The 111,633-nt window shown below is 67.2% G+C and carries 113 protein-coding genes (2 of these 113 running past the window's edge); 45 read left to right on the top strand and 68 right to left on the bottom strand.

What is annotated here, in order from left to right; translation table 11 throughout:
• Both IFE19_RS07470 and IFE19_RS17595 read right to left on the bottom strand, forming a co-directional pair.
• Positions 1-1,164, bottom strand: partial view of an ABC-F family ATP-binding cassette domain-containing protein gene (locus IFE19_RS07470; protein WP_225910448.1) — the 5' portion only. It extends 420 nt beyond the left edge of the window; the window shows 1,164 of its 1,584 coding nt (coding positions 1-1,164); its start codon is at positions 1,162-1,164; its stop codon lies beyond the left edge, outside the window.
• Positions 1,130-1,267: a hypothetical protein gene (locus tag IFE19_RS17595; protein WP_225910447.1), complete on the bottom strand. Its 138-nt coding sequence runs from the start codon at positions 1,265-1,267 to the stop codon at positions 1,130-1,132. The genes IFE19_RS07470 and IFE19_RS17595 overlap by 35 nt, the downstream gene beginning before the upstream one ends.
• A 47-nt stretch (positions 1,268-1,314) precedes the next feature.
• On the opposite strand from IFE19_RS17595, the gene IFE19_RS07465 reads away from it, so the two are divergent.
• Positions 1,315-1,917 carry a group III truncated hemoglobin gene (locus IFE19_RS07465; RefSeq protein ID WP_225910446.1) on the top strand — a complete coding sequence of 201 codons (603 nt, stop codon included), beginning with the start codon at positions 1,315-1,317 and terminating at the stop codon, positions 1,915-1,917.
• Positions 1,918-2,017: 100 nt separating this feature from the next.
• Positions 2,018-4,957 carry an excinuclease ABC subunit UvrA gene (gene uvrA, locus IFE19_RS07460; RefSeq protein ID WP_207826893.1) on the top strand — a complete coding sequence of 980 codons (2,940 nt, stop codon included), beginning with the start codon at positions 2,018-2,020 and terminating at the stop codon, positions 4,955-4,957.
• 27 nt (positions 4,958-4,984) lie between these two features.
• Here uvrA and IFE19_RS07455 read toward each other — a convergent pair whose 3' ends face one another.
• Both IFE19_RS07455 and IFE19_RS07450 read right to left on the bottom strand, forming a co-directional pair.
• Positions 4,985-5,872, bottom strand: a complete 888-nt coding sequence (locus IFE19_RS07455; protein ID WP_207826891.1) for a hypothetical protein — start codon at positions 5,870-5,872, stop codon at positions 4,985-4,987.
• 21 nt (positions 5,873-5,893) lie between these two features.
• Positions 5,894-6,820, bottom strand: coding sequence for a hypothetical protein (locus tag IFE19_RS07450; RefSeq protein ID WP_207826890.1), 927 nt, complete (start codon positions 6,818-6,820; stop codon positions 5,894-5,896).
• Positions 6,821-6,924: 104 nt separating this feature from the next.
• Between IFE19_RS07450 and trmFO the strand changes: the two genes are divergently transcribed.
• Entirely contained in the window at positions 6,925-8,331 is a 1,407-nt protein-coding gene (trmFO, locus tag IFE19_RS07445; RefSeq protein ID WP_207826888.1) for a methylenetetrahydrofolate--tRNA-(uracil(54)-C(5))-methyltransferase (FADH(2)-oxidizing) TrmFO, read from the top strand.
• A 19-nt stretch (positions 8,332-8,350) separates the two neighbouring features.
• Here trmFO and IFE19_RS07440 read toward each other — a convergent pair whose 3' ends face one another.
• Positions 8,351-9,556, bottom strand: coding sequence for an MFS transporter (locus IFE19_RS07440; RefSeq protein ID WP_207826886.1), 1,206 nt, complete (start codon positions 9,554-9,556; stop codon positions 8,351-8,353).
• Between the two features lie 68 nt (positions 9,557-9,624).
• Between IFE19_RS07440 and IFE19_RS07435 the strand changes: the two genes are divergently transcribed.
• Complete coding sequence (locus tag IFE19_RS07435) at positions 9,625-10,116, top strand: MarR family winged helix-turn-helix transcriptional regulator (RefSeq protein WP_207826884.1); 492 nt, start codon at positions 9,625-9,627, stop codon at positions 10,114-10,116.
• Positions 10,117-10,118: 2 nt separating this feature from the next.
• On the opposite strand, the gene IFE19_RS07430 is transcribed toward IFE19_RS07435, so the two are convergent.
• Genes IFE19_RS07430 through IFE19_RS07420 form a run of 3 tightly spaced genes read right to left on the bottom strand, consistent with a single transcriptional unit; the run spans position 10,119 to position 11,785 of the window.
• Complete coding sequence (locus IFE19_RS07430; RefSeq protein WP_207826882.1) at positions 10,119-10,895, bottom strand: sulfite exporter TauE/SafE family protein; 777 nt, start codon at positions 10,893-10,895, stop codon at positions 10,119-10,121.
• 4 nt (positions 10,896-10,899) lie between these two features.
• Entirely contained in the window at positions 10,900-11,433 is a 534-nt protein-coding gene (locus tag IFE19_RS07425; protein WP_207826880.1) for a rhodanese family protein, read from the bottom strand.
• A gap of 28 nt (positions 11,434-11,461) precedes the next feature.
• Positions 11,462-11,785 (bottom strand): ArsR/SmtB family transcription factor, encoded by a 324-nt coding sequence (locus tag IFE19_RS07420; protein WP_207826878.1) that lies wholly within the window; start codon positions 11,783-11,785, stop codon positions 11,462-11,464.
• 77 nt (positions 11,786-11,862) lie between these two features.
• Between IFE19_RS07420 and IFE19_RS07415 the strand changes: the two genes are divergently transcribed.
• Complete coding sequence (locus IFE19_RS07415; protein ID WP_207826876.1) at positions 11,863-12,741, top strand: MBL fold metallo-hydrolase; 879 nt, start codon at positions 11,863-11,865, stop codon at positions 12,739-12,741.
• Here IFE19_RS07415 and IFE19_RS07410 read toward each other — a convergent pair.
• The 11 genes from IFE19_RS07410 to IFE19_RS07360 all read right to left on the bottom strand — a co-directional run bounded on the left by IFE19_RS07410 (position 12,738) and on the right by IFE19_RS07360 (position 23,457).
• Positions 12,738-13,370: a squalene/phytoene synthase family protein gene (locus tag IFE19_RS07410; protein WP_207826875.1), complete on the bottom strand. Its 633-nt coding sequence runs from the start codon at positions 13,368-13,370 to the stop codon at positions 12,738-12,740. The two genes, IFE19_RS07415 and IFE19_RS07410, sit on opposite strands and share 4 nt — an antisense overlap.
• Before the next feature lie 54 nt (positions 13,371-13,424).
• The gene (locus IFE19_RS07405; RefSeq protein WP_207826873.1) at positions 13,425-14,045 is read right to left on the bottom strand and encodes a hypothetical protein; all 621 of its coding nucleotides are present in this window, start codon (positions 14,043-14,045) and stop codon (positions 13,425-13,427) included.
• 92 nt (positions 14,046-14,137) lie between these two features.
• Complete coding sequence (gene secF / locus IFE19_RS07400) at positions 14,138-15,109, bottom strand: protein translocase subunit SecF (protein ID WP_207826872.1); 972 nt, start codon at positions 15,107-15,109, stop codon at positions 14,138-14,140.
• Positions 15,109-16,707, bottom strand: a complete 1,599-nt coding sequence (secD, locus tag IFE19_RS07395; RefSeq protein WP_207826871.1) for a protein translocase subunit SecD — start codon at positions 16,705-16,707, stop codon at positions 15,109-15,111. The genes secF and secD overlap by 1 nt, the downstream gene beginning before the upstream one ends.
• Positions 16,708-16,750: 43 nt before the next feature.
• Positions 16,751-17,065: a preprotein translocase subunit YajC gene (gene yajC, locus IFE19_RS07390; RefSeq protein ID WP_105562350.1), complete on the bottom strand. Its 315-nt coding sequence runs from the start codon at positions 17,063-17,065 to the stop codon at positions 16,751-16,753.
• Positions 17,066-17,212: 147 nt separating this feature from the next.
• Complete coding sequence (locus tag IFE19_RS07385) at positions 17,213-18,301, bottom strand: peptidoglycan DD-metalloendopeptidase family protein (RefSeq protein ID WP_207826870.1); 1,089 nt, start codon at positions 18,299-18,301, stop codon at positions 17,213-17,215.
• Positions 18,302-18,427: 126 nt separating this feature from the next.
• Positions 18,428-19,072: a protein-L-isoaspartate(D-aspartate) O-methyltransferase gene (locus tag IFE19_RS07380; protein ID WP_207826869.1), complete on the bottom strand. Its 645-nt coding sequence runs from the start codon at positions 19,070-19,072 to the stop codon at positions 18,428-18,430.
• Positions 19,069-19,857 carry a 5'/3'-nucleotidase SurE gene (gene surE, locus IFE19_RS07375; RefSeq protein WP_207826868.1) on the bottom strand — a complete coding sequence of 263 codons (789 nt, stop codon included), beginning with the start codon at positions 19,855-19,857 and terminating at the stop codon, positions 19,069-19,071. Before surE ends, IFE19_RS07380 begins: the two co-directional genes overlap by 4 nt.
• Positions 19,857-21,152: a serine--tRNA ligase gene (serS, locus tag IFE19_RS07370; RefSeq protein WP_207826866.1), complete on the bottom strand. Its 1,296-nt coding sequence runs from the start codon at positions 21,150-21,152 to the stop codon at positions 19,857-19,859. Before serS ends, surE begins: the two co-directional genes overlap by 1 nt.
• A gap of 228 nt (positions 21,153-21,380) precedes the next feature.
• Entirely contained in the window at positions 21,381-22,676 is a 1,296-nt protein-coding gene (locus IFE19_RS07365) for a cytochrome b/b6 domain-containing protein (protein ID WP_207826864.1), read from the bottom strand.
• 70 nt (positions 22,677-22,746) lie between these two features.
• The gene (locus tag IFE19_RS07360; RefSeq protein ID WP_207826862.1) at positions 22,747-23,457 is read right to left on the bottom strand and encodes a YceI family protein; all 711 of its coding nucleotides are present in this window, start codon (positions 23,455-23,457) and stop codon (positions 22,747-22,749) included.
• Positions 23,458-23,638: 181 nt separating this feature from the next.
• Between IFE19_RS07360 and mutL the strand changes: the two genes are divergently transcribed.
• The 3 genes from mutL (at position 23,639) to IFE19_RS07345 (ending at position 26,475) form a co-directional block, all read left to right on the top strand.
• Entirely contained in the window at positions 23,639-25,552 is a 1,914-nt protein-coding gene (gene mutL, locus IFE19_RS07355) for a DNA mismatch repair endonuclease MutL (protein ID WP_207826860.1), read from the top strand.
• Positions 25,553-25,556: 4 nt separating this feature from the next.
• Entirely contained in the window at positions 25,557-26,024 is a 468-nt protein-coding gene (locus IFE19_RS07350) for a low molecular weight protein-tyrosine-phosphatase (RefSeq protein WP_207826858.1), read from the top strand.
• 175 nt (positions 26,025-26,199) lie between these two features.
• Positions 26,200-26,475 carry a YjhX family toxin gene (locus IFE19_RS07345; RefSeq protein WP_207826856.1) on the top strand — a complete coding sequence of 92 codons (276 nt, stop codon included), beginning with the start codon at positions 26,200-26,202 and terminating at the stop codon, positions 26,473-26,475.
• Between the two features lie 39 nt (positions 26,476-26,514).
• Here the strand turns inward: IFE19_RS07345 and IFE19_RS07340 are convergent, their stop codons facing one another.
• The 4 genes from IFE19_RS07340 to IFE19_RS07325 are packed head-to-tail and all read right to left on the bottom strand — an operon-like array spanning position 26,515 to position 30,207.
• Positions 26,515-27,519: an acyl-CoA thioester hydrolase/BAAT C-terminal domain-containing protein gene (locus IFE19_RS07340; protein WP_207826855.1), complete on the bottom strand. Its 1,005-nt coding sequence runs from the start codon at positions 27,517-27,519 to the stop codon at positions 26,515-26,517.
• Positions 27,520-27,559: 40 nt separating this feature from the next.
• Positions 27,560-28,126 carry a 16S rRNA (guanine(966)-N(2))-methyltransferase RsmD gene (gene rsmD / locus IFE19_RS07335; protein ID WP_207826853.1) on the bottom strand — a complete coding sequence of 189 codons (567 nt, stop codon included), beginning with the start codon at positions 28,124-28,126 and terminating at the stop codon, positions 27,560-27,562.
• 2 nt (positions 28,127-28,128) lie between these two features.
• Positions 28,129-28,557, bottom strand: coding sequence for a GFA family protein (locus IFE19_RS07330; protein ID WP_225910445.1), 429 nt, complete (start codon positions 28,555-28,557; stop codon positions 28,129-28,131).
• A 21-nt stretch (positions 28,558-28,578) separates the two neighbouring features.
• Positions 28,579-30,207: a pseudouridine synthase gene (locus IFE19_RS07325; RefSeq protein WP_207826852.1), complete on the bottom strand. Its 1,629-nt coding sequence runs from the start codon at positions 30,205-30,207 to the stop codon at positions 28,579-28,581.
• Between IFE19_RS07325 and tadA the strand changes: the two genes are divergently transcribed.
• The gene (gene tadA, locus IFE19_RS07320; RefSeq protein ID WP_207826851.1) at positions 30,196-30,678 is read left to right on the top strand and encodes a tRNA adenosine(34) deaminase TadA; all 483 of its coding nucleotides are present in this window, start codon (positions 30,196-30,198) and stop codon (positions 30,676-30,678) included. The genes IFE19_RS07325 and tadA overlap by 12 nt on opposite strands.
• A gap of 31 nt (positions 30,679-30,709) precedes the next feature.
• A complete protein-coding gene (locus tag IFE19_RS07315) occupies positions 30,710-31,126 on the top strand; it encodes an MliC family protein (RefSeq protein ID WP_225910444.1) in 417 nt (138 codons plus the stop codon).
• Here IFE19_RS07315 and IFE19_RS07310 read toward each other — a convergent pair.
• From IFE19_RS07310 to IFE19_RS07300, 3 genes are read right to left on the bottom strand one after another with little or no spacing between them, the layout of a single operon-like run.
• Complete coding sequence (locus IFE19_RS07310) at positions 31,123-31,710, bottom strand: GNAT family N-acetyltransferase (RefSeq protein ID WP_207826850.1); 588 nt, start codon at positions 31,708-31,710, stop codon at positions 31,123-31,125. The two genes, IFE19_RS07315 and IFE19_RS07310, sit on opposite strands and share 4 nt — an antisense overlap.
• Positions 31,707-32,816 carry a 3-dehydroquinate synthase gene (aroB, locus tag IFE19_RS07305; protein ID WP_207826849.1) on the bottom strand — a complete coding sequence of 370 codons (1,110 nt, stop codon included), beginning with the start codon at positions 32,814-32,816 and terminating at the stop codon, positions 31,707-31,709. Before aroB ends, IFE19_RS07310 begins: the two co-directional genes overlap by 4 nt.
• Entirely contained in the window at positions 32,813-33,394 is a 582-nt protein-coding gene (locus IFE19_RS07300; protein ID WP_207826848.1) for a shikimate kinase, read from the bottom strand. The genes aroB and IFE19_RS07300 overlap by 4 nt, the downstream gene beginning before the upstream one ends.
• 60 nt (positions 33,395-33,454) lie before the next feature.
• On the opposite strand from IFE19_RS07300, the gene IFE19_RS07295 reads away from it, so the two are divergent.
• The 4 genes from IFE19_RS07295 to IFE19_RS07280 all read left to right on the top strand — a co-directional run bounded on the left by IFE19_RS07295 (position 33,455) and on the right by IFE19_RS07280 (position 36,532).
• A complete protein-coding gene (locus IFE19_RS07295) occupies positions 33,455-34,357 on the top strand; it encodes a tyrosine recombinase (RefSeq protein WP_207826847.1) in 903 nt (300 codons plus the stop codon).
• Between the two features lie 83 nt (positions 34,358-34,440).
• The gene (locus tag IFE19_RS07290; RefSeq protein WP_207826845.1) at positions 34,441-35,391 is read left to right on the top strand and encodes an acetyl-CoA carboxylase carboxyltransferase subunit alpha; all 951 of its coding nucleotides are present in this window, start codon (positions 34,441-34,443) and stop codon (positions 35,389-35,391) included.
• A gap of 86 nt (positions 35,392-35,477) precedes the next feature.
• Positions 35,478-36,053, top strand: coding sequence for a response regulator (locus tag IFE19_RS07285; protein WP_207826844.1), 576 nt, complete (start codon positions 35,478-35,480; stop codon positions 36,051-36,053).
• On the top strand, positions 36,050-36,532 hold the full coding sequence (locus IFE19_RS07280) for a cytochrome P450 family protein (protein ID WP_207826842.1): 483 nt from the start codon (positions 36,050-36,052) through the stop codon (positions 36,530-36,532). Before IFE19_RS07285 ends, IFE19_RS07280 begins: the two co-directional genes overlap by 4 nt.
• Here the strand turns inward: IFE19_RS07280 and IFE19_RS07275 are convergent.
• The 5 genes from IFE19_RS07275 to IFE19_RS07255 form a co-directional block, all read right to left on the bottom strand.
• A complete protein-coding gene (locus IFE19_RS07275; protein ID WP_207826840.1) occupies positions 36,520-38,406 on the bottom strand; it encodes an ABCB family ABC transporter ATP-binding protein/permease in 1,887 nt (628 codons plus the stop codon). The two genes, IFE19_RS07280 and IFE19_RS07275, sit on opposite strands and share 13 nt — an antisense overlap.
• 49 nt (positions 38,407-38,455) lie before the next feature.
• Complete coding sequence (locus tag IFE19_RS07270; protein WP_207826838.1) at positions 38,456-39,472, bottom strand: threonine aldolase family protein; 1,017 nt, start codon at positions 39,470-39,472, stop codon at positions 38,456-38,458.
• 3 nt (positions 39,473-39,475) lie between these two features.
• Entirely contained in the window at positions 39,476-40,402 is a 927-nt protein-coding gene (locus IFE19_RS07265) for a mechanosensitive ion channel family protein (protein ID WP_207826836.1), read from the bottom strand.
• 80 nt (positions 40,403-40,482) lie between these two features.
• A complete protein-coding gene (locus tag IFE19_RS07260) occupies positions 40,483-42,294 on the bottom strand; it encodes an ATP-binding protein (RefSeq protein ID WP_207827457.1) in 1,812 nt (603 codons plus the stop codon).
• A 96-nt stretch (positions 42,295-42,390) separates the two neighbouring features.
• Positions 42,391-42,699, bottom strand: a complete 309-nt coding sequence (locus IFE19_RS07255; RefSeq protein ID WP_207826834.1) for a BolA family protein — start codon at positions 42,697-42,699, stop codon at positions 42,391-42,393.
• 45 nt (positions 42,700-42,744) lie between these two features.
• Here IFE19_RS07255 and IFE19_RS07250 point away from each other — a divergent pair, with 45 nt between their 5' ends.
• Positions 42,745-43,413: a J domain-containing protein gene (locus IFE19_RS07250; protein ID WP_207826832.1), complete on the top strand. Its 669-nt coding sequence runs from the start codon at positions 42,745-42,747 to the stop codon at positions 43,411-43,413.
• On the opposite strand, the gene IFE19_RS07245 is transcribed toward IFE19_RS07250, so the two are convergent.
• Entirely contained in the window at positions 43,373-43,756 is a 384-nt protein-coding gene (locus IFE19_RS07245; RefSeq protein ID WP_207826831.1) for a hypothetical protein, read from the bottom strand. The two genes, IFE19_RS07250 and IFE19_RS07245, sit on opposite strands and share 41 nt — an antisense overlap.
• Before the next feature lie 12 nt (positions 43,757-43,768).
• Between IFE19_RS07245 and IFE19_RS07240 the strand changes: the two genes are divergently transcribed.
• The 4 genes from IFE19_RS07240 to IFE19_RS07225 are packed head-to-tail and all read left to right on the top strand — an operon-like array spanning position 43,769 to position 46,867.
• Complete coding sequence (locus tag IFE19_RS07240) at positions 43,769-44,197, top strand: organic hydroperoxide resistance protein (RefSeq protein ID WP_207826829.1); 429 nt, start codon at positions 43,769-43,771, stop codon at positions 44,195-44,197.
• A gap of 10 nt (positions 44,198-44,207) precedes the next feature.
• Entirely contained in the window at positions 44,208-45,317 is a 1,110-nt protein-coding gene (locus IFE19_RS07235; protein WP_207826827.1) for an FAD-dependent oxidoreductase, read from the top strand.
• A 10-nt stretch (positions 45,318-45,327) separates the two neighbouring features.
• A complete protein-coding gene (gene cobS, locus IFE19_RS07230; RefSeq protein ID WP_105562378.1) occupies positions 45,328-46,332 on the top strand; it encodes a cobaltochelatase subunit CobS in 1,005 nt (334 codons plus the stop codon).
• A 1-nt stretch (position 46,333) separates the two neighbouring features.
• The gene (locus IFE19_RS07225; RefSeq protein WP_207826825.1) at positions 46,334-46,867 is read left to right on the top strand and encodes a hypothetical protein; all 534 of its coding nucleotides are present in this window, start codon (positions 46,334-46,336) and stop codon (positions 46,865-46,867) included.
• 4 nt (positions 46,868-46,871) lie between these two features.
• Here the strand turns inward: IFE19_RS07225 and IFE19_RS07220 are convergent, their stop codons facing one another.
• From IFE19_RS07220 to IFE19_RS07185, 8 genes are all read right to left on the bottom strand, one after another.
• Positions 46,872-47,300, bottom strand: a complete 429-nt coding sequence (locus tag IFE19_RS07220; RefSeq protein WP_207826824.1) for a DnaJ domain-containing protein — start codon at positions 47,298-47,300, stop codon at positions 46,872-46,874.
• A gap of 7 nt (positions 47,301-47,307) precedes the next feature.
• Complete coding sequence (locus IFE19_RS07215; RefSeq protein WP_207826822.1) at positions 47,308-48,156, bottom strand: division plane positioning ATPase MipZ; 849 nt, start codon at positions 48,154-48,156, stop codon at positions 47,308-47,310.
• Positions 48,157-48,252: 96 nt separating this feature from the next.
• Positions 48,253-48,894 (bottom strand): SPOR domain-containing protein, encoded by a 642-nt coding sequence (locus IFE19_RS07210; protein WP_207826820.1) that lies wholly within the window; start codon positions 48,892-48,894, stop codon positions 48,253-48,255.
• Between the two features lie 69 nt (positions 48,895-48,963).
• Positions 48,964-49,725, bottom strand: coding sequence for a chorismate mutase (locus IFE19_RS07205; protein WP_207826818.1), 762 nt, complete (start codon positions 49,723-49,725; stop codon positions 48,964-48,966).
• 305 nt (positions 49,726-50,030) lie between these two features.
• Positions 50,031-50,603 (bottom strand): prephenate dehydratase domain-containing protein, encoded by a 573-nt coding sequence (locus IFE19_RS07200; protein WP_207826816.1) that lies wholly within the window; start codon positions 50,601-50,603, stop codon positions 50,031-50,033.
• A complete protein-coding gene (locus IFE19_RS07195) occupies positions 50,600-51,970 on the bottom strand; it encodes a class II 3-deoxy-7-phosphoheptulonate synthase (protein ID WP_207826814.1) in 1,371 nt (456 codons plus the stop codon). The genes IFE19_RS07200 and IFE19_RS07195 overlap by 4 nt, the downstream gene beginning before the upstream one ends.
• A 60-nt stretch (positions 51,971-52,030) precedes the next feature.
• A complete protein-coding gene (locus IFE19_RS07190) occupies positions 52,031-53,077 on the bottom strand; it encodes an enoyl-CoA hydratase/isomerase family protein (RefSeq protein WP_207826812.1) in 1,047 nt (348 codons plus the stop codon).
• Positions 53,074-54,210: an isobutyryl-CoA dehydrogenase gene (locus tag IFE19_RS07185; protein ID WP_207826810.1), complete on the bottom strand. Its 1,137-nt coding sequence runs from the start codon at positions 54,208-54,210 to the stop codon at positions 53,074-53,076. Before IFE19_RS07185 ends, IFE19_RS07190 begins: the two co-directional genes overlap by 4 nt.
• Positions 54,211-54,467: 257 nt before the next feature.
• On the opposite strand from IFE19_RS07185, the gene hemB reads away from it, so the two are divergent.
• Positions 54,468-55,472: a porphobilinogen synthase gene (gene hemB, locus IFE19_RS07180; protein ID WP_207826808.1), complete on the top strand. Its 1,005-nt coding sequence runs from the start codon at positions 54,468-54,470 to the stop codon at positions 55,470-55,472.
• 6 nt (positions 55,473-55,478) lie between these two features.
• Here hemB and IFE19_RS07175 read toward each other — a convergent pair whose 3' ends face one another.
• Positions 55,479-55,973, bottom strand: coding sequence for a flavin reductase family protein (locus IFE19_RS07175; protein WP_225910443.1), 495 nt, complete (start codon positions 55,971-55,973; stop codon positions 55,479-55,481).
• A 130-nt stretch (positions 55,974-56,103) separates the two neighbouring features.
• Here IFE19_RS07175 and IFE19_RS07170 point away from each other — a divergent pair, with 130 nt between their 5' ends.
• Complete coding sequence (locus IFE19_RS07170; RefSeq protein WP_207826804.1) at positions 56,104-57,006, top strand: flagellar motor protein MotB; 903 nt, start codon at positions 56,104-56,106, stop codon at positions 57,004-57,006.
• 112 nt (positions 57,007-57,118) lie between these two features.
• On the top strand, positions 57,119-57,850 hold the full coding sequence (locus IFE19_RS07165) for an arginyltransferase (protein WP_207826803.1): 732 nt from the start codon (positions 57,119-57,121) through the stop codon (positions 57,848-57,850).
• A 173-nt stretch (positions 57,851-58,023) separates the two neighbouring features.
• Here IFE19_RS07165 and IFE19_RS07160 read toward each other — a convergent pair whose 3' ends face one another.
• From IFE19_RS07160 to parC, 3 genes are all read right to left on the bottom strand, one after another.
• Positions 58,024-59,046, bottom strand: coding sequence for a M48 family metallopeptidase (locus IFE19_RS07160; protein ID WP_207826802.1), 1,023 nt, complete (start codon positions 59,044-59,046; stop codon positions 58,024-58,026).
• Between the two features lie 6 nt (positions 59,047-59,052).
• Complete coding sequence (locus IFE19_RS07155) at positions 59,053-59,622, bottom strand: LemA family protein (RefSeq protein WP_207826801.1); 570 nt, start codon at positions 59,620-59,622, stop codon at positions 59,053-59,055.
• Between the two features lie 90 nt (positions 59,623-59,712).
• Positions 59,713-61,926: a DNA topoisomerase IV subunit A gene (gene parC, locus IFE19_RS07150; protein ID WP_207826800.1), complete on the bottom strand. Its 2,214-nt coding sequence runs from the start codon at positions 61,924-61,926 to the stop codon at positions 59,713-59,715.
• A 112-nt stretch (positions 61,927-62,038) separates the two neighbouring features.
• Between parC and IFE19_RS07145 the strand changes: the two genes are divergently transcribed.
• Positions 62,039-63,106 (top strand): NAD(P)H-dependent flavin oxidoreductase, encoded by a 1,068-nt coding sequence (locus IFE19_RS07145; protein WP_207826799.1) that lies wholly within the window; start codon positions 62,039-62,041, stop codon positions 63,104-63,106.
• A gap of 31 nt (positions 63,107-63,137) precedes the next feature.
• Here the strand turns inward: IFE19_RS07145 and recO are convergent, their stop codons facing one another.
• Together recO and IFE19_RS07135 are read right to left on the bottom strand one after the other, a co-directional pair.
• Positions 63,138-63,869 carry a DNA repair protein RecO gene (recO, locus tag IFE19_RS07140; protein WP_207826798.1) on the bottom strand — a complete coding sequence of 244 codons (732 nt, stop codon included), beginning with the start codon at positions 63,867-63,869 and terminating at the stop codon, positions 63,138-63,140.
• Positions 63,869-64,348 carry a nuclear transport factor 2 family protein gene (locus IFE19_RS07135; RefSeq protein WP_207826797.1) on the bottom strand — a complete coding sequence of 160 codons (480 nt, stop codon included), beginning with the start codon at positions 64,346-64,348 and terminating at the stop codon, positions 63,869-63,871. The genes recO and IFE19_RS07135 overlap by 1 nt, the downstream gene beginning before the upstream one ends.
• Before the next feature lie 107 nt (positions 64,349-64,455).
• Here IFE19_RS07135 and IFE19_RS07130 point away from each other — a divergent pair, with 107 nt between their 5' ends.
• Positions 64,456-64,896, top strand: a complete 441-nt coding sequence (locus tag IFE19_RS07130; protein ID WP_207826795.1) for a VOC family protein — start codon at positions 64,456-64,458, stop codon at positions 64,894-64,896.
• A gap of 114 nt (positions 64,897-65,010) precedes the next feature.
• Positions 65,011-66,519 carry an acetyl-CoA hydrolase/transferase family protein gene (locus IFE19_RS07125; RefSeq protein WP_207826793.1) on the top strand — a complete coding sequence of 503 codons (1,509 nt, stop codon included), beginning with the start codon at positions 65,011-65,013 and terminating at the stop codon, positions 66,517-66,519.
• A gap of 47 nt (positions 66,520-66,566) precedes the next feature.
• Here IFE19_RS07125 and IFE19_RS07120 read toward each other — a convergent pair whose 3' ends face one another.
• The 12 genes from IFE19_RS07120 to folK form a co-directional block, all read right to left on the bottom strand.
• The gene (locus tag IFE19_RS07120) at positions 66,567-67,805 is read right to left on the bottom strand and encodes a serine hydrolase domain-containing protein (RefSeq protein WP_207826791.1); all 1,239 of its coding nucleotides are present in this window, start codon (positions 67,803-67,805) and stop codon (positions 66,567-66,569) included.
• A 17-nt stretch (positions 67,806-67,822) separates the two neighbouring features.
• Positions 67,823-68,776, bottom strand: a complete 954-nt coding sequence (gene era / locus IFE19_RS07115) for a GTPase Era (RefSeq protein ID WP_207826790.1) — start codon at positions 68,774-68,776, stop codon at positions 67,823-67,825.
• Positions 68,773-69,486 carry a ribonuclease III gene (rnc, locus tag IFE19_RS07110; RefSeq protein ID WP_207826788.1) on the bottom strand — a complete coding sequence of 238 codons (714 nt, stop codon included), beginning with the start codon at positions 69,484-69,486 and terminating at the stop codon, positions 68,773-68,775. Before rnc ends, era begins: the two co-directional genes overlap by 4 nt.
• The gene (gene lepB, locus IFE19_RS07105) at positions 69,486-70,412 is read right to left on the bottom strand and encodes a signal peptidase I (protein WP_207826787.1); all 927 of its coding nucleotides are present in this window, start codon (positions 70,410-70,412) and stop codon (positions 69,486-69,488) included. Before lepB ends, rnc begins: the two co-directional genes overlap by 1 nt.
• 57 nt (positions 70,413-70,469) lie before the next feature.
• A complete protein-coding gene (gene acpS, locus IFE19_RS07100) occupies positions 70,470-70,871 on the bottom strand; it encodes a holo-ACP synthase (RefSeq protein WP_207826786.1) in 402 nt (133 codons plus the stop codon).
• On the bottom strand, positions 70,868-71,626 hold the full coding sequence (locus tag IFE19_RS07095) for a pyridoxine 5'-phosphate synthase (protein WP_207826785.1): 759 nt from the start codon (positions 71,624-71,626) through the stop codon (positions 70,868-70,870). The genes acpS and IFE19_RS07095 overlap by 4 nt, the downstream gene beginning before the upstream one ends.
• A gap of 15 nt (positions 71,627-71,641) precedes the next feature.
• A complete protein-coding gene (pyrE, locus tag IFE19_RS07090; protein WP_207826784.1) occupies positions 71,642-72,226 on the bottom strand; it encodes an orotate phosphoribosyltransferase in 585 nt (194 codons plus the stop codon).
• Positions 72,227-72,273: 47 nt separating this feature from the next.
• Positions 72,274-73,053: an LOG family protein gene (locus IFE19_RS07085; protein ID WP_207826783.1), complete on the bottom strand. Its 780-nt coding sequence runs from the start codon at positions 73,051-73,053 to the stop codon at positions 72,274-72,276.
• A gap of 30 nt (positions 73,054-73,083) precedes the next feature.
• Positions 73,084-75,237, bottom strand: a complete 2,154-nt coding sequence (locus tag IFE19_RS07080; RefSeq protein ID WP_207826782.1) for a RelA/SpoT family protein — start codon at positions 75,235-75,237, stop codon at positions 73,084-73,086.
• 188 nt (positions 75,238-75,425) lie between these two features.
• Positions 75,426-75,785, bottom strand: a complete 360-nt coding sequence (gene rpoZ / locus IFE19_RS07075) for a DNA-directed RNA polymerase subunit omega (protein ID WP_207826781.1) — start codon at positions 75,783-75,785, stop codon at positions 75,426-75,428.
• Positions 75,786-75,878: 93 nt separating this feature from the next.
• A complete protein-coding gene (locus IFE19_RS07070; protein ID WP_225910442.1) occupies positions 75,879-76,298 on the bottom strand; it encodes a cupin domain-containing protein in 420 nt (139 codons plus the stop codon).
• A 53-nt stretch (positions 76,299-76,351) separates the two neighbouring features.
• Positions 76,352-76,891 carry a 2-amino-4-hydroxy-6-hydroxymethyldihydropteridine diphosphokinase gene (folK, locus tag IFE19_RS07065; RefSeq protein ID WP_225910441.1) on the bottom strand — a complete coding sequence of 180 codons (540 nt, stop codon included), beginning with the start codon at positions 76,889-76,891 and terminating at the stop codon, positions 76,352-76,354.
• A 30-nt stretch (positions 76,892-76,921) separates the two neighbouring features.
• On the opposite strand from folK, the gene IFE19_RS07060 reads away from it, so the two are divergent.
• Together IFE19_RS07060 and IFE19_RS07055 are read left to right on the top strand one after the other, a co-directional pair.
• Positions 76,922-77,503, top strand: coding sequence for a LabA-like NYN domain-containing protein (locus tag IFE19_RS07060; protein WP_207826779.1), 582 nt, complete (start codon positions 76,922-76,924; stop codon positions 77,501-77,503).
• Positions 77,500-78,144 (top strand): uracil-DNA glycosylase, encoded by a 645-nt coding sequence (locus IFE19_RS07055; RefSeq protein WP_207826777.1) that lies wholly within the window; start codon positions 77,500-77,502, stop codon positions 78,142-78,144. Before IFE19_RS07060 ends, IFE19_RS07055 begins: the two co-directional genes overlap by 4 nt.
• A gap of 1 nt (position 78,145) precedes the next feature.
• Here IFE19_RS07055 and IFE19_RS07050 read toward each other — a convergent pair whose 3' ends face one another.
• Positions 78,146-79,363 (bottom strand): N-acetylmuramoyl-L-alanine amidase, encoded by a 1,218-nt coding sequence (locus tag IFE19_RS07050; protein ID WP_225910440.1) that lies wholly within the window; start codon positions 79,361-79,363, stop codon positions 78,146-78,148.
• Positions 79,364-79,817: 454 nt separating this feature from the next.
• On the opposite strand from IFE19_RS07050, the gene IFE19_RS07045 reads away from it, so the two are divergent.
• From IFE19_RS07045 to IFE19_RS07035, 3 genes are read left to right on the top strand one after another with little or no spacing between them, the layout of a single operon-like run.
• The gene (locus IFE19_RS07045; RefSeq protein WP_207826775.1) at positions 79,818-82,499 is read left to right on the top strand and encodes an Rne/Rng family ribonuclease; all 2,682 of its coding nucleotides are present in this window, start codon (positions 79,818-79,820) and stop codon (positions 82,497-82,499) included.
• A 54-nt stretch (positions 82,500-82,553) separates the two neighbouring features.
• Positions 82,554-83,978 carry a M48 family metalloprotease gene (locus IFE19_RS07040; RefSeq protein ID WP_207826774.1) on the top strand — a complete coding sequence of 475 codons (1,425 nt, stop codon included), beginning with the start codon at positions 82,554-82,556 and terminating at the stop codon, positions 83,976-83,978.
• Positions 83,979-84,009: 31 nt separating this feature from the next.
• The gene (locus IFE19_RS07035) at positions 84,010-84,813 is read left to right on the top strand and encodes a DsbA family protein (RefSeq protein ID WP_207826772.1); all 804 of its coding nucleotides are present in this window, start codon (positions 84,010-84,012) and stop codon (positions 84,811-84,813) included.
• Here IFE19_RS07035 and IFE19_RS07030 read toward each other — a convergent pair.
• The 3 genes from IFE19_RS07030 to thiS form a co-directional block, all read right to left on the bottom strand.
• Complete coding sequence (locus IFE19_RS07030) at positions 84,810-86,504, bottom strand: tetratricopeptide repeat protein (RefSeq protein WP_207826770.1); 1,695 nt, start codon at positions 86,502-86,504, stop codon at positions 84,810-84,812. The two genes, IFE19_RS07035 and IFE19_RS07030, sit on opposite strands and share 4 nt — an antisense overlap.
• A 76-nt stretch (positions 86,505-86,580) precedes the next feature.
• Positions 86,581-87,369: a thiazole synthase gene (locus tag IFE19_RS07025; RefSeq protein ID WP_207826768.1), complete on the bottom strand. Its 789-nt coding sequence runs from the start codon at positions 87,367-87,369 to the stop codon at positions 86,581-86,583.
• Between the two features lie 195 nt (positions 87,370-87,564).
• Complete coding sequence (gene thiS, locus IFE19_RS07020) at positions 87,565-87,762, bottom strand: sulfur carrier protein ThiS (RefSeq protein WP_207826766.1); 198 nt, start codon at positions 87,760-87,762, stop codon at positions 87,565-87,567.
• 567 nt (positions 87,763-88,329) lie between these two features.
• On the opposite strand from thiS, the gene aroQ reads away from it, so the two are divergent.
• From aroQ to aat, 4 genes are all read left to right on the top strand, one after another.
• A complete protein-coding gene (aroQ, locus tag IFE19_RS07015; RefSeq protein WP_207826763.1) occupies positions 88,330-88,803 on the top strand; it encodes a type II 3-dehydroquinate dehydratase in 474 nt (157 codons plus the stop codon).
• A gap of 13 nt (positions 88,804-88,816) precedes the next feature.
• On the top strand, positions 88,817-89,311 hold the full coding sequence (gene accB / locus IFE19_RS07010; RefSeq protein ID WP_207826762.1) for an acetyl-CoA carboxylase biotin carboxyl carrier protein: 495 nt from the start codon (positions 88,817-88,819) through the stop codon (positions 89,309-89,311).
• A gap of 8 nt (positions 89,312-89,319) precedes the next feature.
• Entirely contained in the window at positions 89,320-90,672 is a 1,353-nt protein-coding gene (gene accC / locus IFE19_RS07005; RefSeq protein WP_207826761.1) for an acetyl-CoA carboxylase biotin carboxylase subunit, read from the top strand.
• Between the two features lie 96 nt (positions 90,673-90,768).
• Complete coding sequence (gene aat, locus IFE19_RS07000) at positions 90,769-91,374, top strand: leucyl/phenylalanyl-tRNA--protein transferase (RefSeq protein ID WP_263972832.1); 606 nt, start codon at positions 90,769-90,771, stop codon at positions 91,372-91,374.
• On the opposite strand, the gene IFE19_RS06995 is transcribed toward aat, so the two are convergent.
• Both IFE19_RS06995 and IFE19_RS06990 read right to left on the bottom strand, forming a co-directional pair.
• Positions 91,341-92,021, bottom strand: a complete 681-nt coding sequence (locus IFE19_RS06995) for a DUF2155 domain-containing protein (protein ID WP_207826759.1) — start codon at positions 92,019-92,021, stop codon at positions 91,341-91,343. The genes aat and IFE19_RS06995 overlap by 34 nt on opposite strands.
• On the bottom strand, positions 92,018-92,410 hold the full coding sequence (locus tag IFE19_RS06990; protein WP_207826758.1) for an NADH:ubiquinone oxidoreductase subunit NDUFA12: 393 nt from the start codon (positions 92,408-92,410) through the stop codon (positions 92,018-92,020). Before IFE19_RS06990 ends, IFE19_RS06995 begins: the two co-directional genes overlap by 4 nt.
• Positions 92,411-92,628: 218 nt before the next feature.
• On the opposite strand from IFE19_RS06990, the gene IFE19_RS06985 reads away from it, so the two are divergent.
• The 3 genes from IFE19_RS06985 (at position 92,629) to IFE19_RS06975 (ending at position 96,787) form a co-directional block, all read left to right on the top strand.
• Entirely contained in the window at positions 92,629-95,268 is a 2,640-nt protein-coding gene (locus tag IFE19_RS06985; RefSeq protein WP_207826757.1) for a TSCPD domain-containing protein, read from the top strand.
• Between the two features lie 59 nt (positions 95,269-95,327).
• Entirely contained in the window at positions 95,328-95,819 is a 492-nt protein-coding gene (locus IFE19_RS06980) for a pentapeptide repeat-containing protein (protein WP_207826756.1), read from the top strand.
• Positions 95,820-95,884: 65 nt separating this feature from the next.
• Positions 95,885-96,787, top strand: a complete 903-nt coding sequence (locus IFE19_RS06975; protein WP_207826754.1) for a pentapeptide repeat-containing protein — start codon at positions 95,885-95,887, stop codon at positions 96,785-96,787.
• 71 nt (positions 96,788-96,858) lie between these two features.
• Here the strand turns inward: IFE19_RS06975 and aspS are convergent, their stop codons facing one another.
• Positions 96,859-98,688 carry an aspartate--tRNA ligase gene (aspS, locus tag IFE19_RS06970; protein WP_207826752.1) on the bottom strand — a complete coding sequence of 610 codons (1,830 nt, stop codon included), beginning with the start codon at positions 98,686-98,688 and terminating at the stop codon, positions 96,859-96,861.
• A gap of 174 nt (positions 98,689-98,862) precedes the next feature.
• Here aspS and IFE19_RS06965 point away from each other — a divergent pair, with 174 nt between their 5' ends.
• From IFE19_RS06965 to IFE19_RS06950, 4 genes are read left to right on the top strand one after another with little or no spacing between them, the layout of a single operon-like run.
• The gene (locus IFE19_RS06965; RefSeq protein WP_207826750.1) at positions 98,863-99,540 is read left to right on the top strand and encodes a P-loop NTPase family protein; all 678 of its coding nucleotides are present in this window, start codon (positions 98,863-98,865) and stop codon (positions 99,538-99,540) included.
• A 48-nt stretch (positions 99,541-99,588) separates the two neighbouring features.
• Entirely contained in the window at positions 99,589-101,820 is a 2,232-nt protein-coding gene (locus tag IFE19_RS06960) for an RNA degradosome polyphosphate kinase (protein WP_207826748.1), read from the top strand.
• Positions 101,820-103,322, top strand: a complete 1,503-nt coding sequence (locus IFE19_RS06955) for a Ppx/GppA phosphatase family protein (RefSeq protein ID WP_207826746.1) — start codon at positions 101,820-101,822, stop codon at positions 103,320-103,322. The genes IFE19_RS06960 and IFE19_RS06955 overlap by 1 nt, the downstream gene beginning before the upstream one ends.
• Positions 103,323-103,333: 11 nt before the next feature.
• A complete protein-coding gene (locus IFE19_RS06950) occupies positions 103,334-103,702 on the top strand; it encodes a VOC family protein (protein WP_207826744.1) in 369 nt (122 codons plus the stop codon).
• Between the two features lie 6 nt (positions 103,703-103,708).
• On the opposite strand, the gene rnd is transcribed toward IFE19_RS06950, so the two are convergent.
• Complete coding sequence (rnd, locus tag IFE19_RS06945) at positions 103,709-104,860, bottom strand: ribonuclease D (RefSeq protein ID WP_207826742.1); 1,152 nt, start codon at positions 104,858-104,860, stop codon at positions 103,709-103,711.
• An 81-nt stretch (positions 104,861-104,941) separates the two neighbouring features.
• On the opposite strand from rnd, the gene purM reads away from it, so the two are divergent.
• Positions 104,942-105,979, top strand: coding sequence for a phosphoribosylformylglycinamidine cyclo-ligase (gene purM, locus IFE19_RS06940; RefSeq protein WP_207826740.1), 1,038 nt, complete (start codon positions 104,942-104,944; stop codon positions 105,977-105,979).
• A 69-nt stretch (positions 105,980-106,048) separates the two neighbouring features.
• On the opposite strand, the gene IFE19_RS06935 is transcribed toward purM, so the two are convergent.
• The gene (locus IFE19_RS06935; protein ID WP_207826738.1) at positions 106,049-107,641 is read right to left on the bottom strand and encodes a S10 family peptidase; all 1,593 of its coding nucleotides are present in this window, start codon (positions 107,639-107,641) and stop codon (positions 106,049-106,051) included.
• A gap of 168 nt (positions 107,642-107,809) precedes the next feature.
• Between IFE19_RS06935 and purN the strand changes: the two genes are divergently transcribed.
• A complete protein-coding gene (purN, locus tag IFE19_RS06930; protein ID WP_207826736.1) occupies positions 107,810-108,400 on the top strand; it encodes a phosphoribosylglycinamide formyltransferase in 591 nt (196 codons plus the stop codon).
• A 121-nt stretch (positions 108,401-108,521) separates the two neighbouring features.
• On the top strand, positions 108,522-110,588 hold the full coding sequence (locus tag IFE19_RS06925; RefSeq protein ID WP_207826734.1) for a M13 family metallopeptidase: 2,067 nt from the start codon (positions 108,522-108,524) through the stop codon (positions 110,586-110,588).
• 214 nt (positions 110,589-110,802) lie between these two features.
• On the opposite strand, the gene ndk is transcribed toward IFE19_RS06925, so the two are convergent.
• Complete coding sequence (gene ndk / locus IFE19_RS06920) at positions 110,803-111,222, bottom strand: nucleoside-diphosphate kinase (RefSeq protein ID WP_207826732.1); 420 nt, start codon at positions 111,220-111,222, stop codon at positions 110,803-110,805.
• A 105-nt stretch (positions 111,223-111,327) separates the two neighbouring features.
• Between ndk and IFE19_RS06915 the strand changes: the two genes are divergently transcribed.
• Positions 111,328-111,633, top strand: partial view of an ABC-F family ATP-binding cassette domain-containing protein gene (locus IFE19_RS06915; RefSeq protein ID WP_207826730.1) — the 5' end (the start) only. The gene runs 1,575 nt beyond the window's last position; only the first 306 of its 1,881 coding nucleotides appear in the window; the start codon lies at positions 111,328-111,330; its stop codon lies beyond the right edge, outside the window.

The raw sequence follows: 111,633 nt of genomic DNA, 5'->3' as shown, positions 1-111,633 counted from the left end.
GGCCGTCGGCTGCAACTGGCCCGAGATCAGCTTCAGCAAGGTCGTCTTGCCCGCCCCGTTCGGCCCCGTGATCGCAACCCGCTCCGGCCCCGTCAGCCGCAGCGACACGGGCCCCACGATCCGCTCGCCCTCAGGCGTCGCCCATTTAACTCCGTCCAGCGCCAGCACGACCTTGCCCTGCGCCAGCCTCGTCGAGGGCATGGGCACGGACAGCAGCCGCGCCCGCTCGACCCGCTCGCGCGCCCCGACCAGTTGCGCCTCGACCTCGGCCCGGCGCCGCTCCGCCAGACGCCCCTCACGCGCTCCGGATTCCTCAGCCCGCTGCGCCCGGGCGTCGAGCAGGATCTTCGGATCGGACGTCCCCGCCCGATGCGCCCGCCCCGCCCTGTCGCGTTTCGCCTTCTTTTCCAGCGCCGTCTGCGCCTCGCGCGCCGCGCGGCCGACCTCCCGCTCGGCGCTCTCCAGATCACGCTCCGCCGCCGCCCGCTCCGCCTCGCGCCGCTCGACATAGAGATCCCAGCCGCCGCCATAGGTCCGCGCGCCCAGGCTCGACAGTTCCACGATCCGGTCCATCCGCCGCAGCAGGCCCCGATCGTGGCTGACCGTCAGCACCCCGCCCGGCCAGCGCTCGACAACCTCGGCCACCAAGGCCCGCGCCTCGGCGTCCAGATGGTTGGTCGGTTCGTCCAGCACGATCAGATCGGGCGCCGCCAGCATCAGTCCCGCCAGCCGCAGCCGCGTCTGCTCGCCGCCGCTCAGACTGCTCGTGGGCCGATCCAATGCCAGCCCGACCAGCCCGACCTGCGCCAAGGCCTCGTCCAGCCGCGTCTCCAGCGTCCAGTCGGCCTCAGCCATGTCCTCGACCGAGCCGTCGCCCGCCAGCACCCGCGCCAACAGAGTCAGAGGCCCCGCCGCGCCCAGGGTCTCGGCCACGGTCTCGCCGGACGCCGGCTCATAGGATTGCGCCAGCCAGCCGACCGTCCCGGCGCGCGCGACCGCGCCCTCGGCAGGCTCGGCCAGACCGGCGACAAGCCGCAGCAGCGTGGTCTTGCCCACGCCGTTGCGGCCCACGACGGCCGTGCGCTCGCGCCCGAAGGCGAGGCTCAGATTATCGAATAGGGCTTGACCGTCAGGCGTGCGGGCCGCGACGCTGCTGAGCGTCACGAATGCGGATGCGGACGGGCTTGGGCTTGGGTTGAGCGAGGACATAGGCGAGCACGAAGAGCGGAGCGGAAAGGGCGAAACCGATTTCCAGAGCGCTGATCATGATCGTCGTGCCTCCTCGTCAAATACGTTGGCTGAATGGAAGGATGGGTGCTGATCTTTCGCAGCGCAACCCCAATTCTCCTGCTGCGCTTTTGCGATGCGGCGCCGAGCCCCTATCTTCAGGCCATGACCGCGCCTGACCGAACCGTCGCCTTCCGCATCGACAAGCCCGCCCCCGACCGCGCCGAGGCGGCCACCCGCCGGGCCGAAGCCGTCCAAAAAATCCGGGACGAGACCGGCATTGATGAGGCTCTGATCGACACCCTGGTCGAGGGCTTCTACGCCCGCGTCCGCGACGACGATTTCATCGGCCCGATCTTCGCCGAGCGGATCGAGGATTGGGGGCCGCACCTCGAACAGATGAAGCTCTTCTGGTCCTCGGTCGCCCTGTCCACCGGCGTCTATCAGGGCCGCCCCATGCCCAAACACCTGCCCCTGCCCATCGACGCCCGCCATTTCGACCGCTGGCTTCAGATCTTCGAGGCGACCGCGCGCGACCTCTGCCCGCCCGTCGCCGCCGACCACTTCATCGTCCGCGCCCGCCGCATAGCCGAAAGCCTGGAACTCGGCGTCGCCAACGCCAACGGCGTCCTGGTCGGCCCCGGCGAACGCTACCGCCGGCCCGAACCCGCCTGGACGCCCGAGGGCTGAGCGCAAGTTCTCATATTGTTCTTGCTGTTTCGGGCGAATTGATCCCCATATAGCGTCGTCGCCCCGGACCGTTCCGGGGTCTTCCGCGTTCCCGGATTCCATGACCGAAAAGCACAACTTCATCCGCGTTCGCGGCGCCCGCGAGCACAATCTCAAGGGCGTGGACGTCGATATCCCGCGCGAGAAGCTGGTCGTGATGACCGGGCTGTCGGGGTCGGGCAAGTCCTCGCTGGCGTTCGACACCATCTACGCCGAGGGCCAGCGTCGCTACGTCGAATCGCTGAGCGCCTATGCGCGTCAGTTCCTGGAGCTGATGGGCAAGCCCGACGTGGACCTGATCGAGGGCCTGTCGCCGGCCATCTCCATCGAACAGAAGACGACGTCGAAGAACCCGCGCTCGACCGTCGGCACGGTCACGGAAATCCACGACTACATGCGCCTGCTGTGGGCGCGCGTCGGCGTGCCCTATTCGCCCGCCACCGGCCTGCCGATCGAGAGCCAGACCGTCAGCCAGATGGTCGACAAGCTGACCGCCCTGCCCGACGGCGAGCGCATCCTGCTGCTGGCCCCCGTCGTTCGCGGTCGCAAGGGCGAGTACAAGAAGGAGATGGCCGAGTGGCAGCGTAACGGCTTCCAGCGGCTGAAGATCGACGGCGAATTCTACGCCATCGAGGACGCCCCGGCGCTCGACAAAAAGTTCAAGCACGACATCGATATCGTCGTCGATCGCATTGTAACCAAAGAAGGTCTTGAGCCGCGCTACGCTGACAGCATTCAGACGGCGCTGAACCTGGCCGACGGCATCGCCACCGCCGAATGGGCCAATGCAGCGGAAGGCGAAGAGCCCCGCCGCATCGTCTTTTCCGAGAAGTTCGCCTGCCCGGTCTCCGGCTTCACCATCAGCGAGATCGAGCCGCGGCTGTTCTCGTTCAACAATCCCTTCGGCGCCTGTCCGACCTGCGACGGCCTGGGGGTCAAGCTGGCCTTCGACGCCGATCTGGTCATCCCCGACCGCGACAAGACCCTGCACAAGGGTGCGGTGGCGCCGTGGGCGCGCGGCCCCTCGCCGCTCTACACCCAGACCCTGCAGTCCCTGGCCCAGCACTACGGCTTCTCGATGGACAAGGCCTGGCGCGACCTGCCGGAACAGGCCCAGAAGGTCATCCTGCACGGCTCGGGCGGCGAGAAGATCAAGTTCGTCTACGACGACAACGCCCGCAAATACGAGGTCGCCAAGGCCTTCGAGGGCGTCCTGCCCAATCTGGAACGCCGCTGGCGCGAGACCGACAGCGCCTGGGTCCGCGAGGAACTGGGCCGCTATCAGTCCGAGACGCCCTGCGAGGTCTGCGGCGGCAAGCGGCTGAAGCCCGAGGCCCTGGCGGTCAAGGTCGGCGGCGCCGACATCGCCGAGATCAGCTGGCTGTCGATCTCCAAGGCCTATCTGTGGTTCACCACCCTGGATGACCACCTGACGGACAAGCAACGCGAGATCGGCCGCCGCATCCTCAAGGAGATCACCGACCGGCTGCGCTTCCTGAACAACGTCGGTCTGGACTACCTCAGCCTGTCGCGCAGTTCCGGCACCCTGTCGGGCGGCGAGAGCCAGCGCATCCGTCTGGCCTCGCAGATCGGCTCGGGCCTGACGGGCGTCCTCTATGTGCTGGACGAACCCTCCATCGGCCTGCACCAGCGCGACAACACCCGTCTGCTGGAAAGCCTGATGGGCCTGCGCGACCTCGGCAACTCGGTTCTGGTGGTCGAGCATGACGAGGAGGCCATCCTGACCGCCGACTACGTCATCGACATGGGCCCGGCCGCCGGCGTCCACGGCGGCGAGATCTGCGCCCAGGGCACGCCCGCCGAGGTCATGGCCAACCCGAAATCCCTGACCGGCCAGTACCTGACCGGCGCGCGCGAGATCGAACTGCCGCCCGAAGGCCGTCGTCCGGTCGACCGCAAGCGGATGCTGAAGATCAGCGGCGCCACTGGCAACAACCTGAAGAACGTCACTGGCGAAATCCCCGTCGGCCTGTTCACCTGCGTCACCGGCGTGTCCGGCGGCGGCAAGTCGACCTTCACCATCGAGACGCTCTACAAGGCCGCCGCGCGTCGCCTGCACAACGCCTCGGACGCCCCGGCCAACTTCGACCGGATCGAGGGGTTGGAGCAGTTCGACAAGGTCATCGACATCGACCAGTCCCCCATCGGCCGCACCCCGCGCTCGAACCCGGCCACCTATACCGGCGCCTTCAACCCGATCCGCGACTGGTACGCGGGCCTGCCCGAGTCCAAGGCGCGCGGCTACGGCCCCGGCCGCTTCAGCTTCAACGTCAAGGGCGGCCGCTGTGAGGCCTGTCAGGGCGACGGCGTCATCAAGATCGAGATGCACTTCCTGCCGGACGTCTACGTCACCTGCGACGTCTGCAAGGGCAAGCGCTACAACCGCGAAACTCTGGAAATTGTCTTCAAGGGCAAGAGCATATCCGACGTTCTGGATATGACGGTTGAAGAGGCCGCGCGCTTCTTCAACGCCGTGCCGTCCATCCGCGACAAGATGCTGACGCTGGAGCGCGTGGGCCTTGGCTACGTCAAGGTCGGCCAGCCCGCCACCACCCTGTCGGGCGGCGAGGCGCAGCGGGTCAAGCTGTCCAAGGAACTGGCGCGGCGCGCAACCGGTAAGACCCTCTACATCCTCGACGAGCCGACGACCGGACTGCACTTCGAGGACACGCGCAAGCTGCTGGAGGTGCTTCAGGAGTTGGTCGACAACGGCAACACCATCGTCGTCATCGAGCACAACCTGGATGTCATCAAGGTCGCCGACTACCTGCTCGACTTCGGTCCAGAAGGCGGCGACGGCGGCGGCGAGATCGTGGCCTTCGGCACGCCGGAACAGGTCGCGGAAAACCCCGCCAGCTGGACCGGCAAATACCTCAAGGAGGTGCTGGACCGCCACGAGGAGCGCCGCAAGGCTCGCGTGGCCGCCCTGCCTGAGGTGCAGAAGGCCGAAAAGAAGACCCGCACCCGCAAGAGCGCCTGACCGGGTCGGTCAGGCGTCCTCGCCTCCTCAGGCGCGCGGTGCGCCCTTGAGCTGCAGATAGGCGGCCGAGAACGGCGCGTACATGATGACGACCTGGGCCGCCGTCATGACGGCGTTGACGAGCAGCGACACCACCAGCATCGGCCCCAGGGCGCTGAGCAGGCTGGGGACGCTCGCCCCTTCCATGCCGACCAGGCGCTCGGCTCCGCCGACCATCAGGCTGAGCGGCGCGGCCACGGCCGAGCCGAGCAGGCCGACCAGCATGGCCATGACCCAGGCGATGATCGCCATGCCCATCAGGGGCCAGAAAACCTCCTTGCCCGTCATGGCGAAGGCCGGCTTCACCGCGATCCGCCCCTCGGCGAAGGTCGCCGGCACGACCAGGCTGAGCCGCACCGACAGCCAGATCACGACCGCCAGCACCGCCAGAGACAGCAGGACCACGGCCAGCCACAACGCCGGTGCGGCTACGGCCAGGGCGGCGACCAGGCTGACAAGCATGAAGCCGACGAAGCTGACGGCGAACATAATCAAGGCGACGATCAGGCTGGCGCCCAGCACCCGCAGCTCGTCCTTGCCCAGACGCATGTAGCCGAACTTGCGATCCTCGGGCCGGATGACCGACCGGGCGATGGCGGCGCTGATCACGGCGCTGAACAGCAGGCCCAAAGGCGCGGCCCAGGCGACAATGACGCCATAGGCCTGCATCAACGGCTGCATGTCCTCGATCGACGGCTCGGTCTGCCCCTCCAGTTGGGAAATCAAGGACATGATGGTGGCGAAATGCGACCCCACCAGCAGGAAGAGCAGGCCGAAGAAGGCGGCGTAGGCCACGGCCCACAGCAGGACAGCGACGGGCGCGCGCCGCGTCAGTCGAAAGCCCTCAAAGGCGCAGTCAGTGGCGGAAAAGGTCATGCGATCGTCCTTGATTCCCGCTCAGCCTAGCGCAACCGGGCGTGCTTCGTCCTGCGGCGCTTGCGCCAGCAGCGACCGGCAGGCCTCGGCGTAGGGGGCCATCGTCACCGTGCTCAGAAAACCCTGCAGCCATGACAGGGGTACGAATGCCGCCAGCGCCCAGGGGATCAGCACGTTCCAGTTCACGGTCGGCGGCGCGCCCTGGTCGAGCATCGCGGCCAGGCTGAAGACATTGACCCCGGCCAGCAGGAACAGGACCACGGCGACAATCGCCAGCAGCGCCAGTTCGATCGCCAGCACGACCGCGACAATTGCAAGACTCAGCCCCAGCAGTCGCAGCACCTGCCCCTTCGACAGCCTCCAGCCCTGAACGAAGGCGAAGTCGCCCAGGGCCACGCTGGCGGGCATGATCAGACAGGCCCGCAGGATGACGCCCCAGGCAGCCAACCCCGCCGCCAGAGCCACCAGCAGCCCCACAACGACCGCCGCCGTTTCCGACACGAACCAGAGCCCGGCCCCGACGGCGAAGGCGATCAGGGCGATCACAATGGCGGCGGCGTAGAAACCGACGATCATGGCCAGGCCGACGACGGCGATCCGCACCTCGTCCATGCCGATCTTCAACCCCGCGAACGGCGTGTGGCGCTCAGTGAACAGCACCGCCCGGAAAATTGCAGCCGTCACCACGACCCAGATCAGCATCTGCAGGATATTGGCCAGCCCCGACATGGCCTGAAACTGCACCATCTGTCCGACAAAGGCGGCCGAGGGCTCCTCCGACGCCGTGTCCGTCAAGGCCATGGCCCCGAACAGGCGCAGCATCAGCGCACCCATCAGCAGCGACGGCGCCACGGACACCACGCCCCAGGCCCAGACCTGCAGCGGCCTGCGCTTCGTCAACTTGAAGCCAGAGGCCAGGGCCTCGCTGATAGAAAACGCCGTGGTCATGATGGGCTCCTCTCAAGCTTGGTCATACGCCAGACACAGAGTGCTTCGCCACCCCGCCGCAATGACAGGCTGACGGAAGGCTCGCATCCCGCTAGAAGGCCGCCATGTCGAACGCAGCCTCCTCTCCCCAGCCCATCCCCGCCCCTGTGCACGTCATCGGCGGCGGCCTCGCCGGTTCCGAAGCCGCCTGGCAGATCGCCCAGGCCGGCGTGCCCGTCATCCTGCATGAAATGCGCGGCGTGCCGGGCATCAAGACCGACGCGCACCAGACGGACGGCCTGGCCGAGCTGGTCTGCTCCAACTCCTTCCGCTCGGACGACTGGGAATACAACGCCGTCGGCCTGCTGCACGCCGAAATGCGGGCCCTGGGCTCGATCATCATGGAATGCGGCGACGCCCATCAGGTCCCGGCGGGCGGCGCCCTGGCCGTCGACCGCGACGGCTTCTCCCAAGCCGTGACGGCCAAGCTGGAAGCCCACCCCCTCGTGACCATCGTGCGCGAGGAAATCGCCGGCCTGCCGCCCGAGGACTGGGACAACGTCATCGTCGCCACCGGCCCGCTGACCTCGCCCGCCCTGGCCGACGCCATCCTGAAGATGACCGGCGAGGAAAGCCTCAGCTTCTTCGACGCCATCGCACCCATCATCCACGCCGACAGCATCGACTTCGACATCGCCTGGCGTCAGTCGCGCTATGACAAGGAAGGCCCCGGCGGCGACGCCGCCGCCTACGTCAACTGCCCGATGGACAAGGAACAATACGACGCCTTCATCGACGCCCTGCTGGGCGGCCCCAAGGCCGAGTTCAAGGACTGGGAGAACGTCCCCTATTTCGACGGCTGCCTGCCGATCGAGGTCATGGCCGAGCGCGGCCGCGAGACCCTGCGTCACGGCCCGATGAAGCCGGTCGGCCTGACCAATCCGCGCAACCCGACGGTCAAGGCCCACGCCATCGTCCAGCTGCGTCAGGACAACGCCCTGGGCACCCTGTTCAACATGGTCGGCTTCCAGACCAAGCTGAAGCACGGCGCCCAGGCCGAGACCTTCCGCATGATCCCCGGCCTGCAGAACGCCCAGTTCGCGCGCCTGGGCGGCCTGCACCGCAACACCTACCTGAACAGCCCGCAACTGCTGGACAAACAGTTGCGCATGAAATCCATGCCGCGCCTGCGCTTCGCCGGTCAGGTGACGGGCGTCGAGGGCTATGTCGAAAGCGCCGCCATGGGCCTGCTGACCGGCCGCCTGGCTGCAGCCCAAGCCCTCGGCCGCGACCTGTCTGCGCCGCCGCCGGAGACCGCCATGGGCGCCCTGGTCGAACACATCACCGGCGGCCACCTGGCGGGCTCCAAGTTCCAGCCGATGAACATCAACTACGGCCTGCTGCCGCCGCTGGAAGCGCCCAAGGTCGACGAGGACGGCAAGCGCATCCATCCCAAGGAACGCGGCCGCGCCAAGAAGCGCCTGCAATCCATCCGCGCCATGGAAGCCCTCAAGGCCTGGCGGGACGCTTAAACAGGAAGGCCGGGTCGGCTCAGCGCAGTCTGGGCAGGCCCGGCCGGAACTGCAGCGTCATCACGCCCAGACCCACGACGCCGACGCCCATCAGGACCCAGGCCCCCGTCAGGTCGGCCATGTGGTCGCGCAACAGGCCCGCAGCCAGCGGCGACAGGCTGGCGATGATGTAGCCTCCGCCCTGGACGAAGGCGAGCAGGTCGCCTGATCGGGCCGGATCATCGATCTGGTCCATGGCCAGGATCAGGGTCAGCGGGAAGATCGCCCCGATCCCCAGCCCCATGACTACCACGACCGGGACCGCCAGCGACACCGGCGCGACCACCAGACCCGCCAGTCCGATCAGGGCCAGCACCAGCGCCGTCAGGATCGGCACGCGCCGGTCAGGGAAGCCCGCGATGACCATCGACACGATGACCCCCGCCGCCACCTCGGCCCCGGTCATGCCGCTGAGCAGATAGCCCGCCGTCGCCCTCGCCTGCCCCAGATCGACGTAGAAGGGCGGAAGCCAGGCCAGGACCAGGGTATAGGCCGAGGTGCCCAGCCCCATGATCAGGACCAGACTCCACGCCCGACCTTGCTTCCAGAAGGGGACTTCCGGGTGCGTCGTTTCGGCCACGGCCACCCGGTCGGGCTCCTCCGCCGCCGGATCACGCGCGGCGATCAGCCAGACGACCGCCGCGACGAAGGCAGGCAGGCCCCACAGGGCCAGGGTCCAGGCCCAACCCACCGCCTCGGCCAGCCCCGCCGCTGTCGCCGCCGCGACCGCCGCCCCGCCCATGATGCCGGTCGTGTAGACGGCCATCACCGTGCCGAACCGCGTCGGGAATGCCCGCTTGATGACGACCGGCGCCAGGGCCTGAATCAGAGCCACGCCGACGCCGACGACCGCCGCACTGGCGATCAGACCCGCCGCGTCCTGCAACACGGCCCTTGCCAGACAGGCCCCGCCGATCAGCAGCGCCCCCAGCAGGATACCGCGCCGCTCGCCCAGACGCCGCCGCAGGGGCCGGATCGACAGGGCGCCGAGGCCGATCATGGCCACCGGCAGGGTGGTCAGCAGGCTGGCGGCGGTGGAATCCATCCCCGTCGCGCCCTCGATCAGATCCAGCAGCGGCCCGACCACCGCCATCGCCGGACGCAGGTTCAACGCCAGAGCGAAAATGGCCGCCAGCAGCAACAGGGACGCGCCGCGCGCCGCTTTGGCATCGGACCGTGCGGTCATGACAGGGGACTCCACTGAGAATTGGCGCTAGTATCTCGACCTCAAGTATCTCGATGTCAAGATAACTCATGCCCGACAGAGCCTCCCGCGCCGCCGCCCAATGGGCCGTCCAACGCCCCGACATGGATATGCTGCCGATGGAGGCGCTGGGCCGCCTGCACGAGGCCTCCATCCTGGTCGCGCGTGAGCGTCAGGCGCCCCTTTACGCCCGCTACGGACTGCAACAGGGCGAGTTCGACGCCCTGGCGACCCTGCGCCGCTCGGGCGCGCCCGAGGGCCTGACGCCGACCGCCCTGTTCGAGGCGGCCATGATGTCGTCCGGCGGCATGACGGCCCGCATCGACCGGCTGGAAAAGGCGGGTCTGGTCGCGCGCGGCCCCCACCCGACCGATCGCCGCGCCACCCTGGTCCGTCTGACCGACAAGGGCTTCGACCTGATCGAAACCATTATGCCCGAACATGAAGAAGCGGCGCGGGACATCCTCGCGCCGCTATCGCTCGATGAGCAGAAGACCCTGAACGCATTGCTGGCCCGCCTGATCGGCGGCCTCTGCGACTGAGGTCAGCCGCCGGTGGTCGCCTTGAAGGCCACATAGACGGCGACGATCAGGATCAGTCCCGCGAACAAATGACGCCCCAGGGCCGCGTTCGCGCCCAGCCGCTTCGACAGCGGCAGGCCCGCCAATGTGCCGGCCGCGCCGCCGACCGCCATGGCCGCGACCACGCCCCAGTCGACCAGACCGGACAGGCTGTAGTTCACCGCCGTGCTGGCCCCGAAGGCCGCGACGCTGAGCAGGGACGTCGCCTGCGCCGCCGCCAGGGTCATGCCGGTCGCCCACATCAAGCCCGGCACGATCAGGAAGCCGCCGCCGATGCCGAAGAAGCCGGCTGCGACGCCAACGCCCGCCCCCGACACCGCCACGCGCGGGGCTATGCCCCGGTTCAGCCGGACGCCAGGGTCCCCCTCGCTCTTCTTGGGCAGCATCATGGCCAGACCAACCCCCGCCATGGCCACGGCGAAGGCCAACAGCAGGTGATGGCCGTCAATGGCCTTGGCTGCCGATGAGCCGAACCAGGCGGCCGTGGCGCCGACCACGGCGAACATCACCGCGCAGGGCCAGCGCACCCGGCCCGCCCTGGCTTGGCCGGCCAGAGCCGTCAGGGCGTTCAGCGACACCCCGGCCGCCGAGGCGCCGATGGCCACGTGCGGATCGCGCACGCCGACGACATAGAGCAGCAGCGGCACGGCCAGAACCGACCCGCCACCGCCGAACACCGTCAGCAGCAAGGCCACCACGCCACCGCTCAGGCCCGCCAGAAGCAGCTGGATCGGCTCCATGACCTCAGGCCCGCTTCATGTTCCGGTTCCAGGGCATGACCGCCAGTAGCCGCGCCATGCCGCAGAAGCCCGTCGCCCCGGCCACGAACAGCCCCGCGCCGACAAAGGCGGAAAGGCCCCAGAAGGCGGGATGCACGGCCACACCCAGCGCGCCGCCCAGCAAGATCAGACCGCCCGCCGCCATCTGCACCTGACGCATCAGCTCCAGCGGCTGCTTCGTGTCCGTACTCACCGGCAGCCCGGCCTTCTTCCAGGCGTCCAGACCGCCCGCCAGCACATGGGCCGGGCCGTCGACGCGCGCGGCCAGCCGATCGCAGTGCGCGCCGGTCCGGTTGCCGCTGCGGCACATGAAGATGACGTCCTTGCCCGGCGTCAGGTCGAGGTTTGCGGCCTCAAAGGTCGACAGCGGGGCCGCAACGGCCCCCGCGATATGTTCGCGCGCGTGTTCGTCGGGTTCGCGCACATCCACCAGCACGGCGGTCCGCGCCTTCAGGCGAGCAGCGACCTCGGCGGGCGCCAGGGAGACAAGCGGATTCATGGTCATGGTCCTTCGAATTGGGGAGGCCTCAGGCCGAAGCGGGAGGACAGAAGATCTCGGCCAGAACGCCGATCACCTGTAGGGCGGCGGGATCAGCGATGCGATAGAAGACGGCGGTGCCGCTCTTTCGCGCGCTGACCAGTCCGTCTTCACGCAGGCGCGCCAGATGCTGGGACAGGGCCGATTGCGACAGGCCGACCAGCGGCAGCAGGTCCGCGACCTGCCGCTCGCCGTCGCCGATCTGGCAAAGGATCATCAGCCGGTTTTCGTTGGACAGCGATTTCAGCAACCGGGCGGCGTTGCCAGCATTGGCTTGAAAGCGTTCCAGTCCGATGGCGTTCAGGTCGATCATGCACGTCAATATATATAAGCACTTGTTAAATTAGCAATGACTAATATATCTAGCCGCGACCCAAGGAGGCTGACGCCATGACCCTTTCCGCCGCTGCACACCGTCCTGACGTCGCAGGCTTCTTCGACCCCGCGACCCACACCGTGACCTATCTGGTGTCAGACCCCGTCACCGGCGTCGCCGCCATCATCGACCCGGTGCTGGACTATGATCCGGCGGCGGCGCGCACCTCGACCGGCTCCATCGACCGTGTGATGGACGCCGTCCGCGACCGGGGCCTGACGCTGGAACGGGTGCTGGAGACCCATGCCCACGCCGACCACCTGACCGGCGCCGACGTCATCCGCACGCGCACCGGCGCCGCCATCGGCATCGGCGAGAAGATCACCCGCGTGCAGAAGACCTTTGGCGATCTGTTCGAGGCGGGCGACGTGACCCCCGACGCCGTGGTCTTCGACGAGACCTATGCCGACGGCGCCCGCTTCAAGCTGGGCGAGCTGGCGGTCGAGGTCATGCACACGCCGGGGCATACACCCGCCTGCATCGCCTATCGTATCGGTGACGCGGTCTTCGTCGGCGATACCCTGTTCATGCCCGACTACGGCACGGCGCGTTGCGACTTCCCCGGCGGCGACGCCCGGACCCTGTATCGCTCGATCCAGAAGATCCTCGCCCTGCCCGACGCCACGCGGATCTTCGTCGGCCACGACTACCTGCCAAAGGACGGCCGCACCGATTTCCGCTGGGAAACCAGCGTGGGCGAGGAGAAGGCCAACGTCCACCTGGCCGGGCGCAGCGAGGACGACTACGTCGCCATGCGCGAGGCGCGCGACGCCACCCTGCCGCCGCCGCAACTGATCCTGCCGGCGCTGCAAGTCAACATCCGGGCCGGCGCCCTGCCCCCGGCCGAGGCGTCAGGAAAGCGCTTCCTGAAACTGCCGCTGAACGCGATCTAGACCCGACCGCGCAGCACGCTCCAGAACAACCGCAGCCGCTTCAACGGCTCGGGCTCATCGGTTCGGGTCAGCGTCGCATGGGCGACAGCGGGAAAAGCGGCAGTCGGCAAGGCTGTCAATGCGGCGTTGGCGGCGGCGGCCTGAGCCTTCGCTTCTTCGCCCCGCCCGGTCTGCGACAGAGCCCACAGACGCCCGGCCTCTGCGACCGCCGCATCATGCCCCTCGCCCACCAGCATTCGCACGGCGACCTGCATGGGACCGACATAGAAGGCGTCCAGGTCGTGCGGCTCGCCATGGACCCGACCGATGTGGGCCTCGATCAGGGCGTCAAAGGGCGCGCGGTCCAGCCCGTGACGAGTGACGGCGGCGGTCAGGGCCTCCAGCACCGGATGGCCGACGCGCGGGGTGTTGGCGAAGACACCGTCCAGTTGCTCGGCCCACCACATATAGCGCATCTCCGCCAGCATGGGCTGGGTGACGCGGGTGGGAATGGCCAGAAGCTCCGCCTCAAGGGCGTAGAGGGCGATCAGGTCCGCGCGCGCCTGAACATCGGCCACGAACCGGCTGGACAGCCAGCGGTCGGGGTCGGCGACGCGGACCTGGGCATCAAGATCAACAGAAGCAGTCATCCCGCAAGGCCATCGGCCATTGCGGGATGACGTTCAAGCCTCGGAGCGTCCGGATCAGCCGAACAGGGTCTGGTACATGGCCATCGACGTCAGCATCGGCAGCGACAGCAGCAGGTTGGTGCGGCTGCCCAGCATGGCGATACGGGCCGCCCTGGCCTTCTTGTCATCATCCACGGCGATGATGCCCAGGGCGCGCTTCTGGTTCGGCCAGATCACGCCCCAGACGTTCAGGAACATGATGATGGCCAGCCAGACGCCGATCCCCATCAGGGTGAACTGCTGGTCGCCCGCGTTCAGACCGCCGGCCAGGCCGAAGGTCAGGACTTCATGGGCATAGACATGACCGCGCGTGAACAGGACCGCGATCCCGGCCAGCACCGTCACCAGCGCCGACCAGCGGAACCAGAACAAGGCCTCGGGCGCGATATGCTTGCTGACGGCGGGCTTCAGCTCGGCCGGGATCGCGGGCATGACCCGGATCTGCACGAAGTTGAAGTAGTAGAGCAGGCCGATCCACAGGATGCCGGCGACGACGTGAACCCAGCGGAAGGCCGCCTGGGCGAAGCCGAGGTCGAAACCGCCCGGCGCGATGCGGCCGAAGGCGAAGATCATGACGCCCGCCAGCAGGATGCTGAGCAGGAAAGTCGTTCTGAAGTTGGAAAGCAGTTTGGCCATGCGCCCCTCCCCGGGTCGGAATCAGGAAGCGTGACCTTACTCCTCCCTCCCCGCCCGGGGGAAGGAGGAGCCTTTTCAGGTAGAGCCTGCCTCTAGGGCCGGCTGGCCATGCCGAGCTTGATCGGCTTGGCGTCCTCGTCGATGGAGCCGCCGCGCTTGACGCCCCACAGAAGGATGATCGGCGCGCCGACATAGATCGACGAATAGGTGCCGATCACGATGCCGATCATCAGCACGATGGAGAAACCGAACAGGGCCTCGCCGCCGTACAGAGCCAGGACCGCAAGAACGCCCACGGCGGTGACGCCGGTGATGATGGTCCGAGACAAGGTTTCGTTCAGCGACAGGTCGATCACCTCACGCAGAGGCATGGTCTTGTACTTCCGCAGGTTCTCGCGAAGGCGGTCGAAGACCACGACGGTGTCGTTCATCGAGTAACCGATGACGGTCAGGATGGCCGCCACGGTGTTCAGGCTGAACTCAAAGCGGAACAGGGCGATCAGACCGAAGGTCAGCACCATGTCGTGCACCAGACCCGCCACGGCGCCGAAGCCGAACTGCGGCTCGAACCGGAACCAGATGTAGATGAACATCAGCACGATGGCCGCGCCCAGGGCCAGCAGACCGCTGGTGAACAGCTCACCCGAGACCTTGGAGCCCACGACGCTGACGCCCGAGTATTTCACCTCGCCTACCGCCTCGTCGATCGCCTTCTCGACACGGGCGACGACGGCGCTCTGGCCTTCATCCTCAGGAATCTGGAAGCGGACGATGGCGCTGGCCGCGCTGTCGATGCCCTGGACCTGGACGTCTCCCAGACCCAGTTCACTGACGGCGCTGCGCACCTGATCCAGCTCCAGCACCTGCCCGGCGGGCTTGGACACTTCCATCGAGGCGCCGCCCCGGAAGTCGATGCCCATGTTCAGGCCGGGATAGAAGCAGCCGACGATCGAGGCCACGCACAGGATGATCGAGATCACGCCGGCGGCGGGCGCATACTTGACGAAGTGGAAGTTCGTCTTCTGCGGAAGCAGTTTGATGAGGGGCCATCCACGCATCGCCATCACTCCGCGATCGGCAGTTTTTTGGGCTTGGCGACTTTGAGCCAATACCCAAGCAGGACCTGGGCGACCATCACCGAGGAGAACATGGAGGTGAAAACGCCGATGGTCAGCGTCCAAGCGAAGCCGCGCACGGGGCCCGCGCCGAACATGAACATGATCAGCGCCGCCACCAGGGTGGTCAGGTTGGCGTCGACGATCGTGCCCATGGCCTTGTTGAAGCCGGCGTCCATCGAGGCGATGACCGAACGGCCGGCCCGCGCTTCGTCGCGCATCCGCTCAAAGATCAGCACGTTGGCGTCCACGGCCACGGCGAAGGTCAGCACCAGACCCGCGATGCCGGGCAGAGTCAGCGTCGCGCCGAACAGCGACATGGCGGCGATGATCAGGATGCCGTTCAGCATCAGACCCAGAACCGACACGCCGCCAAACAGGAAGCCGTAGGCCCCGATCATGAAGACGCAGATCAGGATGAAGCCGATGATGGTCGAAACCATGCCGGCCTGCACCGCGTCGGCGCCCAGTTCGGCGGTGACGACGCGGCGTTCCTCGACCTTCAGCGGCGCTGGCAGAGCGCCCCCGTTCAACAGGTTCACCAGTTCCGAAGCGGACTGGATCGAGAAGTTGCCGGTGATCTGACCCGTGCCGCCGGTGATGGCGCCCTGAATCGTCGGGGCCGAAATCACCTTGCCGTCCAGGATGATGGCGAAGGGCTTGCCGATGTTCTGGGCCGTAGCCTCGCCAAAGCGACGCGCGCCCTGGCCGTCGAAGCGGAAGTCGATGGCCGGGCGGCCGTTCTGATCCGAGCCGACGCCGGCGCGGGTCAGGTTCTCGCCCGAGACCAGGATACGCTTCTTGACCAGATAGGGCTGCCCCTGATCGTCGGTCAGCAGTTCAGCGTCAGGCGGCACGCGGCCGGCCATGGCGTCCTGCAATCCGGTGCTGGTCGTATCGACCATCTGGAAAGTCAGTTGGGCGGTACGGCCGACCAGACGCTCCAGCTCGGCCGGATCGCTCTGCCCGGGGGCCTGAACGACGATACGTTCCGCGCCCTGGCGGGTAATGGAGATTTCCTTGGTGCCCGAGCTGTCCAGACGGCGGCGCACGACCTCGATGGACTGATCCACCGCCGTGGCGCCCATGCCGCTGATCGCTGCGTCGGTATAGGCGAAGCGAATACGGTTGCCGCTCAAACGGGTCGCGGTCCGGTCCGGCTGGCCGTTGGCGGCGACGCCGGTCTGCGCCAGGGTGCGCAGTTCCGTCAGCGCCACGTCGAACTGACCGGGGTCGGCGATGGTCACGACCACGCCGCCCGCCTCGCGCTGCATGGCGCCGATGTTGACCTTCTGCTCGCGCAGGGCGACGCGAACGTCTTCCATCAGGTTGGTGACGCGCTTGTTGCGCATCTCCGGCACATCGACCTCCAGCAGGAGGTAGGAGCCTCCCTGCAGGTCGAGGCCCAGGTTCAGGCCGTTCTTGGGCAGCCAGCCGGGCAACGCATCGCGCTGCGCCTGACTGAGCACGCTCGGGAAGGCCAGCAGCAGCCCGACAACGAGCGACAGCACGACCAGGGTGACTTTCCAGCGCGCTAGCTGAATCATGTCAGGGCTCTATCTCGGACGGGCGTCAGCGGCGAAAGGCCGCTCAGCCCTTGTCGTTGGCGGCGATGGCGGTGCGGTTGCGCACTTCGGCGATCATCGACTTGACCACGCGGACGTTCACGCCCTGCGAGATCTCGACCATGGCCTCGGCGTCTTCAACGCGGGTCACCTTGCCGACCATGCCGTTGGACAGGACGACTTCGTCGCCACGCTTGACGCCGGCGATCAGGGCCTGATGAGCCTTCATCCGCTTCTGCTGCGGGCGGATCATCAGGAAGTAGAACAGGATGAAGATCGCGACGATCGGTGCGATCTGCACCACGATGGCCATCAGGCCGCCTTCGGAACCAGTAGGCATGGAAACTCCCCGAACCGGGCCAACCTCGAAACGGGGGCCCCATTAAAATGAGGCGCGGAACCTAGGGCGCGCCGTGCCGATTTGCAACGCGGCCTGACGTCTCTTGATCACAGGCGATGCCGCCCGGACACGCCGGGCGGTCGGATATCAACGAGGCAGGACGCTGATCGGATCAACCGCGACCGGATCATCGCCGCGCATCTGGCGCGTCTCGAAGTGAATCGAGGGGCGACCGTCGCCCGCCGTCAGCCCCACCGTCCCTATGGCCTGGCCGGCCCGAACCTCGGCGCCGTCACGGACGGTGGCCGAGCCCAGGTGGCCGTAAACCGTGCGCCAGCCGTCCCTGTGAACGATCAGCACGGTCAGCCCCTGCCCCACCAAATCGTCGCCGACATAGGCCACCCGGCCCGCGGCGGCGGCTTTGACCTCGGTCCCCGCCGAGGCGCCGATGTTGATTCCATTGTTGCGCTCGCCCATGCCCACCGGGCCGAAGCGCCGCAGGATGTCGCCGCGCACCGGCCACTGCATGGCCAGAGCCTGACCGACGGCCGCGCCTTGCACTGGCGAAGCGGGGCTTGCGGACGTCGCAGCCGGCGCGCGCGGCGGCGGCAGGGCGGCGTTGCCGCTGGGCGGCGGAGGCGGCGGGGGCGCCACGCCGTTGTTGGGCGTCCGCACGCCCACCGGCGACGCGCCGGTCGCATAGGGGTCTGAGCCGGTGTCCACGGCGCTGTCCGGCAGGACGATGCGCTGTCCGGTGCTGATCGCGCCGCGCGGCCCCAGACCATTCAGGTCGATCAGAATCTGCACCGGCGTCTGGAAGCGACGACCGACCCCCGAAATGGTGTCGCCCTGCTGGATCACATAGGTCGCGCCCGGCATGCTGGTCGAGCCTGCGGGCGGCGTCGGCGTCACCGTGACCGGCGCCCCGGTCGAGGGGTAGGTCGGACCGCCGGCGGGCGGCAGGCCGCCGCCTTCGATACTGCCCGCCGGAGCGCGCGGCCCCTGCTCCTCATAGGGGCGTGCGGGCGGCGGCGTCTGCGGCTGTGGCGGCTGCGCGTAATAGGGGTTGTTGTTCGGATAGGCGCCCGGCTGCGGCTGCGCCGGATAGGCGCCCTGCCCCGTTGGCATGGGACGCGTCGAATAGCGCGGCTCGCTCGGATAGGTCGAACACGCCGTAACCGTCAGCGCCCCGCCGACGACGACCGCCGCCCTGATCCAGCCCGTGAAGCCGCCCATGCGCCCCTCCTTGTTAACCTTGAATCGCCTCTGCCCCCGGTGTGCCCCGGAAGCGTCGCCAAGCCAACCCGCCAAAGGGCGCCAAAGTGGGGCGGAAAGGTTAACCGCGCGCCGAAACGCGCGCCCCTACCCCTCCTTGGCCGTCCCTTCGACCAGGGGCACGAACCGCACTTCGCACAGGCTTTCGCGGCGGAAACTGCCGTCTTCCTGGCCGGTATAGCGGTTCAGCATCTGCACCGAACTGCGTCCCACCGGCGCCACCAGAACCCCGCCCGGCTTCAACTGCTTCAGCAGCTCGGTCGGTTCATGCGGCGAGGCCGCCGTCACCATGATCCGGTCGAACGGCGCCTGTTCCAGCCAGCCCTGCCCACCGTCGCCGTGGCGGGTGAAGACGTTGTCGACGCCCAGCAGTTTCAGCTTGGCCTCGGCCTCGGTCAGCAGGCTCTTGTAGCGCTCCACCGAATAGATGAACCGCGCCAGTCGGCTCAGCACCGCGCACTGATAGCCGCTGCCGGTGCCGATCTCGAGTACGCGGTGGCGCGGCTGGACGTCCAGCGCCTGGGTCATCAGGCCGACGATATAGGGCTGGCTGATCGTCTGGGCGCAGTCGATCGGCAGGGCCTGGTCCTCCCAGGCCTGATCCAGGAATTTCTCGTGGACGAACAGCGAGCGGTCGATGGATTCCATCGCCTTCAGCACCCGCGCGTCGGTCACCCCCTGCCGCCGCAGCGACAGGATCAACCGGCCCGCGCGGTCGTCCGACAGGCTCATCCGGCCGGTCCCTTGGGAGGCGCGCCGCCCAGCACCTTCTTCAAGTCGTTGACGCTGCGCATGTGCGTCAGGTCGATGTGCAGCGGCGTGACCGAAATCCGGCCCTCGTCCATGGCCCGCAGATCGGTGCCCTCGGCATGTTCCTGCGGCGCGCCGCGGAAGGCCATCCAGTAGTAGTCGCGACCGCGCAGATCAGTGCGCCGCACCGCATGCATCTCGCCGATGTCGCGGAAACCCTGCTTGGTCACCTCGACCGCCTTGACCAGTTCCGGCGGCAGTTTGGGGAAGTTGACGTTCATGACCACGCCGTCCTCCCACTTCTGCTCCAGCAGCCTGGCGATGATGCCGGGGGCGAAGGCCTCGGCCGTCTCCCAGTGCGCCACCACGTCGTCGTGGAAACGTTCCAGCGACTGCGACAGGGCGATGGAGCGGATGCCGAAGGCCATGCCCTGCAGCGCGCCCGCGACTGTGCCGGAATAGCTGACGTCCTCGCCGACGTTGTGGCCGCGATTGACGCCCGACAGCACCAGATCGGGCTTCTCGGGCATCAGGTCGTTGACGGCCAGGATGACGCAGTCGGTCGGCGTCCCCGTCACCGCGAAGCGCTTGTCGCCCAGCTGGTTGACCCGCAAAGGCTCGGTCAGGGTGATCCCCCGCCCCTTGGCCGACTGCTCGGTTTGGGGCGCGACGACCCAGACGTCGTCCGACAGGGCGCGGGCGATCTTCTCAAGACATTCAAGGCCTTCCGCCTCGATGCCGTCGTCATTGGTGAGGAGGATACGCATTACTTGGAAACCGAACCCACCGTGGCCAGGCCGCCCATGTAGGGCAGCAGCGCAGCCGGCACGGCGATCGAGCCGTCCTCCTGCTGATAGTTCTCCATCACCGCCACCAGGGTGCGGCCGACCGCCAGGCCCGAGCCGTTCAGGGTGTGCAGGAACTCGGTCTTCTTCTCGCCCGCGCGCTTGAACCGGGCGTCCATGCGCCGGGCCTGGAAGTCGCCGCAGTTCGAGCAGGAGCTGATCTCGCGATAGGTGTTCTGGCTGGGCAGCCAGACCTCGAGGTCATAGGTCTTCTGCGCCGAGAAGCCCATGTCGCCCTTGCACAGCAGCACCTTGCGATAGGGCAGCTCCAGCGCCTGCAGCACCGCCTCGGCGCAGCCGGTCATGCGCTCGTGCTCGGCTTCGGAGTCCTCAGGACGACAGATGGAGACCATCTCGACCTTGGAAAACTGGTGCTGGCGGATCAGGCCGCGCGTATCGCGCCCCGCCGACCCCGCCTCGGCCCGGAAGCAAGGCGTCAGCGCCGTCAGACGCATGGGCTCCGCCACCTCGTCCTCGGAGAGGATCTGCTCCCGCACCAGGTTGGTCAGGGAGACTTCGGCGGTGGGGATGAGCAGGTGCTCGCCCGCGCGGAATAGGTCTTCCTCAAACTTCGGCAACTGGCCCGTGCCGAACATGGCGTCGTCCTTGACCATGTAGGGCGGCGCGACTTCGATATAGCCGTGCGTGCCGGTCTGCAGGTCCAGCATGAACTGGCCGATGGCGCGTTCCAGCCGGGCCAGCTGGCCCTTCAGCACGGCGAAGCGCGAACCGGACATCTTGGCGGCGGCTTCGAAGTCCAGCAGGCCCAGGGCCTCGCCCAGGTCGGCGTGATCCTTGGCCGGGCCGGTCGTGCGCGGCTCGCCCCACTTCAGGACCTCGACATTGTCGTTCTCGTCTTCGCCGTCCGGCACATCGGCGGCGGCCAGGTTCTTCAGCCCGGCCAGCAGGTCGCGCAGCTCGACGCCTTTGGCCGTTTCGGCCTCGCCCGCCTCGGCGATGTCGGTTTTCAGGGTCTCGACCTCGGCCTTCAGCCGGTCGGCCTCGACCATGTCCTTCCTGCCCATGGCGGCGCCGATGGCCTTGGAGGCGGCGTTGCGCTTGGCCAGGGCTTCCTGACCCGTCGTCTGGGCGGCGCGCAGATCGACGTCCAGCGCCAGGATGCGGGCCACCACGTCAGCGGCGTCCTCCACCCCGCGCGACGACCAGCCGGCGACGTAGGCTTCGGGATTGTCGCGGATGGCTCGGATATCGTGCATGGCGTCGCTCTTCGGGCGCTCGTTAAGGGAAGCCGAAGGCTGTAACGCCCCGAGCGGAGTCGGGCAAACCCCTAAGCGCCTTCTCGCCCCCCTCACACCGTCATCCCGGACGCCTCGCAGAGGCGATCCGGGACCCAGACGGTGGATCTCAGACATAGCCAGCCCTGCTTGTATTCAACGCCTGGGTCCCGGATAGCGGCTGCGCCGCTTCCGGGATGACGGCAGGACTTAGCGCCTCGCCTTCACCGTAATCTCCACGCCAATCGCCTTGGACACCCAGTCGCCGCCCGCGTCGGACATCATGCCGAGGTCCAGCGCCGTGCGATCCAGCTCCAGTTTGCCGGCCACGGTCGCCACGCCGTCCGCTTCGTCAAAGGTGAAGGGCAGGACCACCGGAAGCGTCGTCGTCTTGATCCGCAGCGTTCCCGTCGCCTCATAGCGGTTCCCGCCCAGGGCCTTAAACGCCGACGCCTCGAACCGCGCCGTCGGATAGGCGCTCGGGTTGAACCACTCGGCGCCCGTCAGGCTGCCTTCCTGCGTCGCGTCGTCGGTCCTGGCCGTCCCGGTCCTGACCAGAACCACCGCCTTGGAGCCCATCAGATCGGCCGGATCGAACCAGACCTGGCCCTCCCACTGCTCGAACCGCCCCTTGAAGGCCTTGCCGGCGTGGGTTCCGCTAAACGCAATGCTGGAAGCCGCCTTGTCGATGGTCCAGGCCGTCGCCGTGCCAGGCGTGACCGCCGCCTCGGCTTGAGCGGGCGCCGCCGCGGCGTGGGCCTCGTTCCCCGCCCCGTCAGTCAAAGGTGCAGGCTTGGCCGCGATGCCGCCCGCCACGGCCAGCGCGGCGATGAAGCCCAACCCCGCCAGACGTTCGGTCCGACGCAGCAGCGGCTTCGGTTCCGGCGCGGTACGCCCCTCGCCGTGCTTCAGCACCGGGATCATGTGGGCCAGAACGCCGTCGCGATTGATGAACTGGTGCTTCAGCGCCGCCCCGACGTGCAGGGCGATCAGCACCACCGCGCCCCAGGCCATCAGACTGTGCGCCCCCATGGCCTGATAGGCCACGGCCCGGCGCAGACCCGCCGCCGCTTCGCCGATGAAGGGCAGGTGCGGCACGGTGAACAGGCCGAACCAGCTGGTGGCCACGGCCAGCGGCGTATCCGTCGCCACGGCCCAGCCGCTTGAGACATAAAGCCACCCCGTCAGCGGCAGGGCCAGCATCAGCCCATAGAAGGCCGCATGGGTCGCCCGCGCCGCAAACGTCTCCCAAGTCTTCATCTCCGCCGGCATCCCCGGCGTCCGGTGCGTCAGCCGCCAGACCAGCCGCAGCGCCGTCAGCGCCAGAATCAGGAAACCGACCGACTTGTGGATCTGGAACACACGATAGGCCAGCGCCTGACTGCCCGGCTCATTGATCGCATCGCTCATCCACCAGCCCATAGGGATCATGGCGATGATGGCGACCGCGATGGCCCAGTGCAGGGCGATGGCGACGGGGGTGTAGCGGCTGGCGGACGCGGTCATGGCGAAACTCGCTAAAACTCAAAAGAAAACGGGCGGGACCGTCCGGCCCCGCCCGCTCATTCACGCTGCCTTAGGCGGCCGGGGCGGCGGCGGCCGGAGCCACCTGCTGCAGGAACTCGCCGTCGAAGCGGATGGTGGTCTCGTCGCCCACCGGACCGACCGGCATACCGAAGTCCGAGCGCTTGAACTTGCCTTCAGCCGCGAAGCCGAGGGTCGGGACCTGCATGAAGGGGTGCTTCTCGATCTCGCCGCCGAAGGTCGCGTCCAGAGTCACCGGCTTGGTCACGCCCAGGAAGGTCAGGTCGCCCGTCACCTTGGCCGTGCGCGGGCCGGTCAGTTCGACCTTGGTCGACTTGAAGGTGATCTGCGGGAAGGCGCCGGCGTTCAGGAAGTTCTTGTTCTTCGCGATGTCCTCGCTCCAGCTCTTGAAGCCCGAGCCCGCGTGGGTGCCGGTGTAGTCGCCCGGATAATTGGCGTCGACCGAGGCCGGGTCGATGCTGACCTCGACCGCGCTGTTGGCCAGGTTGGCCGGGTCCAGCGTGATCTTGGCGTCGAACTTGTTGAAGCGGGCCGTGTAGTTGGAAATCGTGTTGTGACCGATCGACCACTGCAGCGAGGCGTGGGTCGGGTCCATGACATAGACGCCGGCCGGAGCCTTCAGCTCGACCGGGGCGGTCGAGACGGCGTCGGCAGCCGGGGCGGCGGACTTATCGGCGGCGGGGCTGCAGGCGGCCAGCAGAGCGGCGGCCGAAACGGCCAGAATGGCGGCTTTGATCTTCATGGAAGGGACCTCGTTGAATGTTCAGGACTGGACACGAGGCCCAGAAACGGTTGCTTTGTCCGTCGGCGCGCCGCTCGGACTGCAACAGTATAAGTTGCGATTGCAGCCCTTCAAGCCCCGTTCGTGCAAAAATGCGGATTGAGGTGCGCCCTGCGCGCCGCCCGCCTATCTTGCGACTCACATGCCCATTCGTCGCCTCCCCCCCGAAACCGTCAACCGCATCGCCGCCGGCGAGGTGGTCGAACGCCCCGCCAGCGCCATCAAGGAACTGGTCGAGAACGCGCTGGACGCCGGGGCCTCGCGCGTCGAGATCCAGGCGGACGGCGGCGGTCTGACCCGCATCCTGATCGCCGACGACGGCAAGGGCATTCCAAAAGACGAACTGCCGCTGGCGGTCGAGCGCCACGCTACATCGAAGCTTGAGCCTGACGACGCAGGCGACGTGGACCTGCTGCGCATCCACACCCTCGGCTTCCGCGGCGAGGCCCTGCCCTCCATCGGGTCAGTCGCCCGCCTGACCATCACCACCCGCGCCAAGGAAGAAGCCGACGCCTGGTCCGTCACCGTGGACGGCGGCGATCAGCGCCCGACAGCCCCCGCAGGCTTCCCCGGCCCGCACGGGGCCCGGGTCGAGGTCCGCGATCTCTTCTACGCCACCCCCGCCCGCCTCAAGTTCATGAAGTCCGAGCGCTCCGAGGCCATGGCCATCTCGGAAGAGATCAAGCGTCAGGCCATGGCCCACGAAGCCGTCGCCTTCACCCTGTCGCTGGACGGCAAGGTGACGCTGCGCCTGCCGGCCGAGCATCCGGGCTTCGAGGGCCGCCTGAAACGTCTCGGCGCCCTGCTGGGCCGCGACTTCGAGGCAAACGCCTTGCTGATCGATCAGGAACGCGACGGCGTGCGCCTGTCCGGCTACGCGGGCCTGCCCACCTATTCGCGCGGCAATGCGGCGCATCAGTTCCTGTTCGTCAACGGCCGCCCGGTGCGCGATCGCCTGCTGCAGGGCGCCCTGCGCGGCGCCTACGCCGACTTCCTAGCCCGCGATCGGCACCCGGCGGCGGCCCTCTTCCTCGACATCGACCCGCTCTACGTCGATGTGAACGTCCACCCCGCGAAAGCCGAGGTCCGCTTCCGTGATCCGGCCCTGGTGCGCGGCCTGATCGTCGGCGCCCTGCGCCACGCCCTGCACGCGGCGGGCCATCGCGCCTCGACCACGGTCGCCGCCGACGCCCTGTCCGGCTTCCGCGCCCACACCGGCGAGGCGCTCCACACCCCCTCCTCGCCCACGGCCCAGTCGTTCGGAAACGCCGCGCCCGGCTGGAGCGGCTGGCAGGGTTGGTCGCAACCGGCCGCCGCCGCCCAGAACCTGCCGGGCCTCAACGAGCGCTCCGCCCGCATCGAGCATACCTGGAGCGGCGAAGCCGCCGCCCCCAGCTTCCGCACCCTCGGTGAAATCCAGGCCGAACACGCCGGTCAGATCGCGCCGAGCGCCCAGACCCCGCCCGACCTGATCGACTACCCGCTCGGCGCCGCCCGCGCCCAGCTGCACGGCACCTATATCGTCGCCCAGACGCGCGACGGTCTGATCGTGGTCGATCAGCACGCCGCCCATGAACGCCTCGTCTATGAGCGGATGAAGACCCAGATGGCCCACGGCGCCGTCACCCGTCAGGCCCTGCTGACGCCTGAAGTGGTCGAACTGGACCCCGCCGAGGCCGATCGCGTCGCCGCCAAGGCCGAGGAACTGGCCGACATGGGCCTGATCATCGAAGCCTTCGGCGTCGGCGCGGTGCTGGTCCGCGAAACCCCTGCGCTTCTGGGCGACACCGATGTTCAGGGCCTGATCCGCGACATCGCCGACGACCTGTCCGAACACGGCGCCGCCCTGTCGCTAAAGGAGCGCATGGCCGAGGTCTGCGGCACCATGGCCTGTCACGGCAGCGTCCGCGCCGGCCGCGTCCTCAGCGCCCCCGAAATGAACGCCCTGCTGCGCCAGATGGAGGCCACGCCCCACTCCGGCCAATGCAACCACGGTCGCCCCACCTATGTGGAGCTGAAGCTCAACGATCTCGAGAAGCTGTTCGGACGCCGGTAATTCAATGCCCTACAGCGTCCTCTTCGTCTGCCTTGGAAACATCTGTCGCTCACCCCTGGCCGAGGCCGCCTTCCGCGAAGAAACGCGCCGCCTGAAGCTGGACGTCATCGTGGATTCCGCCGGCACAGGCTCCTGGCACGTCGGCTCTCCGCCCGATCCGCGCGCCCAGGCCGTCGCCCGCAAGAACGGCGTCGACATCTCAAGCCTGCGCGGGCGTCAGGTGAAACCCATCGACTTCCGTCGCTTCACCCACGTGGTGGCGCTGGACGAGGACAACCTCGCCAACCTGCGCCGCCTCGCCCCGCCCGACGCCACGGCCGAACTCAGCCTGCTGCTGGATCATGTCGAGGGCCGCGAGGGTCAGCTGGTCGCCGATCCCTATTTCGGCGACGAGGACGGCTTCGACCTCACCTGGGCCGATGTGACCGCCGGTGCGCGTGGGTTGGCCCAAAAGCTGCGCCGGGGCGATTGAAACCGTCGCTGGCCCTCGCTATCTGAGCCCCTCACCTGTTGGGACTGTTTATGTCTGAGAATGTGTTCACGGCCTGAGGCCCGGACGCTGAAACCCGTCCGAGGCCGCTCGTAACGCCCCGCGTCTGAATGATCGACGCCGGGCGCACGCTGACGCCTGTCCCGGACAATCCGAAATGAACATCTCCCGTGCGGAACAACGCACGCTCCACGCCCTGGCCCAGGGCGGTCGCATCCTGCTGGAACGCGACGAACAGGGCCGCATCATCGCCGCCCGCTGCTTCACCCGCGAAGGCTGGGTGCTGGACGGCTGCAATCTCGAGCAATGGCGCAGCCTGAAGCGCAAGGGCGTCATCAGGTCGCGAAACGGCGGCCCCTATGTCGTCAATCGCGACGGACTGAGCCGCCTGCGCAGCCAGTTGGACAATCGCGTCTCAGGACGCGGCGTCTGACATCAAGGACGCGCGTGACACAGCCGTCGCGCGCGTCCGTCAGGGCTTCAGCGCCGCCGCCATGAAGGCCGTCACCTTGGGCCAGGCGTCCTGGCGCGCCGCCGCATCCGCCTCGGGCGAGCCGCCGCTGCGCGGGCTTTCGCGCGGCCCGCCGTCGCCGACCAGATCATGGCCCGCCTCGGAATAGATCAGGGCCGTCGTCTCGCGCCCCGCCGCCTCTCGTGACGCCACAATGGCGCGCGTCGCCGCCGCCGCATCCCACTGGGTGTCCCGCCCGCCCGCGATCAGGATCAACGACCCGGCATAGGCCTCGACCGGAATGCGCGCCTCGGCCTCCTTCTCCGGGTGGTCCGCTCGTCCGTTCGCGTGGATGGCGCGCAGATCCGCCTTGCCCGGCCCGGCCAGCAGCCCCTCGACAAAACCGCGATAGGGCATGAAGGGCAGCGGTTGGCCCGCAAACGAGAAGGACGATCGCGTGCCCTCGGCCTCAACCGTCTCCAGGCCCCAACCCTCCCAGACGACATCCGTGGGAGCATAGGCGACAACCGCGTCGATCCAGTCGTAACGACTGGCCGCGATCAGGGCGAACTCCGCCCCCTTGGAGGCCCCGAACAGGCCGAACCGTTCGACATCGACGCCCGGCATCCCGCGCAGCGCGTCGCGCAGCTCCGCCAGCTGATCCACTCGAATATCGACAAAGCTGCCCGCGATCTCGGGCAGAGCCTTGGGCGGAGCGTATTGGCCCCAGTCCGGTGAGTAATAGGGCAACCCCACCGCCGCATAACCCATGCCAGCCAAGATCGGACCGAACCGGTCGCCCGCTTCGGTCCCGCCGTCGGCGCCATGCAGTATGACCACCACGGGCCGAGGCCCCTGCCCCTCTGCGACATAGACCTTGGCGTGGGGGAAGCCCGCTACGGGCGACGAGGTCACGCGGTCCTGGGCCCACGCCAATCCCGGGGCCAATCCCGGAACCAGTCCCAACGCCAACCCTGTGGCCAGCGCCGCCCCGATCAGGATGCGCCGCGCAACGGCTCCAAGCATGACACTCTCCGCGCCCGTCCCAAGACTGACGCCAACGGTATCAGTGTTCTTTTCTCAGGAACAGGACACGCGCTGCGCCATAGTCGCGCGCGTCCAGGCGCTCATAGCCTGGGGTGTCGATGTCGGGTTCGTCCGAGCCACGCTCGAACACCACGATGGCGCCCGGCTTCAGCCATTGACCTTCACGCAGCCGCTGCAGCGTCTGTTCGCCCAGTCCCTTGCCGTAGGGCGGATCAAGGAAGGCCAGGTCAAAGGCCTCGCCTACCGAGCCCGGACGTTCGCCCAGATCGATCGCGCTGCGGCGATGCACCCGCGCTCGGCCGAACAGGCCATAGGCGTCCATGTTCTCGCGGATCACGCCGCGCGCGCCGTCATCGATTTCGACGAACAGGGCGAAGGCCGCCCCGCGCGAGATCGCCTCGAACCCCAGGGCGCCTGACCCGGCGTAGATGTCCATGACCCGCGCCTCCTGCAGGCCTTCGGCCCAGGCGGCGTGTTCCAGCACGTTGAAGATGGCCTGACGCGCCCGATCCGAGGTCGGGCGCGTGTTCTGTCCCTCAGGCGCCAGGATGGCGCGCCCCTTCAGGCTGCCTGCAACGATCCGCATGGTCAGCCCTCGTTCGGCGCGTACATGGCCTCGACCTCGGCGCCGGTCAGGCGCGGGCGGTCGCCGGCGAAATCATAGTTGGCGGGCTTGGCGTCGATATAGATCTCGTCCTCGAAGGCGAAGGCCGAGGGGTCTTCAAAGGCCTGGATCGACACCATGGTCATGCCGCCCGCCTTCAACCGCCAGAACAGGCCGGAGCCGCAGGTGGGGCAGAACTGACGCTCCGCCCACGCCGAGGACGCGTAGGTCGCGACCGGTCCAACAACCTCGACGCTGTCGCCACAGTCGACGCTCAGCGAGACCCCGCCCGAAACCCGGCGACAGCTCTCGCAATGACAGGCGTGCATCCCGCCCTGCGGCGCGGCGGTGAACCTCACCGCGCCGCACAGGCAACGGCCCGCCCGTCGCGCGCCGTCCTTGACCTCGACCATCGTCAGCTCCCCATCCGGCCCTTAGCCGCGGTCGCGCGGACCGCCGCGACCGCCCGAAGGCTTGCCGCCGAAGGGTTTGCCGCCGCCGGGACGCGAGCCGCCGCCCGGCTTGCCGCCCGAGCGCGGAGCGCCGTCGCGCGGTTTGAAGTCACGTTGCGGACGATCGCTCGAACCGCCCTCGCGGGGTTTGAAGTCCCGCTTGGGTCGATCGCTGAACCCGCCCTCGCGCGGCTTGAAATCGCGTTGCGGACGATCACCGTCCGAGCGCGGCGCGCCGTCACGGGGCTTGAAGTCCCGCTTGGGGCGGTCGCTGAAGCCGCCCTTGGCGCCGTCGCGCGGCGCGCGGCGGTCATCGATGAACTGCGGCTCAGACCGATTGAAAGGCTTGCGCGGACGATCCGACCACTCGCCGCCTTCAGAGGCTTGCGGGCGAGCGCGCGGTTTGAAGGTCTTGGTGTGCTCGAACTTGGGCGTGGCCTTGGCCCAGCCCTCCTTCTTGGCCGGGCGTTCGCGGCGGTCGACCGCGTCGGCCTGGGCCTCCGTGGCGGCGCGGACGCGGCTGGGCTTGCGTGAGGGGTCCGACATGGCCGAACCCGACTTGCCCGTCACGATCGGCGACGAGGTGCGGCGGCCCGGGATCGGCGCGGGCGTCGAGACCGAGTTGCCGGTCGGCAGGTTCTCGGGCCGGATGTGGTCAGCCAGCATCTCGCGGATCACGCGCGGGCCGACTTCCTCGACCGCCCCGACCGGCAAAGTGCCGAGCTGGAACGGGCCATAGGCCAGACGGATCAGGCGGTTCACCGTCAGACCGACCGACTCCAGGACCTTGCGGACCTCGCGGTTCTTGCCTTCGGTGATCGAGACGCTGATCCACAGATTGGCCGAGCTGCGCTCGCCGTCCTCTTTTTCCTTGGCCTTGTCGATGGTCGCTTCCATCGGGCCGTAGTGGACGCCCTCGATGGTGCAGCCGGTCTTCAGCTTGTCCAGCTCGGCCTGGGTGATGCGACCGCGGGCGCGGGCGCGATAGTGACGCACCAGGGCCGTGTCCGGCATTTCCAGCGCCCGGCTCAGCTCGCCGTCGTTGGTCAGCAGCAACAGGCCCTCGGTGTTCAGGTCGAGGCGTCCGACCGAGATCACGCGCGGCAGGCCGCTGGGCAGGGCGTCGAACACGGTCGGGCGTCCCGCCGGATCGTTGTGGCTGGTGATCAGGCCGGCCGGCTTGTGATAGCGCCAGACGCGCGTGGCCTGGGCTGCGCCCATCGGCTTGCCGTTGACGGTGATCACGTCGTCGCGCGTCACCAGGGTCGCTGGCGTATCCAGTATGCGGCCGTTGACCGCCACCTTGCCCAGACCGATCAGACGCTCGACTTCGCGACGCGAGGCGATGCCGGCGCGCGCCATGGCCTTGGCGATTCGCTCGCTGCGCAGCGGTGCGGCCGGTTCCTTGGCGCCTTTTGGGCCGCCCTTGCCGGCGCCCTTCGCAAAAGGCTTGTCGCCGCGATCGTCCTTGCGGTCGCCGCGCGATGGGCCTTTGCGGTCTCCGAAGCCGCCCTTGTCCGGACGCGCGTCGGCGAATTTACGGGGACCGCGCGGACCGTCATCTTGACGGAAGCGGGGGTTCTTGTCGTTGTCTTTGGGATGGCGATCCATGATGAGCGGTTCATGAGCATGGCGCTCGACTTGGCGCAAGCGGCGGCGCAAGCGGGCGAAGTGCCCGTGGGCGCGATAATTGTCGACGAAACGACCGGCGAAGTGCTTGGTCGCGGGCAAAATGGCCCCATAACCGCCCATGATCCGACAGCTCATGCCGAAATCGTCGCCCTGCGAGATGCGGCGGCGAAGTTGCAGAATTATCGCCTTACTGACCTGACACTTTATGTAACCCTGGAACCCTGCGCCATGTGCGCGGGCGCCATCAGCCACGCCCGCATCGGTCGCGTCGTCTGGGGCGCGGACGATCCCAAGGGCGGCGCGGTGATCCACGGCGGGCGTTTCTTCGATCAACCGACATGCCACTGGCGCCCTGCCGTCGAGGGCGGCGTCATGGCTGAGCCCGCCGCCAACGCCCTGCGATCCTTCTTCCGGGCGCGTCGCGGAACGCGCGCGGCCACGGTGCGTTGACGGTTTAAGCTTGACCTTGGAGGCGCTCCGCTTGCCCCACCCGATCCTTCGCGCCGCCCCCTTTGTCACCCTGACCGTCCTGCTCGCCGCCTGCGGCCAGGAACCGCGCAAGGCCCCGACCGACGGCGACGAAGTCCGCGAGCGCGCCATTGAGGCCCAGACCGCCCGCCGCCGCACCGGCGCCGAGGTTCAGGACCGCGCCCTGAACCGCGTCATCCGCACCGTCTATCTGTGCAACAACAGCGAACGCCTGTCGGTGGACTTCGACAATCCGCGTCAGATGGCGACCGTGCGCAACTCGTCAGGCGAGGCCGTTGATCTGTTCCAGGAGCGCGCCGCCAGCGGCATCTGGTATCGCGCCAGCGGCTATGAACTGCGCGGCAAGGGCGTTCAGGCCACCTGGACCGCCGATGGGCGCGAACCGACCGAATGCCGGGCCGTGGACTAGGCGAACTTCGCCAGCCGCTCATCCAGCCGGGCCCGCACCTCGGGCCAGTCCTCATCCAGCACTGCGAACTGCGCCGTATCGCGTACCCGCCCGGTCCAGGTGATCTTGTGCTTCCTCAGCACGCCCTCGTCGCGCGCGCCCAGCTTGTGAATGGCGGCGGCGCTGGCGGCGTTCTGGGCGTCGGTGATGATCTCGACCCGCACCGCGCCGTTGGAAAAGGTATAGTCCAGCAACAGACGCTTGCACGCCGGATTGACCGGCCCGCCCCGCGCATCGGGCCGATAAAAGGTCGAGCCGACCTCGCAGCGACGATGCTCCAGCTTGATCTCATAAAGGCTGGTCGTGCCGACCACCGCCCCGTCGCTCAGCCGCCGTACGGCGAAGGCGATGTGTGAACCGCCGACCATCGCCTTCAGCGCCGCCGCCCACCAGCCGTCGAAATGTTCGCCGAACGCGGCGCTGACCATGCCGTTCCAGGCCTCGGGATCGCAGTCCAACGCCGCCCTCACCTCGCCCTCCAGCCCCGCCGTGAACGGCTCCAGCCGGACAAAGCGATCCTCAAGAACGACGGGGCTCAACTTCACGCGGCCGCGCCTTCCTCGATCAGGAAGGCGCGCACCACTTCGGCGTCCACGTCCTTGTCGGTGAAGACGTCGCCGATGGCCCGCGCCAGGATCAGCGTCAGCCGCCCGCCCTCGGCCTTCTTGTCCCCGGCCATCCGCCCGATCAGGGCTTCGGCGCTGAAGATCTGATCCACATCGGCCAAGCGCGTCGGCAGACCCGCCGCCTTGATCCCCGCCTCGGATTTTTCAGCGTCGGCGGCAGAACACAGCCCCTGACGGGCCGAGAACCGGAAGGCCATGGCGCAGCCCAGGGCCACCGCCTCACCGTGGGTCAGGGCGTCGCCAAAGCCCAGCTCGGCCTCCAGCGCGTGTCCGAAGGTGTGTCCCAAATTCAGCAGGGCGCGCCGCCCCGCCTCCTTCTCGTCCTCGCCGACGATCTGCGCCTTGATCTCGACCGAGCGGATCACCGCCCGTTCCAGCGCATCGGGGTCGCCTTCAGCGCCCGCAGCCCCCTCTCCGCCCAGCCAGTCGAAGAAGGCAGCGTCGCAGATCAGCCCATGCTTCAGCACCTCGGCCCAGCCCGAGCGCACCTGCCGGATCGGCAGGGTGGCCAGGGCCTCGATGTCGGCCAGCACCAGTCGTGGCTGATGGAAGGCGCCGATCAGGTTCTTGCCGCGCGGCGTGTCGATGGCCGTCTTGCCCCCGACCGAAGAATCCACCTGGGCCAGCAAGGTCGTCGGGATCTGCACGAAGTCGACGCCGCGCATGAACAGGGCCGCCGTCAGCCCGGCCAGATCGCCCACGACCCCGCCGCCCAGGGCCACGACCAGACTCTTGCGGTCCAGCCCCTCGGCCAGCAGCCGGTCCAGCACCGCCTCCAACTGCTCGAACGACTTGGACGCCTCGCCTGCCGGAACCGTCACGATCCCCGTCGCCAGCCCCGCGGATGCCAGCGATCCGCGTACCGTCTCGCCGTGGATGGCGGCCACCGTCTCGTCGCTCACGATATAGGCCCGCGTCGGCTTCAAGGCCGCGACGCGCGCGCCTGCCTTCTTCAGCAGGCCGCGTCCAACCACGACCTCATAGGCGGCGAATCCCTCGCCTCCGACCGGGATCGTCGTCGTCATTTCAACCTCTCCTCACGGACGTGACGCCGCAACTCTCGATAAATCGCCTCGACCGCCTGGCCATGCGAACCGCCGCCGACATCCACCGTCAGATCAGCCTCGGCGTAGACGGGATAGCGGGCCTCGGCCAACTGGCTCAGGGTCTCCAGCGGATCGCGCCCGCGCAACAGGGGCCGGGTGTCGCGTCGCTGCACCCGCTCAGCGATCACCTTCAGGTCGGCCCGCATCCAGACGCTGACGGAGTGCTGCTTCATCAGGGCGCGCGTTTCAGGGTTCATCATGGCCCCGCCTCCCGTCGCCAGCACAATGGGCGGGCCTTCCAGCAGGCGGCGCATGACCCGCGCTTCGCCCGCCCGGAACTCTGCCTCGCCGCGACTGGCGAAAATTTCACTGACGCTCATGCCGGCCGCCGCCTCGATCTCGTGATCACCGTCGTGAAACGGCAGAGCCAGCCTTTGCGCCAGCCTGCGCCCCACCGTCGATTTGCCCACGCCCATCAGCCCCACCAGGGTTATGGTGCGGTCGAGCGCCAGAGAAGGCGACAGAGGCGAGGAATCGGGCGAGGCGTCGGAAGGCATGGTTCCACTATCCTCTACACGACCCCGCCGTTCGCTCCACACTCGTGTTGAGCGCAACGCATGACGCCGCAGGTCGAGGCGTTTCTGGAGATGATGGCGGTCGAACGCGACGCCTCGCCTCACACCCTGTCCGCCTATGGCCGCGATCTGGCCGACGCTGAAGTCTGGCTGGACGATGCGGGCGGCCTGATGGGCGCGTCTCAGGAAGCGGTCGAAGCTTGGTTCGCCGACCTGTCCCGGCGCGGCCTGTCGGCGGCCACGGCGGCGCGCAGGCGATCCTCCGTGCGGCAGTTCTACCGCTTCGCCCTGGGCGAAGGCTGGCGGACCGACGACCCGTCCCGCCGCATCGACGCCCCGAAGCAGGGCCGCAGCCTGCCCAGGACCCTCAGCCGCGACGAAATCGAGGCCCTGCTGGCCGCCGCCGGCGCCGCCGACAGCGCGGCGGGCCTGCGTCTCGTGGCCCTGGTCGAGATGGCCTACGCCTCGGGCCTGCGCGTATCGGAACTGCTGGGGCTCAAGGTCGAGGCCGTGCGTCGCGACCCCGCCTACCTGATCGTGCGCGGCAAGGGCGGCAAGGAACGGCTGGCCCCGCTCAACGCCGCCGCCCGCGCCGCGATCAAGGCCTGGCTCGACGCCCGCGACGCCGCGCGCAAGCCGAACACGCCCGACAGCGCCTGGCTCTTCCCCTCGCATGGCAAGACCGGCTGCCTGACGCCCCGCCGGTTCGCCCAACTTCTCGATCAGGCCGCGCTGGCGGCCAATATCGACCCGGCCCGCGTCAGCCCTCACGTCCTGCGCCACGCCTTCGCCACCCACCTGCTGGAAGGCGGCGCTGACCTGCGCGTGGTCCAGACCCTGCTGGGCCACGCCGACATCTCGACCACCCAGATCTACACCCACGTCGCCACCGATCGCCTGGCCCAGGTCGTCCATTCCAGGCACCCCTTGGCGAAGGACGACTGAACCCCGCTTGCCCCACGGCGTTCACCGCACTAGTTTCCGCCGCTTTCCGTAGCGCCAACCGCGCTTCTCCTCACGGACGCCTTATGGCCACGCACTATCTCGAATTCGAAAAGCCCATCGCCGAGCTGGAAGCCAAGATCGCGGAGCTGTCGCATCTGGCCCCGACCAGCGGCTCGTTCGAGACTGAGATCGCCGCCTTGCGCAAGAAGGCCGACGCCCTGCGGGTGAAGACCTACGCCAATCTCGATCCGTGGATGCGCACCCAGGTGGCGCGCCACCCGCAGCGTCCGCACTTCGTCGACTACATCGACGGCCTGTTCACCGACTTCGTGGAACTGCACGGCGACCGTCAGTTCGGCGACGATCAGGCCATCCTGGGCGGCCTGGCCCGCTTCCGCGGCCAGCCGGTCGTGGTCATGGGTCACGAAAAGGGTCACGACACCCAGACCCGCATCACCCACAACTTCGGCATGGCTCGCCCCGAGGGCTATCGCAAGGCCGTCCGCCTGATGGACATGGCCGAGCAGTTCGGCCTGCCGGTCCTGACCTTCGTCGACACCGCCGGCGCCTATCCGGGCCTGGGCGCCGAGGAGCGCGGTCAGGCCGAGGCCATCGCCCGCTCGACCGAGCGCGGCCTGACCCTGGGCGTCCCCTCCATCGCCACGGTGACGGGCGAAGGCGGTTCGGGCGGCGCTATCGCCATCGCCGCCGCCAGCCGCGTGCTGATGCTGGAGCACTCCATCTATTCGGTCATCTCGCCCGAGGGCGCGGCCGGCATCCTGTGGCGTGACGGCACGCGCGCCAAGGACGCCGCCATGGCCATGAAGATCACCGGCCCGGACTTGCTGGCGATGAAGATCGTCGACCGCGTCATCCCGGAGCCCCTGGGCGGCGCCCACACGGCGCGCGAAACGGCCATCCAATCGGTCGGCGATGTGCTGGAAGACGAACTGAAGACGCTGTCGTCGCTGTCGGCGGACCAGATCCGCAAGGCCCGCGCCGATCGTTTCTACGCCATCGGCCGTCTGGGCTGATCACACATTGCACGGCGGCGTAACGCCGCCGAAGCTGACAGCATGCGAATCGGTTTCTCGCCCCTTTTGAACTTCGGGGTCTCGTCATGCGCGGCATGAACGGGGTCGGCGAATCCCTGCGCGAAAGCGCAGTGTTCAACTTCGCGGGCGCGGTGACCATGGTCATCGACGATTCGCCATTCGCCCTGGAACTGACGGCGCAGGCTGTTCTCGGCTTCGGCATCAAGGTCCGTCACGCCTGCGCCAGCGCCGCCGAGGCCATCGCCATCCTGCGCGACCATCCGGTCGATCTGATCTTGGTCGACTGCGAGATGCCGGGCATGAGCGGCTATGAGTTCGTACGCTGGCTGCGTCGGTCGGGACTGGAGCCCAACGCCTTCGCTCCCGTCATCATGACCGCCGCCCACGTGCGCCGTTCCAAGGTGTCCGAGGCCCGCGACTGCGGCGCCAACTTCCTGATCACCAAGCCGTTCAGCGCGGGCGTCCTGCTGGAGCGCATCGTCTGGGTCGCCCGCGACGCCCGTCCCTTCCTCGAGGTCGGCGATTATTTCGGCCCCGACCGCCGCTTCCGTTCGGAACCCTGGGAGGGTCTGGAGCGCCGTTCAGAAGAGATCCGCAAGGCGGAATTCGAAGCCCAACGCAAAGCGTCGATCGAGCTATGACCGTCATCACGCACAACCGCCGTCGTTCGCGCCTGTCGACCCTGATCGACCAGCCCGGCGGCGTCAGCGCCGGCGTCGCGCTGGCGCAAGCCAAGGCCAATCTGGCCGAAATGGAAGCGCGCAGCCGCGCGGTCATTGAAGAACAGGTGTCCGCCCTCGCCGCCCTACAGCCTGCGTCCTCGCCAGAGGAAACCGCGCGGCTGCTCGATCAGGCCTATGATCATTCCAGCGCTGTGATCGACGCCGCCGGCCCGTTCGAGCTCAAGGACCTGTGCGCCGCCGCCGCCAATCTGTGCGACCTGATCGACGCCGCGCCCGAGGACAGACCCTTCGACTGGCGCATCGTCACCGTCCACGCCCAAGCCCTGCGCCTGCTGCTGACCCTGCCTGCCGAAGCCGCCGAGGCCAGGACCCAGGTCCTGGCCAGCCTCAAGGACGTGCTGAAGGCCAAGGTTCCTGGCGGCGCTCAGTCCGACTGAGGCAGACTTTTCGCGCCGCGCGTCTGCTTGCGCCACAGGCTGGCGTATTCGCCGCCCTGACGCGCCACCAGCTCATGGTGGGCGCCGCGCTCGACGATCCGCCCGGCCTTCAGCACCAGGATCTGCTCGGCGTCGGCCACGGTGGACAGGCGGTGCGCCACCACCAGGGTCGTGCGGCCCGCCCGCGCCTTGCGCAGGGTCTTCTGGATCGCCGCCTCGGTGCGGCTGTCGAGCGCGCTGGTCGCCTCGTCCAGGATCAGGATGCAGGGATCGGCCAGCAGGGCGCGGGCGATGCCCACCCGCTGACGTTCACCGCCTGACAGCTTCAGCCCGCGTTCCCCCACCCGCGTTTCCATGCCCTCGGGCAGATTGCGGATGAAGTCGGCCAGCTCCGCCGCCTCGGCCGCCGCCCAGATGGCCGCCTCGTCGGCGTCCGGACGAGCGAAGGCGATGTTGGCGCGGATGCTGTCGTTGAACAGGGCCACGTCCTGCGGCACCAGGGCCACGGCCGCCCGTAGCGAGCCCTGCGTCACCGACCGCGCGTCATGGCCATCGATCAGCACGCGGCCTTCCTGAGGGTCGAGCAGGCGCAGAGCCAGCTTGACGATCGTGGACTTGCCCGCCCCCGAAGGTCCGACCAGAGCCGTGGTCGTGCCCGCCGGGGTAACGAAGCTGACGTCGTCCAGACCCGCGGCCCGTGCATCGTGACGGAAGCCCACATGCTCGAAGACGACCTCGGCCCCGCATCCGCTGGCGGGGCGCGGCAAGGCCACGGCGTCGGGCGCATCGGCCACCTGCGGCGCCTGTCGCGTCACCTTCAACATTTCTTCCATGTCGATGAAAGATTGACGGATTTCTCGGTAGGCGAAGCCCAGGATGTTCAGCGGCGCATAGAGCGAGATCATGATCAGCACCGCCGCCGTCACATCACCCGGCCCCATCCGGCCCGCCGCCGCCTCGAACCCGGCCATGACGGCCATGATGCCCAGACCGACGTTCATGATCAGGCCTTGGATCAGGTTCAGCGTCGCCAGCGAGGTATTGGCCTTCAGCGCCGCGTCCACATAGGTCGACAGCGACCGGTCATAGGCCTCGGCGGCCCGGCCCTCGGCCCCGAAGGACTTGACTGTCTCGTAGTTCAGCAGGGCGTCAACCGAGAGGCCCGCCGCCTCGCTGTCGGCGGCGTTCATGGCGCGTCGGTGCTCCAGACGCCAGTTGGCCATGGCGAAGGTCGCGACGGCATAGACGGCCACCACCCCGATCGCCACCGCACCGAACCGCCAGTCGTACTTGCCGCTCAGCACCGCCGCCGCCAGCACTAGCTCGACCACAGTGGGTCCCAGATTGAACACTAGAATCCGCAGCAGGAAGTCCACGGCCCGCGAGCCGCGATCCATGGTCCGCGACAGGGCGCCCGACCGCTTGGTCTGATGAAAGTCCAGCGACAGGCTCAGGGCATGAGCAAAGGTCTCCGCCGCCGTCCGGCGCTGCGCCGCCGCTCGAACCGGTGCGAACACCACGTCCGACAGCTGCGGCGTCGCCGCCGACAGGAAGCGCACCACGGCCCAGCCCACCGCGAAGGCTGCAAAGCCCCAACCCACGGCCGCCGCCGCGCCCTGCCCCGCCGCCAGATGGTTGACCGCCGCCCCCAGGATCAGGGGGGCGGCCACGCCAAGCCCCTTGCCCGTCAGCGTCAGAGCGATGGCCCCGGCGACGCGCCAGGGCAGTTGCGGGGCGCCCGAACGGCCCACGACGCGCAGCAGGTCACCCAGCGCCTGCCAGGTCGGCGGCGCCTCCTGCTTCATCTCTGCCTGTCCGGCGGCCATGGCCTTGACCGTGGCGTCGCCGCGTCGGCCGGATCGTTCACCGCGCATGGTCGTGCTCCAGCCTGTGGACGGCGCCGCGCAGGAGCGAGAGCGACATTCAGTTCAAACTCGCGATAGCTTCGAGCAATTCATCCACCACGCCCTCGGTCGTCGCCCAGGAACAGACGAAGCGCACCGATCCGTCGTCGAACTGGTAGCAGGCCCATCCCAGGGCGTTCAGCCTCTGATGCGCCTCGTCCGGCATCCGCACGAAGACGGCGTTGGACTCTACCGGATGGGCCAGAACAAAGGGCGAGCGCTCCTCGATCCCGTCGGCCAGCCGTTGCGCCATCAGGTTGGCGTGGGCGGCCCCGCTCTCCCAGCCGCCCGATTCCAGCAGCCCCAGGATCGGCGCCGCCAAGAACCTCCCCTTGGACGCCGTCTGCCCGGCCTGCTTCAACCGGTTGTCGATGCGTCGTGTCAGGCTCTTATCAAAGATGACCAGGGCCTCGGCGCAGTTCGCCCCCGCCTTGGCCCCGCCGAACACCAGGATATCGACGCCCAAGCGCGGAATGTCCTTCAGGTCGAACCCTGCCGCCACCGCATTGGCCAGTCGCGCCCCGTCCATATGGACGCCCAGTCCCGCCAGCTTGGCGGGTTCGATCAGGTGGCGCAGTTCTTCTTCGGAATAGACGGCGCCGTACTCCGTCGCCTGGGTGACGCTTAGCGCAGCTGCGGGCTGGCGATGGCCGACCACGGGTTCTTCCAGCGCCGCGCGCAGGGCCATGCCGTCGATCTTGCCCGAATAGCCTGGCAGGCCGATCAGGCCGACCCCCTGGCCAAAGAAGCCCGGCGCGCCCGTCTCATCGGTGCAGATATGGGCCGCATGATGCGTCAGCACCGCCTCATAGGGTCGGGCCAGCATGGAGACGCCGATAGCGTTGGCCGCCGTGCCGCTGAAGACGAAGCGCACCTCGGCGTCGGCGTCCAGCCGCTGGCGAATCTGATCAGCCGCCCGCGCCGTGATCTCGTCCGCGCCATAGGCCCGCGCGAAACCGCCGTTGGCCGCCGCCAGGGCTTCCAGCGCAGCGGGCGCCATGCCGGCCGTGTTGTCCGATCCGAAGTCGTAACGCACGCGTCAGTCTTCCTGTTGTTCTGCCGCCGCCATGACGATGCGGGCAAATTTGGCGTCCTTGGCCGGCACCTCGACCTGGTGCGGGAAGGGTATCTCGATTCCGGCGGCGTCCAGGGCTTCCTTGCCGCCTTGCATCAGGTCAGCCTGGCTCTGCCACCAGTCAGCGACATTGACCCAGGCATGCAGGGTGATCTCGACCGAACTGTCCAACAGGGCCGTCACACCCGTCCAGGGCGTGGGGTCTTTCAAAACCTTGCCGTGCGCCCTGGCCACGCCGGCGATCACGTCGCAGGCGTCCTTCAGGTTTTCGCCATATCCGACCGTGAACTTGATCTCGATCCGGCGCGTCCTCTGGCCCGTCAGATTGATGATGACGTCGCTCAGGACCTTGGAATTTGGGATGACGATCTTGTGGTTGTTGGCGTTGGTCAGCTGGGTCGTGAACAGGTCCAGCTTCTGCACTGTGCCTGAGGCGCCGCCCACATCGATCACCTCGCCGACGCGATAGGGCCGCAGCACCAGCAGCATGACTCCGGCCGCCACATTCGACAGCGTCCCCTGCAAGGCCAGACCAACCGCCAGGGAGGCCGCGCCCAGAACCGCGATGATAGAGGTCGTCTGCACGCCCAGGCGCTGCAGCACGGCGATCAGGCCAATGATGATCACCACGACGCGGACCACCTGAGCGGCGAAGCTGAGCACCGTCTGATCGTGGCGGAAGGCCCGCATCCGTCCCAGCACGCGCCTCGTCACCCCCGACGCCCAACGCGCGACGAACAGGGTTACGACGAAGATCAGCGCCGCGATCGTCAGATTGATCGCCAGATCGCCGGCCATGTCGGCCAGCTTGGCCAGGATGGCGGCGTCAACGGTCAGGCGTTTTTCGCCGACGGCGACGGCCTGGGTCAGGGTTTCATGCAAGGCGGACATGCCTTGGGTCTAACGTGTGGCTCCGCGAATGGAAGCCCGCCGCTCTGCTTTTCGGCCAACCGACGTTCCCAAGCGCCTTGTCAGGCTGCAGCTGCCGGAACCTCGGCCTCGACCGCGGCCTGATGCAAGGCGCCGCGTCCCCCGGGAACCTGCCCCATCAGGCTGGCCAGACGGCGGAAATCGATAGGCTTGTTCAGATAGGCGTCCGCGCCCGCCGCCATCCCGGCCTCATGGTCTTCGTTTCGGGCGGAAGCCGACAAGACGACGATCGGCGTCTCCAGATTCACCCCGCGGCTCTCCCGGATCAGACGTGTCGCCGTCAGTCCGTCCATCACGGGCATGTTCACGTCCATGATGATGAGGTCAAATCTCTGACTGCGCGCCAGTTCAACGGCAACCTCGCCATTCTCCGCAGTGCTGGTGCGATGGCCGGCCGACCCCATCCAGGCTTCAAGGATCATGCGATTGACCGGGTGATCCTCGACAATCAGCACCGTCAGACAATCGCCGCCGTCCACCTCGGCGTCGATGACTTCCGCCATCTCGACACGATTCCATTCAACCACTTCGCCCTCGATCGTGAGAGTGAAGGTCGAGCCCTGCCCCAATCTTGAAGTCACGGTGATGTCGCCGCCCATGATATGCGCCATGCGCCGCGCTATGGTCAGGCCCAGGCCCGTTCCGCCGAACTTGCGTGTCGAAGAGTTGTCGACCTGCGTGAAAGGCTGGAACAATCGATCCAGGTCCTCGCGTGAGATGCCGGAACCGCTGTCTGTGACCGTGAATTCGAAACCGACACGGCGGTCCGAAATCCGACGTCCGCGCACCGTATAACGGATCTCGCCCTGATCGGTGAACTTGACGGCGTTCGACAGCAAATTCTGCACGACCTGACAGACCCGCAACGGATCTCCCCGCACCACGGCGGGAAGCTCTCCCTCGAACGTCGAGATCAGCGTCAGCCCCTTGGCTTCAGCCTGGGCCTCGAACGGGCCAAGGATGCGCCGGTGCAGGTCGTCCAATTGCACGTCCACGACATCGAAGCTCATCTTGCCCGCTTCGATCTTGGTCATGTCGAGTATGTCGTTGAGCAAACTCAACAGGTTGTCGCCCGAATTGCGAATGATCGACAGATATTCGCGTTGAACGCCCTCCAGACGTGTCGCGCTCAGAAGTTGCGCCGCCCCGAGCACTCCATTCATCGGGGTGCGCAATTCGTGAGAGATCACGCCCAGGAAGCTGGACTTGGCTTCGTTGGCCGCATCCGCCTTGTCGCGAGCCGCCTCCAGTTCCTCGATCAAATGGGCCTGGTGCTCCTGGAAGGCGCGGATACGATCCTCGCGCAGCATGGTCATGGTCACCAGGACAAACAGGCTGGCCGCGGTGAACGGCACCAGGGTCACAAAAGGCCAGAACAGGGGTCCGCCGAACAGGCTTACAGCAATGATCGCAGCAGCCAGACCATAGGGCGACGAGATCATGATGGCCTGACGCGGTGAACTGCGCAGCTGAGCAAAAACCAGGACATAGCCTGACATCAACAAGGCGATGGCCAGTTCATGCCCGAACTGGGCGGCCGAGAACCAGGCCATCAACGGTGCGACGGCCCATACGGCCGTGGTCACGGTGGCCACAACGGGGAAGACCATGCCCCAGCCCGCTCCGACCTGATGGCTGACGCGCTTCTCCACCTCGCCGCGCAATGCGCCGGCGGCCAGGGTGGCGGCGAACCAGGTCAGACCATGCACCAGACCGACCGTCGCCACGACGCCCACCGCCCAGCTGACGATGATCATATAGCGCAGGTAATGGGTCTGCAGAATCGCGGTCAGCGCCTGAGCGGCCTCGCCGGGCGCCTGCCCGTCCAGTCCCTTGATCCCATCCCCCACCATTCGCACGCCCCCGCTCTTGCAAATCGTTTTCGCAGCGGACGCTAGAGTGAAGGTTCTAAGACGATATGAATGCGGATTTCTACGTAAACGGACAGATCAAGCGGTCCGGGCCTCGGCCTCTTCGACCGTCTGGGCGCGGATGGACAGGGCATGAACCGGACCAGCCAGCTCATCTTTCAGGACGGCGTTGACCGCGCGCTGACGCGCTAACCGCCCCTGCCCCTCGAAGAGGTCTGAAACGATGGTTAGCTGGAAATGGCTCTCACCGCCGTCCCTGGCGTCCATGCCGCCTTCATGATGGTGCCCTGCGTGCTTCCAGCTGTCGTCTTCCAGCTCGATCCGCGCCGGGGCGAAGGCCACGGTCAGTTTTTCGCGGATAAGTGCCGCCACGGGGCCGTCTGACATCGGTCGTTCCTTGAAGCTGTCCAATTCCAGCTTACACTTGGGGCGATGTCCGCGTCATTTGAATACAAGCCTCGCTTCACCGACATTCGCGTGAAGCCGCCCAAGCCTGAGGAAGAGCAGGCCGAGGCCGACGTCCTGCATCTGAAGCCCGGCGAGAAACCCTGCCAGTGGCCGGACTGCAGCCGCCCCGCGACCGCCAAGGCGCCCAAATCGCGCGAGCAGCTGGCCGACTTCTACGACTTCTGTCAGGCCCATGCGGGCCAGTACAACAAGGGCTGGAATTTCTATGCGGGCATGAGCGAGGGTCAGATCCGCGCCGCCCAGGAAAACGAGGCCATGACCGGCGGTCGCCCGACCTGGGAGATGAAGGCCGGCAAGAACACCCGCGAGGCCGCCGCCTTCGCCGCCAAGATGGGCACGGCCAACACCGAGGGCGCGGGTTCATGGCGCGACAGCTTCGGCCTGTTCGGCCGTCGCACCCGCGAGGCCGGGCCGGCGATGGCCGAGGAACACCGCATCGGTAAGATCGAACTGGCGGCCCTGACTGACCTTGATCTCAAGCCTGGTGCGGACAAGGCGGCCATCAAGGCACGCTATCATGAGCTGCTGAAACGCTTTCACCCTGACACCAACGGCGGCGACCGTGGCGCCGAGGCCAAGCTTCAGCGCGTCATCAAGGCCTGGAAAACCCTGAAGAAGGCCGGGCACGCCTGAGCGTTCTCAGCAAGCCGCCGCCCCTGGGAGGCCCGTCGATGCGGGTGACATTCTCGCCCGCGCCGTCCCAGATTTCGGCGAACGCGCTGCCGGCTTCTTCCAGCATCATGCGCCGCGTTTCGCTGACGGCCTCCAGCAAACTGTCCGCATCAAGAGCGAACATGTTCGGCGTGCTTTCGGGCGCGTCATAGACATAGCAGAAGTACTGCGTGTTCGTATGCATGGCCTCTTCCCCGACGGAAGTGATGGCCAAATTGTTAACACATGGCTTGCGGATTACACGAATCACAGAACCGTTGTTTCTGAACGACTGAGGCCCATATTCGACTCCTTCGATCTTCAAAGGAGTCGCCCCATGGAAGTCCTCTACCGCGCCCACGCCACGGCATCGGGAGGCGGCCGCGACGAAGGCCGCTCCGCCACCGACGACGGCAAGATCGACGTGCGCCTGTCCGTCCCGACCGAGATGGGCGGCAAAGGCGGCGACGGCACCAATCCCGAACAGCTCTTCGCCACTGGCTACGCCGCCTGCTACCTGGGTGCCCTGAGGCTGGTCTCGGGCAAGGCCGGGACGCCCGTCGGCCCGGACACCAGGGTTGAGGCCGGCGTCGGCTTCGGCAAGAACACCCGCGGCGAAGGCTTCAACCTGGACGTTACTCTGCACGTCACCGGGCACGGCCTGGATCAGGCCGTCATCGACGAACTTATCCACAAGGCGCATCAGGTCTGCCCCTACTCGAACGCCACGCGCGGCAACGTCGACGTGGCGTTGAGCGCCGGCTGAGGCTGCGGCCATGAGCGCCGCGCCCCAGGTGCTGATCGTCGGCGCCGGTCCCACGGGCCTGGCGGCGGCCCTGTTCCTGTCCCGGCGCGGCGTGGCCGTTCGCATCGTCGACGCGGCCGAGACGCCGACCGCCACCTCCAGGGCGCTCGGCGTCAATCCGCGCACCCTCGACCTGCTGGAACCGACCGGCGTCACCGCCCGCATCCTGGCCGAGGCCGGAACCGTCGATCGTCTTCACATCCACCGGCACGGCCAGACCCTGGCCGTCGTCCATCTGGATCAGATCAAGGTCGGCGCCCGCTTCCCACTCGCTATCCTGCCCCAGGCCCAGACCGAGGCCCTGCTGACCGAGGCCCTGGCCGCGCGCGGCGTCACCGTTGATCGCGACGTGGCCCTGACCGCCCTGTCTAAGGACGCCGACGCCGTCACCGCCGTCCTGTCGTCAGGCGAGCGCGTGCGGACGCCCCTGCTGTTCGCCGCCGACGGGGCCCATTCCACAGCCAGAAAGGCCTTGAGCCTCGGCTTCCCCGGCGACGCCTGGGCCGAGCCCTGGCAGTTGATCGATGTCGAACTGGACGGCCCGCCGTCGGACGAGGCCTGGATCGACTTTCGCGACGACGCCGTCTTCGTCTGCCTGCCCTACTCCGGCACGCGGTTTCGCCTGATCGGCTTCGGCCCGCCGCTGTTGAACCATCTGCCAGACGGCTGGCGCGCGGGCGCCGTCCTCTGGCGCTCAGACTTCCACATCTCGCACCGCATGGCCTCGGCCATGAGCTTGGGCCGTATCGCCCTGGGCGGAGACGCCGCCCATATCCACTCGCCCATCGGCGCACGCGGCATGAACCTGGGCATCGAGGACGCCTTTGTCTTCGCCGACTGCGCCGCCGACTTCCTCAGCGGACAGTCCGACCGAATCGAGGACTACGACCGCCTGCGTCGTCCGGGGGACAAGGCCGTGGTGCGCCGCGTCCGCGCCCTGACCAGTTTCGTCCGCAACACAGGCGCCGGGGCCGATCTGGCCCGTCGCACAGCCATTCCCGTCGTCGCCCGCCTGCCCTTCCTCATTGAACGGGTCGCCCGCATCGGTCTGGGTCTCGACCACCCGGTCGTGCTGCGCTAATCGCTCTGCCATGACCTCTCCCCTCGACGCCTCGCCCGATCCCCTGGTCACGCTGGAACCGCACCGCAAGGTGACGGTCAGGGAGGCGTTCGGCGTCGATTCCGACATGGTCGTGCCCGCCTTCGACACGCGCGACAGCCATGTGCCCGAGATCGACGACAGCTATCGCTTCGATCCGCAGACGACCCTGGCCATCTGCGCCGGCTTCGCCTTTGACCGTCGCGTCATGGTTCAGGGCTATCACGGCACCGGCAAGTCGACCCACATCGAGCAGGTCGCCGCCCGCCTGAACTGGCCGCTGGTCCGCGTGAACCTGGACAGCCACATCAGCCGCATCGATCTGATCGGCAAGGACGCCATCGTCCTGAAGGACGGCAAGCAGATCACCGAGTTCCGCGAGGGCATCCTGCCCTGGTCGCTGCAACGCCCGGTCGCCCTGGTCTTCGACGAATACGACGCCGGCCGTCCCGACGTCATGTTCGTGATCCAGCGCGTGCTGGAGGCCCAAGGTCGCCTGACCCTGCTGGATCAGAACCGCGTCATCCGCCCGAACCGCTGGTTCCGCCTGTTCTCGACCACCAACACCATCGGTCTGGGCGACACCTCGGGCCTCTATCACGGCACCCAGCAGATCAACCAGGGTCAGATGGACCGCTGGAACATCGTCACGACGCTGAACTACCTCGATCACGACGTCGAAGCCGAAATCGTCGCCGCCAAGATCCCCGAGTGGAACGACGCCGAGGGCAAGCGCCGCATCGCCGCCATGGTCCGCGTCGCCGACATGACCCGCAACGCCTTCATGAACGGCGACATCTCGACCGTCATGTCGCCCCGCACGGTCATCACCTGGGCCCAGAACGCCATCATCTTCGGCGGCGACCTAGCCCTGTCCTTCCGCCTGACCTTCCTGAACAAGTGCGACGAACTGGAACGCCCCACCATCGCCGAGTTCTACCAACGCGCCTTCGGCGAGGACCTGCCGGAAGCCGCAACGCGGGTGAAGGTCGGCTGATATGTGGTTTGGTCTCCTCGCCATGGTTGCATCCCATGCCGAGGAGCCACGCCCGCCGCGGCCATCCGACAGCGAACTCCTCGAAGCGGTCATCTCTGAGAGCCCTCGCGGACGTGTCCTGTCAGTAGATTTCAGCGACGCGCCGCGCGACGGCGGACGGATCGGCTGCGGCCTCATCGACATTGATGGCGTCGTCGAGCCCTTCTCGACCCTCACGGCATGGCGCGGTCCACCGACTGTGACCGTCAGACTCGTCGGCCAACCGGCTCCCCCGGTTAAGCCCCCGCACTGGTCGATCTCCGCCGTCGTGCCGACACGGACCGAGAGCGATCAGGACGCGGAAACAAGCCGTTCCGCGCGTAATCAGGACGCCGTGCAAAGGAAGCTCGCGCTCATGGTGTGCCGCGACCTGCAGCCGCCCGAAGGTTCCGTCTGGACGACAGAGCTGGAACCCCACCCCGATCCAGCGCGTGACGCCGAAATTAAGCGGTTGGCGAAACGCACCACAGACGCCCTTTTCGGCGACCGAGACTGATCGACTATTCTTTCAGCAGCCGATCCCGCGCAGCATTGACCCGCGCCGCCAGCCCCTCCGTCCCGCCCTGATCGGGATGGGCTCGCGCCATCAGACGGCGCCAGGCGGCCTGTATGTCCTGCTGTGTAGCGTCGGCGGACACGCCGAGAATGGCCCGCGCCTCAGCTTCAGACAGGCGCTCAGCGACCGGCGCACGCGGGGCCGCACTACGAACCCGCGACTGAACCGCCAACCACAGCCCGCCCCCCGCCAGACTAATCGCAGCCAGCCAGACTCCGCGTGAGGCGGCCAGAACCGCCCCTGCAAACAGGGCGCTGCTGAGGATGGTCGCGGAGATGCGCCAGTGGCCGCGGCGGGCGCGTTCGGTCTGACGCCCCAACCGGGCCAGCGCCCAGACCGCCACGGCGGCCAGCCCCAGCCAGATCAGGCCCATGCGACGATCAGGCCGCCGCCGCGTCCAGCGGAGCCATTGAGCCGCCCGCCGCGTCGTCCAGACCCATGGCCTGCATCAGATTACGCATTTCCTGACGCGCCGCGACGTGGGCCAGCGACACCGACACCGGGCGGATGTCGTTCGACAGGTCGGCTACCGTCAGGCCGAACGGGAAGAGCTCGCGATAGATGACCCGGTCGCGCAGCCCCGGCCCGACGCGGAAACCGACGCGTTTGGCCAGCTTCTTCATCCGCTCTTCCAGGCGACGACGGTTGCGGGCCTCGGCCACGGCCAGACGGTTGGTGACCACGATCCAGTCGATCGTCACCTGACGCCCCTCGGTGATGGCGCGGTGCTTGCGCGCCTCCCAGACGCTCTCGGAATAGATGGAGGGCTTCTTCAGCTCCAGCGTCACCGGATCGACCTCGCCCAGCAGGTCGAAGTCGACGAAGCTGTCGTTCATCGGGGTGACGATCTGATCGGCGCGGCCATGCGCGGCGCGCGACAGGGCCGTGTCGCCGCCCGGCGTGTCGATCAGGATGATGTCAGCCTGGCTTTGCGCCTCGGCGTAGGCGGCGTCGAAACGCGCCAGTTGCTCCGCTTCATCAGCCTTGGCCAAGGCCTTGCCGTCGCCCATGTCCGGCACGATCGGCAGCGGCAGGTCATGACCGTTCGCCGCCGTCCAGGCCGCGCGGTTCGAGAAGAAGCGCTCCATCGACCGCTGGCGCAGGTCCAGATCGATGATCGCGACCCTCTTGCCCGCGTGCAGCAGGCCCGTGACGATGTGAATGGCCAGGGTGGACTTGCCGGCCCCGCCCTTTTCATTGCCGATGACGATGACCTGAGGCTGCGCCATGTTGGACCCCGATGTTTCGACGGACGCGACTCAAGTGGTCGCGGCCCGTCCCAGACGCCCTAGATCGGGCCAAGGGCGTCAGTCGTCAACGAAACCTTAAGCCGCGCCTGTGGACGACGCCGCCTCTGCGGCCCGCACGCACCACGGATCGGACGCCGCCGCCTTGGCGCAAAGCGCCGAAGCCTGAGCCGATCCGGCGCGAACCTTCAACCGCACCAGTCGCCGACCGTTGACCTCGACCGGCTCAAACACCGGGTTCAGGCCTTGGCTCCCCTGTCCCAAACGCTCCCAGGCCGCCTGGGCCGAAGCCTGACTGGCGTAGGCTCCAAGTTGGATCAGAACGGCAGGCGCAGCAGCGACCGCGACTGCGGCGGGACGCGACGGCTGAGCCTCAGCCCGCTGCGCAGCCTGCACGTCCGCCGGGGCCTCGGGATCATGGAAAACCGCCGGCACGGCTGGCAGGACAGCGGCAGCCTTGGCGGTCAGCCCGTCACGGGCGTCCCAAAGCTGATGCGGCGTCAGAAGCTCGACCTTCAAAGGCCTCAGCCCCGCCTCCTCGGCGTTGCGCGGCCCGGCGGGCTCACGTCTGGCTTCAGGCTTCGTCGACAGGGGAATGGCCGCGATGTTCTTGGCTACGCCCTCGAAACGATGGGGATCGGCCTCCGCCATGCCGCAGCCGGACAGCAGCGCCGCGAGGGCGCCGACCGATCCGAGCCGCAGAATGACGGAAGCGTTCATGCCGTCATGCTGAACCCAGTCTTTTGAGACAGGGTTGAAGAACAGGCTTAACGCCCGTTCACACCTTCATCAGCCGATGGCGCCGACGCAGCCTTCCACATCGCCCGGCGCCACGTCGGCGTCGGTCAGGGCCAGGGTCCAGCCGTGGTTGGTGTTCAGGCCCCAGCGGCGCGCGCCCGAGCCGTCGCCGGCGTCGCCCCCGACCGTCACCACCACGCGACGCCCCGTCGGCAGGGCCGGCGGATCGATCTTGCCCACGGCCAGCGAGGTCGGGGTTTCACCGCCGTAGCCGTCGAAGACGCTCAGCATCGACCATTCGCGACGCAGACCCATCCACCAGGCGTCCTCGGTATTGATCGACAGCACCGAGACGCCATGGCCTTCGGCGGCATGGGCCAGAGCGGCCTGCGGGTCGCGGACCAGCTTGATGTCAGCGGCGGCGCCGAAGCGCAAGCGGGCGCCGTCCACGGCCTTGGCCGGATCGATCGGGGCCCAGACATGGACCTGCAGCCGGCCCTGACGGGCCAGACCCCAGCCGACGATCTCGCGCCACAGGTGCTCGACCGCCTCGCGGTTTTCAGGTTCGCACTGCTTCAGGACGCGGGCCTGAACGGCCTGTTCGCGGTCGGGACGCAGCTTGGTGTGGGGGCCAGTCGGCGCGTCCTTGGCCTTGCCGACCTGGGCGGCGACGGCGAGACGGCGCTCGAACAGGTTCAGGATCTGATCATCCAGGCTGTCGATCTCGGCGCGCAGGGCGGCCAGCGCCTTCTGCTCGGGGCTCAGCTCGACGGTTTCAGCGGGCCAGACTTGCTGGATGTTGGATTGCGACATGGGATTTGGCTTTCGGCATGGAATTTCGATGGGGAGATCGCGTCCGCCGAAACATCAGGCAGGAACGCGTGCACGGGCCGCTCGAAAGGAGCGGTCGCCAGCGAGACAGTCAGGGTTGGTTAGAAGCCCGACGCCTCAGCCGGCGTATCGAAAGCCGTAATAGCCGTAGCCAAAATAAAAGCCGGCCACCGCGCGCGTGGTGGTTTCAAGGGTCAGTTGTGCGCGCAGCGAGGACATGAATCCGGTCCGGTTTCAGGATCAGGGTCGATCCGATCCTCTCTTAAGCGCGCAAAGACTATGCGCAGTCAACCCTGAGGGGCGCTTAACAGGACAAATCGCGTCCGGTTGTCGCTGAAATCCTGCAGATCGTTGCGCAGAACCGACAGGCCATAAACCTCGGCTGCACGAGCCGGCGCCACGGCGGCGCGGGTCACGTCGCCCGCTTCGGCCACGGCGGCGGCGGCGCCGCCCGTGTCGAAGACCTCGACCGAGGCGATGCGCATTTCGCCCAGGGCTTTCGAGCACTGCTGCAGGGCCACCGGGTGGCTCTCGGCCGTCCGGATGTCCGACAGTCGCGCCTCGGGCAGGCCCAGAAGGGCCAGCCGGATCGGACGCCAGGCTTCGCTGACCACCGTCAGCCCCGCCTCCCGCACCAGACTGGCGGCAGGCTCGACCACGCCGATGGTCGAATTCTCGACCGGGATCAGCGCCGACTGGCAATCGCCCGACAACAGGGCCTCGATCGCCCCCTGAAAGGTCTCATAGCCCACCGCCTCGTCCCACGGACGCAGGTCGAGGCAGGCTTCATGGCTGAAGGCGCCGGGCGCGCCCTGATAGGCGACGCGGCCCGGCCCTTCGTCTTCGGTCGGCGTGGTCACGCGGCCTCGGCGCGGGCCTGACGCCCGGCCTTGAGACGCTCAGCGACCAGGAAGGCCAGCTCCAGCGCCTGATCGGCATTGAGGCGCGGATCGCAGTGGGTGTGATAGCGGCTCGACAGATCGTCCTCGGTCACCGCCTGGGCGCCGCCCAGGCATTCGGTGACGTTCTGGCCGGTCATCTCCAGGTGGACGCCGCCGGGGTGGACGCCCTCAGCCTCGGCCACGTCGATGAAGGTGCGAACCTCGCCCATGACGCGGTCGAACGGCCGGGTCTTGTAGCCGTTGGCCGCCTTGAGGGTGTTGCCGTGCATCGGGTCGATCGACCAGATGACGCGCTTGCCCTCGGCCTTCACCGCCCGCATCAGCGCCGGCAGGCGATCACCGACCTTGTCATGACCAAAGCGGCCGATCAGGGTCAGGCGCCCAGGAATATTGTTCGGGTTCAGGGCGTCGATCAGCGGCAGGATGTCCTCCGCCGTCATGGTGGGCCCGCACTTCACGCCGATGGGGTTCGAGATGCCGCGCATGAACTCGATATGCGCGCCGTCTAGCTGACGGGTGCGCTCGCCGATCCACAGCATGTGGGCCGAGGTGTCGAACCATTCGCCCGATGAGCCTTCCAGCCGCGTCAGGGCGCTCTCGACGTTCAGCAGCAGGGCTTCGTGGCTGGTGAAGACCTCGACGCGCGACAGGTCAGGATGCGTCTCGGGCGTGACGCCGACCGCCTCCATGAAGGCCAGGGCCTCGGTGATCTTGTCGGCCAGCTCCCGGTAGGCTGCGCCCGCGCCGTTGTCGGCGAAGCCCAGGGTCCAGCGATGGATATTGTACAGGTCGGCATAGCCGCCGCCGGCGAAGGCGCGCAGCAAGTTCAGCGTCGAGGCCGACTGGTTGTAGGCCTTCAGCAGGCGCTGCGGATCGGGCACGCGCTCTTCAGCGGTGAAGCCCATGCCGTTGATGATGTCGCCGCGATAGGACGGCAGCTCGACCCCGCCGATCTCTTCCAGCGGCGACGAGCGCGGCTTGGCGAACTGACCGGCGATGCGGCCGACCTTCACCACCGGCTTGCGGCCGGCGAAGGTCAGGACCACCGCCATCTGCAGGATCAGGCGGAAGGTGTCGCGGATGTTGTCGGTCGAGAACTCCTTGAAGCTCTCGGCGCAGTCGCCGCCCTGAAGCAGGAAGGCGTTGCCCGCCTCCACCTGTGCGAGATGCTGGGTCAGTTTGCGGGCCTCGCCGGCAAACACCAGGGGCGGCATGGCCCGCAGCTCGTCTTCGACACGGGCCAGTTCGGCCATGTCAGGATAGTCCGTCGGCATATGGACGACGGGCTTGTTTCTCCAGGATTCAGGGGTCCAGCGCTTACTCATGCCGCCTAGATAGTCCTGTCAGGCCTTCGGAACAACAAATGTTGCGCCGCAGCGATGTTTTCAGAGCGGCGACCAAGCCTCGTCGGCGGGCAGAGGCGCGAACAGAGCGTCCAGCGTCGCGTCGCTGACGCCCGACAGGTCGGCGGGGGACCACTTCGGGACGTTGTCCTTGTCGACGATGACGGCGCGCACGCCTTCCTGGAAGTCATGGGTCTGCACCACCCGACCGCCCAGCGCATATTCCATCGCCATGTTCTCGGCGAAGGACGCCAGGCCTGCCCCGGTGCGGATCTGGCGCAGCGAAACCTTCAGCGACTGCGGCGACTTGGTCTTCAGGATGCCGAGCTGCTTCAGCGCCCAGTCCGAACCATCGGCCTCCAGCGCGGCGAAGATCTCCTCGACGGTATCGAAGGCGAACAGCCGGTCGATGGCCTCGCGGTGCGCGTCCAACGGAGCCGGACCGGCGTCGCCCGCCAGACGGTCAACCACGGCCTTGGGATCAGCGGGCGCCGCCAGCAGTTCGGCCTTCAGCACCTCGACGCCTTCGCTTGGCGTGAAATGGGTATGGATGCCCAGGGCCACCGTGTCCGCCGCCTTCAGGCGTGCGCCCGTCAGCGCCAGCCAGACGCCCGTCTGCCCCGGCAGCCGCGGCAGGAACCAGCCGCCGCCCACGTCAGGGAACAGGCCGATGCCTGTCTCGGGCATGGCGTAGGTGGTCCGCTCGGTGGCGATACGGACATCTGCCGGCTCGCTGATGCCCACGCCCCCGCCCATGACGATGCCGTCCACGATGGCCGTGATCGGCTTGAGGTATTCGAACATCAGATGGTTCAGCTGATACTCGGTCCTGAAGAAGGCCTTGGCCTCCGACGCATCCCCTGCCCCGCTCTCGGCGATCATGCGGATGTCGCCCCCGGCACAGAAGCCGCGCTCGCCCGCATGGTCGATCAGCACCGACGACACCGCGTCGTCGCCGCGCCACGCCAGCAGCGCCTCAATCATCGCCTCGCACATGCCCCGGTTCAGCGCATGAATCGCCTTGGGCCGGTTCAGGGTGATGCGACCGACGCCGCCTTCGATGCGCGTCAGAACTTCAGCGTCGCTCATCGGGCCAGCTCCCGCGCGATGATGACGCGCATGATCTCGTTGGTGCCTTCCAGGATGCGGTGGACCCGCAGGTCGCGCACGATCCGCTCCAGCGGATAGTCCTTCAGATAGCCGTAGCCGCCGTGCAGTTGCAGCGCTTCGTCAGCCAGCTGGAAGCAGGCGTCGGTGGCCAGACGCTTGGCCATGGCGCACCACTTGGTCTTTTCCGGGTGGTTGTTGTCGATGGCCCAGGCCCCGCGCTGCACCATCAGGCGCGCCGCCTCCAGGTCCGTCGCCATGTCGGCCAGGCGGAACTGCAGGGCCTGAAACTGGCCGATAGCCTGACCGAACTGCTTGCGCGTGGTCACGTATTCCTGCGCCGTCTCCAGCGCCAGCCGCGCCCCGCCCAGCGAGCAGGCGGCGATGTTCAGGCGCCCGCCGTCCAGACCGGCCATGGCGTATTTGAAGCCCGCGCCCTCCTCGCCCACCAGATTGCCGACCGGCACGCGGCAGTCGTCGAAGCTGACCACGGCGGTCGGCTGGGCGTTCCAGCCCATCTTCTTCTCATTGGCGCCGAACGACAGACCGGGCGTCCCCGCCTCGACCACGATGGTCGAGACGCCCTTCGCCCCCTCGCCGCCGGTGCGGACCATGACGACATAGACGTCCGACACGCCCGCGCCGGAAATGAAGGCCTTGGAGCCGTTCAGCACATAGTGGTCGCCGTCGCGCACCGCCGTCGTCCGCAGCGCCGCCGCGTCCGACCCCGAGCCCGGCTCGGTCAGGCAGTAGCTGGCCATCTTGTCCATCGCCACCAGCGACGGCACGAAGCGCGAGCGCAGTTCAGCAGAGCCGAACTTGTCGATCATCCACGTCGCCATATTGTGGATCGAGATAAAGGCCGCCGTCGCCACGTCTCCGCGCGACAGCTCCTCGAAGATCACCGCCGCCTCGACGCGGCCCAGGGCCATGCCCCCGTGCTCTTCACCGGTATAGATGCCGCAGAAGCCCATCTCGGCCGCCGACTTCATCACGTCGACCGGGAAATGCTTGTCCTCGTCCCACTGGGCCGAGTGCGGCGCCAGTTCAGCGTCGGCAAAGGCCCGCGCCGCGTCCTGAATGGCGCGCTGGTCGTCGTTGAGGGCGAAGTCCATGATCTATACTCCCGGCTCTGCCCTCTGACGGGGCGTTCATGCCGCTTTTATCCAAGCGCTTGGGAAACGTCACCCCGCCAGCGCCCTGCGCCGCATCTTGTGTCCGCCAATGACGCAGGCACGCGCTAGCCTCTGCCTTTCGACGCCGCGATTTCAGACGATTCAGACGAATTGGACTCTGTTTTTTCCCGACCGAGGTCCGATATGCGACCTCCAAGGCCGTTTCCCTGCCCCGCCTACCGGACTATTAGCCCTGCATGACCATGCCGTTCCAGCCCGCCGCTTTTCCCTACGCCCGCCCGCGTCGCCTGCGTTCGCAGCCCTGGGTGCGCCGTCTGGTCGCCGAGACGACCCTGACGCCCGCCGATCTGATCTGGCCGATCATCGTCCATGACGGGGCCGAGGACCGCGTACCGGTCGCCTCCATGCCGGGCGTCTTCCGCCTGTCGCCCAAGGAGGCCGCCAAGGCCGCTGTCGAGGCTCGCGATCTGGGCATCCCCATGATCGCCCTCTTCCCGAATGTGGACGGCGCCATCAAGGACAGCGTCGGCACGGCCGCCAGCGACCCGGACGGCCTGATCCCCGACTGCATCAAGGCCATCAAGGACGCCGCGCCCGAGATCGGCGTCATGACCGACGTGGCCCTGGACTGCTACACCGACCACGGCCATGACGGTGTCGTGGAGAACGGCCGCATCCTCAACGACGCCAGCATCGAGCGCCTGGTTGAACAAGCCTTCATCCACGCCCATGCCGGCGCCGACGCCGTGGCTCCGTCGGACATGATGGACGGCCGGGTTCAGGCCATCCGCGAAGCCCTGGAAGCCAACGGCCTACCCGACACCCTGATCATCAGCTATGCGGCCAAATACGCCTCAAGCTTCTATGGCCCCTACCGCGACGCCGTCGGCTCGTCGAAGTCGCTGACCGGCGACAAGAAGACCTATCAGATGGACTTCGCCAACGCCGACGAGGCGCTGCGCGAGGTGGCGATGGACATTTCCGAAGGCGCCGACGCCCTGATCGTCAAGCCGGGTCTGCCCTATCTCGACATCGTCCGTCTGGTCTCGGACACCTTCAAGATCCCGACCTTCGCCTATCAGGTGTCCGGCGAGTACGCGATGATGCAGGCGTCCATCGCCAACGGCTGGCTGGAGGAAGACCGCGCCATCCTGGAAACCCTGCACGCCTTCAAGCGCGCGGGCGCCTCCGGCGTCCTCAGCTACTTCGCGCCCAAGGCGGCGCGGCTGCTGGGGGCCTGATCCGGTTCAGGCCGTCGGATCGACGGCCTGTCCGTACTTGCCGCGGAAATAGGTCAGGGCGTCGCCAGGGTGGCTCTCAAACGCCGCCACCCGCCCGACGATGACCAGATGGTCCCCCATGACGATCCGGTCGTGGGTCGTGCAGTCCAGCCGTGTCACGGCGTTCCGCAGACGCGGCGGGGCCGGGTCGCCGACCTCGAACTCGTCGTCCGACAGGGTGCAGACGCCCCAGGCGAAGCGGTCCGACATGGCCTGATCCTCGACCGGCAGCATATGCACGGCGAAGCGCTCGGCCCCGGCGAAGGCGTCGTGGCGATCCGACTTCACGTCCAGGCACCACAGGACCAGCGGCGGGTCCAGCGACACCGAGGTGAAGCTGTTGACCGTAATGCCCAACGGCCCCTCGGCCGTATGGGCCGTCACCACGCAGACGCCGGTGGCGAAACCGCCCAGCGCCTTGCGATAGGCCTTGGCGTCGAATTCGGAAGGGGATGAGGTCACGGTCACAGGCCTGACCTAAGCCGTGGGCCGCCGCGCGGCAAGGTCGCACCCCGAAAGGCCCGCACCGCAACCGCTTCTTAACGGCCACATGAGATTTACGACTAACGAACGACGTTAAGATTGGCCTGCTATGTCCGCGAGCGATCGCCCGATCCTGATCAAGAAGGTGAAGAAGGTCTCCGGCGGCGGCCATCACGGCGGCGCGTGGAAGGTGGCCTACGCTGACTTCGTGACGGCCATGATGGCCTTCTTCCTGCTGATGTGGTTGATCAACACGACCGATCCGGAACAGAAGCGCGGCATCGCTGAATACTTCGCCCCCGCCAACGTCTCGGCCTCGACTTCGGGCTCTGGCGGTATTCTGGGCGGCACGGCTCTGGGCGACGACATGGGCGCCAAGGGCGCGGGCTCAAACGCCGTCATCGAGCAGCTTGCCCCCGAAGCTCCAGAATCGCCAGAACAGGCCGGTCAGAATTCCAATCTCGCGGCCGCCAGCGAATCCGCCCTGCGCGCCGAGATCGCTCGCCGCGAGGCCGCCGACTTCGCCAGCGCCGCCGAAAGCCTGCGTCAGGCCATGCAGGCCATGCCCGAACTGGCCGAACTGTCGAAACAGCTGATCATCGACCAGACGCCAGAGGGCCTGCGTATCCAGCTGGTCGATCAGGAAGGCCGCTCGATGTTCGAGAACGGCTCCTCGCGTCCCAACCCGCGCGCTCAACTGCTGCTGCGGGCCATCGCCAAGGTCATCAACCAGCTGCCCAACCGCATCTCCATCACCGGCCACACCAGCGCCGTGGCTGGCTCCAGCCGCGCCAGCGGCGCCGGCGACTGGTCGCTGTCGTCCGCCCGCGCCGACGCCTCGCGTCTGACGTTGCAAGGTGCGGGCGTGAACGCCGACCGGGTCTATTCGGTGGCTGGCAAGGCGGGCTCCGATCCTCTCTATCCCGACGACCCGTCGCTGGCCGGCAACCGTCGCATCGCCATCGTCCTGCTGCGCGAGGCCCCGGTCCTGCCCACGGACACCAGCCTGTGATCGCTAGCGCCGAGCCTCTCGGCGCTTGCGAAATCCTCCGGTTGCGCGCCAAATCGAAACATGACGACCCGAGCGCAAATCCGCCGAAACGATTGGAAACGGACGTAAGGCCGTGACCCAACATTTCCCGACCCGGCAGCTGCGGTTCTTCATGACCGCCAACGCGCCCTGCCCCTATCTGCCCGGCCAGTTCGAGCGCAAGGTCTTCGCCAACTTGCCCTTCAGCGACGGCGCCGACGTCAACGACGCCCTGACCCAGGCCGGTTTCCGTCGCAGCCAGAACATCGCCTATCGCCCGGCCTGCGAGGCCTGCGCGGCTTGCGTCTCGGTGCGGATTCCGGTCGGCGAGTTCGTCTTCTCCCGCTCGCAGCGCAAGGTCCTGAACCGCAACGCCGACCTGTCGCGCGATCTGGTCGAGGCTGAGGCGACGATGGAGCAGTTCGACCTGCTGCGTCGCTACCTGACCGCCCGCCATCCCGGTGGCGGCATGAGCGACATGGGCTGGTCCGACTATGTGTCGATGGTCGAGGACACGGCGGTTCGCACCCACCTGATCGAATACCGCCTGCCCGCAACCGACGACGGCCCCGGCGATCTGGTCGGCGTCTGCCTGACCGACCTGCTGCACGACGGCCTGTCCATGGTCTACAGCTTCTTCGCCCCCGATCTGGACCGCCGCAGCCTGGGCCAGTTCGCCATCATGGATCACCTGCGCCAGGCGGCTATGGTCGGCCTGCCCTATGTCTATCTGGGCTACTGGGTCCAGGGCTCGCCCAAGATGGACTACAAGGCGAAGTTCAGGCCCATGGAAGCCCTGCGCCCGCTGGGCTGGGAACGTCTCTAGCTTCCTTCTCCCCTTGAGGGAGAAGGTGGCAGGCGAAGCCTGACGGATGAGGGGTGTTAGCGGCTCCGCATCCGACAAGGCCGCCTCGCCGGATCGCCAAACATTCAGCCATCGCGCCGACACCCCTCATCCGGCCCTGACGGGCCACCTTCTCCCTCAAGGGGAGAAAGGCACTACGTCGTAGGAACCGCCGTGCTGGTGCGCGTCGGCCCCCACGGCCCCTGGTCCCGACCGCCGGCGAACTTCACCAGGGCCGCGATCCGCTTCTCGATCGGCGGATGGGTCGCGAACAAGCCGGCGAAGTCCGCCTTGTCCGCCGTATTGTCCAGGAACATGCCGCGCAGTTCGTCAGGCGCCTCGATCTTGGACTGGCCCGACACCTTGCGCAGGGCCGAGATCATGGCGTCGGGGTTCTTGGTCAGCTCCACCGCTCCGGCGTCGGCCACATATTCCCGCGTCCGCGACAGGGTCATGCGGATGACGGTCGCCAGACCAAAGCCGATCACCCCGATGGCCAGACCGATCAGGATCAGCGGCATGGCGTTCTTGTTGTCCCGGCTACGCCCGCCGCGCATGTAGAAGAGGCTGCGGAACACCAGTTCGGCGATCACGCTGATGATGCCCGCGAAGATCGAGGCGATCACCATGGTCCGCACGTCCTTGTTGATGACGTGGGTCAGCTCGTGCGCCAGCACGCACTCCATCTCGTCGCGGCTGAGGGTCTGCATCAGCCCCCGCGTGACAGTGACGCTGTAGTTCCCCTCATGCAGGCCCGAGGCATAGGCGTTCAGCGACGGGCTTTCGATGATCCTCAGCGTCGGCGTCCGCAAACCACGTGAGATCGCGAGGTTCTCCAGCAGATTGTAGAGTTCCGGCTCGATCCGCCGCTCGACCTTTCGCGCGCCCGTCATGGCGTCGATCATCACCTGATTGCCGAAATAGGCGATGACGAACCAGACGGCGGCCGCGACCAGAGCCGTCGGCACCGTCCAGCCCAGCATGGACGCCGCCAGCGCCAGATCCTGCGACAGACTACCACCCGAGTTGGGCAGCAAACCGAACCCCATCATCAGCACCTGAATCCCGAACAGAATCAGGACCAGCAGCACCGGAAACCCGGCCAGCAGAATCGCCGACCGGGTGTTGTTTTGCCAGATGTGGGTCTTGAGGCCGACGGCCTGACCGAAAACCGCCATCGGGGCCTAGAACTTCACCGTCGGCGGGGCCGCGTTCAGGGCGGCGCGCTCGCCCTCGCCCACGTCGAAGAAGGGCTTGTCCGCGCCGAAGCCGAACATCCCGGCGAACAGGACGGTCGGGAACTGGCGGCGCACGGCGTTGAATTCGCTGACGGCGTTGTTGAAGAAGCGGCGCGCGGCGGCCAGCTTGTTCTCGATGTCCGACAGATCCATCTGCAACTGCTGGAAGTTGGCGTTGGCCTTGAGGTCCGGATAGGCCTCCGACACGGCGAACAGACGGCCCAAAGCGCCGGTCAGCATGTTCTCGGCCTGCACCTTCTCGTCGACCGTGCGGGCGCCGGCGGCGGCGGCGCGGGCCTGGGTTACGGCGTCCAGGGTGCCGCGCTCATGCGTGGCGTAGCCCTTCACCGTCTCGACCAGGTTGGGGATCAGATCCTGACGCTGCTTCAACTGCACGTCGATGTCCGCGAATGACTGATTGGCCGCCTGATCCAGCGCCACCAGCCTGTTGTAAGCGCCGACGACGACGAACAGCAGAACGACGACGATGACGCCGATGATGATCCAGGTGATCATTGAAATCTCCAGCCCCGGCCGGATCGGCCTTGGGCGAGATTATCGCAAGGGCTGACGGCGACCTCCAATGAAATCGCCGTCACCTTGGCGTCAGCGGAACTTGCGCATCCCGCGCGGTCCCTGGCGACCAGCGCCAGCGCGTTTGCCCAGCCAGTCTTTCCAGTCGGGCCAGTTGCGACGCCGACCGCCGCCATCGGCCCACTCCGGTCCCGCCTCGGCGTTGAACACCGAAACATCGACCAGACCGCCCTGCTTGTAGTTCTGCAGCTTCACGCCCTTGCCCCGACCCATTTCGGGCAGTTCGGCCAGCGGGAAGATCAGCGCCTTGATGTTCTCGCCGATGACCGCGACGTGGTCGCCCTGCGGGTTCGACGGAATGCGCAGCATCGACAGCATGTCGCCGTTCAGCACCTGCTTGCCGCCGCGCTTCTGGGCCAGAAGGTCATTCTCCGGCGCGACGAAGCCGTAACCGGCCTTGGACGCGACCAGAAGCTTTGCATTGGGTTCGTGCGCCACGACGTTGATAATTTCGGCCTTTTCGTCGAGATCGATCATCAGGCGCAGCGGCTCGCCATGACCCCGGCCAGAGGCCAGCTTGTCGGCGCCGATGGTGAAGATACGCCCGTCCGACGCCCCGATCAGCAGCTTGTCCGTCGTGAAGGCGGGCACGAGGAAGTCCAAGCTGTCGCCTTCCTTGAACTTTAGCTCCGACGGGTCTTCGACCTTGCCCTTGGCGGCGCGGATCCAGCCGCGCTCCGACAGGATGACGGTGATGGCTTCGCGCGGGATGAAGGCTTCGGGTGCGACGAAGGCCGAAGAGTCCACCGCCTCGCCGATGGTCGTGCGGCGCGGCGAGATCAGGGCCTTGCGGACCGCCTCCAGTTCCTTGGAAATGGCCTTCCACTGCTTGCCTTCGGACGAGGTCAGCGCCTTCAGCGCCGCAAGTTCCGCCGACAGCTCGTTGAATTCCTTCTCGATCGTCATTTCCTCAAGCCGCGCCAGCTGACGCAGGCGGGTGTCGAGGATGAAGTCGGCCTGGACCTCGGTCAGGCCGAAGCGCGCGATCAGGACGGCCTTGGGCTGCTCCTCCTCGCGGACGATGCGGATCACCTCGTCCAGGTTCAGGAAGACGATGCGCAGGCCTTCCAGCAGGTGCAGTCGCTTCTCGACCCGTTCGATCCGCCACTGGCTGCGGCGGTTCAGCACCTCGCGGCGGTGATCGAGGAAGGCGCGCAGGCAGTCCTTGAGGCCCATGACGCGCGGCGTGCCGCTGGCGTCCAGCACGTTCATGTTGATCGGGAAGCGGACCTCCAGATCGGACAGCTTGAACAGGCTCTCCATCAGCATCTCAGGCTCGATGGTGCGGTTCTTGGGCTCGAGGATCAGGCGGATGTCTTCCGCCGACTCGTCGCGCACGTCGCCCAGCAGCGGCGCCTTCTTGTTCTCGATCAGGTCGGCCAGACCCTCGATCAGACGGCTCTTCTGCACCTGATAGGGCATCTCGGTGACGATGATGCGCCAGACGCCGCGCCCCAGGTCCTCGGTCTCCCAGCGCGCGCGCAGGCGCACGCCGCCGCGACCTGTCTCATAGGCGTCGAGGATGGAGGCATGACCCTCGACCGAAACACCGCCCGTCGGGAAGTCCGGTCCCGGCACGATCTGCACCAGTTCCGCGGTCGTCGCCTCGGGCCGTTCCAGCAGCAGCTGGCAAGCATCGATCAGTTCGCCGACGTTGTGCGGCGGGATCGAGGTCGCCATACCCACGGCGATGCCCGACGACCCGTTGGCCAACAGGTTGGGGAAACCGGCCGGCAGAACCACCGGCTCCTCGTCCTGATCGTCATAGGTGGGGCGGAAGTCGACCGCGTCCTGATCAATCCCGTCCAGCAGAAGGACAGCGGCGGGCGTCAGCTTGCACTCGGTATAGCGCATGGCGGCCGCGCTATCGCCGTCGATGTTGCCGAAGTTCCCCTGCCCGTCGACCAGCGGATAGCGCTGGGCGAAATCCTGGGCCAGCCGCACCAGGGCCTCATAGATGGAGGCGTCGCCGTGCGGGTGATAGCCGCCCATGACCTCGCCGACGACCTTGGCGCACTTGCGCGCCGCCGCCTGCGGGTTCAGCCGCATCTGGTGCATGGCGTACATGATGCGCCGGTGCACCGGCTTGAAGCCGTCGCGCACGTCGGGCAGCGCGCGGTTGGTGATGGTCGACAGGGCGTAGGCCAGATAGCGCTTCGACAGCGCATCGCCCATCGGCTCTTCGACGATGCGGCCGCCTTCGGGCGTCGGGGTGTGGATGGTCATGCGACTTCGAATCGGTGATCTGAACGACAAAGTCTAGCGCAGCGCGCGGCTGACGCGGGGACGATCCGCGCCTATCTGTGGAGCGCCGTCGTCGAAAAGGCAGAAACCGCGCATGAAGACCGCCCTCACCGACCGCCTCGGACTGGACCTGCCCATCGTTCAGGCGCCCATGGCCGGGACCTCGACGCCCGAACTGGCGGCGGCCGTGTCGAACGCCGGAGCGCTCGGCTCCATCTCCATCGCCGCGGTCGATGCGGTCGAGGGGCGACGCCAGATTCAGGCGTTGAAGGCCCTGACGACGCGCCCGTTCAACATCAATGTCTTCTGCCATGCCCCGACGCCGCCCGATCCCTCGCGCGACCGCATCTGGATCGACAGCCTGCGCCCGATCTTCACCGGGTTCGGCGTCGCGCCGCCCGAGACCCTGAACGAGATCTACAAAAGCTTCCTGACCGACGACGCCAAGATGGCCGTCCTGCTGGAGGAAAGGCCCGCCGTGGTGAGCTTCCACTTCGGCCTGCCGCAATCTGACAGGATCGCGGCGCTGAAAGCTGTCGACTGCATCCTGATCGCCAGCGCCACCACGCCGGACGAAGGCCGTCAGGCCCAGGCGGCGGGGATCGACATGGTCGTCGCCCAGGGGGTCGAGGCCGGCGGCCATCGCGGCGTCTTCGATCCCGCCGACGACCCGCGCTTCGCGACCCTGCCCCTGACCCGTCTGCTGGCCCGCGAGCTGGATGTCCCGGTCATCGCAGCTGGCGGGATCATGGACGGCGCGGGGATCGCGGCGGCGCTGGCGCTGGGCGCAGCGGGCGCGCAGCTGGGCACGGCCTTCGTCTCCTGCCCCGAGTCCGCCGCCAACGCCGCCTACCGCGCGGCTCTGGCCGGTCCTCGCGCCGAGCGCACCCGCGTCAGCCCGGTCATCTCGGGCCGTCCTGCGCGCGGCGTCGAAAACACCTTCATGCAGCGCGCCGACGAGGCCCTGACCGCCGGCTATCCCTATGCCTATGACCTCGGCAAGGCGCTGAACGCCGCCGCCAGCCTGCAGGGCGATGACGGCTACGCACCGCAATGGGCCGGTCAGGCTGCGCCGCTGTCCCGCGCCCTCCCCGCCGCCGAACTGGTCTCGGTTTTGAGAAGGGAAATGCGCGAGGCGATCGCGGGGCTGCCCCGCCCCTGACTTCGCCGGGAAGAGCGGGGTGGTTGGCGGACTAGAGCCGGCCCGCCTCGGCCAACCGCTCGATCATCCACACCCGCGCGGGCGGCAGGGGCTTGTTCAGGGCGTGAAAAACAAACTGCTCGAGGAAATGCCCGGTCAGGTCCAGCCCCGCCTTCACGTCGCCTTCGCTTAAGCCCGCCTGCGCCCCCAGCATGAAGGGCGGGAGGTTCAGCAGCTTGTCGGCATAGGGCGCGCCCGCCTCGCGGCTGACGGCGCGGCCCGTGCGGGGGCTGACGTAGATCAGGTCATCCATCGACCCGGTCGCGGCGCAGCGCGACAGGTCCAGACCAAAGCCCAGATCTTCCAGCAGCCCCGCCTCGAACCGCACGAAGATGGCGGGCCAGACCTCGGGCATGACGAAGGCCCCCATCAGGGCCTCGAAGGCGTAGAAGGCGCCCGGATGCGCCTCTCGCTCGGGCAAGGCCCCTTGCGCCACCGCAGCGGCGGCGTTCAACCCGACCAGAGCCAGGGGATCGTCGAACAGGGCCGCTGGCCCCTCGCCCACCGGCTCCAGCCTTGCAGACCCCAGTTGGTCCGAGGTCCGCGACCGCAGATCGGCCACGACCCGCGCTCCGGCCTGCAGGAAGGGCCGCATCTTGCGCGACGCCCCGCCGGCGACATAGGCGGCACGTCGCCCATGCCGCTCGGTCAACAGCTCGACCACCGCCCCCGTATCCCCATGCGCCCGCGCCGACAGGACGAAGGCGTCGTCCTGAACCTCCATCAGTCGGCCTTGATCACGCCGACGACGGCGCGCGCCTTGTCGTTCGGTACGGCGAAGCTGAGGACATACTGCTCGATCTTCCAGCCGTCCTCGGTCAGGCGCAGCACGCCCGACCCGCGCGTGGTCCCATAGGCGTCGTTGTCCAGCACCTCGTCGAACCAGGCGACGCAGCGGCAGGCGATGGGGGCGATGGTCACGGTCCGCGTCACCGGCCGATAGGTCCAGCCCTTACCCTGCGAGAAGTAGGGCATGGCGTAGGCCCTGAACTCCGGCAGGGTCCACCGCTCGGTCGCGTCCGTGCCGATGAAGCGGCCGTCCGCCGTGAAGGTCGCGAAATAGGCGTCGCCGTCGGCCCGCGACGCGGCGGCGTGCATGGCGTCCAGCACGCGGTTCACTGGCGCGATTTCAGCCTCGGGCGCAGGCGCGGCCTGAACAGGAGCGGCGGACAGTTGGAGCATCATCAGGGCGACGGTGATCATGCCTTTGTTCTAGTCCTGTTCTCGCGACGACGAAAGCTCCCGCTTTGACGGAAAGATACGCGACGCCGCGCGTTCAGACCTCCAACCCGACAACCCGGAGAGGTCTCATGAAGATCGTCACCAGTCTCAGCTTCCAGGGCCAGTGCCGCGAGGCGCTGGACTTCTACGCCCGCGTCCTGGGCGGCAAGGTCACGGCCGCCTTTCCGTTCGGCGACGGCCCGCCCGACATGCCGGTCGATCCCAAATACAAGGACTGGCTGATGCACGGATGGCTGGAGGTCGGAGATCAGGCCATCATGGGGGCCGACATGCCGCCCGAGTTCGCGCCGAATATCGACAAGCCCAAGAACGGCTTCGACGTCTCCTATCACACCGACAATGTCGCCGAGGGTCGCCGGGTGTTCGACGCCCTGTCCGAGGGCGGCAAGGTGGGCATGCCCTTCGCCGAGACCTTCTGGTCGCCCGGCTTCGGCAGCTTCACCGACAGGTTCGGCATCCCCTGGATGGTCAACACCAATCCCACGTCGGACTGGAAACCCGGCGGCTGACGACCTTGTGATCACGGACTGTTACGACCAAAGCCGTATTGGAATCAGGGTGATGCGGCGCCTATGTCCGCGTCCTTCCCCGAGCCCTCCCCGGCTCCAGTCGTCAGGTTTCCGATGTCCCGCGTCCGCAACCCCGCCCTCAAGTCGAAGATCATGTCCGCCCAGGACGCCGCCGCCCTGATCCCGGCCAATTCGACCGTGGGCATGAGCGGCTTCACCGGCTCGGGCTATCCCAAGGTCGTGCCCATGGCCCTGGCCGAGCGGATCGAGGCGGAGCACGCTGCGGGCAATCCCTTCAAGCTCAAGGTCTGGACCGGCGCCTCGACCGGCCCGGAACTGGACGGCGCCCTGGCCAAGGCCGACGGTATCGAGTTCCGCCTGCCCTACAACTCCGACCCCATCGCTCGCGAGAAGATCAACAAGGGCGAGATGGAATACCTGGACATGCACCTGTCGCAGGTGGCGCCGGTAGCCTGGCAGGGTTTCCTCGGCCCGCTGGAGACGGCGGTGGTCGAGGTCTCGGGTATCCGCGAGGACGGGGCGCTGATCCCGTCGTCCTCGATCGGCAACAACAAGACCTGGCTGGACCGCGCCGACCAGATCATCCTGGAGGTCAACAGCTGGCAGAACGCGGCGCTGGAGGGGATGCACGACATCTATTACGGCACGGCCCTGCCGCCGGCGCGCGTGCCGATCCCACTGACCAAGCCGACGGACCTGATCGGCGAGACGGTGTTCCGCGTCGATCCGTCCAAGATCGCCGCCATCGTCGAGACCGACAGCCCCGACCGCAACCTGCCCTTCGCCGCGCCGGACGCCAGCGCCACGGCCATCGCCGGGCACCTGATCGAGTTCCTGGAGCATGAGGTGAAGCTGGGCCGCCTGCCCGCCCATCTGCTGCCGCTGCAATCGGGCGTGGGCAATGTCGCCAACGCCGTACTGGCCGGCCTTCAGGACAGCCCGTTCGAGAACCTGACCGCCTATACCGAGGTGCTGCAGGACGGGATGCTGGACCTGCTGGACAGCGGCAAGCTGACCGTCGCCTCCGCCACCGCCTTCTCGCTCAGCCCCGAGGCCGCCGCCGATCTGAACAGCCGCATGGAGCAGTTCCGCGGCAAGATCATCCTGCGCCCGCAGGAAATCTCGAACCACCCGGAGATCATCCGCCGTCTGGGCTGCATCGCCATGAACGGCCTGATCGAGGCGGACATCTACGGCAACGTCAACTCGACCCACGTCATGGGCTCGCGCATCCAGAACGGCATCGGCGGCTCGGGCGACTTTGCGCGGAACGCCTACATCTCCTGCTTCGTCACACCTTCGACGGCCAAGGGCGGCAAGATCTCGGCCATCGTCCCCATGGCCAGCCACGTCGACCACATCACCCAGGACGTGCAGGTCATCGTCACCGAACAGGGCCTTGCCGACCTGCGCGGCCTATCGCCCAAGCAGCGGGCCCAGGTCATCATCGCCAACTGCGCCCACCCCGACTACCGCGACGCGCTGAAAGACTACTACGACCGTGCGCTGAAGGGCTCCTACGGCCTGCAATCGCCGCACCTGCTGACCGAGGCCCTGTCCTGGCACCAGCGCTTCATCGAAACGGGGTCGATGAAGCCGTAAGTCGCTCTTCCCCTCCCCATTTCATGGGGAGGAAATCAGAGCGCTATCTAGCGGTTCAGCCCCGTCGGGAACTCACGCCCCAGGGCCTCGGCCATGGCCTGCTGGCTCAGCATGAAGACCAGGTCGCGCTGGTGGTAGTTGTTGGACAGCACCACCACGGTCACGTCGGCCTCGGGCTGATAGAGGACCAGGTTGCGGAACCCGGCCCAACTGCCCGTGTGATAGATCTGCTTGTCGTCAAAGGCGGGCGTCACCTGCTCGCCCAGGCTGTTGACGTAGATGCCGTAGCCATAGGCCCGATGCGCGCGGCCCCGCTCCTTGGGCGTGCCTTCGGGCGCATGGTCGGCGATCATCTGGGCGTAGGAGGCGTCGCTGAGGACATGACCTCCATGCAGCGCCCGGTTCCACACCAGCATATCGTCCAGCGTCGAATAAAGGGCGCCGGCGCCGAAGACGACGCTGACGTTCGCGATCGGCTGAGCCGCCAGCCCGCCGGGGAAGTTGGCGTAGCCCATGGCCAAACCCTGGGCGTCGGCGTGGGCGTCCGACCCCGTATCCTTCAGGCCCAGCGGTTTCAGGATGGCGTTGTTCAGATAGGTCTCGAACGGCTTGCCGCTGGCCTTGGCCACGATCTCGGCGGCCAGATTATAGGCGGCGTTGTCGTAGCGGATCTTGGTCCCCGGCTCAAACTGCAGGCCATAGCGGGCCGAGGTCTCGGTCAGTTCCTGCGGCGTGCGCGGGGTGATGCGGATGCGCCCCCACTCGGACTGTGCCATCAGGTCGGGAATGCCCGAGGTATGCGACAGCAGGTGGTGGATGCGCAGCGGCTTCCACGCATCCGGGCAGGCCTCGATCCATTTGCAGACCGGGTCGTTGACCGTGAGTTTGCCCTCGTCCTGCAGCTTCAGGATGGCGGCGGCGGTGAACTGCTTGGACACCGAAGCCAGGCGGAAGCGGGTGTCCAGCTGCAGCGGCTGATCGTTCTCGTAGTTCGCCTTGCCATAGACCTGACGGAACAGGACCTGATCGCCCTTGGCCACCAGGATGGCGCCCATGAACTGCTTGTGCTCGCCCAGATAGTCCAGCCGCGCCTTCAGTTGCGGCAGAGCCTCGACCACCTCGACCGGCGGCCGTTCCGGCAGCCTGGGCTTCGCGACCGCCGCCTGGGTTTCAGGCGCAATGGCGTGGACGATCCAGGCGCCGGCGCCGGCGGAGGCAAGGGCGACCGCGGCCAGGGATCCGAGGAACCAGGGCCGCCCGCCTGCGGACTTGGGAACTACAAACACGATACTGAACTACGATCCTAGACGTCGAACTCCAGCCCGAACTGGGCGTAAAGGGCGCGGCTGTCCTGCCATTTCGGGTCGACCTTGACGGTCAGAAACAGGTGAACCGGACGGTCGAGCAGCTCCATCAGCTCCTCGCGCGACTTCTGGCCGATCCACTTCAGCGTCTGACCGCCCTTGCCCAGAACGATGGGGCGCTGGCTTTCGCGTTCGACATAGATGGTCTGTTCGATACGGGCCGAACCATCGGCCTTTTCCTCGAAAGCCGTCGTCTCGACCGCCGCCGAATAGGGCAGCTCTTCGTGGACGCGCAGATAGACCTTCTCGCGGGTGATCTCGGCAGCCAGCACGCGCACGGGCACGTCAGCCGACTGATCTTCCGGGTAGAGCCACGGACCGGCAGGCATGGAGCGAGCCAGACGTTTCTTCAGGTCGTCCACGCCGTCGCCGCTGAGGGCAGAGATCATATAGACCTCTTCATAGACGCCGGTTTCGAACAGGCGGTGCGACAAGGCCAGCAGGGTGTCGCGGCGCATCCCATCGATCTTGTTCAGACCCAGGATGACCTTGGTCCCCGTCGCCTTCAGGTTGGCGATGATGGTCTCGGTGTCCTCGGCCGACTTGCGGTCGGCGGGGGTGCCGTCACGGCCTTCCGAGGCGATGTGCGACGGGGCGTCGATCAGGTGCAGCACCACGTCGGCGTCCTGCGCCCCGCCCCAGGCCGAGGCGACCATGGCGCGGTCCAGACGGCGGCGCGGCGTAAAGATGCCGGGCGTGTCCACCAGGACGATCTGGGCGTCCCCCTCGATGGCGATGCCGCGCACGGGGAAGCGCGTGGTCTGGACCTTCTGGGTCACGATCGAGACCTTGGAGCCCGTCAGGCGGTTCACCAGCGTCGACTTGCCGGCGTTGGGCGCGCCAATGATGGCGGCGAAGCCCGCGCGCTGATTGGGGTTGAGGGTCTCGGTCAAATTACGCCTTCTCGTTTCAACAGCGCCGTGGCGGCGGCTTTCTCCGCCTCCTGACGCGAACGTCCTGTTTGTTTCACGGGGTCGAAGCCGACCACCGTCGCCTCGACCACGAAGGTCGGAGCATGATCTGATCCGGTGCGTTCCACCACCCGATAGGTCGGCAGCGGACGCCCTTGGGCTTGGGCCCACTCCTGCAGAGCGGACTTGGGATTGGTCAGGGCCGGCGCCGGAGGAGACGCAAACTCCTCGGCCCAGGCGATATCGAACATGGCCTTGGCCGCCCCCAGACCGCCGTCGCGATAGACGGCCGCCAGAATAGCCTCTACAGCATCGGCGATGACTCCGGCCTTTCTGCGGCCGCCCGTCTTGGTCTCGCCCGCCGACAGGCGCAGCGCCGCGCCCACACCCAACCGCTCGCCGACACGAGCGCAGGCGCTCTTGTCCACCAGGGCGTGCAGGCGGGCCGACAACTGACCTTCGTCCGCCGAGGGAAACTCGCGCGTCAAACGGTCAGCGACCAGCAGGCCCAGCACCCGGTCGCCCAGGAACTCCAGCCGCTCGTTGTCGGCGGGACGGCGACCGTCCGCCTGTCCCCCGCCCTCGCCCACGCTGGCGTGGGTCAGGGCGCGTTCCAGCAACGACGGATCAGCAAAGTCATGGCCCAGCCGACGCCGGAGCGCGGCGACGGCCTCGGCCCGAACGTTCGCCATCAGTCCAGGATCTTGAAGAACCGGCTGGGACGCAGGTTGGCGAACCAGCTGACCGGGTTGAACAGAGACGCGCCCGGCGACCAGGAGAACATGATGATCTCGGCCTTGCCGACCAGGTTCTCAGCCGGAACCATGCCCACGCCCGCCGACATCTCGACACGGCTGTCAATCGAGTTGTCGCGGTTGTCGCCCATCATGAAGAAGTGGCCGCTCGGAACCTCATAGACCGGGGTGTCGTCCAGGTCGCCCCCCGGACCGAAGTCCTGGGTCATGAAGCTCTTGCCGTTAGGCAGGGTCTCGCGGACCTGTGTCACCGGACGCGGGCCGAACATATCGGCCATCTCGGCGCGGCTGACGACGACGTCCTTCACCGGGGCGCCGTTGATGTAGAGCTTATTGGCGATCATCTGCACCTTGTCGCCCGGCAGGCCGATCACGCGCTTGATGTAGTCGGTCTTGTTGTCGCGCGGCAGCTTGAACACCACGATGTCGCCGCGCGTCGGGTCCTTGCCCAGGATGCGACCGTCGAACAGCGGCGGGCTCCACGGGATCGAGTGCTTGGAATAGCCATAGGACCACTTCGACACGACGATGTAGTCGCCCTCATAGAGGTTGGGCTCCATCGAGGCCGACGGGATGGTGAAGGGCTGGAACAGCAGCACCCGCAGCACGAAGGCGATCAGCAGGGCGAAGACGATGGTCTTGATGATCTCGACCGTCTCGTTGCTCGCGGACTTCTCTTTTTTCACACGTTTGGCTTTCTTGGGACGCGGCGTGGCGTAGATCGGCTTGTCGCTGTCGAGGGCTTCGGGATCGTCGCCCATGTCGAAGGGGGCGTCACCGTCATCGCTCCAGATCGGTCGTTGCTCGGTCGGATCGATGGCAGGATTGCCGGCGTCGCCGTTCGCCTTGGGGTCGTCGCTCATGGTCTGCTCGAATCCCCCACAGAACGCGGGGTTGGAAGCCTGAGGCGTAATGGCTGATTACGCCACGGGCAAGGCTTCGATGACCACGAAAGCGAGAGCATAAGGATGTTCGTCGCTGAGGGTCAGATGGATGCGCGCTTCATGACCCGGCGGGGTCAGACGCGCCAGATGCTCGGCGGCGTGGCCGGTCAGGGCCAGGGTCGGCTGACCCGACTTCAGGTTCACCACCCCCATGTCGCGCCAATAGACGTCGGCGCGCATCCCCGTCCCCAGGGCCTTCGCGCAGGCCTCCTTGGCCGCGAACCGCTTGGCGTAGCTCCAGGCCGGGTCAGGCTTGCGGTCCGAACGGGTGCGTTCGATCTCGGTGAAGACGCGGTTCTTGAAGCGGTCGCCAAACCGATCCAGCGACGCCTCGATGCGCCGGATATCCGACATATCGGCGCCGATACCGATGATCACCGGTTCGCCCCCGCCACCGCCTCGTCCATCGCCGTCCGCATCCGGCGGATGGCGGCGTCCAGGCCGACGAAGACCGCCTCACCGATCAGGAAGTGGCCGATGTTCAGTTCCTTGATCTCAGGGATTTCCAGAACCACGCTGGCGGTAGCGTAGTCGAGGCCGTGCCCAGCATGGACCTCCAGCCCCAGGATGTCAGCCTGGGCGGCGGCGGCGGCCAGACGGTCCAGCTCGAACGCGCGTTCGGCCGGATCGGTCAGGTGGCAATAGCGGCCGGTGTGGAACTCAACCACCTGGGCGCCCACGGCGGCGGCGGCCTCGACCTGGGCCTCGGACGGTTCGATGAACAGGCTGACGCGGATGCCCGCCTCCGACAGGGCCTTCACCACGGGCGCGATGCGCGCCTCGTGACCGGCGACGGCCAGACCGCCCTCGGTCGTAACCTCCTCGCGCCGTTCCGGCACCAGACAGGCGGCATGCGGACGGTGACGCAGGGCGATGGCCAGCATCTCCTCCGTTACGGCCATCTCGAAGTTCAGCGGCTTGCCCGCGCGACGGCACAGGGCCGTCAGCACGTCGATGTCGGCGTCGGTGATGTGGCGGCGATCTTCGCGCAGGTGGGCGGTGATGCCGTCCGCTCCCGCCGCTAGCGCCGCCTCAGCCGCGCGGGCCGGATCGGGATGAGCGCCGCCGCGCGCGTTACGAACCGTGGCGACGTGGTCGATGTTGACGCCCAGACGAACTCGCTCGCGCTTCATCCCGTTCTCTTTCTTCTACTTGGACAGCCGGCGGCTGCCCGGGTCCTCAACCGGCAGGGCGGCCAGTTCTGGCGGCAGGGCGTCGGCCGGATAGGCCGGCACATCGAGCGTCGCCAGCGCGATCAGCGGCACGCCCACGTCAGCACGACCGCCTGAGCGGTCGACGATGCAGGCGGCGGCGACGACCTCGCCCCCGGCCTTCTGGATGGCGGCGATGCATTCGCGCGACGACAGGCCGGTCGTGACGATGTCCTCGACCATGACGACCTTCTCGCCCGGCTCGACGGTGAAGCCGCGGCGCAGCTTGAACTCGCCGCCCTCGCGCTCGACGTAGAGCGAACGCACGTTCAGGTGCTTGGCTGTCTCATAGCCGGGTATGATGCCGCCGACGGCGGGCGAGATGGCCACATCGACCGGGCCGACCGTGGCGACGATCTTCTCGGCCAGTGCCTTGCACAGGCGCTCGCAGCGACGACCGTCCATGAAGACCAGGTTCTTCTGCAGGAAGACCGGGCTGTGCAGGCCGGACGACAGGACGAAATGGCCTTCGCGCAGGGCGCCGGCGTCGCGGAATTCGTTGAGGACGTCTTCAGTGTTCATGAGAGGCTCCCTTAGACCCTGCATCCCCGCCCCTCAAGCCGAGCGACCTACTTGATGTCGCAGTTCGGCTTCAGTCCGCCTTCCAGCAACTTCGCCCACACCGTCTCGGCGTCGTCGGCGAACGAGAACAGCGCCATGTCCGAAGCCTTGACCATGCCGTGCTCGATCAGGGTGTCGAAGTTGATGACCGAGCGCCAATAGGCCTCGTCGAACAGGACGATGGGGATCGGCGGCGCCTTGTCGGTCTGACGCAGGGTCAGGATCTCGAACAGCTCGTCCAGGGTGCCGAAGCCGCCGGGGAAGACCACCAGACCATTGGCCCGCATGGCCAGGTGCATCTTGCGCATGGCGAAGTAGTGGAACTGGAAGGTCAGCTCCGGCGTCGACCAGGGGTTCGGCACCTGCTCGTGCGGCAGGGTGACGTTGAAGCCGATCGACGGGGCGCCCGCTTCGTGCGCGCCCTGATTGGCGGCCTGCATGATGCCCGGCCCGCCGCCAGTGGCGATGACGTTGTCGCGCACCTCGCCCGGCGAGCCGCGGAAGGCCCCGCCCCGTTCCGAGGCGATGCGGCCGAACTGGCGTGCCTGCTCGTACCAGTAGGCGTGCCGTCCGCCCCCGTTGGCGCCGACGCGGGCGCTGCCGAACACCACCAGGGTCGAACGCACGCCCCAGGCCTTCAGCGCCTCCTCGGCCTTTTCGTACTCCATCAGGAAGCGCACGCCGCGCATCGACTCGCCCAGCAGGAAGTCCTGATCCAGAGCCGCCAGACGATAGGAGGGCGACGCCAGTTGAGCGGCGTTGGCGAGAGCTTGCTGTTCGGGAGACATTTCGGCCTTCAGAGTCAGACGCGCGGGCGATCAGCCGCGCGCGCGGTCCACGGTGTCGACGGACGGATTGGCGCGCAGCGCCGCGATGATCATGGTGGCGTGACGGGCGTCTTCGACCTCCACGTCGATGTCGACGTCGAAGAAGTCCTGCTGACGATGCGCCATCGACAGGTTCAGGATATTGCCGCCGGCCTCGCCGATAATGGTGGCCACCTGCCCCAGCACGCCGGGCGCATTGCGGATCGTTGCGCGCAGTCGGGCCGAAGCCACGGCGTCCTGCTCGGCCTGCGGCGTCCATTGCAGGTCCTGCCAGACGCTGTCGTCGTCGGCGAAATCGGCCAGGCTTTGACAGTCGATGGTATGCACCGTCAGCCCCTTGTCGGGTTCCAGGATGCCAACGATGCGGTCGCCCGGCACCGGCGAACAACAGGCGCCGAAGTGGATGCTGACGCCCGGCGTCAGACCGCTGCCGCGCACGAACAGGCGGGCCTGATCATTGCCGATCCGCTTGCGCTCTGGCCCGGCCTTCAACTGGCCCTTCAGCGCCGGGAACATGGTCTCGGCGATCTTGGTGGCGGCCAGACGTCCCCGCCCGATGGCGTCGAACATGTCCTCTTCGGTGGCGATGGCGTGGGTTTCCAGCACCGGCTTCAGCGAGACGTCGGCCAGCGACTTGCCCGCCCGCTCGAGCGTCTGCTCCAGCGTCGCCTTGCCCAGACGCACGAACTCGTCACGTTCCGAAGTGCGGATGTGGCGGCGGATCGCCGAACGCGCCCGGCCGGTGACCGTCAGACTGCGCCAGTCGGTCGGCACCTCGCGCTTGGTGCCGCGAATGATCTCGACCACGTCGCCGTTCTGAAGCGCCGTGCGCATCGGCTTCAGCTCGCCGTTGATCTTGACGCCCACGGCCGTGTCGCCGACCTCGGTGTGGACGGCATAGGCGAAGTCCAGCGCCATGCCGCCGCGCGGCAGGGTGATCAGCGCGCCCTTGGGCGTGAAGACGAAGACCTGATCCAGGTACATTTCGAGCTTGGCGTGCTCGACCCAGTCCTCGCCGCCCTCGCCATGTTCGATGACCTGAACCAGATGGCGCAGGTTCAGCAGCGGGTCACGCCCGCCATCGGCCTCCATCGCCTCGCGGTCAAAGCCATAGGAGTGGTTCTTGTAGGCCCAGTGCGCGGCAACCCCGTCCTCGGCCACACGGTCCATGATCTCGGTGCGGATCTGCATCTCGATGCGCAGACCGCCCGGGCCGACCACCGTGGTGTGCAGCGAGCGATAGTTGTTCGACTTGGGCGTCGAGATGAAGTCCTTGAACCGTTCCGGCACCATGGGCCAGGCCCGGTGGATGACGCCCAGGGCGCGGTAACAATCGTCCTCGGCCTCAACAATCACGCGGAAGCCGTAGATGTCCGACAAGGACGAGAAGCCGACCGACTTCCTCTGCAACTTGCGCCAGATCGAATAGGGCGTCTTTTCGCGACCCTTCACATGGGCGGGGATGCCCGCCTCGCTGAGAACCGTCTCGATCTCACGCGACACGCCCTCGATGGCGCGGCCGTGCTCCAGCTTCAGCGCCTCCAGACGGCGCTGGATGGCGACGCGGGCCGTGGCGTTCAGGTGTTCGAACGCCAGTTCTTCCAGTTCCGACGCGATGGAGTGGATGCCGATGGAGCGACCCAGCGGCGCATAGACTTCCAGGGTCTCGCGGCTGATGCGCTCACGCTTCTCCGGCTTGACGAAGTGCAGGGTGCGCATGTTGTGCAGGCGGTCGGCCAGCTTGACCAGCAGGACCCGCACGTCCTTGGAGATGGCCAGAATGAACTTGCGCAGGTTCTCGGCCTGACGCGTATGCTCGGCCTGAAGCTCCAGCCGCGACAGCTTGGTCACGCCCTCGACCAGGACGGCGATCTCTTCGCCGAACATGGCGGCGATGTCGTCGCGGGTGGCCGAGGTGTCCTCGACCACGTCATGCAGCAGGGCCGTGACGATGGTGGCCGTATCCAGCCGATAATCGGTCAGGATGCCCGCGACCTGAATGGGATGGGCGAAATAGGGATCGCCCGAAGCCCGCAACTGCGAGCCATGCATCTTCATCGCATAGACGTAGGCGCGGTTCAGCAGCGCCTCGTCCGCTGTCGGATCATAGGCCTTGACCGCCTCGATCAATTCAAACTGGCGCATGATCGGAGCGCGCTTGGCTTCAGGCACTTGAGACACGGACGGGGAGGACTCGGAAACTTCAGACGACAACGGCGTCGCCCCGGAAAGGAGCGACGCCGTCTGGTCTATCTGATTCGCGACTTGGCCCGGCGACGGGTCCGCGGGGGACCGCGCCGGGAGGATGGTTACGCCGTTGACAGGCTCAGCCGTCAGTAGCGTTCCTCCTGACCGCCGTCCCGATCGCTCTGCAGCGCGCGGATCAGCTCGGCCTCGGCCATGTTCATGTGCTGCGGCTCGGCCAGCAGGGCCACGACTTCGGCTTCATCCTCGGCCTCGGTACGTTCATCGACGCGTTGCAGCGTGGTGATGATGTTCTCGCGCAGTTCGTCCGGCACGACAGTGTCGTCGGCGATCTCGCGCAGAGCCACGACCGGGTTCTTGTCATTGTCGCGGTCCAGCGTCAGAGGCGCGCCGTTGGCGATGTTGCGGGCGCGGTGACCGGCCAACAGAACCAGACCAAAGCGGTTCGGAACCTTCTCGATGCAGTCTTCGACAGTGACGCGGGCCATGAAATTCCTCTGGCGGCAGGGAGAACCGCACAAAATATAGGGTTAGGCGTGATTGTGCAACGCCGCGAAGGCCGGAATGCGGCGCAAAACGCCTCAGTTCTTCCTTTGGGCCAGCGGATAGCTGATGATCAGCACCAGGTCCACCTCTCCCGTTTGGCGAATGCCCACGACATTGCCGTCGAACAGATAGGCGGCGTCGCCCGCACGCATCCGCGTCGTCACCCCGTCAGACGTCACATCGCCTTCGCCGCTGACGACGTAGTAGACCTCGTCGTGAGCAATGGGGTGCAGCCCGATGGCGGCGCCCGGATGCATGATCCGCTTGCGGAACTCCATGGCACGGTTCGGCACGCCATCGGAAATGCGATAGGCTGTGCTCATACCCTCCCCGTTGTGAGGCGGCGCCTGACGGACCATGACATCCGCCTCGCGGATCACCACGCCGGTCCCCGCCGGCGGCGAAGCGGGCGCAACCTGGATGGCGGCGATCAGGGCGAAAGCAGGTAGGAACACGGCCTTGTCCTCCGGTGTCATTTTCGACAAGGCTATCCCGCTTCGAGATCAGGTCAACGGTTCAATGGTCGCGCATCGACGCCGACCGTCGCCTGCTTCGCCAGGGACTCAGCTTCGCCTTCGACCGTCGGGTGCCGCCACGTCGGGGCGATTTCAGCCAGGGGCCCCATGACGAACAGACGCTCGGCCGCACGCGGATGCGGGAGGATCAGCCCGTCCAGGTCGCCGCTCAGCCGTCCATAGGCGATCAGATCCAGATCCAGGGTGCGCGGCGCGTTGCGAACGCTGCGTCGACGATCGAACACGTCCTCCATGCGCGACAGTTTGCTCATCAGAACGCCCGGATCATGATCGGTGCGCACAATCACCACGCCATTCAGAAATGGCGGATCGGTCGGATCGGGCCAGGCCTGCGACGACCACCAGGACGATCGCGCCAGAATATCGACGCCCTCGGCCCGGAAGCGGGCCAGTGCGGCCTCCAGCGCCTCCTCGCAAGACGCCCAGACGCCCTTGTCATTACAGCCCAGGGCGACGATGACTGCGCCGTCCAGATCCAGGTCGCCTTCGGGGATTTCGGTCGGGACGCTCATATTCTCGACCATTTCGACGGACTCATATTCATGACCGGCCGCACGGGCGACCGCATCGCCTTGTTCATCGACGGCGCCAACCTCTATTCGGCGGCCCGCGCGCTCAATGTCGATCTCGACTTCAGGAAGCTGTCCGACTGGTTCGGGCAGAAGGGTCAGCTGGTGCGCGCCTATTATTACACGGCGGTGGTCGAGGGCGAAGAGTTCTCGCCCATCCGGCCGCTCGTCGACTGGCTCGACTACAACGGCTTCACCGTCGTGACCAAGCCGGTCAAGCGCTTCACCGACGCCCATGGTCAGTCACGCATCAAGGGCAATATGGACATCGAGATCGCTGTCGACATGCTGGAGCTGACTCCGCACCTGGACCACATGATCCTGTTCTCGGGCGACGGCGACTTCCGGCGGCTGGTGCAGGCGATCCAGGCCAGGGGCGTGCGTGTCACGGTGGTTTCGACCACCAAGACCCAGCCGCCACAGATCGCTGATGAACTGCGCCGTCAGGCCGACGCCTTCATCGACCTGGCCGACGCCGCCGCCCATTTCAGCAAGCCCAAGAACGCCGCACCCCAGACCTTGGCGCGCACCTTTGAACGGGACGACCGCCCATGAACCGCGTCCTGAACCCGGAACCGGCCCGCGACTGCCCTCTGTGCCCACGGCTGGTCGCCTATCGGCAGGAGAACATCCGTCAGAACCCCGACTGGTGGAACGGCCCGGCCCCCTCTTTCGGCGATCCGAACGCGCGCCTGCTGATCGCGGGCCTGGCGCCGGGCCGTATGGGCGCCAACCGCACCGGCCGCCCCTTCACCGGCGACCATGCCGGATGGTTGCTTTACGACACCCTCAGGAAGACCGGATTCGCCAAGGGCAACTATGATCCTGACGGCAAGGACGATCTGGCCCTGATCGACTGCATGATCACCAACGCCGTGCGCTGCGCCCCGCCGCTGAACAAGCCGACGGGCGCCGAGGAAAACACTTGCCGGCCCTTCCTGATCGACCGTCTGGCCGCCCTGCCCCGCCTGAAAGTGATCGTGACCCTGGGCGACGTGTCCCGGCGCAGCATCCTGCGGACGCTCGGTCACCCCGGCACGGCCATCCCCGCCGGGCACGGCGTCGAAGGCAAGGTCGGAGCCTACACCATCATCAACAGCTATCACTGCTCGCGTCTGAACACGAATACGGGCCGCCTGACCCCGGACATGTTCGAGGAAATTTTCCACCGCGCCAGGCTGGCGCTCGCGGAATAGCTCAGCCGCCGCCGGCGACCTCGCCGGCCACCATCACCGGCGCCGAGGGTTCACGGAAGTAACGGTCGATCCCCTCGGCTACCGAGCGCATCAGACGGCGGCGCGCGCGCTCATCGGTCAGGACGCGCTCGTCTTCCGGATTGGTGATGAAGCCCATCTCCAGCAGGATGGCGGGCACGTCCGGGGCCAGCAGCACGGCCAGACCCGCGTCGCGATGGCTGCGGCGCAGCAAGGGATGGCTGTCGCCTTCCAAATGGGTCAGCAGGACCCGCGCGAACTGGGCCGAGCGGTTCTGGGTGGCGCGCTGGGTCATGTCCAGCAGGATGCGATCGACCGAGGGATCACGTCCTGGCAGACGCAGATCGCGCTGCCAGTCGTCGCCGCGCGTGTATTCGCGCACAGCCCGGCCCGCGCCCTGTTCCGACAGGGTATAGACGCTGGCGCCGCGCAGGGCCGGATCGGTCCCGGCGTCGGCGTGCAGGGAGATGAACAGGTCGGCCCCGGCGTCGCGGGCGATCTGCACCCGGCGGCCGTGAATGACATAGACGTCGCTGTCACGCGTCAGACGCACGCGATAGCGGCCGGTGCGCTCGATGGCGGCCTTCAGGTCGCGGGCGGCGGCCAGGGTGACGGCCTTTTCCTGGGCATGCTGGCCTTGCGCGCCCGGATCGCGGCCGCCGTGACCGGCGTCAATGACGATCAGCGGTTTTTCCCTGCGCGCCTGCTCACGACGCGGCGGGGTGCTGGCGGCGACCGCAGCAGCAGCGCCGGTGGCCTTCAGATCGATAACGTAGCGATAATGCGGGACCCCGTCGCCCGGTGGCAGCAGGAAGCGGCGCTCGATCTCGGCCCCGCGGGCCAGGTCCAGACGGACGCGCGAGGACGTGCCGGCGGAAGCCACCACATAGCCGCGCACCAGACCAGACCCACTGCCATCCAGTCCACGCCCCGGCGCCACATCAGAAAGAGCCACGACGACGCGGCCGGTCGTGCCGTCCTCGATCACCTGACCGCGCGTGGTCTTGCCTAGATCCAGCACGACCCGCGTGCGCTGGGCGTCGCCGCCGAAGCGAATGCCGGAAATCTGGCCGTCCGGCCCAAAGGCCAGGCCGCGCCCAGCCGTCAGCACGACGGCGCAAATCACGACGAAGGCCAGGCCCGTCATCGCCCATTCACGCACGCCCCAACGGGCCAGATTGTCACGCCACCGGCCATACATGGACGGACTTCACCCTTCTGGTTCAGACAGCAGAATGAGCGGCGCGACTAAGGATTTCGTTAATACCTGTAACGGTCGTGGTTCTTTTATTTTCCGCTACATATGCCTATGATCTGGTCCGCAAGCGAACGATCGCGCCCTCTGCATATTTCCGCAGGGTCGGGCGCGCCCTCCTCGCGGCGCTGACTTTCACCTCATTCCGAGGATCGCCCGGCCTGGCCGACGATCCGAAGAACGGGTCCGGGACGCGGCCTTGAACGGCGCGTTCGGATCCAGGACCGACAGAACCTCATGGGCCGACCCGCCTGCGCTCCCGACCGGCAGACCCTTGCCGCTCTCGCAATCCGCGAGGGGATGACGCGCGCCCTGGCCCCCATTTCCATTCGGCGAGCCGCCCCCTTGTCCGCGGAGACTTCCGCAGGGCCCGGCCTGGCGCGCCAGAGAGAGACTCTTAATGTCAAAGACTATGCTGATCGATGCGGCGCACGCGGAAGAAACCCGCGTCGCCATCGTGGACGGACGCCAGGTTGAGGAATTCGATTTCGAATCCACGGCCCGCCGTCAGCTTCGCGGCAACATCTACCTCGCCAAGGTCACCCGCGTAGAGCCCAGCCTTCAGGCGGCCTTCGTCGAGTACGGCGGCAACCGTCACGGCTTCCTGGCCTTCAACGAAATCCACCCGGACTATTACCAGATCCCGGTCGCCGACCGCGAAGCCATCATGGCTGAAGCGCACTCGGACGACGACGATCACGACGATCTGGGCCGTGAAGGCGACGATGAGTCCGAAGGCGGCCTGGCTGACGAGGAGCGCCTGAAGCGCCGCCTGATGCGTCGCTACAAGATCCAGGACGTCATCAAGCGCCGCCAGATCCTGCTGGTGCAGGTCGTCAAGGACGAGCGCGGCGCCAAGGGCGCGGCCCTGACCACCTGGCTGTCGCTGGCCGGCCGCTACTGCGTCCTGATGCCGAACACCGGCAAGGGCGGCGGCATTTCGCGCAAGATCACCAACACCTCGGACCGTCGCCGCCTGAAGGCCGCCGCCTCGGCGCTGAAGGTGCCCAAGGGCATGGGCCTGATCATCCGCACGGCCGGCGCCAAGCGCACCCGCGCCGAGATCAAGCGCGACTACGAATACCTGCTGCGACTGTGGGAGACGATCCGCGAGACGACGCTGAAGTCGAACGCCCCGGCCGTCATCTACGAAGAAGAAAACCTGGTCCGCCGCGCCGTGCGCGACATGTACGACAAGGACTTCGACGGCATTCAGGTCGAGGGCCTGGAAGGCTTCAAGGAAGCCCGTGACTTCATGCGCGTGCTGATGCCGTCGCAGGCCAAGAAGATCCACCTCTACCAGGGGTCCAAGCCCCTGTTCGCAGCCAACGGCATCGAAGAGGTGCTGACCCAGATCCACCAGCCGGTCGTGCCTCTGAAGTCGGGCGGCTATCTGGTGATCAACCAGACCGAGGCCCTGGTCGCCATCGACGTGAACTCGGGTCGTTCGACCAAGGAACGCAACGTCGAGGCCACCGCCACCAAGACCAACCTGGAAGCCGCCGTCGAGGCCGCCCGCCAGCTGCGTCTGCGCGACCTCGCCGGCCTGATCGTCATCGACTTCATCGACATGGATGAAGGCAAGAACAACCGCGCCGTCGAGAAGGCGCTGAAGGACGCGCTGGCCAAGGATCGCGCCCGCATCCAGATGGGCCGCATCTCGGGCTTCGGCCTGATGGAGATCAGCCGCCAGCGTCGCCGCCTGGGCGTGATCGAAGGCGCCACCGAGGTCTGCGCCTGCTGCCAGGGCGCCGGTCGCATCCGTTCGGCGGAAAGCGCCGCCCTGACCACCCTGCGCGCCGTGGACATCGAGGCTGGCCGCAACGGCGCCGGTTCGATCAACCTGCGCGTCTCGACCGCTGTCGCCCTCTATATCCTGAACCACAAGCGCAGCTATCTGCAGCGCCTGCTGGACCAGCGCGGCCTGAACGTCGTCATCCAGATCGACGACAGCCTGGCCCAGGGCGAACACGCCATCGAGCGCACCTCGACCAACGAAGACTTCGTGCCGGTCGTCACCCACATCTCGGCCGCCGAGCTGGACGACGGCTTCGACGACAGCGCCTTCGACCATGAGGACGAAGACGAGGACGACGAAGTCATCGAAGGCGACGACGAGGACGACGCCGATCTGGACCGTGAAGACGGTGACGACGACGAAGCCCGCGAGCGCGCCGAGCAACACGACGGCGAAGGCCGCGGTCGTGGCCGCCGTCGTCGTCGTCGCGGCGGTCGCCGTGACGAGGAAGCCTCGGACGAAGGCTCGGCTGATGTCGTCGCTGCTGATGACGAGGATGACGACAGCGAGGCCGGCCGTCGCCGTCGTCGCGGCCGTCGCGGCGGTCGTCGCATGCGTGAGGACGGTGAACGCGACGCCTTCACCTGGGTGCGCGGACGCACGCCGTCGCTGGACGATCCCTACGTCTGGTTCGACCCGATCAACCCCTCGCCCCGCGCCGAACGCGCGCCGGTCGAAACCGCGGAAACCCGTGACGCCGACGTCGTCGCTGGCGAGCGTCCGGAAGGCGAACGTGCCGAGCGTGAAGGCGGTCGTTCGCGCCGTCGTCGCGGGCGCGGTCGCGGCCGTGATCGGGGCGGCCTGGCCCACGAAGCCAAGGTCGAGGATCGCGCTGTCAACGAGGGCCTGCCCCCCGTCGGCTCGCCGGACACGCCCATCGCCACGATCATCCCGACCGAGGAAGCGACCGATGGCGCACCGGAAGTCGTCGTTGAAGCCGTCGAGGCGCCCAAGCGTCGCCGTGTCCGCCGCAAGGTCAGTGCTGATGTCGCCAGCGAAGCTGTGATCGAAGCTCCCGCCCAGGAAACGCCTGCCGAAGCCGTGGTCGAAGCGGAACCGGTCGCAATCCCCGCCCAACTGGACGTGGAACCTGTGGTGGCCGCCAAGATCGAAGCGGCCATCGAACAGGCGCTCGAGCCTGAAATCGCGCCCGAACCGGTCGCGGTCGTCGAACCGACGCCTGCTCCGACCCCCGAGGTCGACGTGGCCGCCATCATCGCCGAAGACCCCAATCAGATCGTCGCGCCGCCCGAAAAGCCCAAGCGCGGCTGGTGGCGCCGTTGATCGGACACGATTAAGCTTGAAGACACGGGGGAGACTGTCGCTCTGGAGTACGTCATGACCAGGCTTCCCCGTGTCGCAAAGGGCGTCGCATCACGCATCCTCGTCTCCGCCATTGCTACTGTGGCGGTGCTGGCGGCGGCGGGGTCGGCCTCGGCCCAAAGCCTGATCCGCGATACCGAGATCGAGGGGATCATTCATGAATGGTCCGAGCCGGTCTTCGTCGCCATGGGGCTGGACCCAAGCGAGGTCGAGATCCTGCTGGTCAACGACCAGGACCTGAACGCCTTCGCCACGCGCGGGCGGATCATGGGCCTGAACACCGGCCTGATCCTGCAGACCAAGACCCCGAACCAGCTTCTAGGCGTGATCGCCCACGAGGCCGGTCACATCAAGAACCGCCACACCCTGCGCGACGGCGCCCAGAACGCCGGCATGCAGCCGATGATCATGACCATGGCCCTGGGGGCCCTGGCCGCGATCGCCGGCGCGCCGGATGCAGGCGCCGCTCTGTTGGCGTCCAGCCAGTATTTCGGCACCCTGGGCGCCCTGCGCTACATGCAGAGCCAGGAGGGCGAGGCCGACATCACCGGCGCCCGCGCCCTGGAGCGCGCCGGGGAATCCGGCAAGGGCATGGTCGAGTTCTTCGAAAACTTCCGCTCGCAGGAAGTCTTCTCGGACCAGCGCCGCTACCCCTATTTCCGCAGCCATCCCCTGTCGTCGCAACGCATCGAGGCCCTGCGTCGTCCGGTCGAGGCCGCCGCCCACTACAACCATCAGGACAGTCCCGAGCGGATGGCTCAGCACGCCCTGGTCGTGGCCAAGATCCGCTCCTTCATGGAATCGCCGAACGCGGCCCTGCGCGACTATCCCTCGTCCGATACCTCCCTGCCCGCTCGCTATGCGCGGTCAATCGCCTGGTATCGCGACGGCCAGACGGACAAGGCGCTGGACGCCGTCGATGCCTTGTTGAGCGAACAGCCCGCCAATCCCTACTTCTGGGAGTTGAAGGGCCAGATCCTGTTCGAGGAAGGCCGCCCGGCCGAGGCCATCGGCGCCCACCAAAAGGCGGTCGAGCTGAAACCTGACGCTCCGTTGCTGAAGATCAACCTGGCCCATGCCCTGATCGAAACCAGCGACCCCGCCAACCTGGACGCCGCCGTCGATCAATTGAAACGCGCCGTCGCGCTGGAAAAAGACAACACCCTGGCCTGGCGTCTGCTGGGCCAGGCCTACGCCAGCCAGGGCAAGGAGGGCGAGGCGCGCTTGGCCTCGGCCGAGTACTGGTTCGCCCTGGGCCGCACGGAACAGGCCAACCAGTTCGCCATGCGCGCCCGTGACATGCTGGACCGCAACTCCATCGAATGGCGCCGCGCGACCGACATCGTCTTCTCGTCCGGCGCCACGCAAAGAGACATCGATGACGCCGAGCGCCGCAACGAGCAGCGCACCAACCGCGGCGTCATCCTGCCCAACACCTGACGCCGCCTGACCTGCCAATACCGAGATCTGCATGACCGACGACGAAGCCCGGCCTGACGCCCATACCCCGACGCCCGCTCCCCAAGGCAGTATCCTGTCGTCACTGTCCGGCAAGACCCTGGCCGGCGCGGCTCTGGCCGTCTCGGTCCTGGCCTTGGGCGCGTCGGTCGCCCCCTACCTGACCGGCGGCGATTTCGGCGGACGCGTGCGCGCCTATCTGGTCGCCAATCCGCAAGTTCTGGACGAGGTTCTGGCCGCGCGTCAGGCCCACGAGGAGCAGTCCCGCGTCCAGACCATCAACGCCGCCGTCAAGGCCAATCCGGCCCTGCTGGCCGCCGACGCCCGCGACCCCAGCTTCGGCCCCGCCGACGCCAAGGTCACGGTGATCGAGTTCTTCGACTTCCGCTGCCCGGGCTGCAAGGCCGTGGCGCATGACTACCGCGCCCTGATGGCCGCCCATCCTGAGGTCCGCTTCGTCTTCAAGGACTGGCCCATCCTGGACCGGGGCGACGACGTCACCTCGCAATACGCCGCCCGCGCCGCCCTGGCCGCGCATCAGCAGGGCAAGTATCTGGAGGTCTATGACGCCCTGATGACTGAGCGCGCCCTGGACCGCGCGGCCATCGACGGCATCCTGGTCCAGCACGGCGTCGACATGACCAAGGCCCAGGCGGCCATCGCCTCGCCCGAGATGACCCGCCACGTCACCGACATCCACACCGTGGCCGCGACCCTGGGCCTGCAAGGCACCCCGACCTTCTTCATCAACGGCAAGGCAAGCGCCAGCATCGAGCCTGCCGCCGTCGCCAAGATGATCGAAGACGCCAAGCGCTAGGCTGCGGCCAGGCTCCGCTCGCCGCCAATCCACTCGATGGTCGAACGTCGGGTCGCCTCGGCGGCGGCTTCGGCGTTTCCCAGCTTCCGTTCGGCCTCGGCCAGAACGAAATAGCTGTAGGGATCGCTGGGCCAGTCCTTCAGCAATTCCTCGATCTTGACCTTGGCCCCGGCGGCGTCGCCGCTGGCCAGCATGGCCGCCGCCAGACTGCGACGCGTCGGATACCAGATGATCGGCGGATCGCCGCCCTCGTCGTCCATGGCCTGAATTTGCGCCGCGCGAGTGAAGGCGGCGACGGCGGCGCTCGCATGGCCCTCGATCATCGCCGCGCGGCCTTCGAGGATACGCTGGGACAGTTCGGTGAAGACGGCCCGCTGCTCGGCCATGGGCCCGGTGAAGGGCGTGGCCTCGCGCAGGGCCTTGATGGCGTCCGCCTCGGCCCGCACAGCGGCGGCGTCGCCAGCCCTCGCCGCCGCCTCGCCCCGCGCATAACGCCAACTGATGCGCAGCAGCGGATGAGTGGCCGGCGGCTCTTTCAGCGCCGCCACCTGCTCCGGCGAACCGAATCGACCGTAAAGAGCGTAGGCGTTGTTGGCGACGATCTGCCGCCAGTATTCCTGGGCGCCGATGTTCGGATAGGTGCTCAGGAACCAGTCAGCGAGCTTCAGCCCCTCCTCGCCGCCCCCGGCCATCAGGGCGCCGCCCATGCCGAAGTGGATGTTGTGGGCGTGCAGCCGCATCGCCGGCACCCCGCCCGGCGGCCTGGCCAGGGCGTCATAGCGCCGGTCCAGCGCCACGGCGTTGACGTTGGACATCATCGCGTCCCGATAGCGCCCGACCCGGTAATAGGTATGCGACGGCATATGCACCAGATGGCTGGCCGCCGGGGCCAGCAGGGCCAGCCTCTCGCCATAGGGAATGGCCTTGTGCGGATCGTCCGACCACTCGGTCAGGTGGATATAGAGGTGGATCGCGCCCGGATCATTGGGGTCCTTCGCCAAGGCGTGTTTCAGCAGGCCCATGGCGCGCGGAATGGCCGGATCGGCGGCCTTGCCGTCGTCGTCCCACCATTCATCGGCGGCCAGAAGCCAGGCGTCAGCGGTGATGTTGGCGATGGCGACGTCGTCCGGGTTCTGGCGCGCGATCCGGTCCATGCGCTGGGCGAAGCGGTCAGCGCGGCTCTTGTCCCCGCCGGAATAGCGTTGGATCAGAGCATCGATCATCTGACGCTGAACCGGCGTGGCGTCGCGGGCCAGACGGCGCGCCTCGCGGGCGGCCGTGCGGGCGGCGTCGATGGAGGCCTTGTCCTGACCGCCGCCGTTCAGGTTGGGGCCGATGGCCCAGGCCTCGCCCCAGGCGCACATCCCGCACGACGGATCCAGCGCCCGCGCCTTGCGGAAAGCCCGCACCGATTCGGTATGCTCGAAGGCCCAGCGCAGCCGCACGCCGTGGTCGAACCAGGCCTGGGCTTCAGGACTAGCGGTATCGACCTTGAAGCCGCCGCTACCAAAGCCTTCGACCATGACGATGTCGTTGGTCGGGATGGCCTCGATGGACGAGCCGCCCGGCCCGCAGACCTGCGGCTGGTCCAGCAGGTCGCGCACCGCCTTGTCCGCCGTCGCGTCCGCCACCGCCATCGGCCCGATCATGCAGGCCGCCACGGCCGTACAGGCCATCAATCCGAAACGCATCGCACCCTCTCCCTCAGTCGCCGGAAGAGTGCGCGCCAGACAACGAGGCCGCAAGCGGCCTCAGCGTCGCAATACGCTAGATCAGACCCGCCAGCGGCGAGGACGGATCGGCGTAGAAGCGCTTCTTCATCCGTCCGGCCAGATAGGATTCCCGCCCCGCGATGACCGCGTGCTTCATGGCGCTGGCCATCAGGATCGGATCGCGCGCCTCGGCGATGGCGGTATTCATCAGCACGCCGTCGCAGCCCAGCTCCATGGCGATGGCGGCGTCCGAAGCCGTGCCGACGCCCGCATCGACCAGGACCGGCACCTTGGACTGCTCGACGATCAGACGGATATTGATGGGGTTCTGCACCCCCAGGCCCGAGCCGATCGGCGCGCCCAGCGGCATGATGGCCACGGCGCCTGCGTCTTCCAGCTTACGCGCATAGACGGGATCGTCGGTGCAATAGACCATGACCTCGAAACCCTCGGCCGTAAGCAGCTTCAGCGACCGCAGGGTTTCTTCCATGTCCGGGAACAGGGTGCGCTGGTCGGACAGGACCTCCAGCTTGACCAGGGTCCAGCCGCCCGCCTCGCGCGCCAGACGCAGGGTCCGCACCGCGTCCTCGCCGGTGAAGCAGCCCGCCGTATTGGGCAGGTAGGTGTATTTCTTGGGATCGAGGAAGTCCGTCAGCACCGGCTGGTTCGGATCGGTCAGATTGACCCGGCGCACGGCCACGGTGACGATCTCGGCGCCCGAAGCCTCGGCCGCCGCCGCGTTCTGGGCATAGTCCCGGTACTTGCCGGTGCCCACGATCAGGCGCGAGTTGAAGGTGCGGCCGGCGACGGTCCAGCTGTCGGTGCGGGGGGCTGTATCGGTCATGCCCCTGACCTAGCGCCGCCATGCGCCGGGGGGAAGCGTCGACACGGGATTTGATAACCGCGCCCACCCTTTCCGCTCATCCCCGCGGAGGCGGGGACCCAGTAAGAACCCCATGCTCCCACTTGGACCGTCAAGTCTGTCGCCAAAGAACTGGGTCCCCGCCTCCGCGGGGATGAGCGGGGTTTTAGGGAGACGTCAGCCGCCCCCGACGAACTGCACCAGCTCGATCCTGTCGCCCTCCGCCAGCGCGGTCTCCCCGTGCAGCGAACGCGGCACGATCTCCAGATTGCGCTCGACCGCCACCTTCTTCGGGTCCAGCGACAACTCCTGAACCAGGCCCAGAATGGTCGTGGCGGCGGTGTCCCGCCCCTCGCCGTTGACTTCGATACGCAAACTGTTCGCTCCAGAGGATGCAGGCAGGAGGCAAGCCTCCATCGAATGGCGTGGAGATATGCTGGCGCCGGCACCGGTGCAAAACGTTCTTTTGGGCCTCTGGTTCGCAGCTACTCTTCCCATGAAGGTCGAAACAGGAACAACACCGCAACACCAACGGTAACAGGAACGACCGACCAAAAAGCAATAAAGGGAACGAAGGAGGTATAAAGCCACCCGCTACCAAAGCTCACAGCATATGTTCTAAATCCCTCAGGTCGAACTGAAGACAGAGAGTGATAGACATATGTCGCTGCCCCCCATGCACCGTATAGCGCCAAGCTCGTCAAATACGCAGGCTTTATTCTTCTACTTCTCATACCCATGCACACCATAAGTGCGATCAAACTGCGCGATACCTTAGACGCAAAGTTGCTCCTGGTAGCCGCTATCCGACGAGTCTGATGGAGATTGCCCGCGCCTCCCCCAGCGTCAACCTTTTCAACCACCCGCTTTGCGCCGCGCGCCACCTGAGCTACAACGCGCGCTCGATTCCGCGCGGACACGGCGCGCCTGTTTTGCGAGCGAATGCCCGAAACCCTCACCCTCTATGTCCTGAACGGGCCCAACCTGAACCTTCTCGGGGTTCGGGAGCCGGACATCTATGGCCGCGAGACCCTGGCCGACGTCCAGGCGATGTGCGAGGCGGCGGCCGAGGGCGCGCGCGTGGTGTTCAAGCAATCCAATCACGAAGGCCAGCTTGTCGACTGGATCCATGAGGCGCGCAACGAGGCCAGCGCCCTGGTGATCAATCCCGCCGCCTTCACCCATACCTCGGTGGCCCTGCTGGATGCGTTGAAGACGCTCAGCGTGCCCGTCGTCGAATGCCACCTGTCGAGCCCTGCCGCGCGCGAGGATTTCCGGCGTCATTCCTATGTTTCGCTGGTTGCGACCGGCGTCATTTCGGGCTTCGGCCCCCACAGCTACGAACTGGCCGTCAAGGCCGCCCTTCGGCTGGCGCGGGAACGCGCGGCGGCCGGGGCTCGTTCGCCCAAGATCTAAAGAGAGACGCACCATGTCCGACGACAAGCACAAGAACGAAGGCATCGACGCCGGCCTGATCCGCAGCCTGGCCGACATCCTGAACGAAACCGACCTGACGGAAATCGAGGTCGAGCGCGGCGAACTGCGTATCCGCGTCGCCCGTGAAGTCACCATGACGGCCGCTGCGCCGATCCAGTACGCCGCCGCTCCGGCTCCGGTCGCCCACGCCGCGCCCGCCGCCGCTCCGGCCTCGATGCCGTCGGACCCGGCCACCATCGTCTCGCGCAAGGGCGAAGAGGTGAAGTCGCCGATGGTCGGCACCGCCTACCTGCAGCCCTCGCCGGAAGCTCCGCAGTTCGTGAAGCCGGGCGACAAGGTCAAGAAGGGCCAGACCCTGCTGATCGTCGAAGCCATGAAGACCATGAACCCGATCCAGGCCCCGCGCGACGGCGTGGTGTCGGAAATCCTGGTGGGCGACGCCCAGCCGGTCGAGTTCGGCGAAGCCCTGGTCCTGCTGGAAGCCTGAGACCGGATATGTTCACCAAGGTCCTGATCGCCAACCGCGGCGAAATCGCCCTGCGCATCCACCGGGCGTGCAAGGAGATGGGCATCTCCACCGTCGCCGTGCACTCCGAAGCCGACCGCGGCGCCATGTGGGTGCGCCTGGCCGACGAAAGCGTCTGCATCGGCCCCGCGCCGGCGGCCAAGTCCTATCTGAACATCCCGCAGATCATCGCGGCGGCCGAAATCACCGGCGCCCAGGCGATCCACCCGGGCTATGGCTTCCTGTCGGAAAACGCCCGCTTCGCTGAGATCATCGAGGCCCACGGCCTGACCTTCATCGGTCCCAAGCCCGAGCACATCCGGGTCATGGGCGACAAGATCACCGCCAAGAAGACGGTCATGGAGGCGGGCATCCCCGTCGTCCCCGGCTCTGACGGCGAGGTCGAAACCGTCGAGGCCGCCATCGAGGCGTCCAAGACCATCGGCTTCCCCCTGATCGTCAAGGCCGCCGCCGGCGGCGGCGGTCGCGGCATGAAGGTCGCCCTGACCGCTGACGACTTGGTCGAGGCCGTCCAGACGGCCCAGACCGAGGCCAAGGCCGCCTTCGGCAACGGCGCCGTCTATATGGAGCGCTACCTCCAGAAGCCGCGCCACATCGAGATCCAGGTCATCGCCGACAGCCACGGCAACGTCGTCCACCTGGGCGAACGCGACTGCTCGCTGCAACGCCGCCACCAGAAGGTGCTGGAAGAGGCCCCCTCGCCCGCCCTGTCGGCCGAGGGTCGCAAGAAGATCGGCGAGACGGTCAACAAGGCCATCGCCGCCATCGGCTACCTGGGCGTCGGCACCATCGAGTTCCTGTGGGAAGACGGAGAGTTCTTCTTCATCGAGATGAACACCCGCCTGCAGGTCGAACACCCGGTCACGGAAATGATCACCGGCGTCGATCTGGTGCGCGAACAGGTCCGCATCGCCGCCGGCCTGCCGCTGTCGTTCACGCAGGACGACATCCACTTCGAGGGTCACTCCATCGAAGTGCGGATCAATGCCGAGAACGCCGAGACCTTCACCCCGTCGCCGGGCACGATCACGGACTTCCACGCCCCGGGCGGCCTGGGCGTGCGTCTGGATAGCGCCATCTACGCCGGCTATTCGATCCCGCCCTACTACGACAGCCTGATCGGCAAGCTGATCGTCCACGGTCGTGACCGCGAGGAAGCCCTGGCTCGCCTCAAGCGCAGCCTGGGTGAAATGGTCATCGGCGGCGTCGACACCACCATCCCCCTGTTCCAGAAGCTGTTGCAGGAGCCCGATATTCTGTCGGGCGACTACGACATCCACTGGCTGGAGAAATGGGCCGCCGCCCAGAAGGCCAAGGCCTAACCCCTCTTGGACGAACCCGAGTTCAGCGCCAGCAGCCCCTCCAGCGTCTTCGGACCCGAGGAGTTGCTGGCCTGCTACGCTCGCGGCGTCTTTCCCATGGCCGAGGCGCGCGACGATCCGCGCGTCTTTCTGGTCGAGCCGGACCAGCGGGGCGTCGTGCCGCTGGATCGCTTCCACATCCCCACGCGCCTGCGCCGCACCGTCCGGGGCGAGCCCTTTCAGGTGCGCGTGGACACGGCCTTCGCCGCCGTGCTGGGCGCCTGCGCCGCGTCCATGCCGGGGCGCGAGGACACCTGGATCAATGATCCGATCCGCCGCCTCTATCTGGAACTGCACGCACGCGGCCACGCCCACAGCCTCGAGTGCTGGCGGGACGAGTTTCTGGTCGGCGGTCTCTATGGCGTGACGCTGGGCGGCGCCTTCTTCGGCGAGAGCATGTTTAGCCGGGAGCGCGATGCATCAAAGGTCGCTCTGGTCCACTTGGTGGCGCGGCTGCGAAAGGGCGGCTGGAGCTTGCTGGACGCCCAGTTCCTGACCGAGCACCTCAGTCAGTTCGGCGCGGTCGAGACGCCGCAGGCGGCCTATCTGCGGCTGCTGAAGCCCGCCCTGCGCCTGACGCCTGACAAGTCGGCCCTTTCCGCGCCCCTGACAGGGGCGGAGGCCGTAGCCTATGCCTTACAGCCGACCACCCAGGCGTCGTAGATCGGGTGTTGCAGGCCGCTGACGCCCGGCGATGAGGCGAACATCCAGCCCTTGAAGATCTGACGCGCCTCGGTCGGCACGGCGATCCCGCGCGGCTGAACCCCGACTTCCAGATAGGCGATGGCGTCCTCGGTCTGTTCGTCGGACGCCGAGACCTCGCAAGCCCGAGCGCTGAAGATCAGGGTCTTGTTGAAGCGCACCGGACGGCCGCCCACCTCGACCTCGAACCGCATGGATTCGGCAGTGACCTTGTCGATGGCCTGAACGATGGCGACCGGCCGACGCTGACGACGCCCCGGCGTGGCGACTGGCTCAGCTGCCGGTTTGGGCGCTTCAGCCTCGGCTTCAGGCGGGATGTCTTCCTGCACGGCGGCGATCTCGGCCTCGGGCGTCACGACAACAACCGGCGTGCCGGGTGCAGCCGTCGTGGCCGTCGAGGACGCCGGCCCCTGAACCGAAGGCGCCGAAGGCGTCGCCTGCGGGTTCTGAAGAGGGGTGCGGTTGGTGTCCCGTAGCAGATCGCCGACCGGATCCTGAACCGGCACGGCGTCCTGCGGCAAATCCATCAGGGCGTTGGCCATGCCGGCGCCCGCGACCGCCAGTCCCGCTGCCGCCACGCCGACAAGCAGGAGGCGGCGCAGGGTCATTCCGGGCTCCAGGCCTGATAGTCGCCGGTGGCGGCGGGGCGCTTGCCCTCATTGGCCAGCGAACCCTGCGGACGCCACGCCATCGGCGTGCCGGTCAGGTTCGGCAAGTGTTCCTTTTCCCAGGCGCGACGCGGCAGCGGCTTCTCGACCGGGGTCTCGTCATAGGTGTAGCGCAGCCAGCCCTGCCATTCCGGCGGAACCTTCGACGCCTCGGCATAGCCGTCATAGATGACCCAGCGGCGCTTGCGCCCGTCATAGCTGACGTTATCGCGCGACTGGTAATAGCGGTTGCCGAATTCGTCCGTGCCGACCAACTGGCCGCGTTTGCCGACGGTGAACAGGGTGCCGATCGTGGCGCCGTTCCACCAGGTGAAGATCTTGCTCAGCACGTCGTCGAACCTACTCGAATCCCGTCGCCCGGGGAGGTCCGGCGACGCGGCGTGATCATAGAAACCGCAGCCGCCCGCGTCCAGCCCGAGAGCGGCATAGAGCGCCGCCGCCCGACATCAACATCTTGGGGGTAACCCGTCGCATGGACCCAAGATTTATTGAAACGCCTTCTGAGGCGTCGTTAATGTCGCGATCAGGACACGCGCGGAGACGTCTGATGCGCATCAAGCCCCGTTTCGCTCCCCTGGCCGCCACCGTGGCGCTGGACCCTCGCCTGATCGAACGCCCCGGCGCCATGACGCCGACGCTGGCGCCCGCCGACTGGTCGGACGCCCGTGTGGAGGCCTGGCTGGACTGGGCCCAGAGCTTGCCGACAGACCTGCCGGCAAGCGCCGTCGCTCTGGACGAAGATCACGCCGCCTGGCTGGGCGGAGCCGCTGACAACTGGGCCCATCGCCTTGGGGCCTGGGGTCATGAGCTGGGCCTGTTCGACAGCGCCGAAGAGGTCGAAATCTTCACAGACGAACTGTGGGCCTCGCTGCTGCTCGGCCTGGCCGCGCCCCAGACCCGCCAGACCCCTTCCTCCGTTCCGACCTGCCTGTCTCTGATCGAACCCGGCGCTGCGCGAAGCCTGGCGGATCTGACCGCCGCCCGACGGGGCGAGCGTCTGGCGGGACGCGCCGCCGAGGCCCTGGCTGATGCATTGAAGGGCGTCGCCAACGCCGTGGACCGCTGCGAAGGCCCGCGAGAGGCTTGCGCCGACCCCGTCGCCAATCCAGCCTTGGCCCGCGCCGCCCTGATCGCCCGCCGCTGCGGCGCGAGCGACGCCGATATCATTCGCGCCGTCGAGGGCGAAATCCAGACAGTCGCCCTGGCCGCACCAGCCACCCACGTTCTGACGCCCGTCCTGGCTCCACGCGACGCCATCGCCTCAGGCGGTCCCGAAGCCCTGGCCGTGGCCGCGGCCGCGCTGGAAGGTGACCTGGCGCTGACCTTTACGCCACGCGACGCCGAAACCCTCACCGACAGCGTCCTTGAAGCCCGCGTCGCCCTGAACCTGCCGGCCCTGGCCGCTGTCGCAGGTGAGCATTTCAACGAGGCTCTGGACGATCTGACCCGGCTCTGGGTCGTGGCGCTGGAGATCGAGACCGCCATCAGCGCCAGCTCGCCAAGGCGCGACGCCGTCCGCCCCATCGCCCTGGGTTTGTCCGGCCTGGCCGACTGGACCATCGCGGCCAACGCTGAGAGCCCGACCGCCCTTGCCGCTTCAGCCGGCGCGTGCGTTTCAGCCGCGGCCAGCGCCGCCTCGACCGATCTCGCCGCCCTGCTCGGCCGCTGCGCCGAATGGGACGCCGCCAGCGATGAAGTCGTCGACGCCACTGTCCAGCGCGGTCAGGATACCAAGGCCCTGAAACGCTGCGGCCGTCGCCATGCCGCCATCAGCCTGTTCGTGCGAGATCCTGAGCTGGAACTGCGCCTCGGCGCCTCGCCATTCGCCGCCACTGACCTTTTCCAGACCGAGGACGGCGAAACCGAGCGTCGCCTGCGCCCTTCTCTGTCCCGCGCCATCGTCCGCGCCGGCGGCGACGTTGAGAGCGCCGAGCGCCGCCTGTTCGGTCGTCGCACCCTGGTCGGCGCGCCCGGCGTCAACCATTCGGCCCTTCGCGACCTGGGCTTCACCGACGTAGAGCTAGAGGCCGTCGAGCTCGCCCTGGGTCAAACGGACCAACTGCCGGCGGTCTTCGCTCCGCCTGTGCTGGACGCGGGCTTCATCGGCGATGTTCTGGGCCTGTCAGTTGAGGATGGCGCGGACCTTCTGCCACGGCTCGGCTTTGACGCCGGTGCGATAGAGGCCGCGCGCACCTATGCCTTCGGCCACGCCGAGCTGTCCGGCTGGGAGGCCGCACCCGAGGCCCTGCGTGACTTGCTGGCCGCCGATCCCGTCGCCTTCGAAGCTGAGCTGCGGCGCGCGATCGAGCCGTTCAGCGACGCGCCCGACACCTCGCCCGACCTGATCGACTGGCGTTTCGGTTCGCTTCAGGCCGCCCGCACCCTGGGTCAGGCCGCCCGTGACGGTCGCCGCGCCGTCGTCATGCGCCGCGCAGCCCCGCCTGCCGATTTCCACCTGGACCTGCCCGAGGCCGACGCCCCCGTTCAGCGCCGCGCCGAGCCGGAATCCAAGGCGGTCGAACGCGTGATCGAGAAGGTCATCGAGCGCGACCGCACCCGCCGTAAGCTGCCTGACCGCCGCAAGGGCTATATCCAGAAGGCGGCTGTGGGCGGCCACAAGGTCTATATCCACACCGGCGAGTACGAAGACGGTGAACTGGGCGAAATCTTCATCGACATGCACAAGGAAGGCGCCGCCTTCCGCAGCCTGATGAACAACTTCGCCATCGCCATCTCGATCGGCCTGCAATACGGCGTGCCGCTGGACGAGTTCGTCGACGCCTTCGTCTTCACCCGGTTCGAGCCCGCCGGACGCGTGACCGGCAACGATTCAATCCGGTCCGCGACCTCCATTCTCGACTATATCTTCCGCGAGCTGGGCGTCTCCTATCTGGAGCGTCAGGAACTGGCCAACGCTGAGCCCGAGGGCAATCCCGATGGCCTGGGCGTGGCCACGAACGACGCCGAGCCCGTGCCCGCCGCCCGGTTCATTTCCAAAGGCTTCGCGCGCGGAGCCGCGCCCGACAATCTCGTCGTCGTCCCATTTGGACGCAAGTCCGAGGCGCCCCGCGACACGCTCCCGACCGAGGCCGTCGCCTGTCCCGCCTGCGGCGACTTCAGCCTGCAGAATCGCGGCGGAGGTTGGATTTGCGACACATGCGGGGCCGCGCCGCAGATGCAGGGCTAGGCGGGACTCGCTTTCGGCCCGCTTCTTGCTGAGATGGCTTCAAATCCCGGAGCCTTCGCATGAACCGTCTCGCAATCGCACTCGTCGCCTCGCTGGTCGCCGCTACGGCCCTGCCCGCCGTCGCCCAGAACGCCTCGCAAATCAGCCGCGTGCGCGGCGGCGCCAGCTGCCCCGGCTGCAATCTGTTCCAGGGCGATTTTTCAGGCATGGAGGTGCGCGGTCTCAATCTGGCCGGCGCCCGCCTGCGTCAAGCCGACCTCAGCCTGACGGTGATGAACCGCACCCGCTTCTCGCGCGCCGACATGCGCGACGTCGAAGCCTATGGCGGCGTCTTCTCCGGCTCGAACTTCGCCGGGGCGGACCTGACCAACGCCAGCTTCGTCGGCGCCTATCTGGACGGCTCCACCATGTCGGGCGCCAAGCTCAGCGGGACCAACCTGTCCGGCGCCCAGCTGGCGCGTGCCATCGGCCTGACGCAAGGCCAACTGAACCAGGCCTGCGGCGACGACGCCACCGTCCTGCCGTCAGGCCTGCGCATTCCCGCCTGTTGAGAGCCCCCATCGTTACCACGATTTAAGTAGGGTTTTTCGAGCGATGGGCGCATCTAGGTAGCGTGATGAAACGCCCGCTCGTCCTTCTCCGTCGCCTGGCTCCAGCAGCCGCTGCCCTCACCGGCGCGCTGGTCGCCGCCCCCGCCTTCGCCGGCGTGGTCAGCCTGTCGCAGATGCAGGACCGCGACGTCGCCCGCATGGTTTCACTCGGCGGCAGTTGCAACCGCTGCGAACTGTCCGGCCGCGATCTGTCGGGCGCCACCTTTACCGGGGCCAGTTTCACCAACGCCACCCTGGTCGGCGCCACCCTGCGCGGCGCCGAACTGATCGGCTCCAACTTCGCGGGCAGTGACTTCAGCCGCGCCGACATGCGCGGCGTCGAAATGGTCGGCGCCAACTTCCAGGGCAGCACCTTCGCCAGCGCCAATCTGACCGGCGCCGAGGCCACAGGCGCCAACCTGATCCAGACCAACCTCCAGGACGCCAACCTGTCCTCGGCGGAGCTGAACGGCGTCAACTTCAATCGCGCCGTCCTGGTGCGCACCCGCTTCAACAGCAGCGAGATGTTTGGCGCCACCCTGGCCAATGTTCGCGCCACGGGCGCCGACTTCACCAGCGCTGAGATCAACGCCTCCAACCTGTCCAACGGGGTGTTCGACCGGGCTTCGTTCCGCGAAGCCTCGCTAGACAGCGCCCGTCTGACCGGCGCCAGTTTTGACGGTGCGAACTTCTCGGGCGCCTCGATGCGGCGAACCGATATTCGCGGCGCCGACCTGTCCAACGCCCGCGGTTTGACCCAGGATCAGGTGCACGACGCCTGCGGCGACGGTGCGACCCGCCTGCCTAACGGCCTGACCGTGCGGTCGTGCGGCGGCGGCGGCATCCGCGTCATTCGGACACCTCCGACCCCTCCTGCGCCGCCGGTACCGCCGCGCCAACGCAATCTGGTCGTCGCCTCGGGCCACTAGCCCCTTAGACCCCCAAAGAAAAAGGGCGGCCCGCGAAGGCCGCCCTTTCCAATTCAACTGACGGTCGCCGCCTACTTGAGCGGCAGGGCCGTGCGGATCGACAGTTCCTTCAGTTGCTTGTCGGCCGCCTCGGCCGGCGCGCTCATCAGCAGGTCCTGACCCTGCTGGTTCAGCGGGAAGGCGATGACTTCGCGGATGGCCGTCTGGTTGGCCAGCAGCATGACGATACGGTCGATGCCGGGGGCCAGACCGCCGTGCGGCGGGGCGCCGAAGCGGAAGGCGTTCAGCATGCCGCCGAACTGCTCCTCGACCACCGAGGCGTCGTAGCCGGCGATCTCGAAGGCCTTCAGCATGATCTCGGCCTTGTGGTTCCGGATCGCGCCCGAGCACAGCTCATAGCCGTTGCAGACGATGTCATACTGATAGGCGCGGATGGTCAGCGGGTCCTGGGTCTCCAGGGCCTCCATGCCGCCCTGCGGCATCGAGAAGGGGTTGTGGCTGAAATCGACCTTCTTCTCTTCTTCCGACCATTCGAACATCGGGAAGTCGACGATCCAGCAGAATTTGAACTGCTCCTCGTCGACCAGCTTCAGCTCTGTGCCGACGCGGGTGCGAGCCAGACCGGCGAACTTGGCGAAGACGGCGGGGTCGCCGGCGGTGAAGAAGGCGGCGTCGCCCTTGCCCAGCCCCAGCGAGGTCATCAGGGCCTCGGTCGGCTCCTGGCCCAGGTTCTTGGCGATAGGACCGCCCCAGGCCTGCTGATCGTCCGACCAGAAGATGTAGCCCAGACCCGGCTGGCCCTCGCCCTGCGCCCAGGAGTTCATGCGGTCGCAGAAGGCGCGCGAACCGCCGGTCGGCGCCGGGATGGCCCAGACGGCGTTCTTGGCGTCAGCGCCGAGGATCTTGGCGAACAGGCCGAAGCCGCCGTCACGGAAGTGGTCCGAGACGTCCTGCATCTTGATCGGGTTGCGCAGGTCCGGCTTGTCCGAGCCGTACCACTTCATCGACTGGGCATAGGTCAGGCGCTCAAAGCCCTTGTGCTCGAACGTGTCGCCGAAGTCGTTGGTGAAGGTGTGGACGCCGTCGATAGGCGACACCGGCTTGCCTTCGCCGAATTCGTTGAAGACGCCGTTCATCAGCGGCTCGATGGCGGCGAAAACGTCTTCCTGGGTGACGAAGCTCATCTCGACGTCGAGCTGGTAGAATTCCAGCGAACGGTCGGCGCGCAGGTCTTCGTCGCGGAAGCAGGGCGCGATCTGGAAGTAGCGGTCGAAGCCCGACACCATCAGCAGTTGCTTGAACTGCTGCGGAGCCTGCGGCAGGGCGTAGAACTTGCCCGGGTGCATGCGCGACGGCACCAGGAAGTCGCGCGCGCCTTCCGGCGACGACGCCGTCAGGATCGGGGTCTGATACTCAAGGAAGCCCTGCTCGACCATGCGCTGGCGGATCGAATGGATCACCTTGGAGCGCAGGACGATGTTCTTGTGCAGGGTTTCGCGGCGCAGGTCGAGGAAGCGGTTCTTGAGGCGAATCTCTTCCGGGTATTCCGGCTCGCCAAAGACCGGCAGCGGCAGCTCGGCGGCTTCCGACAGGACCTCGACCGACAGGACGCGGACTTCGATCTCGCCGGTCGGCAGGTTGGCGTTGGTGGTTTCCGCCGAGCGGCTGACCACTTCGCCGTCAATCTTGATGACGCTTTCAGCGCGCAGACGCTCGACAGCTTCAAAGCCCGGCGTCTCCGGGTGCAGCACCAGTTGGGTCAGGCCGTAGTGGTCGCGCAGGTCGATGAACAGCAGGCCGCCGTGGTCGCGCTTGCGATGGACCCAGCCCGACAGACGAACATTCGCGCCCGCATCCGTCGAACGGAGGGCGCCGCAGGTATGGGTGCGATAGGCGTGCATGATCGGATATCGTCTGAAAACGGCTGTAGAACAGCGTGAATTAGGAGGGGCGAAAGGCCCATCATCGCCCCGGAAAGTCAAGGCTGGCGGCTAAATCCACAGCGTCTCACGGTTGTCCACCGCCGCCGGGAACCTGCCCACAGCGCATCCGGCGGCCTCTGCTATGGTCTCCCGATGACCGCACTCGGTTCCGACATCCGGCAACTGCGCCTGCCCCTGCGGCAGGAGGCGTCGCAACGCGCGGCTGATTTCGTGGTGTCCGAATCCAATGCGGCCGCGACCTCGGTGCTGGCGACCTGGCCCGAAATGGCCGGTTCGGTCCTGTCGATCTTCGGTCCGCCGGGCAGCGGCAAGAGCCACCTGGCCGCCGCCTGGGTCGAGCGCACGGGCGCCGTCGCCCTGCACGGGGCCGAGGCCGCCCTGGTCGATCCGCTGGAGCTCGAGGGCCAGATCGTCCTGCTGGATCGCGCCCAGGACGCAGACGACGAGAGCCTGTTCCACCTGATCAACCTGACGCAGTCGGGCGGCGGCGCCCTGCTGCTGGTGTCGCGCGATCCACCGGCGGCCTGGGCCTGCGACCTGCCCGACCTGCGCTCGCGCTTGAACGCCATCCGCACCGTGGGCATCGAAGCGCCCGATGACGTCGTGCTGGGAGCCATGCTGAAGCGCGCCTTCGCCACTCGCAACATCACGCCGGGCGACGAGGTCATCGACTATCTGGCCCGCCGCATCGATCGCTCGGCCGACGCGGTCGAACGCATCGTCGACCAGTTGGACGCCTATCACCGGCCGGTCACCCGTGTTCTGGCCCGCCAGGTCCTGGGCGACAGCGACGAGATGTCTGACGGATAACGCCACATCGCGGTTGCAGCCGTCACAGGCCCGCGCGACAACACTCAAATGACTGAAATCGCGCCCATCGCCGTCGACACCACCGGTGAGGAAGTCCCTTCCTCGCGCGCCCCGCAGCTGGAGCTGTCCGAGGCCCTGATGACCTCGCCCGAGCGCTTCATCAACCGCGAGCTGTCGTGGCTGGCCTTCAATGGGCGCGTGCTGGAGGAAGCCGCCAACGAAGGCCATCCGCTGCTGGAGCGGGTCCGCTTCCTGTCAATCTCGGCCAACAACCTCGATGAGTTCTTCATGACCCGCGTGGCGGGCCTGAAGGGTCAGGTGCGCGAGCGTGTCCGCGTCGTCTCGCCCGACGGTCTGACGCCCGCCGAACAGCTGGAACAGGTCAACGCCGCCGCCGGGGGCCTGATGGCCGAACAGCAGCGCCGCTGGCGCGTCCTGCGCAAGGAAATGGCCGCCGCCGGGATCGAGGTGGTCGAAGGCTCAAAGATCACCCGCACCGAACGCGAACGGTTGGAGCCCGAGTTCCTCAGCCAGTTGTTCGCCGTGCTGACGCCGATGGCGATCGATCCGGCCCACCCCTTCCCCTTCCTGCCCAACCTGGGCTTCTCGCTGGCGCTGAAGCTGCGCCGCAACAGCGACAACCGCGTCCTCTACGCCCTGGTGCCGGTGCCGACCCAGGTGCGTCGCTTCTGGGCCCTGGCGACGGACGGGCGCTCGGCGCCGGGCCGCAAGCGCTTCGTCTCGCTGGAAAACCTGCTGCTGCTCTTCATCGACCACCTCTTCCCGGGGTGCGAAATCCTGGAAAAGGGCCTGTTCCGCCTGATCCGCGACTCGGACATCGAGATCGAGGAAGAGGCCGAGGACCTGGTCATGGAGTTCGAGGAAGCGTTGAAGCAGCGCCGCATGGGCTCGGTCGTCCGCATCAAGATCCAGGCGTCGATGCCCGAGGACCTGCGCAACTTCATCATCGCCGAACTGCACGCCCAGCCGCAGGACGTGGTTCTGGTCGAGGGGATGTTGGGTCTGGCGCAGCTGGCCGAACTGATCCCCGGCGGCCACCCGGACCTGAAGTTCAAGGGCTATGAGCCGCGCTATCCCGAGCGGGTGCGCGACAACGGCGGCGACATCTTCGCGGCCGTTCGCGAAAAGGACATGCTGATCCACCACCCGTTCGAAAGCTTCGACGTGGTGGTCCAGTTCCTGCGTCAGGCGGCCCGCGATCCGAACGTCATCGCCATCAAGCAGACCCTGTATCGCACCTCCAAGGACAGCCCCATCGTCGCGGCCCTGATCGAGGCGGCCGAAAACGGCAAGAACGTCACCGCCTTGATCGAACTGAAGGCGCGTTTTGACGAAGAGGCCAACCTGCGCTGGGCGCGGCAGATGGAACGGGCCGGCGTCCACGTCGTCTTCGGCTTCGTCGAGTACAAGACCCACGCCAAGCTGAGCGTCGTGGTGCGGCGCGAGGGCGACGCCTTGCGCACCTACTGCCACTTCGGCACCGGCAACTATCACCCGACCACGGCCAAGATCTACACTGACCTCAGCCTGTTCACCTGCAACCCGGTCCTGGGCCAGGATGCGACGCGGGTGTTCAACTACATCACCGGCTACGCCGAGCCCGACGAGCTGGAAGCCCTGGTCGTTTCGCCGCTGAACATGAAAACCTCCCTGCTGGAAATGATCGGCAAGGAGATGTCAGCCGCCGCCAAGGGCAAGCCCGCCGCCATCTGGGCCAAGATGAACGCCCTGGTCGATCCCGAGATCATTGACGCCCTGTATCGCGCCAGTCAGTGGGGCGTGCGCATCGAACTGGTCATTCGCGGCATCTGCTGCCTGCGCCCCGGCGTGCCGGGCCTGTCAGAGAACATCCGGGTCAAGTCGATCGTCGGCCGCTTCCTGGAGCACAGCCGCATCATCGCCTTCGCCAACGGCCACGACCTGCCCAGCAACAAGGCCCGCCTCTACATCTCGTCCGCCGACTGGATGCCGCGCAATCTGGACCGCCGGGTCGAACTGATGACGCCGATCCTGAACGCCACGGTCCACGATCAGGTGCTGGATCAGATCATGGTCGCCAACCTGAAGGACGACGCCCAGAGCTGGACCCTGGCTGCTGACGGAACCTATCACCGCGTCACGCCCTCCGGTCCTGAACGTCCCTTCTCGGCCCACAAGTATTTCATGACCAATCCCAGCCTGTCGGGCCGCGGCCGCAAGGTGAAGACCCTGCCCGGCGCCCTGTCCTATGCAGGGCTCAAGGCCCGGAAGCGCCGCTGATGGGCGTCGAGGCCGAATATCCGTCGCGTCAGATCGCCGTCATCGACATCGGCTCCAACTCGGTGCGTCTGGTGCTTTATCGGCTGGAAGGCCGGGCCGTCTGGACCATGTTCAACGAAAAGGTCCTGGCCGGTCTGGGCCGTGATCTGGCCACGACCAAGCGTCTGTCTGTGCCCGGCGTCGTCTCGGCCATGACGGCGCTGCGCCGCTTCGCCGCCGTCATCGAAGGGGTCCAGCCGGACCAGACCATCATCGCCGCCACCGCCGCTGTGCGAGAAGCCGAGGACGGCGCCGGGTTCTGCGCTCGGGTCGCCGCCGAAACCGGTCTGCAGGTCCGCGTCCTCAGCGGCGAGGAAGAAGCCCGATATTCGGCGCTCGGCGTCCTGGCCGGCGCGCCGGCATCACGCGGCGTGGCCGCCGACATGGGCGGCGCCAGCCTGGAGCTGACCCGCATCGGCAACGGCGGCCGCAACCGGCCGCTGGACAAGGGCGTGACCCTGCCGCTCGGCCCCTTCGCCCTGACCGATCCCAAGGGGTTCGACGTCGACCGCCTGCGCTCGCGCATCGCCAAGCGGCTGGCTCCGGTGGCCGAGGCCTACGCCACGACCGATCTGCACGCCGTCGGCGGCGCCTGGCGCAGCCTGGCCCAGATGCACATGGCCATGACCGATCATCCGCTGCGGATCGTCCACGAATACGCCATGAGCGCCGCCGACGCGCGCGACCTGGCCCGTCTGGTGGCGCGTCAGTCCAGGGCCTCGCTGGAGAAGCTGCCGGGCGTATCAAAGCGCAGGGCGGAAACCCTGCCCTACGCCGCCCTGGTGCTGGACGGACTGATCGAGGCCCTGAGCCTGAAATCCATCACCTTCTCCGCCTGGGGCGTGCGCGAGGGCCTGCTCTACGCTGGCCTGTCGCCCGAGATGGCGGCGGTCGATCCCCTGCTGGCCGGCTGTTCCGCCTGGGGCGGACGTCAGGGCGTTGACCCCGCCCTGCCCCGCGCGCTGGACGGCTGGCTGCAGCCGGTCGTCTCGGCCATGCCCGAGGCCTTCGGCGAGGAGCGCGACGCCCTGCTGACCGCCTCGGTCTGTCGTCTGGCCGACCTCGGCGCGCGGCTGCACCCCGACCACCGCGTCGATCTGGTCTTCGATCAGGTGCTGCGCTCGCCCATTCCGGGCCAGACCCACGCCGAGCGCGCCTTCCTCGCCGTCGCCATGAACGCCCGCTATGGCGGCGAGGCCAAGACGCCGTCGCCGAACGTGGTGGACCGCCTGTTGCCCCCAGCCGGCCAGAAACGCGCCCGCGCCCTGGGCCTGGCCATGCGACTGGCCTGCGACCTGTCGGGTCGCTCGCCGCAACTGCTGGCCAACGCCGCCGCCACCGTCGAAAAAGGCGCGCTGCGCATCACGGCGGCCGAGGGCTATGCCGACATGCTTCTGGGGGAACAGACCCGCCGTCGCGCCAAGGCCCTGGCCGAGGCCATGAACCTGACGCTGAGAATCTAGAGGAACGATCCATGCCCGTGACCGGAATCGGCGGCTTCTTCTTCCGCTCCAGAGACACCAAGGCCCTGGCCGACTGGTATCTGACCCACCTCGGCGTCGGGGCGCCGGAAAACGTCTGGATCTGGAACCAGCAGGCCGGACCGACCGTCTTCGCGCCGTTCAAGGAAGACAGCGACTATTTCGCCGCCGACCACCGCTGGATGCTGAACCTGCGGGTCGAGGGGCTGGACGACCTGATCGCCTCGCTGAAAGCCGCCGGGATCGAGGTCATCACCAAGCCGGAATGGGACGCAACCCCCGAGATCGGACGCTTTGCGCGCATCCACGATCCCGAGGGCAATCCGATCGAGCTGTGGGAGCCGGCGTCACCGCCAGCATAATCCCGACTAGCCTTCGATTTCGACGACTTCGACGCGCGAGCCGTTCAGAACCAGGGCGATCTCGCCCTTCTTGAGCTTCAGGGCGTCGTCGCCGAACAGCTGGCGGCGCCAGCCCTTCATGGCCTCGACGTCGGCGTTGTCGTCATTGGCGATCTTTTCCAGATCGGCGACGTTGGCGATCAGCTTGGTGGCCACGCCGGCGTTGTCGCTCTTGGCCTTCAGCAGCACCTTCAGCAGTTCCACCACCGACGGCGGGGCTGGCTGGCTGTGCGCCGGGCGCTCCAGCTTGGGCGCATGGGCTTCCGGGTCAGCCAGGACGCGCTTCAGTTCAGCGGCCAGTTCCAGACCCAGGCGCGAACCGCCAAAGCCCTTGGGCACCGAACGCAGGCGGTTGAAGGCCTCAGGGTCGGTCGGGGCCTGAACCGCGATCTCGTCGATGCCCTCGTCCTTGAGGATGCGGCCGCGCGGCTGATCGCGTTCCTGGGCCGCGCGCTCGCGCCAGACGGCGGTGGCGACAAAGGCGGCCAGGTATTTGGCGCTGAACTTCTTGGGCTTCAGGCGCTTCCACGCATTCTCGGGCGTGGTGTCATAGAGGGCCGGATCGGTCAGGGCGCCCATTTCGGACATGACCCAGTCCAGACGACCTTCCTTCTGAAGCCGGTCGCGCAGCTTGGGATAGAGCGCGGCCAGGTGGGTCACGTCGCCCAGGGCATAGACCAGCTGCGCCTCCGACAGCGGACGGCGCGCCCAGTCGGTGAAGCGGCTGCCCTTGTCCAGTTCCTGACGCAGCATCTGGCGCACCAGCTGCTCATAGCTGACCTGATCGCCGAAGCCGGCGGCCATGGCCGCGACCTGGGTGTCGAACATGGGCTTGGGCATGGCGCCCAAGCGGTTGAAGATTTCGACGTCCTGGCGGGCGGCGTGGAAGACCTTGATGATCGATTCGTCGCGCAGCAGGGCGAGGAAGGGCTCCAGGTTCAGATCCTCGGCCATCGGATCGATGATGGCGGCGTCCGTCGGCGAAGCGGCCTGGATCAGGCAAAGCTTGGGCCAGTAGGTCGTCTCGCGCATGAATTCGGTATCGACCGTGATGAACGGGGCCTTGGCCAGACGTTCACAGAACTCGATTAGCGCGTCATTGGTGGTGATTGGCGTCATTCCGATGCTATAGCCCCGCGCGACGCCGTTGTGGCAAGAGCGCCGCGACAGATTTTCGCCCCCGATTTCGAGCCGTGACCGATGAGCGACACCCCTGAAGCCCTGAAAAACGGCCTTACCTACGCCGATGCAGGCGTGGATATCGACGCCGGAGAAATGTTGGTCGATGCTATCAAGCCGCTGGCCAAGTCGACTCGCCGCCCTGGCGCCGAGGCTTCGCTGGGCGGATTCGGCGCCCTGTTCGACCTGAAGGCCGCCGGTTTTGAAGACCCGCTGATCGTCACCACCACGGACGGCGTCGGCACCAAGCTGAAGATCGCTATCGAAACCGGCCGTCATGACGGCGTGGGCGTCGATCTGGTCGCCATGTGCGTCAACGACCTGCTGGCGCAGGGCGCCGAGCCGCTGATGTTCCTGGACTACTACGCCACCGGCAAGCTGGACGTGGACGCCGCGCGCCGCGTCGTCGCCGGCATCGCCGAGGGCTGCCGTCAGTCGGGCAGCGCCCTGGTCGGCGGCGAGACGGCCGAAATGCCGGGCATGTATTCGGGCGGCGACTATGATCTGGCCGGCTTCTCGGTCGGCGCCGTCGAGCGCGGTCAGGTCCTGCCCTATCTGGATCAACAGAAGGCTGGCGACATCATCATCGGTCTGGCCTCCTCGGGTCCGCACTCGAACGGCTATTCGCTGATCCGCAAGGTGGTCGAGAAGTCCGGCCTGGCCTGGGGCGACGACGCCCCCTTCGCCAAGGACTGCACCCTGGCCCAGGCCCTGATGGAGCCGACCCGCATCTATGTGAAGCCGATCCTGCCGCTGATGAAGGCCGGCCTGATCAAGGGCGCGGCCCACATCACGGGCGGCGGCCTGATCGAAAACCCGCCGCGCTGCATCGCCGAGGGCCTGCAGGCCGCCTTCGACTGGAACGCCTGGTCCCTGCCCCCGGTCTTCGAATGGCTGGGCGTTGTCGGCGGCATTTCTGATCACGAACTGCGCCGCACCTTCAACTGCGGCGTCGGCTTCATGCTGATCGTCTCGCCGGAAAACGCCGAGCCGGTCCTGGCCGCCCTGCTGAATGCAGGCGAGGAAGCCTTCATCTGCGGACAGCTGGAAGCCGCCTGAGCTTTCAGCGCCTGAAACGACAAAGGCCCCGGTCTCGCGACCGGGGCCTTTTTCTTTACCGCCGAAACGTCAGCGCACGCCGCCGTTCTGGGTCTCGTCATAGAACTTGGCCAGATCGACGTGCAGTTCCTCAAGCGCCTTGCGGCTCGTGTACATCATGTGCCCGCCCTCATAATAGGTGAACTCCAGATTGTCTCGCAGGTGCGGCTCCAGCATCATCTGCGCCAGGTCGAACTCGGTCGAGAAGAAGGGCGTGGCGGCGTCGTAATAGCCGTTCAGCGCCAGCACCTTCAGGTGCGGATTGCGCCGCATGGTCGTGGCCAGATCAACCGCCGTGTTCGGCGTGGTCTGCGGACCGCCCACTGGCGGGCGGTGGCTCCAGTTCCAGTTGAACCCCGGCAGGCCGCGCGCCGACTGGCGATAATCCATGTCGGTGCGGAAGTTCAGCGTATTGGCGATATAGTCGTTGAAGACGCCGAAATAGGCCCCGGTGATGGCGCTGCTCGACGGGTCTTCCTCCGGCTCGCCGCCCACGGCGTCGGCGTCCATGCCCAGATAGCGGGTGTCCAGACGGCCGATGGTCTCGCGGCGGTCTCGCAGCAGCTCCTTGCGGAAGGGCGACAGTTCGACCCGCAGATTGGCGTTGTCGATGAAGGTCGGCGAGACGCCGATCAGCTCGCTCATCTGCTGGGCGATCTGGGCGCGCTCGGCGTCCGAGATCATGTGGCCCTTGGCCAGGGCCGCCGCATAGGGCCCCATGGCGAAGTCACGCGCCCGCTGGACATGGGCCTCGATCGTGGCCGGACGGTTCGGGACCTTGTTGTGATACCAGGCCGTCGCCGCATAGGTCGGCAGCAGGGTGATGAAGTTCTGCGCATAGCCCGGCTGGCGCACGCCGTAGTTCATGATCGACGACAGCAGGATGACGCCGTTCAACGACATCCCCCGGCTTTCCAGCTGATGCGCCACCGCCCCCGTGCGTAGTGTGCCGTAGCTTTCGCCCAGGACGTATTTCGGGCTGGACCAGCGGTTGAACTTGGTCGTGTAGCGCATGATGGCGCGGGTGAAGGCGTCGGCGTCCTGATCCACGCCCCAGAAAGTCGAACCCGGCGTCTCGGCCAGAGGGCGCGAATAGCCAGCGCCGACCATGTCGATGAAGACCAGGTCGGTCTTGTCCAGCAGGGTCATGTCATTGGGGCCGACGTTGAAGGGCGCCGGGCGCTCGACCACCGGATCATCCGTCAGCACCCGCACCGGCCCGAAGGCGCCCATGTGCAGCCAGACCGTCGGCGAGCCCGGCCCGCCGTTATAGAGGTAGGTCACCGGACGCCGCCCGACCGGCTGACCGTCCAGGGTGTATGCGACGTAGAACAGGCTGGCCGTCGGCATGCCCGCGTCGTCGCGAATGGTCAGGGTGCCAGCCGTGGCCTTGTAGCGCATGACGCGGCCGTGGGCGGTGATCGAATGGCTGGTCGTCACCTCCTTCTCTTCCGGCGTGGCGCGTGCCCAGTTGCGCTCCACCTGCTCAGCGTTGGCGTTGCGCAGACGGTCCGAAGCCGAGCGAACCGGGCCGGAGCCGCCGCCGGACGCTTCTTGAGCCGCGGAAACCATCGGCACAGCCAGCAGCGCCGTCGCACAGACGGCGGTAAGCAGATGACGCATTGTGAACTCCCCCTCACGCGCCGGACATCCCGGCGCCGGGACGCTAACGCCAAGTCGGGCGATCCGGCAACGGACTTTATAACGCCCTGATCAGCGGCATGGGCTTGCCAAGCAGCCGCTGCCGCCGCATCCCTCGCCTCCTCCCCGATCTGTCGCCCGAGCCGCTCCATGACTGAAACCCGCAAGCCCAAGACGCGCGTGGCGGTGCTGATCTCCGGCTCCGGCACCAACATGGCCTCGCTGATCGCCGCCGGTCAGGCAGCCGACGCGCCCTATGAAGTCGTGGTCGTCGTCTCCAACGTCGCGGACGTGGCGGGGTTGGACAAGGCGCGCGCCGCCGGGGTCGAGGCCCTGGCCGTCGAGCACAAGGCGTTCGGCAAGGACCGTGAGGCGCATGAGCGCGCCATCGACGCCCTGCTTGCCGAACGCAAGGTCGAGGTCATCGCCCTGGCCGGCTACATGCGCCTGCTGACGCCCTGGCTGGTACGGAAATGGGCGGGGCGGATGGTCAACATCCACCCGTCGCTGCTGCCCCTCTATCCCGGCCTGAACACCCATGCGCGCGCCATTGAGGCTGGCGACCTTGAGGCGGGCTGCACGGTCCACATCGTGACAGAAGGCGTCGATGAGGGCCCGGTCCTGGGTCAAACGCGTGTGCCGATCCTGCCGGACGATGACGCTGAAACCCTGTCCGAGCGGGTCAAGGCGGCGGAGCATAGGCTGTATCCGCAGACCCTGGCGGCCTTCGTCGCCCGCTGAATCGCAGCCAACCTTAACGATTTTTAATGCGACAGGGCGTCGCAGGCAGGAGCAGTTTCCCCGCGAACGATCGGACCAGTTCTGCTGGCGACCGCTCGCTGTTTCCACATGGGAAGACCCGATGTCCAAGACCCGCCTGATGGGCGCCGCCGGCCTGGCGCTCGCCCTCGCGCTCTCCGCTCAAGCCGCCTCGGCCCAGAACGCCCACGCCGGCCACGCCGCCGCACCCGCCGACGACGCGCCCCAGATCCATCCCTGGGGCTTTGACCTGAACGGTCGCGACCTGGCGGTGAAGCCGGGCGACGACTTCAACGAATACGCCAACGGGACCTATCTGCGGGACACCGAGATTCCTTCGGACAAGGCCCGATTCGGTCCGTTCGACGTCCTGTATGAAAACGCCCAGAGTCAGCTGAAATCCATCATCGAGGCCAGCGCCGCCAACCCGACCAACGCCAATGCGCAGAAGGTCGGCGCCCTCTACGCCAGCTTCATGGACGAGGCCCGCGTCAACCAGCTGGGCGCCCAGCCCCTGGCCGCTGATCTGGCCGCCGTGCGCGCCGTCGCGGACCACAGCGGCATGGCCCGCCTGATGGGCGAAAGCCACGCCGGCTTCGGCGGCTCGCTGTTCGGCGTCGACGTGTTCGAGGACCTGCAGAACCCCAACCTCAACTCGGCCTACATGGGTCAGGGCGGCCTCGGCCTGCCCGACCGCGACTATTATCTGAAGGCCGACTTCGCGCCTCAGCGCGAGGCCTATGTCGCCTACATCACCCGCGCCCTGACGGCCGCCGGCTGGAACAACCCGGCCCAGGCAGCCGCCGACATCCTGGCTTTCGAGACCAAGGTGGCCGAGAAGCACTGGACCACGGTCGAGCGTCGCCAGATCGACAAGATCTACAACCCGGCCGCAACCGCCGACCTGGCCAAGCTGGCCCCCGGCTTTGACTGGACCGCCTTCCTGCAAGGCGCCCAGATTGCCAACGTGCCGACCATCGTCCTGATGGAAAACACCGCCATCCCAGGCATCGCCCAAGTCTTCGCCGACACGTCTCTGGACACGCTGAAGGCGTGGGAAGCCTTCCAGATCGTCGATCAGGCCGGCCCCTACCTGTCAGACGCCTTCGTCGACTCGCGCTTCGAGTTCCGTGGCAAGACCCTGCGCGGTCAGCCCGAGAACCGTCCGCGCTGGAACCGCGGCGTCGCCCTGGTCGACGGCCAGCTGGGCGAGGTTCTGGGCCAGGAATACGTCCGCCTGCACTTCCCGGCCTCGTCCAAGACCCAGATGGAGGCTCTTGTCGGCAACCTCAGCGCCGCCATGACCGAGCGCCTCAAGGCCCTGGACTGGATGAGCGAGCCGACGCGCGAGCAGGCCCTGCTGAAGATGTCCAAGTTCGGCGTGAAGATCGGCTATGCAGACAAGTGGCGCAGCTACGACGGCCTGGAGCTGTCGGCCGGCGACCTCTACGGCAACGTCGAGCGCGCCTCAGCCTTCGACTGGGCCTGGAAGCGCGGCAAGATCGGTCAGCCCGTCGATCCGCTGGAATGGGGCATGACGCCCCAGACGGTGAACGCCTACTACAACCCGCCGCGCAACGAGATCGTTTTCCCGGCCGCCATCCTGCAGCCGCCCTTCTTCGACCCGAACGCCGATCCGGCGGTCAACTACGGCGGCATCGGCGCCGTCATCGGCCACGAGATCACGCACGGCTTCGACGATCAGGGCCGCAAGTCCGACGCCAACGGCGTCCTGCGCGACTGGTGGACGCCCGAAGACGCCGCCCGCTTCGAAGAACGCGCCAAGGTCCTTGGCGCCCTCTACGACGCTCAGGAGCCCGTTCCGGGGGTGCATATCAACGGCGACCTGACCATGGGCGAGAACATCGCCGATCTGGGCGGGCTGCTGATGGCGCTGGACGCCTATCACCGCAGCCTGAACGGCCAACCGGCCCCGGTCATCGACGGCCTGACCGGCGACCAGCGCGTCTTCCTCGGCTGGGCTCAGGTCTGGCGCGAGAAGTCGCGTGAGGCGGCCCTCAAGGAGCAGTTGACGACCGACCCGCACTCGCCGGGCGCCGCCCGCGCCGCCACCCCGCCGCGCAACATCGACGCCTGGTACGCCGCCTTCGGCGTCACCCCGGGTCAGGCGGAATACATCGCCCCGGAAGGCCGCGCCCGCATCTGGTAGGCCCGACGTCCCTGCGGACATGAGGACGGCGTCGGCTGCAAAGCCGACGCCGTTTCTTTGTCTTCCCCACTCTGCCGTCATCCTCGGGCTTGACCCGAGGATGACGACGGCAGGTGTGCTCAGGGCGGCACAAAAAACAAACGGCCCGCCTCCGTTTCCGAAGGCGGGCCGTCTGATGTTCTCGCCAAGCCGCACAAGGCGGCCTGCTCAAACCTTAGCCAACGATGTCAGCGTCGGTGAAGAACTGAGCGATTTCGATGCCGGCGTTTTCCAGCGAGTCCGAACCGTGGACCGAGTTCTCGCCGATCGACAGGGCGAACAGCTTGCGGATCGTGCCTTCAGCGGCGTCGTTCGGGTTGGTGGCGCCCATGACTTCGCGGTATTTGGCGACGGCGCCTTCGGCTTCCAGCACCTGCACGACGACCGGCTCGGCGATCATCTGCGAGACCAGCTCGCCGTAGAAGGGACGCTCGGCGTGCACTTCGTAGAACTTCTTGGCCTGGGCTTCGGTCAGCTTGACGCGGCGTTGGCCGACGATGCGCAGGCCGGCGCCTTCGATCACGGCGTTGATGGCGCCCGTCAGGTTGCGGCGCGTGGCGTCGGGCTTGATGATCGAGAAGGTACGTTCGGTCATGGGAAGTGACTTCTTGTTTGGGAGTTTGAGGGTCGGCGGCTTATAGCGAGCGCCACTCATCTTTCCAATATCCCCCGCGCGTAAGCCTTTTTTCTCCCGGTTCCCATGCTGCAGATCAAAAACCTGACCTACAACGCCTGGGGCCGCGAGTTCCTGGATGACGCCTCCGTCAGCCTGCCGCCAGGGTCCAAGGTGGGCCTGGTCGGCCGCAACGGCATCGGCAAGTCGACCCTGTTCAAGCTGATCCTGGGCGAGCTGGCCGCCAACGGCGATGAAATCTCCCTGCCCAAGACCGCCCGCATCGGCTCGGTGGACCAGGAACACCCCGCCACGCCCGTCAGCGTGCTGGACACCATCCTTGAGGCCGACGTCGAGCGCCACGACCTGCTGACGCGGCTGGAAACCGCCGAG

Origin of the sequence: Brevundimonas pondensis (assembly GCF_017487345.1) — a bacterium.
Taxonomy (GTDB): Bacteria; Pseudomonadota; Alphaproteobacteria; order Caulobacterales; family Caulobacteraceae; genus Brevundimonas; species Brevundimonas pondensis.
Note: the sequence above shows the minus strand (reverse complement) of the source record. Positions and strands in the feature narration are given on the sequence as shown.

Bases quoted from the DNA above. Each gene is read 5' to 3' on its own strand.
- IFE19_RS17595 (WP_225910447.1), bottom strand. From the start codon at position 1,267: ATGATCAGCGCTCTGGAAATCGGTTTCGCCCTTTCCGCTCCGCTCTTC.
- uvrA (WP_207826893.1), top strand. From the start codon at position 2,018: ATGACCGAAAAGCACAACTTCATCCGCGTTCGCGGCGCCCGCGAGCAC.
- IFE19_RS07455 (WP_207826891.1), bottom strand. From the start codon at position 5,872: ATGACCTTTTCCGCCACTGACTGCGCCTTTGAGGGCTTTCGACTGACG.
- IFE19_RS07450 (WP_207826890.1), bottom strand. From the start codon at position 6,820: ATGACCACGGCGTTTTCTATCAGCGAGGCCCTGGCCTCTGGCTTCAAG.
- trmFO (WP_207826888.1), top strand. From the start codon at position 6,925: ATGTCGAACGCAGCCTCCTCTCCCCAGCCCATCCCCGCCCCTGTGCAC.
- IFE19_RS07440 (WP_207826886.1), bottom strand. From the start codon at position 9,556: ATGACCGCACGGTCCGATGCCAAAGCGGCGCGCGGCGCGTCCCTGTTG.
- IFE19_RS07435 (WP_207826884.1), top strand. From the start codon at position 9,625: ATGCCCGACAGAGCCTCCCGCGCCGCCGCCCAATGGGCCGTCCAACGC.
- IFE19_RS07430 (WP_207826882.1), bottom strand. From the start codon at position 10,895: ATGGAGCCGATCCAGCTGCTTCTGGCGGGCCTGAGCGGTGGCGTGGTG.
- IFE19_RS07425 (WP_207826880.1), bottom strand. From the start codon at position 11,433: ATGAATCCGCTTGTCTCCCTGGCGCCCGCCGAGGTCGCTGCTCGCCTG.
- IFE19_RS07420 (WP_207826878.1), bottom strand. From the start codon at position 11,785: ATGATCGACCTGAACGCCATCGGACTGGAACGCTTTCAAGCCAATGCT.
- IFE19_RS07415 (WP_207826876.1), top strand. From the start codon at position 11,863: ATGACCCTTTCCGCCGCTGCACACCGTCCTGACGTCGCAGGCTTCTTC.
- IFE19_RS07410 (WP_207826875.1), bottom strand. From the start codon at position 13,370: ATGACTGCTTCTGTTGATCTTGATGCCCAGGTCCGCGTCGCCGACCCC.
- IFE19_RS07405 (WP_207826873.1), bottom strand. From the start codon at position 14,045: ATGGCCAAACTGCTTTCCAACTTCAGAACGACTTTCCTGCTCAGCATC.
- secF (WP_207826872.1), bottom strand. From the start codon at position 15,109: ATGGCGATGCGTGGATGGCCCCTCATCAAACTGCTTCCGCAGAAGACG.
- secD (WP_207826871.1), bottom strand. From the start codon at position 16,707: ATGATTCAGCTAGCGCGCTGGAAAGTCACCCTGGTCGTGCTGTCGCTC.
- yajC (WP_105562350.1), bottom strand. From the start codon at position 17,065: ATGCCTACTGGTTCCGAAGGCGGCCTGATGGCCATCGTGGTGCAGATC.
- IFE19_RS07385 (WP_207826870.1), bottom strand. From the start codon at position 18,301: ATGGGCGGCTTCACGGGCTGGATCAGGGCGGCGGTCGTCGTCGGCGGG.
- IFE19_RS07380 (WP_207826869.1), bottom strand. From the start codon at position 19,072: ATGAGCCTGTCGGACGACCGCGCGGGCCGGTTGATCCTGTCGCTGCGG.
- surE (WP_207826868.1), bottom strand. From the start codon at position 19,857: ATGCGTATCCTCCTCACCAATGACGACGGCATCGAGGCGGAAGGCCTT.
- serS (WP_207826866.1), bottom strand. From the start codon at position 21,152: ATGCACGATATCCGAGCCATCCGCGACAATCCCGAAGCCTACGTCGCC.
- IFE19_RS07365 (WP_207826864.1), bottom strand. From the start codon at position 22,676: ATGACCGCGTCCGCCAGCCGCTACACCCCCGTCGCCATCGCCCTGCAC.
- IFE19_RS07360 (WP_207826862.1), bottom strand. From the start codon at position 23,457: ATGAAGATCAAAGCCGCCATTCTGGCCGTTTCGGCCGCCGCTCTGCTG.
- mutL (WP_207826860.1), top strand. From the start codon at position 23,639: ATGCCCATTCGTCGCCTCCCCCCCGAAACCGTCAACCGCATCGCCGCC.
- IFE19_RS07350 (WP_207826858.1), top strand. From the start codon at position 25,557: ATGCCCTACAGCGTCCTCTTCGTCTGCCTTGGAAACATCTGTCGCTCA.
- IFE19_RS07345 (WP_207826856.1), top strand. From the start codon at position 26,200: ATGAACATCTCCCGTGCGGAACAACGCACGCTCCACGCCCTGGCCCAG.
- IFE19_RS07340 (WP_207826855.1), bottom strand. From the start codon at position 27,519: ATGCTTGGAGCCGTTGCGCGGCGCATCCTGATCGGGGCGGCGCTGGCC.
- rsmD (WP_207826853.1), bottom strand. From the start codon at position 28,126: ATGCGGATCGTTGCAGGCAGCCTGAAGGGGCGCGCCATCCTGGCGCCT.
- IFE19_RS07330 (WP_225910445.1), bottom strand. From the start codon at position 28,557: ATGGTCGAGGTCAAGGACGGCGCGCGACGGGCGGGCCGTTGCCTGTGC.
- tadA (WP_207826851.1), top strand. From the start codon at position 30,196: ATGGCGATCCATGATGAGCGGTTCATGAGCATGGCGCTCGACTTGGCG.
- IFE19_RS07325 (WP_207826852.1), bottom strand. From the start codon at position 30,207: ATGGATCGCCATCCCAAAGACAACGACAAGAACCCCCGCTTCCGTCAA.
- aroB (WP_207826849.1), bottom strand. From the start codon at position 32,816: ATGACGACGACGATCCCGGTCGGAGGCGAGGGATTCGCCGCCTATGAG.
- IFE19_RS07300 (WP_207826848.1), bottom strand. From the start codon at position 33,394: ATGCCTTCCGACGCCTCGCCCGATTCCTCGCCTCTGTCGCCTTCTCTG.
- IFE19_RS07295 (WP_207826847.1), top strand. From the start codon at position 33,455: ATGACGCCGCAGGTCGAGGCGTTTCTGGAGATGATGGCGGTCGAACGC.
- IFE19_RS07290 (WP_207826845.1), top strand. From the start codon at position 34,441: ATGGCCACGCACTATCTCGAATTCGAAAAGCCCATCGCCGAGCTGGAA.
- IFE19_RS07285 (WP_207826844.1), top strand. From the start codon at position 35,478: ATGCGCGGCATGAACGGGGTCGGCGAATCCCTGCGCGAAAGCGCAGTG.
- IFE19_RS07280 (WP_207826842.1), top strand. From the start codon at position 36,050: ATGACCGTCATCACGCACAACCGCCGTCGTTCGCGCCTGTCGACCCTG.
- IFE19_RS07275 (WP_207826840.1), bottom strand. From the start codon at position 38,406: ATGCGCGGTGAACGATCCGGCCGACGCGGCGACGCCACGGTCAAGGCC.
- IFE19_RS07265 (WP_207826836.1), bottom strand. From the start codon at position 40,402: ATGTCCGCCTTGCATGAAACCCTGACCCAGGCCGTCGCCGTCGGCGAA.
- IFE19_RS07260 (WP_207827457.1), bottom strand. From the start codon at position 42,294: ATGGTGGGGGATGGGATCAAGGGACTGGACGGGCAGGCGCCCGGCGAG.
- IFE19_RS07255 (WP_207826834.1), bottom strand. From the start codon at position 42,699: ATGTCAGACGGCCCCGTGGCGGCACTTATCCGCGAAAAACTGACCGTG.
- IFE19_RS07250 (WP_207826832.1), top strand. From the start codon at position 42,745: ATGTCCGCGTCATTTGAATACAAGCCTCGCTTCACCGACATTCGCGTG.
- IFE19_RS07240 (WP_207826829.1), top strand. From the start codon at position 43,769: ATGGAAGTCCTCTACCGCGCCCACGCCACGGCATCGGGAGGCGGCCGC.
- IFE19_RS07235 (WP_207826827.1), top strand. From the start codon at position 44,208: ATGAGCGCCGCGCCCCAGGTGCTGATCGTCGGCGCCGGTCCCACGGGC.
- cobS (WP_105562378.1), top strand. From the start codon at position 45,328: ATGACCTCTCCCCTCGACGCCTCGCCCGATCCCCTGGTCACGCTGGAA.
- IFE19_RS07225 (WP_207826825.1), top strand. From the start codon at position 46,334: ATGTGGTTTGGTCTCCTCGCCATGGTTGCATCCCATGCCGAGGAGCCA.
- IFE19_RS07220 (WP_207826824.1), bottom strand. From the start codon at position 47,300: ATGGGCCTGATCTGGCTGGGGCTGGCCGCCGTGGCGGTCTGGGCGCTG.
- IFE19_RS07215 (WP_207826822.1), bottom strand. From the start codon at position 48,156: ATGGCGCAGCCTCAGGTCATCGTCATCGGCAATGAAAAGGGCGGGGCC.
- IFE19_RS07210 (WP_207826820.1), bottom strand. From the start codon at position 48,894: ATGAACGCTTCCGTCATTCTGCGGCTCGGATCGGTCGGCGCCCTCGCG.
- IFE19_RS07205 (WP_207826818.1), bottom strand. From the start codon at position 49,725: ATGTCGCAATCCAACATCCAGCAAGTCTGGCCCGCTGAAACCGTCGAG.
- IFE19_RS07195 (WP_207826814.1), bottom strand. From the start codon at position 51,970: ATGAGTAAGCGCTGGACCCCTGAATCCTGGAGAAACAAGCCCGTCGTC.
- IFE19_RS07190 (WP_207826812.1), bottom strand. From the start codon at position 53,077: ATGAGCGACGCTGAAGTTCTGACGCGCATCGAAGGCGGCGTCGGTCGC.
- IFE19_RS07185 (WP_207826810.1), bottom strand. From the start codon at position 54,210: ATGGACTTCGCCCTCAACGACGACCAGCGCGCCATTCAGGACGCGGCG.
- hemB (WP_207826808.1), top strand. From the start codon at position 54,468: ATGACCATGCCGTTCCAGCCCGCCGCTTTTCCCTACGCCCGCCCGCGT.
- IFE19_RS07170 (WP_207826804.1), top strand. From the start codon at position 56,104: ATGTCCGCGAGCGATCGCCCGATCCTGATCAAGAAGGTGAAGAAGGTC.
- IFE19_RS07160 (WP_207826802.1), bottom strand. From the start codon at position 59,046: ATGGCGGTTTTCGGTCAGGCCGTCGGCCTCAAGACCCACATCTGGCAA.
- IFE19_RS07155 (WP_207826801.1), bottom strand. From the start codon at position 59,622: ATGATCACCTGGATCATCATCGGCGTCATCGTCGTCGTTCTGCTGTTC.
- parC (WP_207826800.1), bottom strand. From the start codon at position 61,926: ATGACCATCCACACCCCGACGCCCGAAGGCGGCCGCATCGTCGAAGAG.
- IFE19_RS07145 (WP_207826799.1), top strand. From the start codon at position 62,039: ATGAAGACCGCCCTCACCGACCGCCTCGGACTGGACCTGCCCATCGTT.
- recO (WP_207826798.1), bottom strand. From the start codon at position 63,869: ATGGAGGTTCAGGACGACGCCTTCGTCCTGTCGGCGCGGGCGCATGGG.
- IFE19_RS07135 (WP_207826797.1), bottom strand. From the start codon at position 64,348: ATGATCACCGTCGCCCTGATGATGCTCCAACTGTCCGCCGCTCCTGTT.
- IFE19_RS07130 (WP_207826795.1), top strand. From the start codon at position 64,456: ATGAAGATCGTCACCAGTCTCAGCTTCCAGGGCCAGTGCCGCGAGGCG.
- IFE19_RS07125 (WP_207826793.1), top strand. From the start codon at position 65,011: ATGTCCCGCGTCCGCAACCCCGCCCTCAAGTCGAAGATCATGTCCGCC.
- rnc (WP_207826788.1), bottom strand. From the start codon at position 69,486: ATGGCGAACGTTCGGGCCGAGGCCGTCGCCGCGCTCCGGCGTCGGCTG.
- lepB (WP_207826787.1), bottom strand. From the start codon at position 70,412: ATGAGCGACGACCCCAAGGCGAACGGCGACGCCGGCAATCCTGCCATC.
- IFE19_RS07095 (WP_207826785.1), bottom strand. From the start codon at position 71,626: ATGAAGCGCGAGCGAGTTCGTCTGGGCGTCAACATCGACCACGTCGCC.
- pyrE (WP_207826784.1), bottom strand. From the start codon at position 72,226: ATGAACACTGAAGACGTCCTCAACGAATTCCGCGACGCCGGCGCCCTG.
- IFE19_RS07085 (WP_207826783.1), bottom strand. From the start codon at position 73,053: ATGTCTCCCGAACAGCAAGCTCTCGCCAACGCCGCTCAACTGGCGTCG.
- IFE19_RS07080 (WP_207826782.1), bottom strand. From the start codon at position 75,237: ATGCGCCAGTTTGAATTGATCGAGGCGGTCAAGGCCTATGATCCGACA.
- rpoZ (WP_207826781.1), bottom strand. From the start codon at position 75,785: ATGGCCCGCGTCACTGTCGAAGACTGCATCGAGAAGGTTCCGAACCGC.
- folK (WP_225910441.1), bottom strand. From the start codon at position 76,891: ATGAGCGTCCCGACCGAAATCCCCGAAGGCGACCTGGATCTGGACGGC.
- IFE19_RS07060 (WP_207826779.1), top strand. From the start codon at position 76,922: ATGACCGGCCGCACGGGCGACCGCATCGCCTTGTTCATCGACGGCGCC.
- IFE19_RS07055 (WP_207826777.1), top strand. From the start codon at position 77,500: ATGAACCGCGTCCTGAACCCGGAACCGGCCCGCGACTGCCCTCTGTGC.
- IFE19_RS07050 (WP_225910440.1), bottom strand. From the start codon at position 79,363: ATGTATGGCCGGTGGCGTGACAATCTGGCCCGTTGGGGCGTGCGTGAA.
- IFE19_RS07045 (WP_207826775.1), top strand. From the start codon at position 79,818: ATGTCAAAGACTATGCTGATCGATGCGGCGCACGCGGAAGAAACCCGC.
- IFE19_RS07040 (WP_207826774.1), top strand. From the start codon at position 82,554: ATGACCAGGCTTCCCCGTGTCGCAAAGGGCGTCGCATCACGCATCCTC.
- IFE19_RS07035 (WP_207826772.1), top strand. From the start codon at position 84,010: ATGACCGACGACGAAGCCCGGCCTGACGCCCATACCCCGACGCCCGCT.
- IFE19_RS07030 (WP_207826770.1), bottom strand. From the start codon at position 86,504: ATGCGTTTCGGATTGATGGCCTGTACGGCCGTGGCGGCCTGCATGATC.
- IFE19_RS07025 (WP_207826768.1), bottom strand. From the start codon at position 87,369: ATGACCGATACAGCCCCCCGCACCGACAGCTGGACCGTCGCCGGCCGC.
- aroQ (WP_207826763.1), top strand. From the start codon at position 88,330: ATGCCCGAAACCCTCACCCTCTATGTCCTGAACGGGCCCAACCTGAAC.
- accB (WP_207826762.1), top strand. From the start codon at position 88,817: ATGTCCGACGACAAGCACAAGAACGAAGGCATCGACGCCGGCCTGATC.
- accC (WP_207826761.1), top strand. From the start codon at position 89,320: ATGTTCACCAAGGTCCTGATCGCCAACCGCGGCGAAATCGCCCTGCGC.
- aat (WP_263972832.1), top strand. From the start codon at position 90,769: ATGGCCGAGGCGCGCGACGATCCGCGCGTCTTTCTGGTCGAGCCGGAC.
- IFE19_RS06995 (WP_207826759.1), bottom strand. From the start codon at position 92,021: ATGACCCTGCGCCGCCTCCTGCTTGTCGGCGTGGCGGCAGCGGGACTG.
- IFE19_RS06985 (WP_207826757.1), top strand. From the start codon at position 92,629: ATGCGCATCAAGCCCCGTTTCGCTCCCCTGGCCGCCACCGTGGCGCTG.
- IFE19_RS06980 (WP_207826756.1), top strand. From the start codon at position 95,328: ATGAACCGTCTCGCAATCGCACTCGTCGCCTCGCTGGTCGCCGCTACG.
- IFE19_RS06975 (WP_207826754.1), top strand. From the start codon at position 95,885: ATGAAACGCCCGCTCGTCCTTCTCCGTCGCCTGGCTCCAGCAGCCGCT.
- aspS (WP_207826752.1), bottom strand. From the start codon at position 98,688: ATGCACGCCTATCGCACCCATACCTGCGGCGCCCTCCGTTCGACGGAT.
- IFE19_RS06965 (WP_207826750.1), top strand. From the start codon at position 98,863: ATGACCGCACTCGGTTCCGACATCCGGCAACTGCGCCTGCCCCTGCGG.
- IFE19_RS06960 (WP_207826748.1), top strand. From the start codon at position 99,589: ATGACTGAAATCGCGCCCATCGCCGTCGACACCACCGGTGAGGAAGTC.
- IFE19_RS06955 (WP_207826746.1), top strand. From the start codon at position 101,820: ATGGGCGTCGAGGCCGAATATCCGTCGCGTCAGATCGCCGTCATCGAC.
- IFE19_RS06950 (WP_207826744.1), top strand. From the start codon at position 103,334: ATGCCCGTGACCGGAATCGGCGGCTTCTTCTTCCGCTCCAGAGACACC.
- rnd (WP_207826742.1), bottom strand. From the start codon at position 104,860: ATGACGCCAATCACCACCAATGACGCGCTAATCGAGTTCTGTGAACGT.
- purM (WP_207826740.1), top strand. From the start codon at position 104,942: ATGAGCGACACCCCTGAAGCCCTGAAAAACGGCCTTACCTACGCCGAT.
- IFE19_RS06935 (WP_207826738.1), bottom strand. From the start codon at position 107,641: ATGCGTCATCTGCTTACCGCCGTCTGTGCGACGGCGCTGCTGGCTGTG.
- purN (WP_207826736.1), top strand. From the start codon at position 107,810: ATGACTGAAACCCGCAAGCCCAAGACGCGCGTGGCGGTGCTGATCTCC.
- IFE19_RS06925 (WP_207826734.1), top strand. From the start codon at position 108,522: ATGTCCAAGACCCGCCTGATGGGCGCCGCCGGCCTGGCGCTCGCCCTC.
- ndk (WP_207826732.1), bottom strand. From the start codon at position 111,222: ATGACCGAACGTACCTTCTCGATCATCAAGCCCGACGCCACGCGCCGC.